The following is a 115,343-nucleotide window of genomic DNA, read 5'->3' as shown; positions in this document are numbered from 1 at the left end:
CATGTCGTCGAGGCTCATGTCGGCCTCGAAACGTACGTTCATGCCAACATGGACGAACACGGTGACGATACCGGTGTCCTGACAGATCGGACGGTGGCCGGTAGCACACATGCGAGAGTTGATCAGGATCTGGGCAATGGCATCCTTGGCAGCAGGGTTCTGCTCCCGCTCATAGGCTGCCGCCATGGCATCGATGAAGTCTTTGGGATGATAGTAGGAAATGTACTGCAGGGCATCAGCGACGCTCGTGATGAGGTCGTCCTGGCGAATCACGGTCATGGATGACTCCTTGGGTGGGTCGTTATACCCGCTTCTCTTCTACGGCCTGCAGCTGACAACACGCCATGGCTTCAGCGGCGCAGTGGACGATACGGCACCGCCAGCCCAGCACTTCGTGTACATGTATCCGAAACAGCCTTGCAGAACATGTTCAAGTTCATGGCGCCGTGGACAGCATGCCGTGGGCGGGTTTGAAACATGCCATTGTTGATAGCGACACATTTCACAAGCGGCCCATAGTGTACCTCAAGGAACAGGTCGCGGCAGCTCCGACGCCATCCTGAACGTTCTCAGAATCGCACCGAGATGTTCTGGAACAATAAGATAACGGTATAAATTATTCGGTAGACACACCGTCCCATCGGCAAACTATTGTTGCTCAACGACGCCAGACACCTCACATAGGCTCAAGACCCAGGTTATATCGCGCCAAGCGCCAACTGACGTTCCTGGAGTTCGTGCAGACGATCCCTCAGGCGTGCCGCTTCTTCGAACTCGAGGTTCTGGGCTGCCTGCAGCATGGCATCCTCCAGGCGACTCATCTCCTTGCGCAGCTCCTCTGGCGACAGGGATGCCGGATCATAGATGGCCTCGGGCTCGGCAACCTTGCGCTCCCCCTTGCGTCCACGGCTCTTGCGACTGCCAGGAGCGGCAGCAGCCTCGAGGATATCTGCCACAGAGCGCGTCACGGTACGTGGCGTAATGCCGTGTTCTTCGTTGTGTGCCATCTGCTTGGCTCGGCGGCGCTCGGTCTCGTCCATGGCCTTGCGCATGGAATCCGTGATGCGATCGCCATACAGAATCGCTTTGCCATTGGCATTACGTGCCGCCCGGCCGATTGTCTGGATCAGTGAACGCTCAGCACGCAAGAAGCCTTCCTTGTCCGCATCGAGAATGGCCACCAGGGAAACTTCGGGAATATCCAGGCCCTCTCTGAGCAGGTTGATTCCCACCAGTACGTCGAACTTGCCCAGGCGCAGGTCACGGATGATTTCCACCCGCTCCACCGTATCGATATCCGAGTGCAGGTAGCGTACCTTGACATCGTGCTCGTCGAGGTACTCGGTAAGGTCTTCCGCCATGCGCTTGGTCAAGGTCGTCACCAACACCCGTTCTCCTACTGCGGTGCGCAGATGGATTTCCGAGAGCAGATCATCGACTTGAGTCGAGGCCGGACGCACCTCGATTTCTGGATCCAGCAATCCCGTAGGACGCACGACCTGTTCGACTACCTGACCAGCATGCTCAGCCTCATAGGGCCCCGGTGTAGCAGAAACGAAAATGGTCTGTGGGCAGATCCCTTCCCATTCCTCGAATGTCATCGGGCGGTTATCCAGCGCCGAAGGCAGGCGGAAGCCGTATTCCACCAGCGTTTCCTTGCGCGAACGGTCACCGCGGTACATGCCACCGACCTGCGGTACGCTGACATGGGACTCATCGATGAACAACAAAGCATCCGGCGGCAAGTAGTCAAAGAAGGTAGGTGGTGGTTCGCCGGGAGCGCGCCCGGACAAGTAGCGTGAGTAATTCTCGACGCCGTTGCAGTAACCCAGCTCATTCATCATCTCGATGTCGTAGAGCGTACGCTGCTCAAGGCGCTGGGCTTCCACCAGTCGGTCTTCCTTGCGCAGGAACGCGAGCCGTTCCACCAGTTCTGCCTTGATCTGATCCACTGCGGCAAGGATAGTCTCCCGCGGTGTCACATAGTGACTCTTCGGGTAGATGGTCATGCGAGGCACCCTGCCCTGCACTTCACCGGTCAACGGGTCGAACAGACTGATCGTATCGATTTCATCGTCGAACAATTCCACCCTTACCGCTTGATCCTCGGAGTCTGCCGGGAAAATGTCGATGACATCCCCTCTCACCCGATAGGTACCGCGCTTGAAATCCATATCGTTGCGGGTGTATTGCAGCTCGGCCAGACGCCTCAGGAAGCCTCGTTGGTCGATCAATTCGCCACGAGTGAAGTGCAGACGCATCTTCAGGTACTGATCCGGGTCACCCAGGCCATAGATGGCCGACACCGAGACAACGATCAGTGCATCACGGCGCTCCAGCAACGCCTTGGTCGCAGACAGGCGCATCTGCTCGATATGGTCATTGATGGAGGCATCCTTCTCGATGAAGGTGTCCGACGACGCCACATAAGCTTCGGGCTGGTAATAGTCGTAATAGGAAACGAAATATTCCACCGCATTGTCGGGGAAGAATGCCTTGAATTCGCCATAAAGCTGAGCAGCCAACGTCTTGTTATGTGCCATGACAATGGTTGGGCGCTGTAGGCGCTCCACTACATTGGCCATGGTGAAGGTCTTGCCTGAGCCAGTAACACCGAGCAGGGTCTGGTGGGCCAGACCTGCCTCCAGCCCATTGACCAGCCCTTCGATAGCTGCCGGTTGGTCACCGGCAGGACGGAACTTGGAGGCGAGGCGAAACGGCTTGCTCATCATGGCTCCATGGAAATTGATCTTGGCAATACGAGTGTCAGGCGTCGACCACTGTGCGAGTAGTGATCTCCACACGGGAAGTCGTCATCAAGCGATGAATCGGGCATTTGTCGCTGATCTCTTCAAGTCTCGCCAACCTCTCTGGATCATCGACCCCATGAAATGTCATGGCCACATCCAGTCGGTAGATCCCTTTGCGTTCATCGCGTTCATCACGCGTTACCACCACACTGACAGCATCCAGCGCCCAGCCCTTGCGCTGGGCATACATACGGGCAGTGATTGCCTTGCAGGCTCCCAGAGACACGTCGAAATAATCGTGTGGGTCCGGTGCGCTGCCATCACCGCCAAAGGCCTCGGGCACATCCACCAACAGTTCATCGAAACTGTGGATTTTAGCACTATGGCGCAACTTGCCATCACGCAGACTGCGAATACTGATCGTCATCCTGATGCCCTCTCGGTCTTGGCAACATGCACACAACGGTACCCGTCATGTTTAGCTCACCTTGATCTTGAGCTTGAGCTGCTCAACAGCCTTGATCAACACCTCACGACGCGCCTTCCCTTCCACTTCAGCGCCGTATCGACCTACTTCGACACTATCGACGCCATCCAGCATCATCAGAGCCGTGGTGATCCGGTTGATCTGATCGGTGCTTTCAACACCTTCAAATGTCAGTGATTGGTGAGACATCGATATACTCCTTGCATCCAGAACTTCTCCAGCAAACAAACAGCTGGGAATCGCACAGCTTAGCATGACCCGACAACCATAGAGCAGCATCCCACCACGCCGAGACTTGTCCCATACTTGAAAAAGCCCTCTTGCGACTACACATTCCCACAGCAACCGCCCAGCGAAACACCTTTCAGCCCTGTGGGATACTATGCAGAATAGAATCATCTTCCAGGGCGATACACGCCAGACTGGCGGGCAACCTGACATAGGAAAGGTCAATGACGGATTGGATCAGCGCCAATGGCGGACGGCTCCGCGCTCCCCATGATGTAGAGTTCGATACTGCGGACCCGGCACGTCAAGTACTCGAGAACACTGTCGCCATCCCTCTGGTGCATCTGGGCGCCGTGGATGTCATCGGTGCCGATGCCGAACGCTTCCTGCAAGGCCAGACCAGTGCTCAACTGAGCCTTGTCGATGGCCATTTCGCTCCCCTGACCGCCTTTTGCAGTCCCAAAGGCCGGGTGATGGCCAATGCTCAGTTGATGCGCGTCGCGCCGGAACACTATCGCTTGATTCTGCATAGCAGCCTGGTCGAACCGCTGACTCAGCAATTGAGCAAATTCGCAGCTTTCTACAAGGCCAGCCTGGAACCTCAGGATAATATTGCACTGATCGGCCTGATTGGCCGCGAAGCTACCGCCCTGACAGAAGTCGACTGCGACCTGACACCACCCAAGTTATGGCACCAGGCAACCTGCGGCGATACCAGTGTGCTGACTTACCCCGGTCCACAAACTCGCTACTTGATCACGCTCCCTGCACAGGTGGCTGAGGAGCTCTTCCCGCGCTTGCTCAACCAATGTGCGGCTGTAGGCAATGCGGTATGGAAACTGGCCGATATTCAGGCGGGTCTGCACTTCATCAATGCCGATCAGCAAGATACGTATCTGCCACAGATGCTCAACTGGGAAGCCCTGGCGGGAATCAGTTTCAAGAAGGGCTGCTATACCGGGCAGGAAGTGGTCGCCCGGGCACATTTCCGCGGACAGGTGAAGAAGCGCCTATTCCGTGTGCAGATAGAAGGTGATGAATGCCCCGACAATGGTAGCGAGGTAGTCAATGAGAGCGGCAAACGCGTCGGGGAGATCATTGCCAGCCAGGTGGACGCCTATGGCCAGCCTGAAGCCTTGGCGGTCCTGTCGACACAAGCCACGGAAGAGCCACTCAGCTTGAATGGCCACCGAGTGCAACTGCTGAAATTACCCTATGCACTGAAACGGCAGGACCCGGAGGACCTGGTCGATTCCACTGATGCAACGACACAAGCAGATTCAAAGACGAAACAGGTTTAAATACCAAACAAGTGGCGTGCCGTGGCCGAACTTGTGTTGGCCACGGCCGCCTGGTCCTGCCCACGCAGCTCAGCGACAACTCGGCACACCTCCGCCACCCGTGCAGGTTCGTTACGCTGCCCCTGGTAGCCACACAAGGGCATGTCCGGACTATCGCTTTCCAGCACAAAGCCGTCATCAGGCAGGCGAGCCACCGCGCGCCTCAATCGCGCTGCCCGCGGATAGGTGACAGCGCCACCCAAACCCACACGAAAACCCAGATCGATAAAGCGCTTTGCCTGTTCATATGAGCCGGCAAATGCATGAATCAAGCCCCCAGAAGGCATGGCCAGATCTTTCAGTTGCTTGGCAACGTCATCATTGGCCCGAACACAGTGGATCACTACAGGAAGGTCTCGCTCCCGAGCCAACTTCAGCTGGGCAACGAACAATTGCCATTGGCTTTTCAGGGTCTCTGGAAAACGCGCGTCAATACCGCATTCTCCCAAGGCAACGATGGAGGCATGGCAATCCAGGTAACGAGCCAGCGCCAGCAGATCATTGTCACCACCTTCAAGGCGATGCTCTTCCAGGAAAACCGGATGAAGACCAAGGCAGACACTCAGACCCTGCGCGTTGCCCAGCGCCAGCAGCCCGTCCCAGCGAGAGCGTGTTGTCCCGGCGATAACACAATGCCCCACCCCGACCTGCCGAGCCCTTTCCAGCACCTCAGTCCGGTCCTGGTCAAAGATCGGAAAATCCAGATGGCAGTGGGCATCTATCAATTCGAGCATTGAGACCCTCCATTCTGCACAGGCCAACCAGTGAGGCGACGGAGCGCATCCCGATAACAGGAGTGCCCCGCTCACAGCGCAACCCACCACCTGAGCAACGGGCCAAGCCTATGATGCCCAGCTTACGCCCAGCGTCTGGTTCAATGCTCGCGAGTTTCGCGGAAACGTACGTCTGGCCAACGTTCCTGCGTCATCTGCAGGTTGACCCGGGTTGGGGCAATGTACGTCAGGTAGCCACCGCCATCGATAGCCAGATTGGTACTGGCCTTGCGCTTGAACTCATCCAGCATCTTGGCATCGTCACAGTAGATCCAGCGTGCAGTGTTGACATTGACACCTTCATAGATGCAATCGACCTTGTACTCTTCCTTGAGTCGATGCGCGACCACATCGAACTGCAGCGTACCCACGGCCCCAAGAATCAAGTCATTGTTATCAAGAGGCATGAACACCTGGGTGGCGCCTTCTTCCGACAACTGTTGAAGGCCCTTCTGCAGCGCCTTCATCTTCAGCGGGTCCTTCAGGCGCACACGCTTGAACAGCTCCGGTGCAAAGTGCGGAATACCAGTGAAGCGCATGTCTTCACCTTGGGTGAAAGTATCACCGATCTGGATGGTGCCGTGGTTATGCAGGCCGATGATGTCACCTGGCCAGGCTTCTTCCACGTGAGAGCGATCCGCTGCCATGAACGTCAATGCATCAGCGATCTTGACGTCCTTTCCGATACGCACGTGGCGCATTTTCATGTTCTTTTCGTATTTTCCAGAACATACGCGCAGGAAGGCGATGCGGTCACGGTGATTCGGGTCCATATTGGCCTGAATCTTGAATACGAACCCGGTGAAGCGCCCATCCTCAGCTTCCACCTTGCGGATATCTGTCTCGCGGGGTTGCGGTGACGGGGCATATTCGACGAAACCGTCAAGCATCTCACGTACACCGAAGTTGCCCATCGCAGTACCGAAGTACACCGGTGTCAGTTCGCCTCGACGGAAAGCCTCGAGGTCAAACTCGTGGGATGCACCACGCACCAGCTCGACCTCCATGCGCAACTCTTCAGCCGCATCTTCCCCAAGTATTTCATCCACTTGAGGGTTATCCAGTCCTTCAATGCGCAGGTCATCCGGAATACGGTGGCCTTGCCCTTGGGTATAGAGATGAATGACATCATTGTAGAGATGGTAGACGCCCTTGAAGTGACGCCCCATGCCAATCGGCCATGTCATCGGTGCACACTGGATATTGAGCACCGTTTCGACTTCGTCCATCACCTCGATGGGATCGCGGATATCACGGTCCATCTTGTTGACGAATGTCAGAATCGGCGTGGTGCGCAGGCGACATACCTCCATCAGCTTGATGGTTCGATCCTCGACGCCCTTGGCACCATCGATCACCATCAACGCCGAATCCACTGCCGTCAGCGTGCGATAGGTATCCTCGGAGAAGTCCTCGTGCCCAGGCGTATCCAGCAGATTGACCATACGGCCCCCATAAGGGAACTGCATCACCGAGGTGGTCACGGAGATCCCCCGCTCCTGCTCCATCTTCATCCAGTCCGACGTGGCATGACGGTCATCACGCTTGCTCTTCACGGAACCGGCCAGCTTGATGGCATTTCCGAACAACAGCATCTTCTCGGTAATGGTGGTCTTACCGGCATCGGGGTGCGAAATGATGGCAAAGGTTCTGCGAAGCCCCGACTGTTGGGCTTGCTTGGCGTCTGTCATGGAAACCTGGCTCTACTTTGTACTTGCCCTGCAGGTAAACTTCGCAGGTGAAGCTCGAGATACCTGGGCAAGAGGGAATGAAAGTTGCGCAGATTGTACCGGCAAGGTTCGTACGGTGCCATGCCCCCGATCCATGCTAGCCATGAAATAGCGCTTCTCCACTTCCTGCGCTACACCGGGCCGCATCAAGAGCATATCATTCAGTCTGACCGGGCCCATGATCACCTCATTTCCACAGGCCTGCTTCTGACGTCGGATATTTCATGACCAACAACAAGGACGAACACCATCACGATCTGGATGCCCTCAAGAGGGAACTGTCTCAGATGGCCAAGGGAGCCAGTGAGCGCTCCGGGTTGCAACACGGTAACGATACAAGTCGGTCTCGAGCCTTCACTCAACAAGAGCTGGAGGAAATCGCCGAACACATGGCAGCTGAGCGACGTGCCAAATGGGCTGCCGTCTTTGCCAACTGGCTGGATATGGCCGACCGCACAGGCACTACGATAGGCGCATTGTCCACGGTTGCCCTGTTCTTTGCTGACAAGGACGGTGATGCACTTGTCGTCGCAACCAGCGCCAACCCTCTATGGGGAGTCGTGATTGGATTTTCGCTGGCATTTGGGGCATCCTACCTGAAGGCCCTACTGACATGGAGGGGCAAGTAAATGACGGTCTACATCGTTCTCGCAACACTGAGCATCATCACTATAGGCCTGGGCGTAGCGGCTGTGTGTCTGACCAGAGGCTATGAGCGTGATGTGCAGGAACTCGTGAAGTATGCGAAAGAAAAGGGTCTTGTCCAGGATTCCTGACAACGCTTCCTTTACGGCAGCTTCCTTCCAATGCCTTCCTCTTCAGTTTCGTCCCATATATTTACCCCCGCCATTGTGCGGGGGTTCGCTTATCCCCGAAGGCACATCTGACATTGTCTCGTCATCGAATGATGATCACACTGTCATCTTTGGCGGAAAAACTAGTGCGTCCTGGATTGTGACCTGCACAAGGAAACCTTCATGCGCACTACCCGCCGCGAGTTTCTCGGCCTGGGCCTCAAGGCCAGCGCCGGTATCGGCCTGATCACCGCTGCTCCAGGCATCATCATGGCTGAAAGCCGTCGCCCCATGATCACTTCCGGAGTGATGAGCGGAGATTTATGGACCGACCGGGCCATGATCTGGTCCCGGGCAGACCGCCCATCCCGAATGATGATCGAAGTTGCTGATAACCCGGAATTCCGCAATGCCCGCCTGCTACGAGGACCTGATGCTCTCCCCGGCAGCGACCTTACCGCCAAGCTCGATGTCACGGGCCTCAGCGGTGATGAGCTTCATTACCGCGTGCGCTTCGTTGCGCTCGGCGATCACAAGGCCATCAGCGAGCCAAGCGTAGGACGTCTGCGCCTTCCTGGCAGTAGCAAACGCAACGTGCGCTTTGTCTGGTCCGGTGACGTCGTTGGCCAAGGTTGGGGTATCGACACTACCCGGGGCGGGATGAAGATCTTCGAGACCATGCGCCAGCAGGTACCGGACTTCTTCATTCACTCTGGAGATTCGATCTACTCCGATGGGCCCCTCGAAGAGAGCGTCACCCTGCCCAACGGCGAAACCTGGCACAACATCATCACCGAAGCCAAGAGCAAGGTTGCTGAAACCCTTGATGAATACCGTGGCAATCATGCCTACAACCTGATGGACGAAAACCTGCGTCGCTTCAATGCTGAAGTGCCCATGTTCGCCCAGTGGGATGACCACGAAGTCACCAACAACTGGTATCCCGAAGAAATCCTTGCCGACGATCGCTACACCGAGAAGAACGTCTCTCTACTCGCCGCTCGTGGCCGCCAGGCTTTCCTTGAATACATGCCTATTCGCCAATGGCCCGAATCCCCAGGCCGTATTCACCGCAACTTCAGCTATGGCTCGGACCTTGATGTATTCATGCTCGACATGCGCACATATCGAGGCCATAACACAGCCAACATGCAGGATGCTGATGACCCCAACGCTGCACTGCTTGGCAAGCAACAGATCGACGAACTGATCAGCGCTCTGGAAAAATCCCAGGCCACCTGGAAGATCATTGCCTCGGACATGCCCCTTGGCCTGGTCGTGAGCGACGGCGACAACTTCGAGGCGGTGGCCAACGCCGATGACGGTGCTCCTGCTGGCCGCGAACATGAAATCGCCCGATTGCTCAAGGCAGTGCATGACAAGGGGATCAGCAACCTCGTCTGGTTGACAGCAGACGTACACTACACCGCTGCCCATCATTACTCCCCGGAACGGGCCAGTTTCAAGGACTTCACCCCCTTCTGGGAATTTGTCACAGGTCCTCTTCACGCAGGGACTTTCGGCCCCAATGAACTGGATGGCACCTTTGGCCCTGAAGTGGTGTTCTCGAAAGCCCCGGAGAATGGACAGGCCAACCTTGCCCCCAGCGAGGGCTACCAGTTCTTTGGCCAGGTGGACCTCGACAGTGAGAGCCGCGAGTTGACCGTGACGCTAAAGGATGTCGCAGGCAACGACCTGCACACCCAAGTGCTCAAGCCTGAGCTAGCCTGATTCGCGTTCGGCACATTTCTGGGCTCAAGCGCTACGCAAACACCCTCGACCTTCGGTAGTCAGACAACTGCCGAGGGTCGAGGGTGTTCTGATAGCAGCCTGACATGAGCGACAATATGCCTCTCCCATATGCCTCTTTTGACATAGCAATCCAGCGGCGATGTGAACGGCCATGCGTTATGATGCTTTCACTGCCAAGGAGAGACCATGCAACCCGCCCTGCCGCTTCCGCTTTCCACCCCCAACCGCAACCTGGTACGCCTGACCTTTGTCCGAGGCATCACCTGGACGGGGTTCCTGATCGCCATCATCGTCGGTATCGAGCTGCTTGATTTCAATCTCGACCTGCCGGCCGTCATTGCTGTCATCGTGGCAATGGGGATCATCAACATTGTCTCCTGGTGGCGACTGAGCCGCCCCCGGGACGTCAGCCATCATGAATATTTGCTCCATCTATTACTGGATGTGATTGGGCTGACTCTGCTGTTCTACTTTACCGGGGGGGCCACCAACCCCTTCATTACCTACTACCTCGTCCCTGTCACCATTGCCGCCGCCACCCTGCCTTGGCTGCATGCCTGGATACTTGCCCTGACCGCCATGGCGTCCTACAGCGCCTTGATGGTGATCTACCATCCAGTGCCTCAACTTGGTTCCCACTACGCTTCCAACATCAATCTCCATGTGCTTGGCATGTGGCTGAACTTCTTTCTTTCCGCCGGGCTGGTCACCTTCTTCATCTACAAGATGGCGCATGCCTTGCGCAGCAGGGACCAGGCACTGTCACGCACACGGGAAGCAGCCCTGCGCAATGAGCAAGTACTGGCAGTTGCCACACAGGCGGCAGGTACCGCGCATGAACTGGGCACACCGTTATCAACCATGGCAGTCGTGCTGGCAGAGATGAAGCAGGAACTCGAACCCGATGATCCCTTGCTCGAGGACATCCAGCTTCTGCGCCAGCAGGTCGACACCTGCAAGGAACGTTTGCGCCATCTCGTCGATAGCGCCGATCGACGGCGTATGGCGGAACCCGAAGTTCATGATGCCGAGGCGTGGCTCAAGGCAGTGATCAGCCGTTGGCTGGTCTTGCGTCCAGATGTCACCCACCGCTTCGAGGCCACCAAACGACGCGGCCAACCCAAGCTCATGGTCGATGCAACCCTCAACCAGGCATTGACCAACCTGCTCAACAATGCAGCGGACGCCAAGCCAGATCACATCGAAATTCGCCTGGACTGGACCACGGACCTGGTCATCATCGATATTCGCGACCATGGCCCAGGCATTCCCATGGCCATTGCTGACCAGCTTGGTGAAACCTTCGTTTCAACCAAGAGTAAAGGGCTTGGCATTGGTTTGTTTCTGACCCATGCCACCATCAACCGCTTTGGTGGCGGCGTCAGCCTGTACAACCACCCCGATGGGGGCACACTCACTGAAGTCACCTTGCCCCGCTGTGGCTGAGAGCCTCATCCTGGCTCCCTTGGAAAGACAGAGAGGACATCATGCAAGAATCAGCTCACCGGCTTTTGATCATCGATGATGATGATATGTTCTGCCATGTGCTGGAGCGTGCCATGCAGCGCCGTGGCCATGAAGTAGAAGTGGCTCACGATGGCACTCAGGCCCTTGAAGCCGCCCGACGCCACCAGCCCACCATCGCCACTCTGGATCTCAAGCTGGAAAACGAGTCAGGGCTGAAACTGCTGCCGGAATTGCTCGAAGTGGTGCCGGATTGCCGCATTGTCGTGCTGACAGGCTACTCGAGCATTGCCACCGCCGTGGAGGCCATCAAGCTAGGCGCCGTCAACTATCTGTGCAAACCGGTGGATGCCGACGAAGTCCTTGCCGCCCTCAGCAATACCGAAGCCAACCCGGAAACGGAGGTCGCCGACAACCCTCCCTCCATCAATCGGTTGACGTGGGAACACATCCAGAAAGTTCTGCAGGAACATGACGGCAACATTTCGGCCACCGCACGGGCCCTGGGCATGCATCGACGTACCCTGCAACGCAAACTGCAAAAACGTCCCGTTCGCCGCTGATCAAGAAAACACAGAGGCATGCTGGCAAACATCGGAGGAGGCTCAAGTTTGCCAGCATGTAGATCGTCACTATCGTTACTGAGCAGTCCAGCCCAGATCGATATTCCAGCTGGCCCCCGTCACGGCACCGGCGGCATCCGACGCCAGATAGCCAACCATCCCGGCAACTTCAGCGGGATCGATCAAGCGTTTCACTGCCGCATTCTTAAGCATGATCTGCTCAATGACCTGCTGTTCGGGCATGCCATGCAACTTGGCCTGGTCCGCTATCTGGTTGTCCACCAGCGGCGTCTTTACATAGGCCGGGCAAATGGCATTGGCCGTGATGCCCTGAGGACCTCCTTCCAGCGCTGCCGTCTTGGTCAGGCCGATCATGCCATGCTTGGCACTGACATAAGCCGCCTTGCCCGGAGACGCGACCTGAGCATGCACGGAAGCAATATTGATGATACGGCCCCAGCCGTTTTCACGCATGGAGGGCCATACCGCCTGAGTCAGCAAAAATGGTGCCGTCAGCATCAGGTCAATGATCTGACGCCACTTGTCCTCTGGGAATTCCTCGATCGGCGCAACATGCTGAATGCCGGCATTATTGACCAGGATATCGACACGACCGAAACGGCTCATGGCATCCTCGACAGCAGCACGGCAGGCATCGGCCTTGGTCAGATCTGCTTGGTGGAACACCGCTCCAACCGCCTCTGCCACCGCCTGGCCGTCCGGATTGAAATCCACGGCCAGCACTTGATGGCCCTGCTCACACAGATGAGCCACAACGGCGGCTCCGATACCGCTGCTGGTACCTGTGACAATGGCAACTCTGGGAGTGGCAGCTGACATGCTTATCTCCTTGGCAATGGGTGATCCTAGGCGATGAATGACTGCCGCGAATGACGGCATGAAGCTCCAGCATAGGCAATGCTGCGCCGCGGCACCAGAGGTCGAAAGGATGATCTTTTTATTGCGGCACAGCATCAAAACCCACAGGATGCTAGCATCCTTTTATCACCATCCCTTTTGCTGGAGTTTCCATGTCCCCTGAGCAATACCTCGACATTGCACTCGATATCGCCCAAAGCGCAGGCCGCATGATTCTGGAAGCGCGCGAATCGAATGCTCTCGAAAAAAGCCTGAAAAATGGCCAGGAACTGGTGACGACCACTGACGTAGCAGTGGATACCATGATCAGCCAGCGTCTTGAGGAGGCCTTCCCTGGCGAAAAGCGCCTCAGCGAGGAGCTGTCTCCTGAGCGTGACGTTCTTGAACAGGAAGGCGCACTGTGGGTTGTTGACCCCATCGATGGCACCGTTAACTTCGCCCATGGACTACGTCATGTCGCGGTCTCCATTGCCTACGCACGAGATGGTGTCATTCAACTGGGTGTGGTCCATGCCCCCTTTCTCGAAGAAACCTTTACCGCCATCCGTGGCAAGGGAGCCTATCTCAACGGCAACGCACTTTCCGCCAGTTCGGCAAGGGAGCTGGATGCCAGCCTGATTGCCACCGGCTTTCCCTATCGCCGGGACAGCCGCATTCCATTGATGCGCCGTCTGACAGCAGTACTCAGCCATTGCCGCGATGTCCGTCGCAACGGCTCGGCAGCTCTCGACTTGTGCGATGTCGCCTGCGGTCGCATGGATGCCTATTACGAAAGTGTCTCTCCCTGGGACTTTGCAGCAGGACGCCTGATCGCCCACGAAGCAGGCGCTCGCACAGGTCACCTGTATCATTGCCCTGAAGGCATCCCTGAAGAACTCTATGGCGAGAATCTGCTGGTCAGCAGCCCTCACATCTACGATGACCTGCGTGAACTGCTGCGCCGGGCCGATGCCGGTGAGCTCGATGATGATCGATAGTCAGCACTCATCAGGGCATGCCAAGACGAACTATTGGCCTTGACCCCAGGAATCGGTCAAAATGCCCTGATTCTAAATTCTTCCCTTTTCATGCATTCTTTTATCTATGCATCCTGGCATGCAAGGAGCCCTTAATGTTTGTTGTTATCTTCGGCCGTCCCGGTTGCCCTTTCTGTGTCCGCGCCAAGGACCTTGCCGAAAACCTGCAAGCGGCCGGCAGCATCGAAGGCTATCGTTACGTGGATATCCATGCTGAAGGTATTACCAAGGCCGATATGGAAAAGACCATCGGCAAACCGGTGACCACTGTGCCGCAGATTTTCGTCGGCCAGCAGCATATCGGTGGCTTCACCGAATTCGACCAGTATGTACGTGACAACGAGCTGATCACCGCTACCGCCTGATCGAACGTTCCGTACCGCATCATGCAAGCGGCCGCCCTTTGAGGCGGCCGTTTTCTTTCATGTTCATCAGGCCAGCGTCGGTATGCCGTTGAATGCACCTTGACCAAGGCGCCTATACTTCCTCCATCTATCCCCGAGTACTCACTTTCTGCCAGGAAGAACACCGGCAAGTCGTTCATCCAGGGGGAGCAGAGAGCCAGGACGAAGGCACATACAAAGCGAGAAGCGATGCCAGGATGCTACCTAAGGACAACGGGTAATGAGTGAAGAACATCAGGTCGCCCAGCAGTTATGGTTGGACTATGTCCACCTGCACCCCGACATTGGGGCCTTGCGCCTCTGGCCAACCAGCTCGCCGGTAGAATACTTCACGCTTGTCACCCTCAGCCAATCGCCCTGGAGCATGGCCAGCATGTTGCCTCTGTTCACAGAAAGGGGGTATCAGGACATACACCGCTATGCCATGGCCGACTGCGGCTTGCTGGTGGCATTGCTGGCGCCACACGGCGATGGTCCTTGGCTGATTCTGGTGGAACTGCAGGCAACCAGCCTTCCCCGCCAGGCGCGAGAGGCTCTGCTGAACCTGGTCCAGCAGGATGGTTCGGATACCATCACCTATCAACCTGGTGCCATGCGCCCCTGGCCCATGCCTGACTGGAACACCTATCAACTGCTGACCAGAGCCCATCCTCTTGCGGCCTGGCTATCCATCGTCGGACCACGAGTCCACCATGCGGGTTTCGATTGCCAGCGCTTGAGCCGCTCACTCAATGAGCTCGACATTATGTTGCAGGAACATGGCCTGACCGCCACCAGCCAAGTCGATCACATCTTTCCGGTCTCTGCCCTGATCGAGCAACGTTTCTATCCTACCTGTTCACAGCTCTTGCCTTTTGCTGCTGGGGATGAACACCGGGTTCCTCTGGGTGGGCTGGCGCTGATCCAGAAACAGCTCGGTGCAGGACAGGAACGCAGTGCCGAGCTTCTATTGCCGCCTCATGCACTGTGCGAAATCTTCTAGCTATCCTCGCTTCTTTCATTTTTCCTTTGTCGCCATTCATCCACAGTTTCTGTGGATAAGGCTGTGCATCATGCAATTGAAATAGACCGCGATGGGCATCGTCACTGGCTTCGTCTCAAGATGGTCATAAAATCGACAGGCCCAGGGTGTTTGACCACCCTTGATGCATTGCCCCCGCAGTCACCAGAACGGCCCGTAGATACGGGCCGTTCTGGTGACAGATGATAGCGTTGCCACACCCCGCGGAAAGAATGACTGCCGGGGTTGCGCAAAGGAATCCTCAGAAAGTCATTTCCGGGACATCATCGGGAACAACCAACTTTCCGGCCGTCTTTTCCTTGATTTCCTCGACACTGACACCCGGGGCCCGTTCCTTCAGGATGAAGGCGCCGTTGTCGATCTCAAGATATGCCAGGTCAGTCAGTACGCGCTTGATACAGCCAGCACCTGTCAGAGGCAGGGAACACTGCTCCAGAAGCTTAGACTCGCCATCCTTGGAAGCATGCGTCATGGTGACAATGATGTTATCGGCACCGGCTACCAGATCCATGGCACCGCCCATGCCCTTGATCAGCTTCCCGGGGATCATCCAGGAGGCGATATTACCCTCGACATCCACTTCAAAGGCACCCAACACGGTCAGATCGACATGACCACCGCGAATCATGGCAAAGGACTCAGCGGACGAAAAGATCGCCGCGCCAGCACGAGCAGTGACTGTCTGCTTGCCCGCATTGATCATGTCAGGGTCGACTTCATCCTCTGCAGGAAACTGCCCCATACCAAGCAGGCCATTCTCCGATTGCAGCATGACATCCATGCCTTCGGGTATGTAGTTGGCAACCAGGGTCGGGATACCGATCCCCAAGTTCACATAGAAGCCGTCTTCGAGCTCACGCGCCACACGCTGGGCCATTTGTTCACGAGTGAGAGCCATCTTGTTACCTCATTGATTATCCGTTGGAGACATTCGCTGATTCATGGGAGCGACGTTTCAGCTCTCGCGCACAGTGCGCTTCTCGATACGCTTCTCGAAGGTCCCCTGGATGATGCGGTCAACATAGATGCCGGGGGTATGAATCTGCGCCGGATCAAGCTCACCCGGCTCGACAATCTCTTCCACCTCCACCACGGTGATACGTCCAGCCGTCGCCGCCAGCGGGTTAAAGTTCTGTGCCGTCTTGCGATAGATCACATTGCCGAAGTGATCCGCCTTCCAGCCCTTCACGATGGCAAAGTCACCCTTTATCGCTTCTTCGAGGATGTAGTGCCGGCCATCGAACTCACGTACTTCCTTGCCTTCGCCGATAGGTGTGCCGTACCCGGTCGCCGTGTAGAACGCCGGAATGCCAGCCCCTCCTGCACGCATCTTTTCCGCCAACGTTCCCTGTGGGGTCAGTTGAACATCAATCTCGCCGTCGAGCATCTGGCGTTCGAACAGTGCGTTCTCACCCACATAGGAGGCAATGATGCGACTGATCTGACGATCCTCCAGCAAGATGCCCAGGCCGAACCCGTCAACACCACAATTATTGGAGACAACCGTCAGGTCATTGACCTGGCGACGCTTGATTTCAGCAATCAGGTTCTCTGGGATGCCACACAGGCCAAACCCCCCGGCAAGGACCGTCATGCCATTTTCAATGCCATCCATCGCTTCTTCGTAGGAATATACGCGTTTGTCGAATCCGGCCATGTGGCGCCTCTCATGTATAGGTAAGGTAACGTTCGTGTTCCAACGTTCTATCTAGTATGGGTCGTGTTCTATCTAGTATGAATCGTTCTCGTGCCCGCTTTATTTAACGAAGGCTGGCACTTTCGTTCCTGGCTCCTGCGCAATAGGCTCAGTGTTGCCCGCTCTGATATATTTGTGAAGTTTGTTTTTCTTATTGATTATTCGTATTTTCCTATAAATTTGACCTTGGTCGCATTTCATGACGGTAAAGCAACTCCGAGCCTTCCTGGCAGTCGCCCGTACGCTGAGCTTTACGCAGGCATGCAGTGAATTGCATCTTTCCCAACCAGCACTGAGCCTGGCAATCAAGGGCCTGGAAGAAAGCCTAGGCGGTCGCCTACTGATTCGCACGACTCGACGCGTCAAGTTGACCCCTGAAGGCGAATCTCTGGTTCCCCTGGCCAAACGCCTTCTAGCTGACTGGGATAATGCAGAGGAAATGCTCCGCCAGCGCTTCACCCTGCAGCTAGGACGCCTGTCCCTGGCTGCCATGCCATCCTTTGCCGGCAACCTGTTACCTTCTGCACTCATGGCCTTTCGTCGTCAATATCCACGAATCAACATCACTGTGCATGACGTCATCAACGAGCAGGTCATTGATATGGTGCGACAGCGGAGAGTCGAACTGGGCATTGCCTTCGAACCCGAAGCAACGGACAACCTCGACTTCACTCCCCTGTTCCATGACCGTTTTGTCGCCGTAGTGCCTCCTGATTCCCCCTTGGTTCAACACGACAGTCTCGATTGGGACACCTTGATGAGCTGGGACTTTATAGCCCTTCAGCGACCATCGATGGTACGCCGCCTGCTGGAGCAGCAACTTGGCCCTCGTCAGGGAACCCTCCGTGTTGCCTTTGAAACTCACCAGTTAGCCAGTGTCGGACGCATGGTCGCCAGCGGCCTGGGCGTCAGCGCCGTACCTTCTTTATGTATCAACCAGATGCAGGAAATAGGCGCTGTTTGCCGTCCACTTACAGCTCCGGTGATCGAACGCGCAGTCGGTGTCATTACCTGGAACCGCCAGGAACTGTCCATCGCGGCTCAGGCCATGGTCGCCGTGTTGACAGCCACTTTTGCCCCATCATCGGCCTCGCTGTGATTATCAGGATCTCCCGGCAGACTGGGCAGACAACGCAAGATCCATTAGCATTGCCCCCCCTGAGCATTGCCCATCTTGGTAACAAGAACGCTCAATTGGTGAAACCTTCCTGCTTATCATGTGCATTTCATTGAGGAACCCGGCATGTCTACCATCAAGGGGCTGATCAGCATCCTGCTTCTGATGCTCAATACCTTGTTCTGGGCCGTGCCATTGATCATTCTGACACTGGTCAAGCTCGTCGTTCCCGGACGCCCCTTGCAGCGCAAGGTTCTCGCTGGCCTGAATGCCATCGCCTTGAACTGGATTGGCTTCAATCTATGGTGGATGAAACACTGGGTAAAACCGGATGTACGCCTTCAGGTGCCTGAAGGTCTATCCCCTGACGACTGGTGGTTGGTGATCTCCAATCACAAGAGCTGGACCGATATCTTCATTCTGATGATGGCGATGCACCGCCGGATTCCCATGCCACGTTTCTTCATCAAGCAGCAACTGATCTGGATCCCCATCGTTGGCCTTGCCTGGTGGGCGTTGGAGTTTCCCTTTATGCGCCGCTATACGCGGGAACAGCTGGTCAAGGCTCCCAAGCTTGCGCAACGAGACCGCAAGGCAACCGAGCGCATGTGCGAACGTGCCCGGGATGTGCCCATTGCCATCATCAACTTTGTCGAAGGTACCCGCTTCACCGAAGCCAAGAAAGTCGCACGCCTGAGCCCTTTCCAGCACTTGCTGCGTCCCAAGGCAGGTGGTTGTGCTCAGGTATTGGGGCTGCTTGGTGACCGTCTCAGCGGTATCATTGACGTGACCATCGATTACCAGTCCCCCGAACCCAATTTCTGGGACTTTCTGTGCGGACGTGAAAAGGCCATTCGTCTTGATGCGCGCTTGCTGGAAGTCGAAGACTGGATGCTCGATGGCCGCTATCATGACGACTCGACCTACAAGGAACGATTCCACTCATGGCTCAACGCCCTGTGGCAGGAAAAGGATGCCTCTCTAGATTCGCACCACTGGTAATCGCACTCGTGCTGGCTGGCTGTGCCGGCCAGTCAACAGATGGCGGAAGCCCTTCCTCCGCTATCAGCAGTACCAGCAGCAGCATTGCCGGTCAATGGGTCACCGTACAGCGTGGCGATACCCTGGGTACCATCGCCTCCCGTGCCGGGGTCCCATTGGCTCGCCTGCAACGTTTCAACCCCGGTGTCGATTCGCAGCGCATGGCCGTGGGTCAGCGCTTGCTGGTTCCCAGCCAACAGGAGCGAGCACCTTCTGGCGGACCTTATCGCTACCAGATTCGCAGCGGTGATACCTTCAGCGCTATTGCCCGTCGCTTTGGCAGCACAGCACAACGCATTCAGGCCGCCAACCCCGGAGTTTCAGCTACCAACCTGCGCGTTGGCCAACTGGTGCAAGTGCCGCTGTCTGGCAAAGCCACCAGCACAGCAAGTCGCGCTTCGGCCGCTGCGTCCACATCATCAGCTTCCGCGCGCCTGCCGGATCCCGGCAAGGTGCCTTCCAGTGCCCGCAACTGGTCCTGGCCATTGGATGAATATCGTATTGTCCGCCGCTATGGCCCCGACAGTCACGGCACCTTGCAGCCCATGCTGCTGGCAACCGATGCCGGAGCCCAGGCCAAGGCCGCAGCCGCTGGCCAGGTACGCTTTGCCGACAGCATGCGCCAGTTGGGTAACGTGGTCATCGTCCACCATTCAGATAACCTGCAGAGTGTCTACGCCCTGTGCGACCGGCTCCTGGTCAAGAATGGCCAAAGCGTCCAGCCCGGCACTCCGTTATGTGTCGTTGGAAAGCACAGCAGCAGCGGACGTTACGACCTGTTGTTCGACATCCGTCACGGCGGCAAGCCGATCAATCCTACATCTGTACTGAAATAATCGAAAATTGGCTTTCATCGTCATAAATTGACTTTTCTCGTCCTGAAAAGGCCGTAACGCGTCATCGCGTCACAGCCTTTTCATCATCATGTCTCTGAACTGTCATTCGATGACTTCAATCTTGTGCCGATAACAGCTCGAATAGCTTAATTGGCACGAGGAACTCCATGCGCATTTGTCTGGTCAGCGAAACCTGGTCTCCTGATATCAACGGTGTCGCCCACACATTGGGCAATATCAGTCGAGAGCTGAGAGCTCGTGGCGTCACGCTGCAACTGGTTCGTCCACGACCAGCCGATCCCCAGGCTCCCAAGGCCGAAGGCATGGAAAGCGAGCTGCAGGTACGTGGGATGTCAGTGCCGGGCTACAAGGAAGTGCGTATTGGCTGGCCTGCAACGAGCAAGATTCGCCAGCTATGGAAACAACAGAGACCAGATGCCGTCTATGTCGCGACAGAAGGCCCGCTAGGCTGGTCAGCCCTGCGTGCGGCAGAGCGCATGTCGATACCCGTTGTCAGCGGCTGGCACACCAACTTCGATCATTATTGTCAGGATTATGGCATTCCCTGGATGGCCCCTGTGGTTCGCAGCCGTCTGCGCCATTTCCATAACCGCTGTGCAGCCACTCTGGTGCCCACGCATCAACAGGCCCAGGAACTGGGTGCATTCGGGTTCGAGCGAGTCAACGTGATGGCGCGCGGTATCGATGGCCAGAACTTCGATCCCGTCAAGCGCAATCAAGCGCTGCGAGACCACTGGGGAGCCGGCCCTCATCAACCCGTCGCCCTCTATGTGGGACGCCTGGCACCAGAGAAGAACCTGAACCTGTTGCGCGATACGTTCCTCGACATGCAGGAAGCCCGCCCCGACATGCGCTTGGTCATCGTTGGCGATGGCCCGGGACGTGCAGGCCTGGAAAAGGCCCTGCCAGATGCCATCTTCACGGGCTTTATCAGTGCCAAGGAACTGCCCTCGCACTACGCCAGCGCCGATATCTTCATCTTCCCTTCATTGTCCGAAACCTGGGGCAACGTCGTGCTGGAAGCCATGGCCAGCGGCCTGGCTGTCGTTGCCTTCCGCCACGCGGCAGGTGCTGAGCTTATCAGTCATGACGAGGATGGACTCCAATTGGCAGCAAACGACCCAGCCGGTTTCCGCCTCGCTGCTGCCGAGCTCTGTCAACAGCAGGCACGCTATGCACGTCTGGGGCGTGCCGCAAGAGAACGTGCCTTGTCTTACCGCTGGCCGGCCATTGCCGAGACCTTCCTCAATACTCACCTTAGCGCACGGGAGTCCCATAATGAGATCTCGAACCCCGCAGGTGTTTGACCGACTCGACATGATCGAATGGCATCTCTGTCAGCGCATGGCTGGATTGAGTATTCACCAACCCTGGCTGATGACGTTGAAGATGGCCAGCAAGGCAGGAGACTGGCCTCTCTGGGTCGCCTTGATTCTTGCGCAGCCCGCCATTCATGGCCGCGACATCGGCTTGCGGCTGATGCTCGAATATACTCTGACCGCTCTAGCGGCTATTGCCGTCTACAAACTGGTCAAGACGCGCTTGTGCCGCGAACGCCCCTTCATCACCTTTGGCGGCAGCATTACCTGCAGCGAACCTGCTCGCGACCGTTACAGCTTTCCCAGCGGCCATACCATGCACGCCGTCATGTTCTGCGCACTGGTAGCCACCCATGCTCCAGCCCTGCTGCCATGGCTCGTTCCCATCGCCATGCTGATCGCCATTTCAAGAGTCGGCCTGGGATTGCACTACATCAGTGATGTTCTTGCAGGCGCTCTGCTGGGTTACGGCTTTGCCCAGCTCAACCTGGCGTTGTCGCCCGTACAGGAAATCATCAACATCACGGCTCCTTGATAGATTCACTGCATCGCCTTCCGACGCCGTGAAAGATGGCGATGAAATAAAAGAAGGTCATGAAATAAGCTCGAGCACGCTCGCAATGTCTGTTTGTACGCAGGCTAGTCAGGACATTGCCGCGCAAGTATGCTCGGAGGATGCATAGCTCGGTCCTGACATCCCCTCCTCTGACATATATCAGCAGCTTTCTTCCCTCCGAAGAAGCTGATGACTTGCTTACGATGCTAAGCCACCAGCTCGATTGGCAGCGCCCCAGTCTCAGGCTGTACGGCAAGGAGCATCCCATTCCACGCCAGCAGGTATGGATGGGTGATTGCCACTACCGCTATTCTGGCCAGATATTCACGCCAGAGCCCTGGCACCCTCACGTGGAGCAGATTCGTCAGCGTCTGGAACAACAGCTGGCGCCCTATCGCTTCAACAGTGTTCTGCTCAATCGCTACCGCGACGGCAATGAACGCATGGGCTGGCATAGTGACAACGAACCAGAGCTGGGAAATGCCCCATGTATTGCTTCCATCAGCCTGGGGAGCTGCCGCCCACTTCGCTGGCGCTGGAAAGACCGTTCCGAACCTTCTTTCAATATCTGGCTGGAACATGGCAGCCTGCTGGTGATGGGGCCTGGGGTTCAGGAACGCCTGGAACATGCTCTACTGCCTCGCAAGATCGCCGGTCAAAGAATCAACCTGACGTTTCGCTGGATCGAGCGGTAAGCGGTAAGCGGTAAGCGGTAAGCGGTAAGCCAGCAGTATCCTGTCGTGGCCTGGCTCCATGCAACACATGACATCTCACGAGAAAGCCCCTGCAGCTTGAACTGCAGGGGCTTTCACTTATCGCTTCAAACTTATGGCTTACGGCTCGTGGCTTAAAGCTTATGGCTCGTAACCCGCCGCTTCACCCCCGATAATAGCCCGGTGTGATCACTGGCATCTTCGTGACTAGCATCGGCAGGCGTTTGCCACGCACTTCAGCGTATACGGTAGTACCGATTTCCGCATGGGAGAGATTGACATAGCCCATCGCAACCGGCTTACCCACCGCAGGACCAAAGCCACCGGATGTGACCTGTCCCAGACGCTCGCCATCGTCACTATAGAGCTCAGCACCTTCACGTACCGGGGCGCGACCTTCGCCAAGCAGGCCGACACGCTTGCGTTGCTGGCTCTTGTTGGCAATCTGATCCAGTACCACATCGGCACCGGGGAAACCGCCTTCCCGTTCACCACCATTCCTGCGGGATTTGCCGACAGCCCAGATCAAGCCAGCCTCTGCAGGTGTCGTCGTGGTATCGATGTCATGACCATACAGACATAGCCCTGCTTCCAGTCGCAGCGAATCTCGAGCTCCCAGACCAATGGCCTCTACCTCTTCCTGAGCCAGCAACAAGCGAGCCAGCGCTTCCGTCTGCTCTGCTGCGACAGAAATCTCGAAGCCATCTTCACCGGTGTAGCCACTGCGGCTCACCCATACCGGGATGCCATCAATATCAAAGCGTCCATGTTGCATGAACACCAGCTTGCATGCCTCGGGACAAAGACGCGCCATCACTTCGGCAGTCTTCGGCCCCTGAATGGCCAACAGTCCGCGCTCCACGACGTCAATATCGTGATGAGGCAGGCCTACTCGCAAATGCGCCTCATCCTGCTCACGGCAAGCCGCATTGACCACCATATAGACATGATCACCGGCATTGACGACCATCAGGTCATCGAGAATACCCCCCTGATCGTTGGTAAACAGGCCATAGCGCTGCATTCCCTGCGGCAGGTCCACCAGGTCGGCACATACCAGACGTTCCAGTGCGGCCAGCGGCTCCTCTCCACGAATCAGAACTTGCGCCATGTGCGAGACGTCGAACAGACCACAGGCAGCCCGGGTGTGTTCGTGTTCCTTCTTGACCCCTAGCGGATACTGCACAGGCATGTCATATCCTGCAAAAGGTACCATCCTGGCACCCAATTCCTGGTGCAGGGCGTGAAGCGGAGTCGTCTTGAGGTCACTCATGGCGTTTTCACTCATGGATTATGGAATACTGCCCCGCTGAGCAATCCAGATTGCCCAGCGGAGTTTGCTCAGGATTTGTCGTGGTTGAGATCTTCACCCGGCAGAACGTCCTTGCCGTCGAAGTAGTCCTTGGTCAGCTTGAAGACCACCGGCGACAACAGTGCCAGGGCGATCAGGTTGGGAATGGCCATCATGGCGTTGAAGGTATCGGCCATCAGCCAGATGAATCCCAGCTTGGCAACGGCACCCAGCGGCACGGCCAGCACGAACAGGACGCGATAGATCATGATCGAGCGTGTACCGAACAGGTACTGGAAACACTTCTCACCGTAGAAGGACCAGCCCAGAATCGTGGTGAAGGCAAAGACAGCCAGCGCAATGGCGACGATATACTGACCAGCACCAGACAACGCACTGTCGAACGACAGCGCCGTCAGAGACGCACCTTCCTCACCCGTCAGCCACACTGGAGCGGTCAGGATGACCAGAGCGGTAATGGAGCAGACCATGATGGTATCGATGAAGGTACCCAGCATGGCAATCAGGCCCTGACGCACTGGATTCTTGGTCTGAGCTGCCGCGTGGGCGATGGGCGCACTACCCAGGCCTGCCTCGTTGGAAAAGATACCACGGGCAACACCGAAGCGAATGGCGGCCATGACGGCTGCACCAGCAAAGCCTCCAGCAGCTGCGTGCGGGTTGAAGGCATAGGTGAAGATGCTGGCAAAAGCATCACCAATGTGCTCAGCGTTGATGGCCAGAACCACCAGGCCTGCCGCGATGTAGGCAATCCCCATGACCGGAACCAGCTTACCGGCCACCTTGGCGATACGCTTGATCCCGCCGAGGATCACCGCACCAGAAAGCACCATCAGGATCACACCCGTTAGCCAATGGGGAATGCTGAAGCTCGATGCCAAGGCGTCCGCCACGGAGTTGGCCTGCACGGTGTTGCCGATGCCAAAGGCCGCGATGGCCCCAAAGAAGGCGAACAGGCCGCCCAACCAGGCCCATTTCTGACCCAGACCATTCTTGATGTAGAACATCGGGCCACCGATGTGGTAGCCGTTCTCATCGGTCTCGCGATAGCGCACAGCCAGAACAGCTTCAGCGAACTTGGTCGCCATACCTACCAAGGCCGTGATCCACATCCAGAACACCGCACCCGGCCCCCCCAGGGCAATAGCCGTGGCGACACCTGCGATATTACCGGTACCGATAGTGGCGGATAGAGCGGTCATCAGGGCATTGAACGGAGACACTTCCCCATCTTCTTCCTTCGCCCCGGCCTTCCCATCCCGGCCTGCCCACATCAGCTTGAACCCCATGCCGAGCTTACGAATCGGCAACAGCTTCAAGCCCAACTGCAGATAGATACCAACCCCGAGCAACAGGATCAGCATCAACGGCCCCCAGACCACGCCATTGATGGCGGTGAAGATATTAGTGAGTGTTTCCACGGAAGTCTCCCTTGTATCAGGACTTGTTGTTATGCACTGCCGAAGGAGCCTTGACCTTGACGGACGAAAGTACGGCGGAAGAGGCTCCTGATGGCAAAATCGACAGTGCGGACCCGCATACCATAGCGGATACTGCCGGGACCGCACAGATTCTCCGGTCCACGCTGTAAATCCGCACGCGCTTCCGTCTCAATTCCAAAACTTTCGCCCGTGTTTTCCTATTGGAAACTTCGTGCACCATAGAGCCATCGCACCCACTTGGCAATGCTTCTTTGCTCTTCCCTGAACAGCAATATCGTCCAGCGATACGGCCATCAGGCATAGGCATTCCCGGCCTGTATATGTCGGTATACCTCTATCTGTCTGGATTCTTGCGTTCGACACTGGACGAAGGCCACGAGTCGTTCCACTCTTGTCCATTGAAGAGAAGCGGCGACAGCCACTTTCTGCGCTCTTTCTTCATATCCAGACTCGCCAAACGCCGAATTTGGCGTTAGCATGCGCGAAACCGGTAAACCTTTTTCGTATAGGAAATCGTGATGAGCTCAATTCCCGCTAATCTGCGCTACGTCGATAGCCATGAGTGGATTCAGGACAACGGTGACGGCACCGTGACCATTGGTATTACTGATCACGCTCAGGAATCTCTCGGCGACGTGGTGTTCGTCGATCTCCCCGAAGTCGGTAGCAGCCTGAGCAAAGGCGACGAGTTCGGCGTCATTGAATCCGTCAAGGCTGCATCTGATCTCTATGCTCCACTGGACGGAGAGGTTGTCGAAGTCAATGAAGACCTGGAAGACGCACCGGAAACTGTCAACGATTCTCCCTATGGAGACGGCTGGATTCTCAAGCTTCGTATCGAAGATTCCAGTGCTCTCGACGAACTGCTCGATGCGGATGCCTATCAAGCGGTTGTCGATGCCGAAGGCTGATTGCCGCCGGCCTTGAAAAACCTTCGCGGGAAAGGGCCGGCCATCGTGCTTCTCCGGCCCTTCTCTTGTCGCTCCCCCAACCTCACGCTACCAGGGTGTTCCATGGCTTTTGATAAACGCCGCTTGGCCGAACTGGCCGATCATGATGCCTTCATTCGACGTCACAATGGACCGCACGCGGCCGATAAAGCCGCCATGCTGTCGGCCTTGGATCTCGGTAACGTGGAAGCGTTGATCGACAAGACTGTTCCTGCAAACATTCGTCTCGGTCGCGAGTTGGATCTTGACCCGCCCAAGGCCGAAGCAGAAGCGCTCGACTACCTTTACCGGCTGGCACGCCAGAACCGTGTAGCCAAGAGCTATATCGGCCAAGGTTACTATGACACTCACCTACCGGCCGTCATCCAGCGCAATGTGCTGGAAAACCCTGGTTGGTACACGGCCTATACGCCTTATCAGCCGGAAATCTCCCAGGGTCGCCTGGAAGGCTTGCTCAACTTCCAGCAGATGGTCATGGACCTGACGGGCATGGAACTGGCCAACGCTTCCCTGCTCGACGAGGCTACCGCCGCAGCTGAGGCTATGGCGCTTTGCCAGCGCGCCAACAAGAAGAGCAAGAGCAACGCCTTCTTTGTCGCCGATGATGTCTTCCCGCAGACACTTGACGTCATACGCACTCGTGCCGATGGTTTCGGTTTCGACGTCATCACTGGTCCGGCCGATACCTTGGCCGATCACGATGTCTTCGGCGCCCTGATTCAGTATCCAGGCAATGATGGCAAGGTCCACGACATTGCCAGATTGCTGGAAACGGCCAAGGCCAAGGGCATCATGACCGCAGTGGCAACCGATCTGATGGCACTGGTTCTGCTCAAGGAGCCTGGTGCACTGGGAGCCGATATCGTGCTCGGTTCTTCCCAGCGCTTTGGCGTGCCTATGGGTTTCGGTGGTCCGCATGCAGCATTCTTCGCCACCACGGACAAGCTCAAGCGTTCCATTCCAGGGCGTATCATCGGGGTTTCAAGGGATGCACGCGGCAATACAGCCCTGCGCATGGCCATGCAGACCCGCGAGCAACATATCCGCCGTGAGAAAGCCACTTCCAATATCTGTACCGCCCAGGCGCTGCTGGCCAACATCGCCGGCTTCTATGCGGTCTACCATGGCGCGGAAGGACTGCGCACCATCGCCGGTCGCATCCATCGCCTGACCACCATCCTTGCCGAAGGGCTCAAGCAGAAAGGCGTACAGCTGGCCAACGACAGCTGGTTCGATACTCTGCGTCTCACTGGTGTCGACGCTGGCAAGATTCACGGCCGGGCCATGACCCTCGAGCTCAATCTGCGTTACTTCGATAACGGTGATGTGGGCGTCAGCCTCGACGAAACCACCACCGCTCATGACCTCGACGCCTTGTTCGACGTACTGCTGGGTGATGAACATGGCCTAGGAGTACGTGAGCTGGATGACGCGGTACTCGCTGCCAAGGCCACGGGTATTCCCGCAGGCAACGAGCGCGAAAGCGACTTCCTCGACCACCCGACTTTCAAGCGCTACCGCAGCGAAACGGAAATGCTGCGCTACCTCAAGCGCTTGGAAAACAAGGACCTGTCGCTGACCAATGCCATGATCCCGCTGGGTTCATGCACCATGAAGCTCAACGCGACGACCGAAATGATGCCGATCACCTGGCCGGAATTCGCGCGCATTCATCCCTTTGCGCCTTCCGACCAGGTTGCCGGCTATCGCCAGATGATCGACGAACTGGCCGCCTTCCTGGTGGAAATCACCGGTTACGATCACATCTCGATGCAGCCCAACTCCGGTGCCCAGGGAGAATACGCCGGCCTGATGGCCATCCGTCGCTACCAGGCTGCCCAGGGGCAAGGTCACCGTAATGTGTGCCTGATCCCCAGTTCTGCCCATGGTACCAACCCGGCATCTGCTGCCATGTGCAGCATGAAGGTCGTTGTCGTCGAATGTGATGAAGCTGGCAACATTGATCTGGCAGACCTGCGCACCAAGGCTGAGCAGCATGCAAACGACCTTTCCGCCATCATGCTGACCTACCCTTCCACTCACGGAGTCTTCGAGGAAGGAGTGCGCGAGGCCTGCGAAATCGTTCACTCCCACGGCGGCCAGGTGTACGTCGATGGCGCCAATATGAACGCTCAGGTCGGTATCGCCCGTCCTGGCGACTTTGGCGGGGATGTTTCCCACCTCAACCTGCACAAGACGTTCTGTATCCCGCATGGTGGCGGCGGTCCAGGCATGGGACCTATTGGCGTCAAGTCCCACCTGGCACCCTATGTCTCCAACCACGTGGTGACACCTCTTGAGGGTGTCGAGCCGGATTCTGGCGCAGTCTCTGCCGCCGCCTTTGGCTCTGCCCTGATCCTGCCGATCTCCTGGGCCTACATCAAGATGATGGGAGCCCGCGGTCTGCGCGAAGCCACTGAACTGGCCATTCTGGGCGCCAACTACATTGCCAAGCGCCTGGAGCCTCATTATCCTGTGCTTTACAAGGGCACCAACGGCACCGTGGCCCATGAATGCATCATCGATATCCGCCCGCTCAAGGCCGAGTCTGGCATCAGTGAAGAAGATATCGCCAAGCGCCTGATGGATTACGGCTTCCACGCGCCGACCATGTCCTTCCCCGTGCCTGGAACACTGATGATTGAGCCGACCGAGTCTGAGTCGCTTTATGAGCTGGATCGTTTCTGTGATGCCATGATCGCCATCCGCAAGGAAGTGGCCAAAGTACAGAGCGGCGAGTGGCCTCTTGAAGACAATCCTCTGGTCAATGCCCCTCACACCATGGCCGACCTGATGGATAGCGACTGGAACCGCGCCTACTCCCGGGAAACAGGTGCGTTCCCGTCACAAGCGGTCAAGGCGGCCAAGTATTGGCCAGCGGTCAATCGCGTCGACAACGTCCTGGGCGACCGTCAGTTGATCTGCACTTGCCCCAGCATTGACGAATATCGCGACTGATTGAACCCGCCTGTAGCGATGCTGCTAGCACGTTGAAACACGACACCCCGCCATGGCGGGGTGTCGTCGTCTTGCAGGCATCAGCTTTAATGGCGACCTGGCCGTGATGATATCCTGGCCTTGGTATCTCCTGTCTTGGTATCAGCCTTCACTGACAGGATGGCCAAAGCGTTCGAGGTATCGCTGTTCACAGAATGTCTCGAACAAACGATGGTAACGGCTGGGTACGGTAACGCCACGGCGACTGATCAAATAGAACGTTTCCTCCACTGGCTGAGTCAGTGCGATTTCACGCACCTGACGTTGCCACGGCGACGTTTCCAGCACCATGCGCGATACCACGCTGAATCCTAACCCTCGTGCAACGGCATCCAGTACCAGACCCACTTCATTGCTGAACCCTTGCTGCGGAAACAAGTTCATGCTGCGAAACTCTGCCGGAAAATTGGCGCGCAACAAGGTGCTTGCCTTTTCCAGACCATCGGAATAGTTGATGAACCCCAGGCTGGCAAGGTCCTGCAGTGTCGTCCCTGCGAAGTCTGCCGGAACAACCAGGCTGAGCGGCTCTTCATGCCAGGACGCACACTCGAGATCTGTGTGACGCACGGCTTCGGAAACGATACCAATGTCATGACGCCCGGCAAGGACGTCACTGATGATCTCGTGGTGAAATGCGAAATGATAGGACACCGTCAATCCAGGATTGAGCTGCTGCTGACCAAGAATGAAGGGATACAGCATAAGGCCGACACTTCCCGGCGAGGCGATACGGCACTCGCCGCTATAAAGACTGTCATCATCCAGGGAGTGACGGAACTGCTCGTGTTCGGCAAATAACCTGAGCGCATAGTCATAAGCCCTGCGCCCAGCCTCGGTCAGGCCGATGCGCCGCCCATGACGTTCCAGCAGAGGCTTGCCCAGGTATTGCTCGAGTTTACGCACATGCTGGCTGACCCCCGGTTGGGTCATTTCGAGGCGTTGCGCCGTCCGGGTAAAGCTTCCGGTTTCGACGAGAGTAATAAAGGTTCTGAAGTACTGGGCATTGAACATAGACAGGTCCAGGGCATCGAGCGTTCTTATCTTACCACTTTCCAGACGACTCCCCACCACAGCGCTGCTCGCAAGGGTTCCACGTGATAGCATGGTGTCAGTAGAAAAAGCCTCTTCCATTGCTCACTCAGACAAGAGTCCACAACCATGCACGACCCCATCGCCGCCCGCGCCAACGCCATCCATGACGCTTTGATCGCCATGGAGAGAGAGGCCAGCGCCGAAGACCTGTTCCCGCTGGGTTATCTGATTCCCCAGGTCCCCTTGGTGGTGGACCAACTCGACTACAGCCCCGAAGAGGTCGAGGGTGAAGAGTTCGATAGTGTTTTCCATGAATGGCTAAATAACACCTTTGCCCAGGATGGCATGAGCGATGCCGACCAGGCAGCTGTACGCCAGCTCTTCAACCAGGCCTGCGAGCGGGCTAACCAAATCTGACAAGGAAGCTTCAGATGCCAGAGACCATTTCTGCCACGATTTCTCCCGAAGGCAGTCTCGAAATTCTTTCCCAACACGAGGTCAACCGGCTACGCGACACCTCGCAAGCCGGCCTCCACGAACTGCTCAGACGCTGTGCTCTGGCAGTGCTCAACAGTGGCAGCCCCATTGATGATGGTCTGGCACTACTCGAGACATATCCGGACTTCGATATCGAGGTCCTGCAGCAGGACCGTGGCGTTCGCCTCAAGCTGGTCAATGCTCCAACTGACGCCTTTGTCGATGGCCGCATGATTCGCGGCATTCGCGAGCACCTGTCCTCGGTGTTGCGGGATATCGTCTACGTCTACAACGAAATCCAGACTCAGGCACGCTTCGACCTGTCCACCGCAGAAGGCACCACTAACGCGGTTTTCCATATATTGCGCAAGGCAGGCACCCTGAAGCCGGGACTAGACCCCAGCCTTGTCGTGTGCTGGGGCGGCCACTCAATCTCGCGGGAAGAATACGAATACACCAAGGATGTGGGATACCATCTTGGTCTTCGTGACATGGACATCTGCACAGGATGCGGACCTGGCGCCATGAAAGGTCCCATGAAGGGTGCCAATGTCGCCCATGCCAAGCAGCGTCGCTACCCTGCCCGTTATCTGGGGGTTTCCGAGCCTGGCATCATTGCGGCGGAGGCTCCCAACCCCATCGTCAATGAACTTGTGGTGATGCCGGATATCGAAAAGCGCCTCGAAGCTTTCGTGCGCTTGGGCCATGGCATTATCGTCTTCCCTGGTGGCGTGGGAACGGCTGAAGAAATTCTCTATCTGCTTGGTATCCTGTTGCACCCAGACAACAGCGACATGGCGCTGCCCGTCATATTCTCCGGTCCTGCCAGCGCCAAGGAATATTTCCAGCGCATTGATGAATTCCTTGTCTATACCCTGGGTGAATCGGTGCGTGACCTGTACACCATCGTCGTCGATGATCCTGTCCGCGTTGCCCGACTGATGCATGAGAAGATCGCCGAAGTCACTGAATACCGCCGTGCGCGACAGGATGCCTTCCACTTCAACTGGCGTCTTACCATCGACCGCAACTTCCAGGAGCCTTTCGTCCCGACCCATGCCAACATGGCGAACCTGGCTCTCAATCGCGACCTTCCCAAGCACGAGCTGGCCGCCAATCTGCGCCGCGCGTTTTCGGGGATCGTTGCCGGTAATGTCAAGGAACAGGGTATTCGGGCCATCGAAGCCCACGGCCCCTTCTGCCTGAGCGCTGAGCCTGATCTGATGGCCAGGCTGGATGAGCTGCTCAGCTCCTTCGTGACCCAAGGACGCATGAAGCTGGCAGGCGAATACACACCTTGCTACACACTGGGCTAGGACACATCGAGTCCAAAGGCTGAAATGAAGAACCCCTGCCAGTCTGGCAGGGGTTCTTCATATTCGGCGCGCTCGGCAGAGTATTGCTCTGAGCATTACCGCCGTTTCCTGAGCAACAGTGCAACAGCATGCAACAACAGCCCCGCCGTAGCGCCTTGAGACAAGGTCATCACACTAAGAACCGCTCCTCCTGCCATCAACTTGTAGAGCATGGTTCCAGCGAGACCAACCACCATGCAACCTATCAGAATCAGCAGCAAGGGTTTGAGGCGGGACCGCCCTTCCCCGTCCAGCAACTTCCACTGCAACAGACTGACCAATGCCAGTGCGGCGATGACCACCCAGCCCAGGGTTTCCTGATTGGCATGACCTTCCTTGATATAGCGCGGCAAGGTCAATGCCATCACCATCATCAGCCCCAGCATGATGCTGAGACGCACAGGACTGCCAACAGGCCGAGCGCTTTTATCCATTGACATCACGCCACCTTCAGATTCTGACTGGCAATCCATGATTCGACCCAAGGCAGGGCCGCATCATCGGCCATGAAGGTTTCCATGGCATCGATTTCCAGGCGCTCGCCCAGGCGCATGGCTCCTTGCTCCTGAAGCAATTCATCCAGGCGCCGCCCGGCACCACAGAATGTGTCGCCATAGGAGCTATCGCCTAGAGCAATCAGGCCATAACGAAGGTTGGGCAAACCCGGGCTCTTGTCCTGAAGCTCACGCACGAAAGGCACGATATTGCCCGGAAAATCTCCGCTGCCCGTGGTGGAAGTACAGAACAATGCCAGATCTGTATCTTCGACAATATCGGCCAGTGTCGGTTGCTCAAGTACGGAGACTTCATAACCGGCATCTTCAAACAACGGCTTGGCCTGCTCGGCCACATCAAGTGCACCGCCATACATGGTGCCAACAAGAATCTTGAGTGTAGGCATGCAATGCCCTTAATGACTGAGGGAACCTCTCACAAACTGCCTACGCAGGCCAATCACTGCGTGATGCGATGCATACGCCAGCCCGACCTCCCTCACATAACCTTATGCTCGGTTGACTCATCATCCACGGCTCCTCATTCCTTTCGAGGCCATCCTTTCGGATGCTCTCTCCGCTTCATTTCGAGTCTGCGTTCAGGCGCTTGAGCTTGCCCCTTTCGGCGATTTATTGAAAGGTTCCTGAGATTGAACTTGAGTATTTCGTTCGGATTCTATCATGCAAGCGAGAGCTCGCGTATCCGTGAGGGGATGCAGGTAATCCGGATATACAGACGACATAGACAAACGACGAGGACAGAACACACATGAACGACGGTACTGCCCCTCATTGAAGGAAGAGACAGTACCGATCGATGACTGCATTCAATCACACAAGGTCAATCGCCCCCGGAGACCTCCCGAGAATCATTCTTCCTCGTCGTCAGGATGCCCCACTTGGCTCTTGAGCTTCTGCCCCGGTCGGAAAGTCACCACCCGCCGCGCGGAAATCGGAATTTCTTCGCCAGTCTTGGGGTTGCGTCCAGGACGCTCGCGCTTGTCTCGCAAGTCGAAGTTGCCGAAACCGGACAGCTTGACCTGTTCATTTTCGCGCAGGCAGGCACGGATTTCCTCGAAGAAAGCTTCCACCATGGACTTCGCTTCCCGCTTGGACAAACCGAGCTCCAGGTGCAGACGCTCGGCCAGTTCTGCCTTGGTCAACGCTCCCATGTTTTCATCCTCATGGTGATGGTCGCGCCAACCGTCCGCTTTCCTGGCGGCATTCCGGCCCGCAGTGCTCAAGCACGCAGCTCCGCATTCAGCCGTTGCTGAGCTGTCGTTACGATGGCATCGACCAACTGATTGATTTCCTCGTCATTTAGCGTGCGCGAAGGATGTTGCCAGGTCAAGCCCAAAGCGACACTCTTATGCCCTTCGGTTACACCTTTACCCTGATACACGTCGAAAAGGCCAACTTCAGTGAGCCATTCACCGGCTTCACCGCGTACGACATCACGTAGCGCTTCGACCGGCAGCGTTTCATCAATCACGAATGCCAGGTCCCGACGTACCTCGGGGAAGCGTGACAATGGCTTGAAGGCCGGGACATGTCCTTGGCTCAGCGCATCCAGACGCACCTCGAAGAGCACGGCATCCGCCTTGAGCCCCAGGGCTGCCTTGACCGCTGGGTGCAAGGTTCCGATCCACCCAGCTTCCTCTCCACGATGCAGGATACGGGCGCACTGGCCTGGGTGCAGCGCTGGGTGCGAGCCCGGTTCAAAGCGCCAGGAAGCCACATCTCCCGCCACTTCCAACAGGCTTTCCAGATCGCCCTTGAGATCAAAGAAGTCGACCTTGTCACGCCCCCCGCTCCAACCTTCGGGATAGCGAGCACCGCATACCAGAGCACCGAACATCGGCAGTTGCTCGAGACTATCCAACTCTCCCCGGAACACCAAGCCACTTTCAAACAGGCGAACGCGTGTCTGCTGACGATTGAGGTTGTGCTCGAGTGCACGCACCAAGCCCGGGAACAGGCTGGCCCGCATCACCGACAGATCAGCCGAAATCGGGTTGGCCAATACAGGGGAGACAACATCGGGCAACAATGTGCGCTGCAGCTCAGGAGCAACGAAGCTGTAGGTGATCGCTTCCTGATACCCGCGGGCCACCATATGGCGACGCAAGCGGGACAATGGGCTTTTACTCTCACCGTCAGCCTTGAGTGCCATGCGCATGGCAGGACGACGCACCGGTAGCTTGTTGTAGCCGTGAATACGCGCCACTTCCTCGATCAGATCTTCTTCAATGGAAATGTCGAAACGCCAGCTCGGCACCTTGACTGTCCAGCCGTTCTCGATCGATTCCACTGCCATCCCCAAGCGCTCAAGGATTTCGGCGACTTCAGCGGCATCCAGCTGCTTGCTCAAGGCACTTGCCAGGCGCCCTGCACGCAAGGTTACCTCACGTGGTGCGGGCAAATGGACATCACTGACCGCCTCATTGAGCGGCCCAGGCTGACCACCACAAATCGACAGCAGGAGTTCCGTGGCACGCTCAATGGCGGCATGCGTCAGCTCAGGGTCAACCCCTCTTTCAAAGCGATGAGAGGCATCCGTGTGCAGACCATAGTTACGTGCCTGGCCAGCCACTGCCAACGGAGTGAAATAGGCCCCTTCCAGGAAGATGTCGCGAGTCTCGGTAGAAACACCGGAATGCTCGCCTCCCATGATGCCAGCCAAGGCCAAGGGGCCATTCTCGTCGGCGATCACCAAGGTTGCCGGATCCAGCTTGACGGTCTGGCCATCCAGCAGTACTAGCTCCTCTCCCTGACGCGCCAGACGCACGATGACGGCACCATGCAGGTTGCTGCGGTCAAAGGCATGCAGTGGCTGCCCCTGCTCGAGCATCACATAGTTGGTGACATCGACGACAGGATCGATACTACGCACTCCGCTGCGGCGCAGGCGCTCCACCATCCAGGTCGGCGTTTCGGCCGCAACATTGACGTTCTTGATCAGGCGCCCGATATAGCGCGGACAGCGCTCGAAGTCCTCGACGCGCACCTCGAAGCGCTCATCATGAGCAGCAGGTACTTCAACCGCCTTAGGAGGTGTCAAGGGCAAGCGATTGAGCACCCCGACTTCACGCGCCATCCCCTTGACGCTGAGGCAATCCCCACGGTTCGGTGTCAGGTCCACTTCAATGGTGTGGTCATTCAGGTCCAGATATTCGCGAATATCCATACCCACCGGAGCATCAGCCGGCAACACCAGAATGCCTTCTGACTTACCTTCTTCCAGCCCGATTTCCGAGGCAGAGCAGATCATGCCGCGGGATTCAACACCTCGCAGCTTGGCTTTCTTGATCTTGAAATCACCCGGTAATACAGCACCTACCTGGGCAAAGGGAATTCGCTGGCCGACAGCCACGTTGGGCGCTCCGCAAACTACCTGAACGCGCTCACCACTGCCATCTTCGACCTGACATACATTGAGCTTGTCCGCATCCGGATGCTGAGACTTCTCGACCACCTCGGCAACCACGATCCCAGTGAATTCCTGGGCCACAGGCTCGACCGCATCGACTTCCAGGCCAGCCATGGTGATCTGGTCAGCGATACCCTGGGTAGACAGCTGCGGAGAAACCCATTCACGCAGCCACTGTTCGGAAACTTTCATCTCGACTCCTTAATCCTGTTCTCGTACTCAGCGTTCGGCGTATCAGTGGAACTGACGCAGGAATCGCAGATCGTTGTCGAAGAACAGGCGCAGGTCGTTCACACCGTATCGCAGCATGGCCAGACGCTCAGCCCCCATACCGAAGGCAAAGCCTGTATATTTCTCGGCATCGATACCGCCATGGCGGAATACTTCCGGATGGACCATGCCACACCCCATGACCTCGAGCCAGCCTGTGTGAGAACACACCCGGCAGCCATCACCTGAGCACATCACACATTCAATATCGACCTCGGCCGATGGCTCGGTGAACGGGAAGTAGGACGGACGGAAACGCACCGACAGATCATCACGCTCAAAGAAGGCATGCAGAAAATCCTCAATGGTCCCCTTGAGATCAGCGAAGCTGATGCCCTCGTCAATGAGCAACCCTTCCACCTGGTGGAACATGGGAGTATGGGTCAGATCCGAGTCACTGCGGTAGACCCGCCCCGGACAGACAATGCGGATCGGGGGCTCGCCATCTTTCATCGTACGCACCTGTACCGGAGAGGTATGTGTGCGCAACAGGCGAGTGGCATCGAAATAAAAGGTATCAGCCATCCCCCGTGCGGGGTGATGGGAAGGAATATTGAGTGCCTCGAAGTTATGGTAATCATCTTCGAGTTCCGGCCCTACGGCCACATCATAGCCAATGCGAGCGAAGAGCGATTCGATACGCTCCAGAGTACGAGTCACCGGGTGCAGGCCACCTGTGGGCTGGCCTCGACCAGGCAAGGTGACATCGACACGCTCTTCTGCCAGCCGGGCATCCAGTTCCGCCTTGGCCAATGCAGTGCGGCGACCTTCAAGCTCTGTGGCAAGCTCCTGCTTGGCTTGATTGATGCGTTCACCTGCAGCGGGGCGCTCAGCCGGAGGAAGTTTACCAAGCCCCTTGAGCAGAGCAGTCAGCTCACCTTTCTTGCCCAGATAGCGCACTCGGATCTCGTCGAGCGCGGGCATACCGTCGGCGGCCTGGATGGCCTCGCGAGCTTGTTGAACCAGTTCGGGAAGGTGGTCCATCCGTAGAGCTCCGATATCGTTGTCTTGCGATGGAAACAAAAAAACAGGGGAAGAGCGGCTGCTCTTCCCCTGGGCGATCATGGATAGATATCCCCGATGGTGGGAATATCATCCGCTAATCGGTCGCGCTTACTGGGCAGCCTTGGCCTTTTCCACGATAGCAGCAAAAGCCGCTTTCTCGTGAACAGCCAGGTCGGCCAGGACCTTACGGTCGATTTCGATACCCGCTTTCTTCAGGCCACCGACAAAACGGCTGTAGGACATACCGTTCAGACGGGCACCTGCATTGATCCGCTGGATCCACAGGGCTCGGAACTGGCGCTTACGCTGGCGGCGGTCGCGATAGGCATACTGACCGGCTTTGATGACGGCCTGCTTGGCTACGCGGAATACGCGTGAACGGGCACCGTAGTAACCCTTGGCCTGCTTCAAGATCTTCTTGTGACGACGACGGGCGACGACACCACGCTTGACACGAGTCATAGCACTCTCCTGACGTTAAATGAGTTTCACCAAGGATTAGATGTACGGCAACATGCGACGCACGAGAGCCTTGTCGGCATCGTGAATCTGCTGCATGCCACGCAGCTGACGCTTACGCTTGGTGGACTTCTTGGTCAGAATATGGCTACGGAAGGACTGCTTGTGCTTGAAGCCGTTGGCAGTCTTCTTGAAGCGCTTGGCAGCACCGCTATTACTTTTGATCTTCGGCATGAGGATGAACTCCGCTCGAGTTTTTTAGAAAATCCGGGGCCAATCGGCGATAGCGCGATAAGCAGCGCTATCGTCAATCCGTTTGACGGGCCGTCGGATCACTTCTTCTTGGGGGCAATGATCATGATCATCTGGCGCCCTTCCATCTTGGGGAAGGACTCCACGGTCCCGATGTCCTCGAGATCCGCGGCGATACGTTCCATCAGCTTGCGGCCGAGGTCCTGATGCGCCATTTCACGCCCACGGAAACGCAGGGTGACCTTGCCCTTGTCGCCACCTTCGAGGAAGCGAATCAGGTTTTTCAACTTGACCTGATAGTCTCCCTCGTCAGTGCCAGGACGGAATTTGACTTCCTTGACCTGGATTTGCTTCTGCTTCTTCTTTTGAGCAGCTTTCTGTTTCTTCTGCTCAAAGACGAACTTGCCGTAATCCATGATCTTGCAAACGATTGGATCGGCATTGGAAATCTGGACGAGATCCAACCCCTCGGCTTCGGCTCGCTCGAGGGCCTCGCTGGTATCAACGATGCCCAACTGTTCGCCGTCGGCCGCGATCAGGCGAACCTGATCCTCGGTGATGCGCTCGTTCATTGGCGGACGCTTGTCCTGAGGGCGTCCTCTGGGGTTGCTGCGCTTGATGGTTCCGTCTCCACTTTAGCCTTGGAAGATGTCGCACCGAGGAGCGATCGCATGATCACTCCTCGTCAGGAAATTACTGAACTCAATATACACTGAACTCAATGTACGATAGATGTACAGTAAATCCCCTAGTACCGCTCGGCCTTGACTCTCTCGATGAAGGCATCCACGCTCATGGTGCCCAGATTTTCGCCGCTGCGCGTACGCACAGCCACCGAGTCGGCCTCGACTTCCTTATCTCCCACAACCAGGAGATAGGGGACCTTCTGCAAAGTATGCTCGCGGATTTTAAAGCCGATCTTCTCGTTCCTCAAGTCCGACTTGACGCGCAGGCCAATTTTTTGCAGTCGCGCCGTCAAATCTTCCGCATATGACTTCTGCGCATCGGTAATGATCATGACGACAGCCTGCTCTGGCGACAGCCACAGCGGCATGGCCCCGGCATAGTGCTCGATAAGGATGCCGATGAAGCGTTCCATGGAGCCAACGATAGCCCGATGCAGCATAACCGGAGGCTTACGCTCACCTTCTTCCGTCACATATTGAGCGCCAAGTCTGCTTGGCATCATGAAATCAACCTGCATGGTGCCTACTTGCCATTCACGCCCCAGGCAGTCCTTCATGTGATATTCGATCTTGGGACCATAGAAAGCCCCCTCTCCCGGAAGCTCCTGCCATTCGACATCACAAGCCTGCAGGGCACTGCGCAGAGCATTTTCGGCACGATCCCAGACATCATCTTCACCAATTCGCTTGTCTGGCCGCAAGGCGATCTTGATGGCGATGTCTTCAAAGCCGAAATCGCTATAGACCTTAAGGGCCTGACGATGGAAGTTGGTGACTTCCGATTCGACTTGTTCCTCGGTACAGAAGACATGACCGTCGTCTTGAGTGAAGGCTCGTACACGCATGATGCCATGCAATGCGCCGGAAGGCTCATTGCGATGACAGCCACCGAACTCGCCAAAGCGCACCGGCAGCTCACGATAGCTGCGCAACCCTGAGTTGAAGACCTGCACGTGCCCCGGACAGTTCATCGGTTTAAGGGCATATTCGCGCTTTTCCGACTCGGTGAAGAACATGCCATCGGCATAGTTGTCCCAATGGCCGGACTTCTTCCACAAGGAGACATCCATGATTTGCGGGCAGCGAATTTCCTGATAACCGCCATCCTTATAAACGCCACGCATGTACTGCTCAACTACCTGCCATAACGTCCAGCCATTGGGGTGCCAAAACACCATACCCGGCGCCTCTTCCTGCATATGGAACAGGTCCAGACGACGCGCCAACTTGCGGTGATCACGCTTTTCGGCTTCTTCAATGCGCTTGATATAAGCCTTGAGCTGCTTCTTGTCGCCCCAGGCAGTACCGTAAATGCGGGTCAGCATGGCGTTGTCGGAATTACCACGCCAGTAGGCACCCGCCAGCTTGGTCAGCTTGAAAGCCTTGAGATGACGGGTGTTGGGCACATGAGGCCCGCGACACATGTCAGTATATTCCTGGTGGTGATAGAGACGAATCGTCTCTCCCGCAGGAATCTCGCGCACGATTTCCTGCTTGTAGGGTTCATCACGCTCGACAAACGTCTTCATGGCCTTGTCAGCATCTACGTACTCGCGGATGACGTCATATTCCTCATCGATCAGCTGCTTCATGCGGCCTTCGATCTTTTCGAGGTCATCCGGCGTGATTGACTCGCCAAAGTCGATGTCATAATAGAAGCCATCATCGATAACCGGACCGATGGCCATCTTGGCATTGGGATAGAGCTGCTTGACGGCATGACCGATCAAGTGGGCACAGGAATGTCGAATGATTTCCTGTCCTTCTTCGTCACGCGCCGTAATGATCGCCACCTCAGCGTCGTGCTCGATCATGTCCGCGGCGTCTACCAATACGCCGTCGATCTTGCCGGCTACACAAGCCTTGGCAAGTCCTGGACCGATGCTTTCGGCCAGAGCCATGACGCTGACGGGTTCATCGAAAGTTCTCTGACTGCCATCAGGCAGTGTCACGATGGGCATGAAAATATCCTTTCTCGCGCAGTGGTGATCCATACCAAGGATCACATGTCGCAGATTGAGTCGTGGGTGAAACAGCGCACTAGAATAGCAGAACAGCCCCGACCGGCGCCACGCTCAGCGATGGAGAGATGCTCCATGCAGAGCAGGCAAAAAAACGAGGCGCCCGAAGGCGCCTCGTTGTCGTCACTACCCCGCCCTAGGACAGGATAATCATGCTCAGCAGAGGATTAACGCTGCTCGCCCAGCATGACGCGACGGTTTTCAGCACGACCCTGCTCGGTGTCGTTGGAAGCGATCGGGTTCTCTTCGCCATAGCCGGCAGCACTCATGCGCTGCGGGTCAACACCCTGGCTGGCCAGGAAGTTGGCAACGGAGATGGCACGAGCTTCAGACAGCTTCTGGTTGTAAGAAGCAGCACCGGTAGAGTCGGTGTAACCTTCGATACGCACATTGACGTTCGGGTTGTTGCGCAGCACTTCAGCCACATGCATCAGGTTCTGCTCGGCGGCAGGCGTCAGCCTGGCAGAGTCGAACTCGAAGTTGACACCACGCAGGGCGACATCATCTTCACAACCCAGAGAGTTGACCTTGACGCCAGCCGGAGTACCCGGGCACTGGTCCTGGAAGTCCGGCACGCCGTCACCGTCGGAGTCCAGCGGGCAGCCTACCGCGTCAACGGCAACGCCAGCCGGAGTACCCGGGCACTCGTCGATGTCGTCAGTGACGCCATCGCCATCGGAGTCGAGCGGAGCAGCCGCCGGTTCTTCAGCGTTCGGCTCGGCACACAGCAGAGCGCCAGCCACAGTACCCAGAGTAGCACCGATAGCGGCACCCTTATCTTCGTCGCTGTCGCTGGCAGTACCGTAACCAATGCCACCGCCGATCAGACCACCGGCAACACCACACACCAGCGGATGGTTGTACCAGGCTTTCTGGTCGTAGGAAGACTGGGCACCAGAAGTGGCGCAGCCAGACAGGCCGACAACCAGAGCAGAGCCGAGCAACAAGCCAGTCGTTGATTTTTTCATGTAAGACTCCTTCTTTTTGACACTCTGTGCTGAATAACCGAAATCCGACTATTTCAGCGATCCAAAATTGTGCCGAATGGGAAACAGGATAGGTTCGCTGTTTCCTCGCTGGCAAGATAAAGTACGAAATGTCCCGTCCAGCCAGTCTGAATGACGCAAACATTTCACTACTTACCACCACCGAGCCCGCCATGACATATCCCTTGGGGGCCCAATCCCTTGCACTACGCAATGATGACGTATCACCTCTACACAATCAAACCCATATAAGCGAGAAAACGCATCTTGTCGGTAATGAATTGTGCAAACAGCTCTATACATCATAAGCGAGTCGAACAGTGTTCGCGATAAGTTAGTTTAGACTCTCGGGGTAATTTGCGCGAAAGTCGAGTACCGACTGTGCAGCTTTGAGAACCTTATCCCGGTTTGAGTCCTCAACAGCGATTCGTTGCTTGTCTTCCTCAAAACGCGCTTTCGGGGTTAAATCCTTGCGCGCCTGATGTGTATGGAGATGACGGGTCTGTTCATATACTTCTGCAAAGATGCGGAATTCCTGGCGATAAGGTAATGAAGGATCAAGCAGTTCCAGCAACACCTTGCAGCGCCAGGCCCCTTCGGTGATATCTACCTGGCCCTGAAGCAAGGCAGCAGCAACGAGTTCCAGGTTTTCCAGGCCATTTTCCCGTGCCATGCGTTCCTCTTCATGACGAAACGCCTCCCGCCGCTTCACTTCCTTCTGCAGCACCAAGGCATACCAGGCCAATGCCAGAATGATCACAACACCCAAAATCAGCAGGCTGAGGGCCAGAGTCGTCGACATGATGCTCCTCGCGATAGGCAAAAAGCGGCATTTTACACACCCACCCAGACCTTCGGTAGGAACGGTACGAAACTCATTTTCATATCGGTATGAAACAGCCTCGACATTCAGTTGATCGAACCTGACAAGGACAGGTAGTGATCCAACAGAAGCAGACCAAAGATAGCGAGAAGATAGCGAATGGAAAACCAGAAGGCCTGCAATGGTGCCTTGTCATCCTTGCCCCGCCATACCCGCAGGTTCCAGGTCATGAAGCGTATATTGAGGAGACAGGCACCAACGAGGTAGGGCCATCCCGCCATGCCAATGGAAAATGGCATCAAGGTTGCTGCCACTGTCAGCCAACCATACAGCCATACCTGTAACCGAGTGAATTGATCACCATGGGTCACAGGCAGCATGGGTACACCGGCAGCGGCATATTCATCACGCTTATGGATGGCCAGGGCCCAGAAGTGTGGCGGTGTCCAGGCGAAGATGATCAGCATCAACAACAGAGGCTCTGCCGCCAACTGGCCGGTAACACTGGTCCAGCCAAGCAAGGGAGGCGCTGCTCCGGCAACGCCTCCAATGACGATATTCTGAGGTGTAGCACGCTTCAGGAAAATGGTATAGACCAGCGCATACCCCACCAGCGATGCCAATGTCAGCCAGGCCGTCAATCCATTTACCAGAAGTGACAGCAGTAGAACCCCTGAAACGGAAAGCAGCAGCGCCCATGCCAATGCCAGCGACGGTGGAAGGCGACCTGCCGCCAGCGGCCTTCCAGAGGTCCGCAGCATGACCGCATCGAGACGCCGGTCGACGACATGATTGATTGCCGCTGCACCCGCAGCCGCCAGGCCTATACCTGACAAGCCGAATACAACGGCATGTAGAGGAGGCAATGGCGCTGCCAGCAGCATTCCGACGAGGGCACAGACCAGCATCACTGCTACCACACGCCATTTACACAACGCCATCAAGTCGCGCCACAGTACCTGTGAGGATGGGTCTCCTACCGACCATGTATCACGCATATAACCAATCCTCCGGCCGGGTCAGAGGCTTCCTTGGCGGGGCCACTTCAGTATAACGCCGCTTCCAGCACACCAAGACGAAGGAAAAGACCAGCAGTATCGCGCCTGCCGTATGCATCAGCGCCAGCCCTGGCGGTAGCCACAACACGACATTGGCCGCCCCCAGCCCTGCCTGCAGCACGAGAGCTGCGCCAAGACTTGCCAGCCAGGGCCGTATCTCTGATTCCCGCCAATGACGCACGATGAGTACCATCAGCAACACTGCCAATGCTGCAGCCCCCAGCCGATGAGCGAAATGAATGGTCGTACGCGCCTCGGCATGCAGTTGGCCATACAGATAGTTCGGGCCTACGTTCTGGGTAAGATGAAATCCCTCGCCCCAGTCCGTTTCCGGCCACCATTGCGCATTGCAGGTAGGCACGCCATAGCATGCAATTCCCGCGTAGTTACTCGAGGTCCACCCCCCCAACGCCAGTTGCAGCACTAGAACCGCTCCGGCCAGCTTCCACAACACACCGACAGGGCGACGCACCAAACGTCGCTGCCCACGACTTACTCCTCGAAGGCGCAAATATAGCCACAGGAAGGCCGTCATTACCGCCAGGCCGCCGAGTAAGTGCAAGGTCACCACCTGGGGCCACAGTTTCAGGGTAACGGTAAAGGCACCGAATGCTCCCTGCACCATCATCAGCAGCAACATCCCCACGATCAAACGCCATGGGAAGTCACGCAGGTGACGCAGGCGCCAGCTCAACAGAACCAGAGCCACGACCAGTATTCCGAGTGTCATGGCAAGATAACGGTGAATCATCTCCATCCATGCCTTGGAAGCTTCAAAGGCAACATCGGGACTATGTAGATTCGCCACATCTTGCCCTGGTACAACAAGCGCCCCATAGCACCCGGGCCAGTCCGGACATCCCAGTCCTGCATCCAGCAATCGTGTCCAGGCACCCGCCAGGATCACGATGGCAGCGAACAGTGCCCCACACAGGCTCATCATCCTGAGCAGAGTCAAGCGGGACAGACTGGCTTTGCTATAGCTGCTCACCAGTCGGATATGGTGCGAACGCCCCATATGATGACGAGAAACATGTGCAGATCCGCCATTAGCTTTCATGGCCTACCTCCTCTGCATCCCGAGTCATACTGCTCTGCTCTACAGCCATATCACTCTGTTCCACGGCTATATCACCAGATTCATCATTACCAACCACGACGACGGGTTCACGCTCATCCCTGACTTCGGCTCGTTCAGGCTCGGGATTCATCTTGAACAGCTTTTCAATGTCATCGAGCACAAGCGCCGTCTCAATGCCGGCATCATATTGAAGTACGACCCTTCCTGCGGGATCGCTGATCCATGCAGTGCCCGGTGATGCCCAGGATGGAACGGCTCCCTGCCAATGAGTGGCGCTCTCGCCAGGAAGCTCTGAGGTCTCTCCACCTATTCTCACCCGGCTGAGGCGGTCGGCATCCTTACCCAAGGCTCGGTGCAGACGCCACCACCGGTCAGCCTCCTGGTCACATGACTCAGAGCAGGTATACACCAGAACCCAATCCCGAACACCTTGCTTGGTGGCAGCATCGACAGGCCAGGTAGCCAATGCAGGCAAACCAGGGTCAAGGCGACCATGAGCGGTCCGTTCATCTGGGATACCGACTCTCCAGGTCACCATTGCCCAGGCCACCAGCATAGGCAGCGCAAAAATGGCGAATAGTGCGATGAGCTTCATCCTTGGGCCGATCCGAGTCATTCTCATGTCTCCGTCGTCTGCGATACTGCCCTGCACCCTTCTTTCCGGATGCGTACACGCTTATCCATAAGCAAGCGCCGTGCACCAACGACCAACGCCACCAGAGCCACCAAGGTCAATCCCCACCATTGAAACGCATAGGCAAGATGACGCTCGGGGGGCAGCACGCTTGCGACCCACCAGTAGGGTAGACTTCCCTTGCCCTTTTCCTGATGTACCCAACCCGCCCAGGAAAAAGGTTCTGCCCAAGCATCGGGCTCAATACGTTGCAGGCGTTTGCCTTCCATGACATTCCCGAATACGGGAGCCTGATCACCCGCGGCCTGCCAGCGACCTTCAATGACGGCTTCACTACCCGGTGTGGAGGCTGCCGGGTCCGTTCGAGAGACACCTGTCTCCAGAAAACCACGGTCGACAAGCCAGCGCTGGCCGATCTCGTCTATAAAGGGAGTCAGAACAGCAACACCGAGATGACCGTCGTGGGTCACATTGTCCAGGAACAAGGTCTGCTCGGCCTCGAATCGGCCTCGCAGCTGCAGCTTTGCACCATCGACCGGCTCCGCTTTGGGCGCCTCTATCCGGGGAGCCTCGGCCAATGCTTCCAGATATGCCTGCTTGTCGGCCGCCCGTCCCCACTGCCATATTCCTAGGTACACGCCCAGAACAGCGAGCGAGACACACAGCACGCACCACAACACCAGACGCCTGCCTGTGTCTGGAGAACTTTTCGAACCGGAACGGAACCCCATCATGCTGATCAAGCTCCTGATTGCCGTCGTATTCATTGCCATGCTGGCCAGTCTTGCCGCAGGCGTTGGTTTCCTGCTCAAGGACGGCAGCAAATCACACCGCCTGCTGACATCCCTGAAGATTCGCGTCACCCTGGCCAGCGTGCTGCTCATTCTTCTCTTTTATGGCTTCTATCTTGGCGAACTCGGTTGATATCTCGACGTCTTCTGAACCTGCAGGGCGATGCAATAGGGCGCAGTTACAAAGCCTAGTGACAAGGTCTAGCTGTAAGACATAGCGATAAAAGACATAGCCACAAGACATAGCTACAGGACATAGACGAAGAGGAAGAGCCCGATCCAGACGACATCGACAAAGTGCCAATACCAGGCAGCGGCCTCGAAACCAAAATGATGCTCAGCGCTGAAATGCCCGCGTAGCACTCGTACCAGCATGGTCGCCAGAATGATGGTGCCAATGATCACATGCAGACCATGGAAGCCTGTCAGCATGAAGAACGTGGAGCCATAGATGCCCGCCTGAAGGGTCAAGCCAAGATGATGATATGCCTCGTAGTACTCATATCCCTGTACACAGACGAAGGTAGCGCCCAATAGCACGGTAATCAGCAACCAGAGCTTGGCTCTGCTGCGCGCCCCCTTCTTGAGCCCATCATGAGCGATGGTCAGGGTAATGCTGGAACTCACCAGCAACACGGTATTGAGCAACGGCAGTTGCCAAGGGTCCAGGACATGTTCCGGTCCCTTGATGGAAGTATCCGGCGGGTTCAACAGCGGCCAACTGGCGGTGAAGTCGGGCCACAGCAATGCTGCGACCCCCTTGGCTCCATCCCCATCCAGCCACGGCAGCGCCAGGTTTCGCACATAGAACAGTGCGCCAAAGAAGGCGGCGAAGAACATTACCTCGGAAAAGATGAACCAGCCCATGCCCCAGCGATAGGAGCGATCCATCTGTGCATCATTGCGTCCCGCCATGGATTCGCGGATGACGTCCCGAAACCAGAACCCCATGACAGCCAGAATGGCCACCAGGCCAATCAGCATCACCGGAGTCCCCACCGGGCCATGCACCAGCCAGGTACCGGTACCGGCCATCATGATGCCCAATGCCAGAGAGCCAAAGATCGGCCACTTACTGCTCGTCGGCACGTAGTAGCTGCTACCACTCATGGTTTACCTCCCGACATGCTGATCAGACTGCTGTATTTCCCTGTTCTTTGATTTCCGACCCTTTCATTCCTGGTTCCTTGACGCTCAGTTTCATATCGCCGTTGCTATCGCAGGCGAGATATCGCTATCCGGATGAAGATACCTCCATTTCCTGAGGATAGAGCGTGTACACCAAGGTCACCGTGCGAATATCCTCGGGCAGTTGTTTATCCAGTTGAAACACTAGGGGAGCTTCCATTTTCTCTCCTGGTCTCAGGCGCTGATTCTGGAAGCAGAAACAGGCTAACTTGCGCAGATGCAGTGCGGCTTCCGACGGTGTCACGCTGGGCACTGCCCTGGCAACATCCACCTCCTTGCCAAGATTGGTGAAGGAGAAATGCACTTCTGTACTTTGTCCCGGATGCACCCTCACCTGACGCGTCTGTGTTTCCAGCCGCCAAGGCAGGCCAGCGCTGGAACGAGTAATGAACTGCATGGTCACGGTGCGCGAACTGTCAACGTCTCCGCTCACCAAGGACTGCGCCTTGGCCGAAGTCTTGCCATTCAAGCCGGTGACCTGACAGAAAACGTCGTACAGGGGAACCAGGGCAAAGGCGAAAGCGAACATGCCCGCCAGCACGACCAGGGTCTTGATGACCGTGCGATTGACGTTTCGCTGAGTGTCCGGGTTCGGAGTTGCCATCGCGCTTTCCTCATTCCTCTGGGTATCTTCCTCTTAATACGTTAGTGCCTGTCTCCTCGACTCTCTCAATGGTCGGCCTCAGCAGGACGATACTGAGGTGGCGTTTCAAAGGTATGCAACGGCGCCGGGCTCGGTACCGTCCACTCCAGGTCCACGGCACCATCCCAGGTCTTGGCGGGAGCCTTCTCCCCTCCGCGCGCGCACATGAACACGATCACCACAAACAACAGTTGTGACAGGCCGAACATGAAAGCGCCGATGCTGGACACCATGTTGAAGTCTGCAAACTGCAGGGAATAGTCGGGAATCCTGCGCGGCATGCCGGCCAGTCCAGAGAAATGCATGGGGAAGAACGTCAGGTTCACCCCGATGACCGACAGCCAGAAGTGCCATTGGGACAGACGCAGATGGGGATAATGCCCAGTCCACTTGGGAAGCCAGTAGTACACCGCCGCCATGATCGAGAAAATTGCCCCAGGCACCAACACATAATGGAAGTGGGCCACGACAAAGTAAGTATCATGATATTGGAAGTCCGCTGGAGATATCGCCAGCATCAAGCCGGAAAAGCCACCGATGGTGAACAGGATGACAAAGGCAATGGCAAACAGCATCGCCGGTTCATAACTGATTGAGCCGCGAAACAGCGTGGCCACCCAGTTGAACACTTTCACCCCGGTAGGCACGGCGATGAGCATCGTGCTGTACATGAAGAACAGCTCCGCCACCAGTGGAAGCCCTACCACGAACATGTGATGAGCCCAGACCATGAAAGACAGGATGGCAATCGAGGCAGTGGCATACACCATGGAGGCGTATCCGAACAGGGGCTTGCGGGCAAAGGTGGGAATGATCACTGACACGATACCGAAAGCCGGCAGGATCATGATGTATACCTCGGGATGACCAAAGAACCAGAACAGGTGCTGGAACATGACCGGATCACCACCGCCTCCCGCATTGAAGAAGCTGGTGCCGAAGTTGATATCCATCAGCATCATGGTCACCACGCCGGCCAGTACCGGCATCACCGCGATCAGCAGGAAGGCGGTGATCAACCAGGTCCAGACAAACAGCGTCATATCCATCATGCGCATGCCTGGTGCGCGCAGGTTGAGAATGGTCGCGATGATGTTGATCGCCCCAAGAATCGAGCTGATGCCAGCGATATGCAACGACAGGATGAAGAAGGTCGTGGAAGGCGGCGCATAGGTCGTTGACAGCGGCGCGTAGAAGGTCCACCCGAAGTTGGGTGCGCCACCAGGCATGAACAGCGTGCTGAGCAGTAAAGTGAACGCGACAGGCAGCAGCCAGAAGCTGAAGTTGTTGAGCCGAGGTAGCGCCATGTCCGGCGCTCCAATCTGCAATGGCACCATCCAGTTGGCCAGGCCGACAAATGCCGGCATCACCGCGCCAAACACCATGATCAGGCCATGCATGGTGGTCATCTGATTGAAGAATTCCGGCTGCACCAGCTGCAATCCGGGCTGAAACAACTCTGCCCGAATGACCAGGGCGAAGACGCCCCCAATGAGAAACATCAGCAGAGAAAACAGCAGGTACAGCGTACCGATCTCTTTATGATTGGTCGTCAGTACCCAACGCAGCAGCCCCTTGGGAGGGTGGTGGTGGGCATCTGCACCGCCTGCCGCATCGGCAGTACCTTGTTGCACAGGATGCTTGGGAGGTAGTGACGCCATGGCGAAGATCCCCCTGTTGGCTACCCAATCATTGATAAGATGATCTTTTTACTGAGCCCAGCCCTCTGACGTTTCCAGGCTCAAATCCCCATGTACTGTTTTCTGCCCCGGCTTTCTGCTCCGGCCCCTGGCACTACTCAGCCAGTTGTTCAGCAATTTCCGAAGGCTGTACAACATCCCCGGTGTCATTACCCCAGGCATTGCGTTCATAGGTAATCACTGCGGCAAGCTCGACAGGGCTCAACGTGGTCCGGAAGCCGGGCATTGGTGTGCCCGCCACACCATTCAGGACAGTATCGAGATGATGCTCACGATCATCGAGCAATGCCTGATTGCCCGCCAACGCAGGGAATGTCGGCGGCAAGCCTGCACCGTTGGGTTGGTGACAGGCAGCACAGATCGAGCCATAGACCTGTTCACCACGTTCCATCAGCTCATCCAGCTTCCATTCACGATCGGCCCCTGCTGCTTCCTCGCTGGCAGCGGACTTGCGTTCGGCCAGCCAGGCATCAAACTCTTCCTCTTCCATCGCCTGCACCACCACCGGCATGAAGCCATGGTCCTTGCCACATAATTCAGCGCACTGGCCACGATAGATACCCGGCTCATTGATCCTGACCCAATTCTCGTTGACGAACCCGGGAATGGCATCCTGCTTCACTGCCAACTCGGGAACCCACCAGGAATGGATGACATCGTCGGATGTCATGAGCAGGCGGACTTTCTTGCCTACTGGTAATACCAGGGGTTGGTCGACCTCCAGCAGGTAATTCTCCCCTCTTTCCTGATCTCCGGAAATCTGTTCCCGAGGAGTGGCAAGGCTGGAAATGAAATTCACGTCCTCTCCCAGGTAGGAATACTGCCAACGCCATTGCTGGCCGGTAATCATCACATCCAGATCGGCCTCGGAGGCGTCGTACATCTTCTTGAGGGTGGCAGTGGCCGGCACCGCCATGCCGATCAGAATCAGTAGAGGGATCGCGGTCCAGATGACCTCGACCGTAGTGTGTTCATGAAACTTGGCCGCCTGAGCACCCTTGGAGCGACGATAGCGGAACAATGAATAGAACATGGCGCCGAACACTACCACGCCGATCACGACACAGATCCAGAAGATCGTCATGTGCAAGGAGTGCACTTCCCGGCTGATATCCGTCACGCCCACCGGCATGTTCCAGCCCGCCGCCTGGAGCTTGCCGTTTAGGCTCAGCTCTCCACTCAATAACAGCGTTCCCGCAGTCATCCATACGTGCCACTTGCGCATCGATGCCTCCTGGAGCGTGCAGGGGCCCTACTTCGCCGCCTGCATAGCGATGAAGATCAAAACAACCACAAAGAGAATGCCCATAAGGATGCCCACCAGTATGAAACTGATGGGCTTACCAGAGGTGAAATCCTGCCGACGCCGGGACTCGCGTTGAACGCCAAAGAAAGCTGCGAGTACCGACTTGACAGTGTTCCACATGACCACCTCCGCTAGATCCCTTATGCCTGACCATAGTCCAGCTCGGCACAATGCGCTCGAAACATTAGACGAAGGTCAGAGAGATCCAGCGAATATTCATAAGCCGAACAGGGTGATGATCAAGGGTAGAATGAAAGCAGTTATCAAACCGGTAAGTCCCATGGCCAGGCCCGAGAATGCACCCGCCATGGCGCCCAGTTTGGCAAAGGAATGCGCGGTCCCGAAGCCATGAGCCGCAAGGCCCATGGTAAACCCCTGTACTACCGGATCACGCACGCCCAGCAGACGAAAGATGATCGGCCCCAAGGCACATCCGATCGAACCGGTGATCAGAACAAGGCCCGCGGCGAGAGACGGAATGCCACCGATCTGTTCCGCGATTCCCATGGCGATCGGTGATGTCACGGAACGTGGCGCAAGAGACATGACCGTCTCGTGCTCAGCCCCTAGCAGCAACGCCAACCCCAGCGTCGAAGCCACCGCGGTGGTAATGCCCGCCAGGCAAGCCACCAACAAGGGCCACAGCAGTTGACGCACTCGTTCACGGTGATCGTAGAGCGGAATGGCCAAGGCCACCGTGGCAGGCCCCAGCAGGAAATGAATGAACTGCGCACCTTCGAAGTAAGTGCCATAGTCAATGCCGGACACCAGCAGAAAGGTGATGATCAACGCAATACTCAGGGTCACCGTGTGCAACAGCGGTGTCCCGCCCAGCCACTTGTTGATACGTGCAGCCAGGGCAAAGGCCAACAGCGTGACCAGCAAGGACAGCAACGGATTTCCCGAAAGATAGACCCATAACTCATCAAGACCGGCGACGTGCATCACTGTCCCCCTTCGCGAGAGGCATCTTTACCTGTCGCCCGAGACGCCAGGCGAGTCATCACCCAAGCTGTGACAGCCAAGGTCAGCGCTGTCGACAACACCAGGGTCGCCACGATGGGAATCCAGTCATCGGCAATCAAGCGCCCGTGCACCATCAACCCCACCCCTGCAGGAACAAACAGCAACGTCAGATATCGCAACAACCCTTCCCCTGCAATACGTAGGCTCGATGGAACCTTGCCGCGGATCATCAACCCCACCAGCAGAATCACCATGCCAATGACGGGCCCCGGAATCGGCAGGCTCAGCCCCCGCGCCAGCAACTCTCCCAGAAACTGGCAGGCCAGCAACATACTCATGCCTAGAATCAGCGGCACTTATCCACCCTCCAGATGCTCGAATATCAACCGCCTATCATAACCCGTCAGCCCCTTCTATCCCCGTCCCATCGTGAGACATGCAAGCGCCCAATCAGCTGGTTAATTTCCAACCAATTGAAATAAAAGAGCAAAAGGGGCTTTCCATTTGTAAATGAACGCGCTAGTATACGCCTCGTTCTCAGGGGCCAAGACCCTGAAAGCAAGTCGGAGCGTGGCGCAGCTTGGTAGCGCGTTGCAATGGGGTTGCAAAGGTCGCAGGTTCGAATCCTGTCGCTCCGACCACTAGAATTGCAGACTAAACCGTCACTTACGGATCATTCCGAGTGGCGGTTTTTTCGTTGCTCCCCAAATATTTCCAAAACTCTGCTATTGATTTCGCACCCGACCCTCCGCCCTTCCCTCCAACATCTTCAGCTTGATCTTCTGCACACCAGAGATACTGCATACACGAGAGCCAAGAAAACTGAGAACGAATGCCCGAAGCTTGGATTGCCGATGATGTAAAGATGGCCAGGAGAAGTTAACTGGACTTGCCGCCCCAGGAATCCATAGAAGCCGTGTCGTGACCATTTGCCAGGCAATCTTTGACAAAGTTGATGAGCCCCCTAGGCGCCGCAAGAGTCTTGGACTGTATGACGAGAACTAGCCACACACATGATTGCTACACGATTGGCCCGCTCCATGAGCCCTGTGACTAACCGAAAGAAGATATGTGATACCTCGAGAGCCTAAAGGGAATAGTTAGGCTAAATATAAGTATTATACAATTCATTCAAATAAAAAAATATTACCATGTTTTTCTGCGATAGTAGTCACACGACGACTTGGCAAAACAACACCAACGCACAAAAAACGTAAATAAATAACATAAAGTTTCACCATTACTGCTAGATTTCATACTGCAATATGGATGCATAAATGCTTATGTTTATATGGCATTTATCTCAATGAATTATTGTAGTTTCATATTGAAAATCTCATCTAGGAAAATATCTGAGATGTGAAGATTTTCTTTATTCACAGATGGATTTGGAGAAGCGTCATGAAACTATGGTCAGGAAATGTCAGTGCCGCGGAAGAAAATGGAATTCCGAGCGGAATCAAGGTAAACAAGGGAGATGTCATCACTATTCTGGCCAACGGATGGGTCAAGTATTCAAGGGGTGAAAGTGCGTGGGCAGCCCCTCAGGGAGCCGCCGGCAGGGATGACCTACCTGAATCCATTGCCACCTTGGTCGCTGTAATCAACAACAAAAAATATTCTGTTGGAAACTACCTCTATCGGTGGGATGTTCCGGAAAGCGGTGAGATTTCATTTTTATTCAATGATAGACCTGGCACTTTTTCAGATAACTCTGGAGAATTTCACGTTGAGGTCTACGCTGAATCTTCACAATCTAATGTCGAAACTTGGGATGGGACTCTGCCAGGAAATAGCGAGAGTGGCGTTAAAACCAACCTGGTTGTGAAAAAAGGTGACATTATTACAGTCAAAGCCAGCGGAACGATTCATATATCCCAAGAAGGAAAAGGACTAGGACCCAATGGGTCAATGCGTGGATCGAGCAAGAACGCCATATTCCCTCCTGCACAGCTGGCCTCGGTAGTAATGAAAATAGCTGATACCTACTACCCTGCAGGAGAAGAATTGACAGACTTTGTTGCTCCAGAGGATGGAGAAGTATCATTTATCGTCAATGATCAGCCTGGTTCACATGTCGATAATAGAGGAGAGTTTTCCATACACATGGATGTAACACGAGCAGAATAAAGCGACACCCGCAACAAGCGCAATATTAAAGGCACATACAACACCTTACTCATTCGGTAAGGTGTTGTATCCTTCACTGCATGATATTCGGCCGTTCCTTTTTGCATGAGCCAGCCCAGGAATATGGGCTAGCTCAGACCAGCTCAAGAGTGGTCGAAACTTCCATTGGATTCCTCGATCGACACACGACATGTTCGGGGCTCAGCGTGTTCGTCGAGAGTCTCCGGATCCCGTTCGCCAGAATCTGAGATCTGCGCTCTCCTCTTCTGGTTCAATCTTCCTGCTCCCTTTCCTTGCCCTCACGAATGGTCGCACGGGCTTCACGATGTTCATCGCCATTTGCCTCGGGCGTCTCGTGTTCATCAGCTCGAGAAGGTCGATAGCAAAGCGTGGTGAGAATCGGGAAATGGTCCGACCCGAATCCCGGCAAGCGTCGCATGTCGCGTAGCGTGAAATGTTCACTCGAGAAGACATGGTCAAGCGGCCAGCGCAGTAGCGGATAATGAGCATGAAAGGTGCTGAACATGCCGCGGCCTCGACGCGGATCAAGCATGCCACTGACACGGCAGAAGAGCCGGGTCGTACGCGACCAGGCCACATCATTGAGGTCTCCAGCCACTAGGGCCGGGAAAGCGCCATCATGAATGCGCTTGCCGATCAGCAGCAGTTCAGCATCTCGCCACAGGGACTCCTTGCTCTCATTGGGTGCCGGTGGGCGCGGATGCACAGCGTATAATTGAATATCCTCCCCGCAGCGCAACGTCACCCCAGTCGAGATGGAAGGAATATCGTCCTGGATCAGCCGTTCGACCTGTGGCGATACCAGTGGCAATCGGGAATAGAGGTGCATGCCGTAGAGGTTGTCCTGAGGGATACGGACGACATGTGGCCACTGTTTGGCCAGTGCGGCATCAAGTTGCTTCCCCCACCAGTCATCGGACTCAAGCGTCAACACGATATCCGGCTCATGCTGGTTGATGAGCTCGATCAACCCTGCGGCATTGCGGTTGGGGGTCAGTACGTTGGCAACCAGCAATCTAATGCAGCGTTCGTCCTGGCCGGGTTCAGCACGTTGGACCTGAACGGGCCAGAGGCGTGTCCAGGGCAAGATGTAACATGCCTGGATGACCAGGGTGACAAGGCTGCTCGACACTGCCAGCCAGCGCCAGGGAGACTCGGAGAGAGAAGCAAGCAACAGTGTCAGCAGGGCCAGCATGGAAATCTGCATGCGCGGAAACTCGCAACAGCGTATCCACCACCAGTGAAACGGCAATCGAGCCAGGATAGTGATCCCCAGAAGCAGAATAGCAAGCGTCGTAACAGCAATGGACAGCACGGCACGTCCTCCATGTTGATGCCAATGAGCGTCCAAAGCTCCCGGAGGTTATGCGGGAAAGCCGAGGTCGCCATATTGAACCTTATCATCTTGGTCCGGGAGAACGCTGAACGACGGCAACTATCGGGCCACCGCCCGCTTTCAGCTGCGAATACAGCCGTTTGCTTGGAACGCCCCCAAAACGAGATATCATCATGCTGCGCAGCCAGGACAACAGCGTTGCATGTCGATGATCAGCGCTGAGTTGTGGAAAATGTACCAATGAGCACCTTCTGACAGACATGGCAAGAGCCACCATTTATAAGCAGATCAGCCACACTGTCTCCGCAACGAGGCTGCCAACCTCTCCACGACAGGATGAAACGCTTCTTTTTGATTATCTTCGTATTCAAGCCTAAAGAACGCTATTGCGTTGTTACACGCGGGAATGGCCCGTTGGTAGAAGGTTCTTCCATCTTTTGTTCCAGACCAACTCACCCAATCTGATTGCTGCTTTTGGTAAGTAATATTCCAGCCGCTCTCTACGTCTTTATCGATCCCTCTTGTGGCTTCTGCCTGAAAATCATCAGCCAGAACGAGATGACGGCCCCATACGCGAAGTTCCGCGCTGCCGTCACTTGATTGAGATATCCCGCCATCTCCATTGTCCGCTTCCGTAATGGCCGAGAATCTCGGTGGGATATCAATCCAGTACCCAAATCGTGCATTGCCGTATTGTCCCCATTCAGCGCCATTGGCAAGTCCAGATACCATGGCAATGGAAACAAAAGCGAGGATGGCGAGCTTGTTCAACGCGGGGCTCCTTTTGAGAACCGGACCCTGTGCGTGGGTAGTACAGGACTGATGGACGGGAATACCCTGAGGTCATCGCATCATGGAGAATGATGCGATGCTGAAATTGACCGTGATAATGCGCAAGGCTAGCTTACTCTTGATAGGAAAACCAAAAGCACAATGGCGGATGCCACCATGTTCAAGCGTAAATGACTCTTGACAGCGACTACACTTCCAGAGCCCGCACGCTTCCGGAGTTTTCATGTTCAAGTCTTGGTGGAGAGCGTTGATTTCTCCTGAGTTGGATCTGCGGCTCTCGACTCATAGACATTACGAAACTCGGATCGTGGCTCATCCCGGTAACGTTCTGGACGACCCTTCCCTTGAGGAACTTGTGGGAATGCTGCGCCTCGTGGCCAGCCGCACCTTGAAGGGAGGCGAACTGACATACGGTATCTTCTCGGGAGATAGAGAACGCCTGTCGCGCTCGGTCGTCACGCTGATCACGGAAAAGGCAACCGGCAAGCCTGTTGCCTTCAACACATTGGCGGTGATGGATGCCACGTTTGCGGGAGAGAAACACCAAATTCTGCATCTTGGCCTCGTCATTGTTGATCCCGACTCACGCGAAACCGGCCTTTCCAGTGCGCTCTACGGCCTGACTGTGCTGATCCTGTTCCTGCGCGGAGGCCTCCGGTCGCGCTGGATTTCCAACGTCACCCAAGTGCCCGCCATCATCGGAATGGTCAGTGAGACATTCTCCGATGTCTTTCCATCACCTCGTAACGACACCCGACAGCATTTCGTTCATCTGTCTCTCGCACGTCAGATCATGCGCCTGCATCGTCATGTCTTCGGCGTCGGTGACGACGCCGGGTTCGATGAAGCGCGCTTCGTTATCACCAATGCCTATACCGGTGGATCGGACGACCTCAAGAAGACCTTTGAGAACGCACCCAAGCATCGAGACGAGCGCTACAACACCTTCTGTCGGGAGATGCTGGACTACGCGCGTGGTGACGACGTGCTCCAGCTTGGGCAGATCGACATGGCGGCTGCGCGTCGTTACCTGTTGCGTGAGATGCCGAAAGGATCGCTACCGGCCATCGCAGGAGCGGCATTTTTCTTGCTCCTGCAAAGCATGATCTTGCCGGTTCTCCATTGGCTCGACACCTCTAGACCTTACGGGTTGCTGCTACCACGTCGTCATCAAAAGCAGAGTAAGCAAAAGCGTCGCGAGCTGACGAGCCTCAAGCAAAAAGGCCGACCATGAACACCATTCCCGAATTCGATTACGCAACATTCACCACGCGCAATATCGGCTTTGTCAGTTCAGGGGAACAACAGACGCTTCAAAAGACGCGCATTTTCGTCTGCGGCGTCGGCGGCATGGGTGGTGCTGCCTTCATGGCCCTGGTTCGTGCGGGCATTGGCCGCTTCGTCATTGCTGACATTGATACCTTCGAGATATCGAATCTCAATCGCCAAGTCTTCGCCACTGCCACCACCATCGGTCGTTCCAAGGCAGACAGCGCAGCCGAAGCAGCGCTCGAGATCAATCCACAAATAGAGATCGAGGTACTGGGTTCGGAGTGGAGCGAGCAGCTGCCGGACATTGCTGCGCGCTGCCCTATCATCGTCAACGGCATGGATGACATTCCTGCCGGCGTCCACCTCTATCGTATCGCAACGCAGCAAGGCGCAACGGTGATCGATGCCTACATGTCACCGCTGCCCTCGGTGACGCTCGTGCGTCCTTCCGATCCCAGGCCGGAGGAAAGGCTGGGCTATCCTACCGTCGGCAAGGATTGGCGGAGTATCGAGGAAAGCGACACACAGGCAGCCATGATGGCCGAGATTGAATACGTCATGCTGCACTCCTCTTCACGCCATCATGTCGATCTCGACATTGCAGCCGAAGTCGCCTCGGGACATCGCAGCCGCATGTCCTTCTCCACCATGGTGATAACGACCGGCATGCTGATGGCTTATGAAGCCATCGCGCTAGCGCTCGGCAAACCGACCGGAACCGACTGCCGAGGCTGGTTCTTCAATCCCTATCGCCCGAGAATCGAGCGGCCACTGCCTGCGCCCGTTGCTGCATGTCTACGGCCCTTTGTACGCCGCGCACTGAAAAAGATGATCGGCTGATGAACACAACTGTCGCCGCGGATTTCATCGTCAATCTTTGCGGGACATTCGGCCTTGTCCTTGCCCTGTTGATCTTCCGTGCCCGGGACCCGAAGGGCGGGCTGACTCGCCGCTTCGTCTTTGCATTGGGGCTCGTCACGCTGGTGTTTCTTCTTCGCGGGTTTTATTGGCTCGGTGGGGCCGGCTGGTTGGGACGCCTTTCTGTCGGTTTGGCCGCCTTTATCCCGCTTGCCGCATTGCTGGTGGTGGAAGGCATGCTGCGCCAGCATGCACCGCGCATTGCCAAGCTGGGCATTGCCACCGGCAGCATCATTATCGCTGTTCTCGCGCTATTGGTGCCGAAGGCGGCTGGTCCCGGCCTCTATCTAGCACTGGCGCTGTTCCAGGTGATCGCTTTCTTTTTTTGCGGGCTATTACTTTTCCTCCATCCTCGCGGCTCACTCTCGACGGCCGAAAGGCAAGGCATTTCTCGGCTATGCATGGCCGCGTTCTTTTTGTTGCCCTTCATGATCACTGATTTCCGCTCGCTTATCCCCTACCTGCCAGTGCGGCTTGGAGGGCTTGGCGCCTTGCTTCTGGTCATCTTCGCGTTGCTGATCGATCGGGCTGGCGAGCGGCGCGGTGGCCACGCAGGCGTCATTGGCCTTCAAATCGGCGGGAGCCTCCTGCTGGCACTGGGGCTTGTGTGGAGCCTGCCGGAGCTTTCACCCGGTGACCGTGTGCGCCTGGCCGCCGTCACGCTTAGCGGAGTACTCGTCATCGGCCTCGCCAGCGATGTCGCACGAGCATGGCTCACAGCCGGACAGCCGGGCCTCCTCGATTCCGTGGCCGTGTCAAAGGCGCGTACTCGTGATGATCTGTTCGAAGAACTCCTGCGCCAGCCATTGTTCCACCATGCCATACGCCTAGGGGAAACCGACATCGCTGACTACGATCCAGCGCTGCTGCAATCCGACCTGCAACGCCACGTCGTGCTGCGACAGGCGGACAGTCCCTGGCAAGGGATGGTGGAGGATGCCGTTGCCGAGCGGCTGGCAGCACTGATGGCCGCGCATGGCGTCAGCCACTTGATCGTGGCAGATACGCATCCCCTCGACCTCATCGGGGTACGTATTCCACTCGTCGCCGCCGACAGGGCCACCGAGACGGCACTATTGATGGCAGGACGCCTTCTTGCCGCAGCTCCACGAATACATGAGGGTGCAGCATGATACGACTGACACGTGGTGATGTCGCAGCCGCCCTGCGTGTGCCTGCCAATGCCTATCCCTCCGATTCACTTTATGTGCCCGCCATGAAAAACGACTTCATGCGCATGCTCGATCCGATGCTCAACCCCTTCGTCACCGAAGGTCATGGGCATTTCGAACTGTTCGTCGCTTGGCGCGGCGATCAACCCTTGGGACGCATTGTCGCCAGCATCCACGACGCATCCAACAACAGGCACGGTACGCGACGCGCCCAATTCGGCTTCTTTGAATGCGCCAACGATGCAGGAGTTGCCTCAGCCCTGCTGGGAGCGGTCGAGGATTGGAGCCGAAAGGCAGGAATGGAGGAAATAACGGGCAACTTCAACCTCACCGCCATGCAGCAAGTCGGCGTCATGACAGGTGGCTTCGAAGAGCCCCCTTACACGGATATGGTCTATACCCCTCCTCACATTGCTGCTCTGCTTGAAGCGAATGGCTTCCATGCCACCTTTCCGATGACGACCTTCGAGACGGACCTGACATCACTCGACCCGCGACGTCTTCTCGGCCCAGCACAACAAGCCATTCTGGCTGACACAGATTATGAGACTGTCCCCATTGATCGCCGCCATTTCCGAGAACGTCTTGCTGATGCCCGGCTCGTGCTCAATGATGGTTTCCACGACAATCCCATGTTCGTACCTGTCAGCGAGGCCGAATACGAGTTCCAGGCCAGTGACCTGTCGTGGGTCATCGACAAGCGGATCTCCTGTGTCCTTCACCACCATGGCCAAGCGGTTGGTGTCATCCTCGTCATCCCGGATCTCAACCCGCTGGTGACGGCTTGCAACGGGAAAGTCGGTATCACCTTCCCATGGCATTTCTTGCGCCACCGCTTCATGAATCGGCGTGCCGTGCTGATCTACCAATCCGTTGTTCGGCACATGCATGGCCTGGGCCTCAACGGAGCGATGCTGTATCAGGTCGTCACCGCGCTGAAAAAAGCCGGCTACCAACGCCTGGGCACGACCTGGATCGCCGACTCGAACGCGCCTAGCTTGCGCCAGATGGAAAAGCTCGACGCCCGCCCGCTGCATCGGCTCGCTCTGTTTAGCCGGACCATCGGAGAATCAGCATGATCGCCGTCGACCACGACCTCGCTACCCGGCTCATCGACCGAGCACGTTTCGCTCCAAGCGCGCACAACACCCAGCCAACCCGCGTCGCCCTGCACCAGGGAAAGATCTTGATTCGAGCCGATCCAGCACGTCAGCTTCCCGTTTCCGATCCGCACGGTCACGATATACGGCTGTCACATGGGGCTTTCATCGAGGGGCTTTCGATCGCACTTTCCGAAGAGCACCTGCACATCGACGGGATCGAGATACTACCGAACGACAACCCGACGCAGTCTATCGCCAGCGTCAGCGTGGGAAGCGGTGGCGAAGCCGATCCGCTGGCCGCTTTCGTCACCTCGCGCACCACATGGCGAGGGCCCTTTCGAAAGCTGCACCAAGCGGAGCAGCTGGCACAACTTGCACCGCTGGAAGGTCATCCCGATATTTCCTTGATCACCGAACACTCGACACTCACTCGCATCGCCCAGCTTACTGACGAAGCAAGCCTGCACTTCATGCGCGATGCTGCGCAGCGGCGTGAACTTCTCCACTGGATGCGCCTGACACAGCGCCATGACGCTTATGAGCGCGATGGCCTCAACGCCGACGCCATGGGATTGGGACGAGTCGAAGCAATGGGCGCCAGACTTGTACTGGGGCCATTCTTTGCACTACTCGATACCGTAGGGTTGGCAGCAAAGCTCACCGCCGAGGCGGCAATCACGGGAAACGCAGCAGCGATTGCCCTATACCACCGGCCAACGGGAGAGGACCCTCTCATTACAGGGCGCGCGCTCTATCGTGCATGGCTGGCGATGGAACAGGCAGGCCTTGCCGGCCGGCCCTTGTCAGTGCTGACCGACTGGACGCAAACAGCCGAGGCGATGGCACGCCTTGCACCGCTTCCTTCTGGCAGGCAATTAGTCAAAGCCTTTCGCATCGGTGTACCCGACGGCGACCGGCGAACCAAGCATGAGCGTCTCCCCGTTAATGAACTGTTGCTGGCCTCATAACAGCCCGATTTCATAGCAGCTCGTTCATAACAACTTGAGATATTCCAGCAAGGCGTCACGCTCATTCGTCGTCAGCCCCTCTACCTCAGCGTCGTGTCCACGGTTGGAAAATCCCGGCTGACGTGTATCCACCTCGGCGGGAGTGGAAAAAGGCTCATAGCCTGCGGGGTAGCGCCACACACCACCTTTTCCCGGTGCCGGTGCCAGCGCCAGGCCGACCTTTTCCATGTCGAGCCGATGGCCGCCGACCATGAAGCGCTCCGGTCGCGTCTCCGGTTCCAGCACATGGCGCAATGTCGGCACCGAGCCGTTGACGAAATAGGGAGCACTAGCCCACACCCCAGACAAGGGCAGCGCAACCAGCTTGCCTGTTGCTGCCGGTTCAATATACGCAGCGTAGTGGGTCTCGCTGACGGCGGCTGCCAGTTCGGCATCAAACACTTCCGCGCGCGTCGCTTCCGTTCCGATATCGCCGGCCCAGTTGGGGAAATGCTGCAGACGCGGCGACTCAAGGCTGTCGTCATAACGGCCATGGCAGCGTGCGCAGTCACGCGCATAGACCTCGCGCCCGAGCGGTAGCTTTTCTCGCTCAATCTCCCCAGGAAAGGCGGGCGCCCGATAGGTCGCCAAAAAGCGCACAATATCGACGACTGCGGGAATCTCTTCCTCTGCACGCTTGGGCGACATGCCCATGCTGGGCACGGTGAAGAATGAGGCAATACGCCCCAGCAGTACCGGGTCAGCCTCGGCAGCCTCCTTGCGGGTGCGTGGAGAGAAGCGCTCTGTACCGGGCACGGCATAAGCACCATCGGCCAGAAAGCTCGACCTGAAAGTTCTGTCAGCCAGATCTGGAATGGAGACGAAGCCGGCAACAGTATCATGGGAAGTATCCAGGCCTAGCCGCTGCTTGAGCGCTGCCACTCCGTTGGTCAGCCCTGGGCGTCCGTTCGGGAATGGCAACGGTTGATCGCCATTCGCCTCGAGCTCTTCCATCCGAGCGCGTGCCTGTGGAAATACCACAAGACGCAGGCTCAGGCGCTCACGCCAGCTCATGTCCGGATGAAGCCGTTCCATGGCTTGCCATAGCGCCGTTTCATCGGAGAAGGCCCCCTTGAGACTGCGATAGACAAGCTGCGCATAGGCTTCAAGATCGAGTGACGTATTGGGCGTACCGGCCACTGGCAGAGCGGGGTCAGGGTATCCCCTTGAATCGTAGCTGACGCCTGCATGGCAGGCCGCGCAGCCAATATTGACCGTGGCAATGCTGATGGGCGGCATGACACGCTGAACACGCCCAAGATTCACGCCAAAAGGCAGCATGGAAATACCGCGACCCTGGGCCGGATAGAGGAACCCGACACTGCGAAACTGATCTTCAACCATGGCAGGCGTCACACGCTGCGGATCACCTTTCGCAGCATCAAGCGCCAAGGCGGCCGTCAGCAGCGCCCACGGCAGAGCATTCGTTTCCAACGTATCGAGGTCGATGACACCGAGATCACCATATGCGAAAAACAGGCGTCCGCGTTCGATTGAATTGTGCGGAAGCATCGCTGGAAGACTCAGTGATCGTGCCGAATACGAGCTGTTCAACCCCAGCCACGACCATCCAACAATGACCAGCACAACAAGCATCACGACAACAAACACCAGCCGCACGGCCTTCTGCTTGAACTCCAGGCCCAAAGGTCGTCGTTGTCTTGATATCATGTGGTGCCTCGCTCAAGGTGGTGAGCGCATCAGCTGCATGGGTGTCCGATTTCATTGAAGCATATACTGGCCTCTTCACCGGCTCATCGATTACGGTCGATTGGGTGTGACCGATCATTATCAGGGCCGGGCAGCGAATACCCGAGACATTGCTGAAAAACTGGGCAGCAAATGAGTTAAACCGTTTCTTGAATGCTACGAAATCAATGAAGCTCGAGTCCGAAACTTTTACACCATGATGAAAACAGGGTGCTACTTAAAAATGCAGATACCAGAACAGTGCTACCTCTCGACTGTCAGGATGGATTCCCCGGTATAGATAACGATCATGGCCACCGAGCACGAACCCGTACCGTTCGTAAAAGCGACAGGCAGTAATATTGTTTGATTGTGTCTCAAGCCGTACACCCGCCAACGCCGCACCACGTGCCCATTCTACCGCTGCGTCCATCATGAAACGGGCAACGCCGATCCCCCGATGAGGGGCATCCACTGCTATGTCCTCTATGAGCGCATAGTTATTCCAGACTTGGGACACTGCCATGTAGCCAATAGGGTTACCATTCACCAGGGCCACGAAAAGCGCCCCATCAGGCCTATCAAGGTATTCAGCCAACTCGTCTGCATCAAAGCCATAGTCCTTACGGTATGGTGGCGCAACTGGGGCAATCTGGACACCCGTAAATGGCTCGGTAAGTTCTGCTGCGACCTCGAAAGAAAAGTCACTCTTCGAGAGCCGTGGAAGGTCGGCAAGGTCCCCGCGGCGAACAATAACTTTATGTGCCGGTATTGACGAAGGCGTCATCGCGATGACCCATTCTTGTCACAGTTCATGGCACACTAGTCTCCTGCTATTTGACGGTCAAGGTTCGATACACACTCGCGATAGGTGCCACTTAGCATCGTCAGAATCGTGCCAATAGTGCTGATATCTACAAGTACTAGCAGATATTGCACTCAGCTCAGAACACGCTGCGTAGAATCAGAAATGCGGCGGAAGCCAGCATGGCTGCAACCGGCAAGGTAATTATCCAGGCTAAGGCAATCGGTTTCATCAAGTCCCAGTTGGTTTGCCTGTTCACCAGCCCAATGCCAAGTACCGAGCCAATCAGGATGTGCGTACTGGAAACTGGCAGGCCAAGAATTGACGCCAACATGACCACCGTGGCCGCCGCCAGCTCAGCTGAGAAGCCAGAGGCGGGATGCATCTTGGTAAGATTGTGACCAACCGTCCTGATGACTTCCTTGCCAATGAACCACAGGCCCACAATCAGCGCGACACCAAAGGTCAGCATCGCGATAGGTGGAATCGATGCCTCCGACCCGATGGCTCCGGTACGCAGCACTTCCAGGATAGCGACAAATGGCCCGATCGCATTGGCGATATCATTGGAGCCGTGACTGAAGGCAAAGCCTGATGCGGTGAACACCTGCATCCAGCTGAACATCAAAAACGTCGAGCGTTCCAGCGACTCGCCTTTCAATGTCTTGGCGAAGATATATGTTGCCATCCAGACACCAGCCCCAATCATCCCCATGATCAGATAGTTGTCCAGCGTGCTCAGCCCCAAATGCACATGCTTGAGCCCCTTGAAGAGCAGCATGGCAGAAATAATCATGGCACCAATGGCAGCAATCATCGGTACCCAGGCTTCCAGAGCACGATGGGAATTAACGGCATTACGCTTTTGTTCAATGACATGCAAATCTCGATAAAACTCGGACTCCAGTTCATCCGCCTGAAAGTCGCCATCATTGATGGTTTGCATATCGCGTGTCATGGAATGCGTATAAGAGATTTTTTGAATCTCCGAGAGTCTTTCAAAAGCCTCTTTATGGCGCCTCTTATGTTCACGCTTTTCCTGACGAATCACCTTCAGCTGAGATTGTGCTTGCTCGTTATATGAGAGGATATGGCGTTTAATCTGAGAATACAGCAGGTAGGCGACAACACCTCCTAATAGAGGAGAAAGTACCCAGGAGATAGCGATTTGCCCAATCTTACCCCACTGGACAAGCGCCATGGCTGAGCCAGTGCCACTCATCAAGATGCCCAGGGTAATCGAGCTCCCCACAATGGCACCGACAATCGAGTGTGTCGTCGATACCGGATATCCCTTCTTGCTGGCAAAGAGCAACCAAAGTGCAGCCGCGACTAAAGCAGACATCATGATGAAGACGAAGTCCATCGGTGCTACATCCATGCCCCTAGATCCACTATGCCGCCACGAATGGTCGAGGTCACTTCCCCACCAGCAATGACAGCTCCACTGACCTCGAAGATAGCCGCCACAAATAATGCCTGTTTTATTGTAAGCGTTCCCGCACCGACACTAGTGCCAAATGAGTTGGCGACATCATTTCCTCCAATATTGAAGGCCATGAAAACACCAAACAATGTCGCCAATAAAAAGATTAGAGTATGGTTTCCATTAACATATCCCATTCCCCATGCCATAAAATATATAGTGGTAGAAACAAGCAGGATGGCAAAAAAGATACTAACTCTCACCCCCTCTTGTTTTGCATATATTCCAGCAGGCTGAGTCGTATTTTCCATGATTCTCTCTCACTCGTTTCAATGTTGCATTTCGGATCATGCACATAACGAACGAAAGTAAATTTACGAGAAAATCATGACATAGACATTGCAATGCATCACATGGCTCCGACATGGAGCTAAGAAATAGTCAGACAGAGGGGTCTACTATCCCTCTGCTATCACCTCAATCCCAATAGAAACCTTGGGCGGACCTGTATTCAGGTCAACTTGCAGCCCACAGCAAGCCAATCTCAAGATGTCGGAAAGTTTCAATAACTTTCACCAAGACGCCTTGAGCCATCGACGACAACAATATGAAAAGTAAACAACACCATTCATCCCGCCTATCTCTTTGCACCAAGGGGAACGATGAGTATCAAGGAAGGCGTCAGCTGGTTGGCGGGCCTTGGTTTCAAGGCCAAGGCCCGCCTTCCAACATCCGGCCAGCAGGCTCAGTCTTCGGCTTCGGCGTCCGACAGCTCCATGATCATACGCGTCGTCAGATAAAGTCGTGGTACCACACTATCGAGTTGCACGTATTCCTCATCACTGTGGTAGCCCCCACCTACCAGGCCAAGGGATTCCAGCACCGCAGGCGTGGGTGAATCGGCATGGTAGGCGTAGGCGGCATCAGTACCGCCACCGATCTCGGCAGCCAACAGTTCTCGGTCAAGCTCCTGATAGATCTTCTGGGCCTGCTCGGCAAGGGCTTGAGTCTGAGGATTGGCAGGCAGTGGTGGCCGGCCCTTGTCGAGACGGAACTTCACCTCGGTATCATCGATCAGTTGATTTGAGGTGATATCACGGGCCTCGTTCAGAACCCGCTCATATTCACTGCTATCGACGTAGCGCATATCACCTTCCGCCTGAGCATGCTCGGGAATGACATTGCGTTTGCTGCCACCTTCGACAATCGTCCAGTTAAGGGTTGTCTCCTTGTCTGGATCACCGAGATCTCCCAGCTGGAGCAGTTGATGGGAAAGCTCCATGATGGCATTGCGCCCCTGCTCTGGCGCACCTCCGGCATGAGAGGCCCGGCCCTTTACCTCGAGGAAGGCATAGTTGATGCCTTTGGTGACGACAGTCACTGCATCCGTTGCGCCCTCACTGAACGTCGGCTCGAACACCAGCACCGCATCTTGATCCGCGGACAGTTGCTGAATCAGGTCACGAGAACCCAGCGACCCTTTCTCTTCATCAGGATTAAGGACCACGGTCAGTTGACCATAGTCGTCAAAGCCAAGGGTTTTCAGCACCTCCAGGCTATGCAGAATCACTGCGACACCACCTTTGGCGTCTCCGACGCCCGGACCATAGGCACGCCCATCCTCAACGCGGAAGGGGCGATCCTTGGCGGTGCCTTCGCCAAAGACAGTGTCGTAGTGGATCATCAACATGATGTTGCGATCGCCATTGCCTTGAAGCCGGCCAACCAGGGTATTGCCACCGTAGACCTCGGCAGGATGAGCTTCCACTTCAGCACCGAGGGCCTCGAGACGCTCAGTAAGCAGCGCCTCGACCTCACTCAAGCCAGCAACGTATCCCGTGCCAGAGTCTATATTGACCAGGGTTTCCAATGTATCCAGCAGCGGCTGTCGCTGCTGCTCGACGGCATCGTACACATCCTGTTGTGGCGCGGCGTGTACGGTGGCAACAGTAAACATGCCGCATGCCAATCCCATGGCTAGCATCGAGCGCTTCATTAGTGACTCCTGTTTTGTGGTTATCAGCTTACCGAAGATAAGCAGAGGCCAGGGGAAACGCAATCAGGTTGAACATATGCATGTTAACGGGGCACCTCACACGGCGGGTTCTGCTGAGGCATGGAACAAGGAAGGACTCATGTAGATCCGTAGACAAGTACTGTCATACATCTTCCCTACAAAAACGGGAACATACCGGAATACTCCAGGTGTCTCGTCAGCTATCATCGAGATAGAAGAGATGTGAGCAGGGTCATCTTCCAGGCCCTTGTCGAGCATCCACCCGCCCCTTGCAATGGAGTGCCCTGTGGCCATTGATCTGCTCTACAACAGCCTGATATTTCTTGCCGCCGCTGTTCTCATCGTTCCCTTGGCCAAGCGCCTTGGTCTCGGCGAGGTTCTGGGTTACTTGCTCGCCGGAGTGGCCATTGGCCCCTCTGTACTAGGTCTGATCCCCGATGCAGAAGCCGTACTGCAGTTCGCTGAAGTCGGCATCGTCTTCCTGTTGTTTGTCATTGGCCTGGAGCTCAAGCCATCCCGCCTCAAGCTGATGCGTCGACCAGTATTCGGCTTCGGTGGTCTGCAGATGGCCATCACCAGTGCTGTCCTGGCGGCGTTGGCGATGCTGCTTGGGCTCTCCCTGCCCGCCGCCCTGGTCGTGGGCTTCAGCCTGGGTCTTTGTTCCACCCCGTTGGTTCTCCAGTTGCTCAGCGAGCAAGGAGAACTGACCACCCGTCATGGCCGCCTCAGCTTCGCCCTGCTGCTGTTCCAGGACATGGCAGCGATCCCTGTTCTCGCCATCATTCCCATGCTGGCTGGTGGTCCAGGAGCCACGGGGGGCTGGGAAAACATGCTCAAAGATACCTTGATTGGTGTAGGTGCCTTTGCAGCCTTGATTATCGGTGGACGCTACTTGTTGCGTCCGATGTTTCGCTTCGCAGCTTCTACCCGTAGCCGCCAGGTCTTTGCCGGCACGTCCCTTCTGGTAGTGATCGGCGCAGCCTTGCTGATGGAGCTGGCAGGTCTCTCCATGGCACTCGGAGCCTTCATTGCCGGCGTCCTGCTGGCCGATTCCGAATATCGGCACAGTATTGAAGCCGATATCGAGCCCTTCCGCGGCTTGCTGTTAGGGCTTTTCTTCATGGCCGTAGGTATGACGGCCCAGATCGGACTACTTGCCGAACAACCGGCCCTGGTACTCGGCCTCACGGCCGCATTGCTGGCGCTCAAATGGCTAAGCGTAGCGAGTGCCAGCCGAGTCTATGGCACCAGTTGGCGTGATGCATTGAACCTCGGCGTCCTGCTATCTCAAGGAGGAGAGTTCGCCTTCGTCCTCCTCACCGCAGCCGGTGCTGCTACCTTGCTGGCTCCCGATCTGGTCAGTCTCCTGGTACTGGTGGTTTCACTTTCCATGGCTGCGACACCAATACTCTTCCAGTTGCACACCCGGTTGATACGTCCTCTACTCATGCCAAACACAGAAAAGAACCCTGACTACGACCGTCCCTCCGATACCTCACCCAAGGTCATCATCGCCGGCTTCGGACGCTTTGGTCAGATCGTCGGTAGAACCCTGCAGGGCATGAAGATTCCCTACACCATCCTCGACATCAACGCCAAGCATGTTGAATTTGTGCGCCGCTACGGCAATGAAATCTACTTCGGCGATGCTTCCCGTCTCGATTTGCTGGAGGCCGCTGGAGCTGACAAGGCCAAGATTCTGGTCATCGCAATCACCGACCCAGACACCTCGCTGCAGATCGTCGAGCGTGTACAGCGCCGCTTCCCCAAGCTGCGTCTGTTTGCCCGTGCACGCAATCGCCAGCATGCCCAGCGCCTGATGCGTGCAGGAGTGAATGACATCATTCGCGACCTGCTGCCGGCCAGCCTGGAGCTGACGCGGGAAGTGCTCGTTTCCCTCGACATACCCCGTGATCGAGCTCAGCATACAGTAGATATTTTCCGCCACCATGATGAGATGACATTGAAGCGGCAGATGGAGGTTTCCAGCGACGAGACCAAGCAAATCCGCACCATACAACAGACGGCCAAGGAGCTGGAGGAATTGTTCGAAGCTGACGAACAAGTGGTAACCGAGACATCGTTGATGCAAGAACGTTGATACAAGAACGCTGACATAAGAAAGCTGCCAGAGCCTTCCTCTGGCAGCTATGTCGCAAGCATGTCTCACATTCCATTTCGATTAACCGCAGAGGCATGCCCTTTGGATAGTCGACACTTCAAAAGAATCCTATGGCTTGCAAATGCGAATAGCCAGAAAGGGGAAAGATCGCCTCCTGGTGAGGTACAAATACGCCATTCCAGGAGGCCAGGTTCAGAACGTTATCAATAACTGGCAAACGGGTTCTTGATAATGGGAATGAACAGGAAGCGCAGGTTGAAGTCTGCATCAAATTCATCACCTTTGATCGCGCTATATTGAAGCTCCACGCCCCAGCGAACGGGCATTGACCCAAACTTGGTGACGTCCGAGTAGCCCAGACCAATCGGCAGGTTTACCTTCTCGCCACTATCCGCCTCCCAGTTGATCTTGATGTTCGGAGCCATGCCAATCAGCTCCTTACCACTCAGGCGATAATTCAGGAAGTATTGAATATTGGTCTGATTGGTATCCTCGCGATCATCATCACCGGCATAGGACCACCAATGCTGACCCAATGCACCTATGTTCCAGCCACCAGGGTTGGGCGCCAATGATGCCACCAGGAAGGCAGGGCCCGCCTGATACTTGCCCTGGCCAAGCACATCATCCTCTGCCGTCGGAAATATCTGCGATGCACCTACCCCCCAGATAAATCCATCATCACGTGCGGGACCAACAAGTGTCAGCAAGGCAGTATCGCCAAAGCCACTGGTACGGCCGCTGAACGGGTAGTTGCTATTGGCCAGGTCGGATGCAGGAATATCCTCCGGATGGCCATTCAGCGCGTGACCGAAGCTCTCTTCATACGGTGAAGATTGATATTGAATGACCGGACGCATGATGAAGTTCCATTCATCATCACCGACATGGAACGGAAAAGACATCACCGGCTGGAAGGTCGTTGTGTTGGCCCATTCACCACTGCTGCTCAATGCATCATTATCGCCATCAAAATGGGTATAATCATTTTGCAACCACAACATCCATGCAGCACCCAGCGGGTTGGCCGACATTTTAGCCAGCTTCTCCAACTCGGCCGCGCTTGGGCCTGAAGAGGCGGTTTTATCTGGCGTGCCTGCTGGCTCTACCTTGTCGGTTGTTTGCGCCAGCAGTGGCTCTGAAGACAAACAGGCAACCGTCAAGGCAAGAAATGCCGGCAGATTGATTTCTCTCATCTTTCCATTCATAGAAAGCTTCACATTCACGCCCCGAAAGCTGCGTTCGACAATATGCGAACCCTTGATACCCGCTCACAACTTCTTGAACTGAAAAATCGTCATACCTGACAATTTTTTGTTCAATCTAACTCAATCTAGGCGTCAGTTTCCTGGCACGTAAACACCCTCTTAAGAGAGGGTTTACAAATGAAGAGAAATATTGAATGTGGCCCATCAGCACTGCTCTATCTTATCCCCCATTTCCAACTGTTCCGGTTCACGCGGGCCTTAAAACCGATGCTCATGCTTTCCACTCCCTCTTATGAGACAGAGGAAATACTCACAATTGGACAACAAAGAAACGCACGCTTATTTATATCGGCAAGATATATAAAAGACTGCATCCAGCAGCCACCCTGCTCTAGATCAATGCTCGCGATGAAGACATCACCTCGAACCCGAGCCATCTTCAGTCGAGTCACCCTGACTGGACACATGACTGGAATCGATGCAGACATGTTTGTTGAGAACGGGGCAATGCGATTCGACCAGCGGGTGTAGTGCACCCACCATGCCCTTATGCATGACAACACCGTTGCGTTCAGGCTGTCATGATCTGCAGGCAGCAAAAAGTGCCAGGGAAACTACACTGACATAAGCTCGGACAAGCGCCATGCTGCCCGTTGGGCGGCATGCTTTCATTTCCTACCACCGTTGTTGGGAGGAGTCGAAATGATCAGGAAATTGCTCGCCACTCTGGTACTTATGCTGTTTGCCTCTACTGCATGGGCCCATATGTGCCCATCGTTGATGAGCGAAATTGATGACGCCCTGCAGGATGAGACCACGGTTTCCCAGCTTGATGAGAGCACTCTTGAAGAAGTGAAGGAGCTTCGCGCACAAGGTGAAGAAGCCCACACAGCAGGCAACCATGATGCCTCCGTGGCCGCGCTGGAACAGGCCAAGGAACTGCTCGGCATCTGAAACTCGGTGACACACACAGCTCGCCATTCCAACGACGAGCCACATACCATACCGCCGCTCGCCCCCATGACGAGCGGCGGTTTCTTCTTTACCTCTTCCCTTGGGCTAAAGGAAGCCTTCACGGTGGCACACCAAGGAAATGGTCCGCTGCCAGCTGAAGAAATAAGCCGTCATCGCGTCCAGCAACTGTCTAGCGCAGATTACGGGTCTAGATCAGTATCGACTTAGTCAATGATGGACTTGTCGTTGCGGTTTAATCGTTGCGATTTAATCAAATGATTAATACGCTTCTTTCAGCACAGAATACTTCTTGCCGACTCCCACGAGGATATCTCTCATGTCTGTCGTTGACCGCTCTTCGGTCCGGATACTGATGACTGGTTTCTTGCTGCTGTTGGGTGGGTGCTCGCCAGACACTTCACCGCAACAGGAAACGCCAACGATAGTGGCCAGCTATCAGATCCAGGCGGGTAATGGTGACACCACGACTCATCTCTCGGGCCGCATCAAGGCAGCCGAGAACACGACGCTAGGCTTCGAGATTCCAGGCGAAATCGCACAACTGAGCGTAAAAGCCGGCGACAAGTTTGCAGCCGGCGATGTCCTCGCCACCCTCGACGATGAACGTTATCAATTGGTAGCCCAGCAACGCCAGGCAGAGCTCCGGGAAGCTGCCGCTGTGCTGACCGAGAAGCGCCAGGATTACCAACGCCAATCGCAACTGGCACAGAAGGGTTATGTCAGCGCGACAGGTCTCGATGCCGCCAGAGCCGCTCTGGATAGCGCCGAGTCACGTCATGCGGCCAGCATTGCGGCCAGTCACCTGGCACAACGTGATCTGAAACAGACCTCGCTGATTGCGCCTTTCGATGGCTCTATCACTCAACGCCAGGCCGAACCATCGGAACAGGTCAGTGCTGGCCAGCCTATCCTCCAGACCATTTCTGATCGCGAAGGATTCGAGGTAGAGGCCAGCGTACCGGAAGCATTGGTCAAGACGCTGGTGATCGGTTCTCACCATCAGGTCAGCATTCCCGCTCTGGGTGGAGCTGCAAGCTCCGCCACACTGACACACTTGGGCACTCAGCCCCTCTCCTCCAACGATTATCCGCTGCTGCTCAAGCTGGAATCACCTATCGAGGGCCTCCGTTCGGGAATGACCGCTCGAATCGAAATCCTGCTCAATATGCCAGCCGGAGACGATACCCAGGGCTTTCCTATCCCACTCACTGCCCTGGCTTACGCCAGTGATCGCAGCGCCTATGTTCTGCGAATTGATGAACAGGGGCAGCTGCAGCGAGTGGCCGTGGAGGTCGTCGACATCAACGATGCGCGTGCCAAGGTGCGCGGCGAGTTGACCCCAGGCCAGCGCATCGTCGCCCGAGGCACTGAGTTCGTCCGTCCCGGCCAGGCAGTGAGCCTGCTGGGAGAGGGCCCGGAACGCTACAACTGAGGCCATCATGAACCTGAGCCAACTCGCCTATCAACGTCGCCCCGTTGTCTATCTGGCCACTATCGTCGCCATGCTCTATGGCGTGATCAGTTACTTCAGCATGCCGACCAGCGAAGACCCTGCCATCACCATCCGTGAGGCACTGGTGACAACCGAATTTCCTGGCCTGCCGGCGGAACAGGTGGAAGAGAACATCACCAAGCCTCTGGAAGAAAGCATTCGTACGATCGGTGAGGTCGAGCGCATCAAATCCACTTCCATGCGTGGCCGTTCGATTCTGCATGTAGAGATCCAGGATCGTTACTTCGATCTCGATCAGATCTGGGACGAACTACGCAAGAAGGTCGAGGAAGCTCAGGCCAAGCTGCCTGAAGGCACTCATTCTCCTGTCATCAACGATGACTTTGGCGATGTCGCGGTGGTCACCGCAGCACTTAGCGCCAACGACTTTCCACAAAGCGAACAAAAGCAGATTGCCGAACACATTCGTAGTGCGCTATACGGCATTCCCGGCACCAAGAAGGTCGAGCTGCTAGGCATCCAGGAACAACGCATATTCATCGATATCGCCGAAGCGCAAATGGCCAGACTGGGGTTATCTCCCGCCGATCTTGCGACCCAACTCCAGAAACGCAACATCTACCCTCCCGGTGGCGTGCTGGATGCAGGAGAGCAACGCCTGGCGCTGGAAGTCAGTGGCGAATTCAAGGACCTCGATGAACTGGCCAACGCCGAGATACGTCTATCCAGCGGCGAAACCCTGCGCTTGCGCGACCTGGGAGAGATCCGTCGCGGCTATCAGGACCCGGCCAGTCGCACTGCCTATTTCAATGGCAAGCCATCGATTGTCATCGCCATTTCCATGCTCGAAGGGGAAAGCGCACTCGATTATGGAAGCGCGGTCTCAGATCGCCTGGACCAACTCCGCGCCAGCCTGCCAGCGGGCTACCAGCTCGACATCATGACGTTCCAGCCCGAACAGGTGGCCAATGCCATCTATGGTGTCACCTCAAGCGTCATTCAAACACTGATCGTTGTATTAGCCGTCGTCGTCCTGTTCCTGGGAGTGCGCACTGGTCTGATCGTTGGTTCGATCATCCCTGCCGTCATGCTGGTCACCTTGGCCATCATGGGCTTGAGCGAGATGACCCTGCAGCGTGCCAGCCTGGCCACACTGGTCATCGCCCTGGGCCTGCTGGTGGACAATGCCATCGTCATTGCCGAGGACTTCAAGACCCGTCTGGAAGCCGGCGTGCACCGAGATCAGGCGCTCAAGGAATCCGGCGGCGAGCTGGCCGTACCGCTGCTGTCCTCGACCTTGACCACCATTCTGGTGTTCCTGCCATTGATGCTGGCGGAACACGTGGCCGGTGAATATACCCGCTCAATCTCGATCGTCATCGCCATTACCCTACTGAGCTCCTGGTTCCTGTCACTGACCGTGACACCCTCGCTATGCCATCGTTTTCTCAAGGCTCCATCAGCATCAGATGAGCAGGTAGTGCAGGAAAGCACCCTCAACAACCTTTCTGATCGCCTGTTCCGCTGGATGTCACTGCGCTACGCCAGTCTGCTCGGTCATCTGTTGCATCACCGATCGTGGTTCCTCATCATCACTGCCCTCGCCCTGGTGGCAGGCATCGCCATGATGCAACTCGTGCCACAGAAGTTCTTCCCCGATTCGGACCGCAGCCAGGTCTTGGTGACGATCGATTTCCCATCGGATAGCGCCGAAAATGCCACCGACCGGCGCATGAGCACATTGAGCAAGGCGCTGCTCGAAGCCCCCGCCCTGAAGGACGACATCACCAGCATTGCCGCCTACTCAGGTTTTGGGGGGCCACGTTTCGTACTGTCGCTGTCCCCCATCGACCCAGCTCCCAACAAGGGCTTCATGGTCCTTAATGTGGCCAACCCTCAACAGGTCGATGCAGTGATTCAAGCCACCCGCCACTATTTCGCCGTTCGACAACCTGATATTTCTGCGCAGGTCACCCGCATGTTCCTGGGCCCTTCGGACAGCACCTTGCTGCAGGTCCAGGTCAAGGGGCCGGATCGCGAGGTGCTGTTCGAATCCGCTCAGAAGGTCGAGACCATTCTTGCTGGTGTGGAAGGCAGCCGGGACATTCGCAACAGTTGGGAAGCTCGTATCCCGGCCCTGAATATCGAGGTCAATCAGGCCTGGGCACGCAACGCGGGCATCACCTCGGAAGATATCGCTCAATCCTTGCAGGGAGCGATCGATGGCTACCACCTCAGCCACTACCGTGAAAGCGATGACATCATCCCGGTAATGATGCGTTATGCCGAAGAGCAGCGCACCAGCCTCACGCAGCTCAAGTCACTGACCATCTATCCGCTGGATCCTCCCGGCGATGGTGTGCCCCTGAGCCAGGTCGCCGAAGTGCACCTCGACAATGGCTATTACCGGATCGATCGAGAAGATCTGGTACGTAGCATCACCATCGAGGGACGTAACCAGCACCTGACAGCCGAAGACATGGTGCCACGGGTTACTCCCGCATTGCACAAGCTGGAGGCCAGCCTTCCTCCAGGGCACTGGATCGAGTTCGATGGCGTGGTCAAGGAGTCGGCAGAAGGTCAGGCTGCACTGCAGGCCAACCTTCCATTGTGCCTCGGGGTGATCTTCATTCTACTGGTGGCACAGTTCAATTCGTTCAAGCGGCCCCTGCTGATCGTGGCCACCATTCCGCTCGTGATCGTCGGTGTCGCCCTGGGTCTGCTGGCCACGCGTGCCAACTTTGGCTTCATGGTCCTGCTGGGGTTGTATAGCCTGGCCGGTATCATTATCAACAATGCTATTGTGCTGATCGATCGCATCGATATCGAGCGGCGCCTGGCAGCACCGGGCACCCCGGAATACCAAGCAGTGATCAAGGCTTCGGCACGACGCCTGCGCCCTATCCTGATGTCAGCCATCACCACCATATTGGGCTTTCTTCCATTGATCATCGGCCACGACCCACTGTTCTATGGCATGGCCGCCGCCATGGCCTTCGGCCTGGGCACTGGCACCATCATGAGCCTTGGTGTAGTGCCCGTGCTGTATACCTGGTTCTTCTCCATCGATACCCGGCGGTCTGCCTACACCACGGAGACTGAGTGAGTCATGAGCACCGAGGACAATTCTCGTACGCGCCTGATCCAGGCTGGCATTCGCCTGTTCGGTGAGCATGGCTACAAGGCGACGACCACGCGCATGCTCGCCGATGAAGCCCAGGCCAATATCGGCTCCATCGCCTATCACTTCGAGAACAAGAATGGCCTCTACCTGGCCGCCGCCCATTATATTGCTGGCGCCATACGCGAACGTCTGGGTCTCTCCCAGCTTCCTGCACTACCCACTGATCGCAAGGAAGCGCGCAAGCTCCTCGAAACCATCGTGCGGCGCATGGCCTATACCTTTGCCTCGGACGTGGAGTGCCGCCAATGGCTGTTGATGGTCATGCGCGAACAGGTCCACCCCAGCGAAGCTTTCGATATTCTGCAGCAGCAGGGGTTTGGTGTTGTTCAGGTAATCCTGTCTTCACTGATTGCCACTCTCACAGAACGCAAGGCCGATGACCCGCTCGTCACCATCGAGGTTCACACATTGATTGGCCAGATGGTGTTCTTCCTGATTGGCCGAGAGCCCTTGCTCAGGCGCCTTGGGCTTGAGACTCTTGATACCGATATCCTGAAGATGATTGAAGATGCTGTTGCCTCGCACCTGCGGCTGTATGATTCGCCGGCCTGACCACCGGACTGCCAGCACCACGCTTACCCAGTCACCGCGCTTACCCAGTCACCGCCCGCAGGCGGTGTCCGGGTAGCAGAGAAATTCAAGACTGCGAGCGCTTGAACTCCTCAAAGAACTCATCCGCCATGTTGCGCAGCGCACGACCGATGGCGGCATATTCGTATTCATTGAGATTGGCAAGCGAGGCTCGCCCGGAAAGGGTTTCTGTGCCAAACCCCTTGCCCGGCAGCAATACAACACCAGTTTCATCGGCAATTCTGAACAGCATGTCACCGGCTGATGCCCGTTCCTCGATCCAGGCAGCGAAAGCATCTCCGTACAAACGCCGCGATATGACGCCAAGATCCAGCAGCGTGTAATAATCGACGGCATTGCCATCATGCAGGGGCTCCAGGCCCAATTCACGATAGAGCGCCGCTTCGCGTTGTCGAATAAGCTGCTTGAGCGTCTGCTTGTAGCTGTCCTTCTCGTCCATCAGGGCGAAGAGTGAAAACAGTACCATCTGCACTTGCTGCGGTGTCGACAGACCCGCCGTATGGTTCAGTGCGACAGCTCGACTATCCGCCACCAGACGATCGATGAATTTCAACTCGCGCACGTCTGGAAGCAATGAGCCATAACGCTCATCGAGTGACTGCTTGGTGGTCTCTGGGAGGCTCTCCAGCGCAGCATCGATGGCATTGTCATGATGCGTGGCAATCACGCCAAGTCGCCAGCCAGTGGCACCAAAATACTTGGAGAATGAATAGACCAGGATGGTGTTTCGTGGACACACCGAGAACAACGAACGGAAATCATCGGCGAAGGTTCCGTAGACGTCGTCGGTAAGCACCATCAAGTCTGGACGATCATTGGCAATGATCGATGCGACCCGCTCGAGGCTACGGTCGTCCATCTTGACTGACGGCGGGTTGCTGGGATTGACGCAGAAGAAGATCTTGATCTCCGGATCCTTGAGCTTGTCGAGTTCGGCATCTGGATATTGCCAACCCTGGGCAGGATCGGCATGAATGACGACCTCTTCAAGCCCGTACTCTTCCAACTGCGGGATCTCGATGTAAGGCGTGAACACGGGCATGCCGATCGCTACCTTGTCCCCACGCCGAACCAGGCCGTTCTGCTTCAACGTATTGAAGATATAGGCCATGGCGGCCGTGCCGCCTTCGACGGCAAAGAGGTCTGTTGTCTCGGTGGAAACACCGCCTCCCACCATTTCCTTGATGATGTAGTGGCGCACGATCGCTTCGCTGGCTTTCAACATGCGGGGGGGCACGGGGTAATTGCTTCCCAGGATACCTTCGACCATCTCGTGCAGGAATTCAGCAGCGGATAACCCCATCTGATCACGCACATAGCTCAGTGCTCGCCCGAGAAACGCCACGCCCTCCTGACCGTGGTGCTCCGCCACAAAACGCTCGAAGCGACCTTCTATACCCTCGATCTTGGCAAGCCCACCCACGCCCGCGCTCATGTAGGAATAAGAAAGCTCTGCCTCGGCCGTAGCGAACAACCCCAGGCAGAAAAAAGCACGACGAGGCAGGGTCGCCAGAAAATTGGGATTGCCGCGACCAGCATTGAGCATCGTGCGGTTAGCCTTGCCAGAGGCAAGCTTGATCAATTCATCCTTGAGTTCAAAAGGACTCAGCTTCGCGAAACGACGATAATCAGTTGCCATGTCGACCTCCTTTTTCATGGCTATCAAGCTCAACAACTCTCAAGTTCAATAACTATCAAGTTCAATAACCATCAAGATCACTGACCATCAAGCTTGATGATCCGGTGAAAACTCGACGATCAGGTGAATGCCACCACGAGTGGGCCTAACAATGTGAGGAACACATTTGCCAGTGCATAGGTAATCGCAAAGGGAGTGGTAGGTACGGAATTACCTGCTTTATCCAGCACTTCACCAAAGGCAGGGTTGGCACTGCGCGAACCGGATAACGCGCCGGCAAATATGGCGGTGTTGTCATAGCGCAGCACATACCAGCCAAACAGCATGGTGATCATGAGGGGCAATACCGTCACGACAACACCAAAGAAGAACAACGAGATGCCTTGATCCATGATGGTCGTGACAGCCTGCTGGCCAGTCTGCAGGCCAATCACCACGACGAATCCGGCAAGACCAAGATCGCGCAATAGCGTAGAGGCGCCCGTTGGCATGTTGCCCAGGGTATGTTTACGACTGCGATACCAGCCGAACAACAGACCCGCCAGCAGGGCACCACCACCACTACCCAGTGTCAGGGGTATGGAGCCGGCACGAACAACCAACAAGCCAATCAGCAACCCCACGGCAAGACCCAGGCCATGGAACACGAAGTCTGTCTTGTCACTGGGCGCCAGGATGGGACCTGCTATCGTGGCTACTCGCTGTACGTCCTTGGGCGTGCCATAGAGCGTGACCACATCACCCGGTTGAATAACCGTGTCGGCGTCCAGGGCCAGAGGTGTTCCAGTACGCCGCAAACCCACGATATAGACGCCATGACGCAGTGTTGTCGCCGTTTTGGCCAGGATCTCTCCAGCCGGACGCTTCAGAAACTCGGGGTTGGTAATCGCAATGTCCTGGCTGACCATGACGACATCCATATCCTCGGCATTCTGCAATTCCTTGCCCAGGCCTTCCCCGATTTCCACTACACCCGCTCGCCGCCCAACCAGCAATACAACATCGCCCTCCACAAGCTCGACGCTGGGCTCGACACCAACGATAGCGCCATCGCGTCGAATGCGCTCTACCGTCACTGCCCCGCCGAATGCACTCGATTCGATCGCCTCGACACTGCGCCCACCTTGGCTGACCTGGTAGATGCGCCCTATCAGCTCCGGAGCGGCAGGTTGCTCACCAACGCCATAAACATGCAATCCCGCCAACTGCTCGGCCTCAGCTTGTTGTGCATCTTCACGAATACCACGTCGCGTGAGCCAAGGCAGGACATTGACACAGAGGATGATCGCCCCGAAGGAGCCAAAGATGTAGGTCACGGCATAACCGATCGCGACATTGCCCTGTAGGCGCTGTACTTCATCTGCTGCCAGACCAAGTTTTTCTATCGCAGAACCCGCGGTTCCGATGATCGCAGACTGGGTTAGCCCGCCAGCAGCAAGTCCAGCCGCCAGTCCCTTGTCGAGATCGAATACACGGGCAATGACAACGACGGTCAGTAATGCGCTGACGGCCATGACCGCGGCCATGAGAATCTCCCGAATGGACTGGCGCCCAAGCGAGCGAAAGAACTGCGGACCACTCTCGAAACCTACGGCATAGATGAACAGCGCAAACAAGACAGCCTTGATGCCAGAATCAATCTGCACGCCCAACTGGCTGATCAACACCGCGACTAGCAACGAGCCCGCGACACCACCCAACTGAAAGGAGCCAAAACGAAACTTGCCTATCCAGTAACCCACTGCCAGAGAAAGAAATAGCGCAATTTCGGGTGATTGGTTCAATATTCCCTGAATGAAATCCATGACATCCTCGTCCGTTTATCGATCTTGCGAAGACAACCCGACGGATAAACATTAGTTCATCTGAATTTTTATGCATAATCACGCATAGAATAATTTCGGCGAGGCAGCAACCGCCCTGAAAGGCCGTTCTGTCTTGTCAGAACAATGGACATTTCTTGACCGGAAAAACACTTTCTACTGAAAGAACAGTAAATTGAAGATGACAAATAGAAAACCGCCACCTGACGAGCTGTCCAAGTGACGGTTTTCATATCAACAAGAACTGTTGTAGAACACTTTCCAGAACTTATCCAGATCATGGGCAACCCATGAGAGGCTACTCTGGAACGTTCCCCTGTTAACTGGTCATCTGCTGAAGTCGTTTCAGCTAGCTTATCGACTCTGCTTCGTCGAATATGGCAATAGCCTCATCCAGGCTGGTCGCTATGGCATTCCATGGTAGCGATGATCCCACGATGTGGCAGTGGTAAAGCACCGCGCCATCATCGGTTTCGATTCGATGAATATCGTTACCTTGATCGTCCTGCCACCAATCTGCATGGACATGCTGCCAATGGTGTACCGACCGATCTTTGATAGTGGTCATGGCGGCAAGCCCTCCTCGCGTGGCTTTTGGAATATTGCTCCTGACGCCTTGCTCTTGTCCCCTCTTCTACCAACAGGTACCCCTTATCTTTAGAGTAGTACATGAACATCGTTTGCAAACACCGTTCATTAATTTTTCATCAACGCCAGATGTACGCATCACCTAAAGCTGTCAGCACACCCATACCAGGCATGTAGTGACCAAGACAGACCGGTCATGACACTTCACCATCAGCAAGATGGCACGACGTCAGAATTCGTCATGACAGTCAGGTCAAGAACAAAAAACAGCCATTCGAAGGTTCCTCCGAACAGCCGTCAACGTAAATCGGGATGTATTTACAAGAAATCATGCTGGACGCATTCTCAGCTGACCAATGCGATAAATATCATGCAGGTAGCCGTCGAGAAGGGAAACCGCGTACGTCATCACGATAAGCATATAAATCAATGTCATGATCAAGACATTGTTGTTCAGCCATGCAAGGGAAGGAATAGAAACTTCATAACCGATGGTATAAACGCTCCAACCTCCCAGGAACAATACGAGGATGGTGAACGCGACCACCAGTGCGAGCATCAAGCCACGAGTATCCTTGACGGGAGGTTTCGTCACCCATGCGAACACATGACGGATCTTCACTTCACCATTTGTGACGATGTGGCGTTTTCTTCGAATCAGGGTTTCCACACTGACTGTCTGAGGATCACGAGACAATGCTGCAAGCACAATACGATAATCAAGGTTACTGCCGAAGATGCTTTTCGCTGCTGACAGGAAACCAGATTCAGCACCTGTATCTGCATACTGTCTTGCTTTCAAGGATAGTTCCTTGAACTCTTGCTTTTCATAGTCGGTTCGCTTCTCTTCATCCGACATATTCTGGCGACAGTAAACATCATAGAACTGATAAAGCGATATACATACGCCTGCGTAAATCAGTAGCATTGTCAGAATATCTTGCATGCCAACATCCCCCTTGAATGTTGTCCCACCTGGCGGTGACAGTTTTCATGGGGACTATAGTCCTGCGTATATTGATCTGGATCAACATCCAATGAGGACAGTGCGACCATTGACCGCACAGGGAGAAGCTCGTCACCCATGCAGAGCTCAGTCTGCAGAAGTAGACTTGATAGCCAAAGGCTTTATGTACTTAAAAATGATAGGAATATGACAGCACTGGCCCATCGTATGTCACTTCATCCAGCAGGTCGCTGTCATCATCCAGACGCCATTGCATGTAGCGATAGCCGCCGCTGAACATATGTGGACCCGTTTCATAGCTGACGGCAGCAAATGCTTGCCAGCTCACTTCAGACCCACCTGTGCCCACATCAGCCAGGAAAGGAAAACTCCAGTTAGGGTCCAGTCGATACTTGCCACGTATACCAATCGTGATATCTGTAAGATTCTCGGTGTCCTTGGTCTTGTAAGCCGCACCAGTCGCTTCTATTTCGCCCTTCAGCTCGGAGTCAAAACGGGTATAGCGAATACCGCCCGTTGTATAGAGCTCCAACGCAGCATCATCGAACCAACGATAGCCAATGGAGCCATGCACAATCGTTGTATTGGTGGAAAAGTCGATATCAGCGTCCACCGCACTGACTCCACCTGACTGAGGATCCTGCACCGGTACGCTGGCACTGACATCTTTGCCGATATCTGCGTATACCAGGTCCAGGCCATACAACCAGTCATCGCGACGATGAAGCAGTTCTCCCATGATGGCAAAATCAAGATTCTCGAATACGGTGGAATTATCGACTTCGACTTCCCCTGCCTGCTGGAGTGACTCATCGATGTTGGTCCCCCATACATACACTGACGCAGTGGTCTCGGCATCCTGTGCAGATGCCACCGCAGCAACACCGAACACTCCCATACATGTCAATAATGCGCGGAATTGGCAGAATTGAGTCATCACACAGGAACCATTAGTAGACATCATCCCATCTCCAAGCTATCGCTATCATCGCATCATGGTTGTTGCCACCTAACTACCGGCGAGTCGATCCTGGCCCATGCTGTTAACAGCATGGGCCAGGATCAGGCAACGTGCCATGAACTACAGGATTCGATCGATAGCCACAACCGTGGATGAAGAAATCCATGTGCCTACTACTGCTAAAGCACAGTATCTCCCTCTACTCCTGCGCTTCTACTCCCTCACCCATCGCTGGACACTGCAGGAAACCAATTGAGCATATGGTGCACCACTGCCATCACCACCAGAGTGGAAAGTAGCGCAACACTCATGGAACTGAATCGATAAAGCGCATCCAGCACCAGGTCGTCATTGGGTTTGAGATACTGGCCAAACAGGATGCCCATCGTTGTCATGCCTCCGAAACCCACGCCTGACCCCGCACCTTCGATGACATGTTCCCTTGCAAACAGCAAAAGCCCCAGCGTGTACGCCACAACCACCAGTGCCAGGTGCTGGCTCTGGGTAGAAAGCAGCAACTGCATCAGCAAAGCAAAATTACATCCCAGCAGGGTGCCGATAGCACGCTTGCGCGCCGATATCCTGGCTCCGGTGTAGCCCAAGGCAAACAGGATAAGAATGGTCGCCATCTGGGCCGACAGTGAGTCGCGCAGATCAAGGGACTGGAAGACCACGAAAGAAACCGTCGCAGTGACCGAGCCGATCAAGGTCTGATGACGAATCAATGCCTTGGACTTGATTGTCGGTTGCGGCGGTGTACGCGGTGCGACGTCCGGAAACACTGCGTGCATGACAAAGGCAATCGCAACAGCGAGAAAACTGGCCAAGGTGTTGTTGGTCAGCAAATCAAACATGTCCAGATCGGGATAGCTGGCGAAATGGAACATGATGCTGAGCGTCAGTACCCCATTGGCACCAAACAGAAACAACGACCCCTTTGCCATCAGCGAAAAGCGAAAAGTGAAAATGGCAAATACCACAGCAGTCATCACAATGGGCATATGCTGCATCAGCCCGACCACCAGAGATACCTCTATTACATTGAGGCAGGCATTGCTCAGAAACTGGCGCACGACACTCCCGTTCAATATCGGAATCATGCCGAGCAGGAACATCGGGAAAACGGTATAAAAGACACCATAGTTCCAGCCCATCAACTGGCTGACCAGATATCCCAATACCCCCCCGAAAGTGATCCTCAAGCATTGGCGCAGGTCATTCGGCGCCAAGTGATGAGCAGGTGTCTTCACCGGCGCACCATTGCCACCGTTACCCTTGTTGGTAGACCCGCTCTCGACAGGCCTGTTCTTAATAAACCTGTTCTTAATAGACATGCACTTAGTAAACATGCTCTTAGTAAACATAGTGCAACCAGGACATTAACCGCGCCTGGAACCTGCCGAACGGATGCGCCAAGGGATGATCCCCCGGTAACAGCTGCACAGTTGCCCTGGCACCGCTGGGCGGCATGATGTCAGAAGCATCGTCCAGTTTCAGATGTATACGGATACGCTGTGCATCACGCACCCAACGATCCGTTGTTGGGATATCCGCCAAAGTACCATCGGCAGCCAACTGGCCATCGTAGACACCCGCATCTCTCGCGACCACATGGGCCTTGTATATCTGCCCTGGCAACCCATCAAAGATGACCTGAGCCTCGTCACCCGACTTGACCTTGCGCAGGCTCTTTTCACGAAAATCGGCCACTAGATCCAGATTGTCAGTCACCAGCGCCAATACTGGCTGACCTCGCGTGACGAAGGCGCCCACCTCCAGCTGGAGGTTGCCAAGGGTACCGGAGTGCTCTGCTCTCACTTCGGTATGGACCAGGTCCAGCTTGGCCCTGGCCACCGCATTGGCTGCTTGACGCAAGCGCAGATTGGCATCGCCTTCAGCACCAAGCTCTATCTCGATACGGCGAATATTGGCTCGGGCTGCCTTGAGATTGGCCTGAGCTTCCAGATCACTGGCCACCAGCGAGTCCAACTGCTGACGGGAAATACTGCCCTGGGAGATCAGGCGTTCAGCACGGTTGCGTTCCGCGCGTTGCTCCGTCGCACGTGCCTGGGACGATTCGAGCTCAGCCCGGGCGGAAGCCAGACTCGCAGCCAGTTGGTCATTCTCCTGGCGGGCATTTTCCAAGTCCAGCTGGGCCTGCTCCAATGCCAGACGAAAGGGTTCTGGGTCGATACGAAACAGTAAGTCCCCTGCTTCAATATGTTCATTATTGCTGACGGCCACTTCCTGTATCGGTCCGCTGACTTCCGGGGCCACTCTGATCACTGGGCGCATCACTCGTGCTTCAGGAGTCATCGGCATATAGGTATCGGCTACCACGAAGTAGGCGAACAACGCACAAAAAATGCCAATAGCTACGCGCACCAGTAGCGTGAAACGCTGGTCGGGAGTCATACACAAGGATCCTTGCCGAGAACCGGACATTCCTGTCTAGCGGTTCATTCATTACATGATGTATTGCATGAAAAGCGCGCTATCCTACCATTCATTTAGCATGCTAACAATAAATGATCTTGATTTAATGGAACCTCTATCCATCTTCGTAGTCGCACCACAGGACATTCAAAGCCCTAATCAAACCAAGGATGTTGGCAATGCACCGACGCGACTTTATGAAGGCCGCCCTTAGCGCTACTGCCGCCGTGAGCGGAACCATGCTGCCGCTTTCACCTCTTCTTGCTGCCACCGACACTCACGTCGCCACGACAGGAAAACCGGAAAAGTTCGATTATGCATGGCTCAAGGGACTCGCTCGTCACCTTTCCGGACAGCCACACCATAGTCGTGAAGGCCAGTTGCCCCCTCAGCTCAAGGACCTCAGTTGGGAAGAATACCTGGAAATCAGCTTTCGTCCGGACCACGCCCTATGGAGCGATAGCAACGCTCCGTTCCATGTACAGATGTTCCATCTGGGAGAGAAATTCACCACTCCGGTCAGGATCTACCAGGTCCATGACGGTGTCGCCCAGGAAATCGCCTACGACCCCGCCATGTTCGACCTGGGTGACTCTGGCGTAGATGCCGATGTATTGTCAGAACGCCTGGGGTTCACCGGCTTCCGTCTTCATCACAAGGACGACTGGCAGCGTGACTTTGCTTCCTTCATTGGCGCCAGCTATTTCCGGGCCGTCAGCCAGACCATGCAGTACGGTCTGTCTGCTCGGGGACTAGCCATCGATACCGCCGAACCTTCAGGTGAGGAGTTCCCTACCTTCACGCGTTTCTGGCTGGAGCAACCCGACGGCAAGGAAGAAGTCATCATCCATGCGCTGCTTGAATCACCAAGCACGACGGGAGCGTATCGCTTCATCCTCACCAAGGATATGGAAGGCGTATTGATGGACGTCGATGCCACCCTGTATCCACGCAAGGCCATCGAACGACTGGGCATCGCCCCTATCACCAGCATGTATCAGGTCGGGGAAAACGACCGCCGCCAGGACTTTGACTGGCGTCCGGAGATTCATGACTCCGACGGCCTCGCCCTGCATACCGGAGACGATGAGTGGATATGGCGCCCACTGACCAATCCGCCAATGCTGCGTTACAACAGCTATGAAGCCCAGAACCTCAAGGGCTTTGGCATGGTCCAGCGCGATCGCAACTTCGATCACTACCAGGACGATGGCATTTTCTATGAACGCCGCCCCAGCCTGTGGATCGAGCCGCGGGGGGAATGGGGGGCTGGTAGCGTGGATCTGGTCGAGATTCCTACCGAGACCGAAACGTTCGACAATATCGTCGCCTATTGGCGCCCCGCCGAGCCCGCGCAACCGGGCGAGGAACTTCGCTATGCCTACCGACTGAACTGGTACGACCTTCCTCCACAGCAATCTCCTCTATCACGCTGTGTGGCCACTCGCACAGGCCTGGGTGGCGTCGTTGGTCAACCACGCGAATATTTCAGTTGGCGCTTCAGCATTGATTTCCGTGGTGGCCCCTTCCCCTTTGAAGAAGGCTCTGAACGTCAGGTAGAACCCGTGATCGAAGCCAGCCGCGGCAAGGTCGAGATCACTTCCGCCAGGCCGCTGGAGGCGATTCAAGGCTATCGGGCCATGTTCGATGTCGTGCCACCGGACGACAGCACCGACCCTATCGATTTGCGTCTATATCTGCGCGATGAGAATGGCGAGGCACTTTCCGAAACCTGGATGTATCAGTGGACTCCTCCGCCCGCCGATCAACGAGAGCTGCATAACCCCTGATGCATTATGAGTCTCTCTGACGCGGCATCATCTTTGGCATGGATCCATCGGATCCATGCCAATGGAATGTGTCAGCCCGGCTTGATCAGGCCCCCGTGATCGCCAAACGGTTGTGGCCCCTCATCGCCCAATTGCCACTGAATCACATTTCCCCGTGTTATCGTTCCTTGCTTGCTCGACTTTTGCCTGGCCGCCAGCATGTTGCTTTGGCTTGCTCTGTCGACAATAGAGTTGCTCGAGCGCATATACCATGCTGTCGTTCATATGCTTTCATGCATCTATTTCGCTCACGCATTTTATGAACGTATCTTTTAACCTCAGAGGGGCGTTGGTGCCCCAGCATGCTTGTTAACAGGAAATACACCATGCCGACGATTCAGCGCACCGCTTTGATTCCCATGATGCTCTCTGCCTTGATCGTCATCACCGGCCTGGGCGGATGCACGACCTACACCTGGGAAGATGGGCACAAGGAAACCGTGTGGGGCCAGCCCACACGTGACGAAACCATGACGAAAGACGAGGTCGAGTCTGAAGCGCCCACGTATCGAGTGCCCGGTGAAATGCCCGAATAACCCTGGCGTCAGTGATGCCTAATCACAGATGTGAGCTGTCTCAGCTCATCACGTCCTCCGAAACACCACTGCCAGATTGTTGGCCGGTAACGGATCGACCAGCTCCAGCACCATCCCACGAGCCTCTGCCTCGGCAATTACCGCCTCAAGGTCACGCACTCCCCAGCGCGAGTCACGCGCCTTGAGATCGGCATCGAAGGCGGCATTGCTTGGCGCAGTATGCTGGCCTTGGCGGCGGTAAGGGCCATACAGGAACAGCACTCCCCCGGGAGTGAGATGTCTGGCTGCCTTTGCCATCAACGCCTCGGTGACTTCCCAGGGGGAAATGTGGATCAGATTGATCGCCACCAGAGCATCGAAATGTTCATCCGGCCAGCTCTCCAGTGTGTCGCGCCGCAGCGGCGGCAGCAGGTTCACGCTCCCGGTAAAGGCTCGCCAGGCTTCGATGGAGGCTAATGCTGCCGGTGAAATATCGCTTGGCTGCCAGCGCCATCCAGGATGTCGCTGGGTCATGTACACCCCGTGCTCTCCGCTGCCGCTGGCCAGCTCCAGGATGTACGCCTGATCGTCCAGTACCCGGACCAGGACTTGCTCGATAGGTTCTCGATTGCGTACGGCCGCAGGAGCGGACAGACGAAGATGGTCATTATTCTCGTGAGTCATGGTGCATGTCTTTGATATGAGCTGGGTTACACTAGGGAAGTGATTCATCGATTCGACGACAGGATGTTATATGGCTCGCACGCCGCCTCGCTATCTCGAGATTCAGCAATATATTCTCTCCAGGATCCAGCACGGCGACTGGCCAACCGGTCATCGCATCCCCGCCGAAGAACGTCTTGCCGAAGACTTCAATGTCAGCCGCATGACAGCCAACAAGGCGATCCGTGAACTCGTCCAGCGCGGCTATCTGACGCGTCAACCAGGCGCCGGCACTTTCGTGACTGAACGCAAGGCCGAGTCTTCCCTGGTGGAAGTCCACAATATCGCCGAAGAAGTTCGTGGACGCGGCCATCACTACACTAACCGAGTCCTGCAGGTGGAAGCTATCGACGCCAGCGAAGACGTGGCCCTGCAGTTGGGCATGCGGCACGGTAGCAAGGTGTTCCACTCTCTGATCGTGCACCTCGAGAACGGCACCCCCATTCAACTCGAAGAACGTTACGTCAATCCCCGCCATGTCCCAGGCTATCTGGATATCGACTTCGCCACCATCACGCCTCATCAGGTCTTGATCGAAGCCTGGCCGATCACCGATATCGAGCACATCGTCGAGGCTGTGCTGGTCGATGCAACCACCGCCCAGGAACTGTCGATTCCGACATCCGCTCCCTGTCTCAGGATGACGCGCCGGACCTGGTCCCACGATCAACTGATCAGCTATGCCCTGCTGACGCACCCTGGCGAACGCTACAAGTTACGCTCCGCATGGCGTGATACTCACTAGGCGCTAGCTGGATCAAGCGTTAGACGACGCATCCATCAGGCAAAAAGAGACTGTCTTGGTGGCTTGTTCATGCCGCCTTGCATATGAATTCCAGGATCGACACCGTGAGGCCACTCATCCGGGCACCTCTCCCCCAGCCTTTCTCATTTTGCTCTGCATCGTGCACTGACCCTCCAAATCATTCTCTTGCTAACTAAATATGAAATATATACGATACGTATATATTTCATATATCGAGACAACGATGGGTATCGTAAAAATCAGTAACGAGCTGCACGATGAAATTCGCAAGGCCAGCTCGGTCATGGTCCGCTCGATCAATGCACAGGCGGAATACTGGATCAGGGTCGGCATGCTCGCCGAGGCTCATCCGAGCCTGACATTCACGGAAATCATGCGTCAGCAAATGGCAGCTGAAGCGATCGACAAGACAGAGGAGCCGTCTTGTGAGTGAGATCGTACTGAAGACCCCGGAGGAGCTTGCGCTTTTACGCGAGTCGGGCCGCCTGCTCGCCTCTGTGTTTTCCTATCTCGATACGCAGATCAAGGAAGGCTGTTCCACGCTGCAGATTGACCAGCTTGCGGATCGATTCATCACAGAAACCTTGAAGGCACGCCCTGCCAGCAAGGGCCAGTATGGTTTCCCCTTCTCCCTCAATACATCGATCAACCAGGTCGTGTGCCACGGCATCCCGTCCGAGACCGTACATTTGAAGTCAGGCGACATCGTCAACGTCGACATCACCTTGGAGAAGAATGGATTCATCGCCGACTCCAGTAAAATGTACATGATCGGGGACGTCTCTCCCTTCGCCAGGCGCCTCGTCGACAAGACCTATGAAGCCATGTGGGCCGGCATACGCATGGTAAAGCCTGGCGCCACCTTGGGAGATATTGGACACGCCATTCAAAGGCACGCAGAAAAGAACGGCTACTCTGTCGTTCGTGATTACTGCGGACATGGTATTGGCAGAGAAATGCACGAAGAGCCACAGGTATTGCACTATGGTACCCCGCATAAAGGCGCCGTACTGAAGGAAGGCATGGTCTTCACCATCGAGCCAATGATCAACCAAGGCAAGGCCAAGGTGAAGATAAAGCGTGATGGCTGGACCGTCGTCACTGCCGACAAGAAACTGTCCGCACAATGGGAGCATACTGTCGCTGTGACGGCAGATGGGGTCGAAGTATTGACGCTACGAGACGAAGAAGACGCCAATACAGACTTGATCTGATAGCTCAGCTCCCTATTCCAGATAGCTCAGCTCCCTACTCCAAGTACCATGCCCTGAAAAACGCAGGTGCTTCATGCAAGTAAAGCCGGCTTCGGGAAAACTCCCGAAGCCGGCTTTTCATATGGCGCCAGCCCCTGGCTATTGCACCAGCATCGCCGCAGGAATGGCCAGCGCAAGACTGAACAAAACGCGCAGGAACCAGATGACGATCATGCGGGTGATGGAAATCGGAATACTGGTCGCCAGGATGCAAGGAATCGAGGCCGAGAAGAACAGGATAGAGGAAACCGATACGACGCCGGCTGCGAAACGTGCAACAAAGTCGATACTGCTGCCCTCTCCACCGAGCAACAGTGCAGGCAAAAACATTTCGGCCAATCCCGCAGCACTGGCCTGGGCCAGTTCATGAGCATGCTCGATACCATATAGCGCCGTCAGCGGATAGAACAGCCACCCTAGCCAATCGAACAGCGGGGTGTACTTGGCCAGCAGCAGCCCAATCAACCCTACCGACATGATCGATGGCAGAATGGCAATGGCCATCAGCAGGCCTTCACGCAGGTTGTTCCATACCCCACGTGCCAGGCTTGGCGCGCCAGCCGCCACGTTCAGGCCGGTATGCCAGGCCAGCTTCAAGCGCTGGCCCTGCTTGGCCTCGGGCTCGGCATCGTCAAGCGTACGGTCCATGGATGACAGCGGCCACAAACGGGCAGTGATGGCGGTAACGACGAAAGTAATGGCCAATGTCAGCCAGAAATACTGGTTCCACACGTCCATCAGCCCCAGCGTCTTGGCCACGATGATCATGAAAGGTGCCGAGACGGTAGAGAACCCTGTCGCAATGATGGCGGCTTCCTTTGCCGAATATTGCCCAGCCTGATAGGTACGGTTGGTGATCAACAGCCCGATCGAATAGCTGCCGACGAAAGACGCCACCGCATCAATAGCACTTCTCCCGGGGGTCTTCCAGATCGGCCGCATCACAGGCTGCACCAGAATCCCCACCAACTCCAGCAAGCCATATCCAATCAGCAACGCCAGAAAGATTGCTCCGATCGGCACAATCAGTCCCACCGGGATCACCAGCTTGTCGAACAGGAACGGCAGCATGTCCGGCTGCTGCAATACCTCAGGCCCTGCACCGGTGTACGCCATCACGCCCGCTACCACGCCTATTGCCTTGAGCAGACTGAACACCATGTCCGCTGTACTGCGTCGCCAACGGCCAGTGATCAAGGGATATAGTGCCCCCGCCACGATCAATATCAGGGCATAAAGGCCGCTATAAGGCCCAAGCAACTGCTTGGCAGCCGAAACAAGGTGATCCAGAGGGATCGTTGCTCGCCCTGCAATCGTGATGGGTATGAAGAAAATGAAGATGCCAATCAGGCTTGGAATCAGCAATTTCAGTGTCGTCACAGCAGGCGTCTTGCTGTCAGTCGCCTGTGCGTCGGACTTAGCCCCGGGAGAAGCGGCCATGGGTGTTACCTCAAAATAAAGGAATGCTCTATTTGTATATACCATTATGGCTTTCAGGTCTCTTTTCATGCTGCCGACACCCTCTAGACCTTAGTAGCACAAAAACCATAAAATCAATCCCATCTATTTATTATTACTGATATTTATTGATTTTTTCAGTGATGGCCGCATCACACTCTCAGGTGATTTATTGCTTGACGACGGTGATATTCGAGGACGAATATATGTATATACATTAACAAGGAGCTGATCATGTCCTCCTCTACCGCTCCCATACGTCGCCTATGGCGCGATGTGATCCTCTTCGACGGACTCAAGACACACCCAGCCCCCATGACGGTGGTCGTAGAAGGAGAGCGTGTCACCGCCCTGTTTCCCTCGGGAAACGACCATGACAGGAACCTCGACGCTCAGGCCGCCGAGGAAGCCATCGAAATGGGTCGCGGCGGTGTCATGACCCCTGGACTGATCGATTGCCATACCCACCTGGTGTATGGCGGCCAACGGGCCAACGAATTCGAAAGCCGTCTGGAAGGGATGTCCTATGCCGACATCTCCCGTCGCGGAGGTGGCATCCTGTCTACTGTTCACGCCACCCGGGAAGCGAGTGAAGATAGTCTGTTCGAGACGGCAGCAGCCCGCTTGCAGGCCATGATCGATGACGGCATCACCAGCGTGGAGATCAAGTCTGGCTATGGCCTCAGCGTGGAGCATGAACTGAAAATGCTGCGGGTTGCCAGACGCCTCGGTGAGCAGTTCAAGGTGCGAGTCTTCACGACACTGCTGGCGGCCCACGCCTTGCCACCAGAGTATGCTGACCGCGCGGATGACTACATTGATCTGGTATGCCACGAGATCCTGCCTGCGGCCTGCAAGGAGGGTCTGGTGGATGCCGTGGACGTGTTCTGCGAGCACATCGCCTTCAGCCTCGAACAGTGCGAACGCGTGTTCCTTGCCGCTCGCGAGCTTGGCCTGCCGGTCAAGTCTCATGCCGAGCAGCTATCGCTTTCTGGTGCATCCCAACTGACGGCACGCTACCGCGGACTGTCTGCCGACCACATCGAATATCTCGACCACAACGGCATCGAGGCCATGGCAGCCGCCGGTACCGTTGGGGTTCTGCTGCCCGGAGCCTTCCACACATTGCGTGAAACCCAGTTTCCGCCCATTGCGGAGATGCGTAGCGCAGGCGTGCCCATGGCAGTGGCATCCGATGCCAATCCAGGCACCTCTCCCATCGTCTTTCCGACCTTGATGCTCAACCTTGCCTGCACCTTGTTCCGCCTGACACCTCAGGAGGCTCTGGCGGGAATGACCTATAACGCAGCCCTGGCATTGGGCCGCACCGATATCGGTCGCCTGCATCCTGGCGCCTTCGCAGACTTGTGCATATGGGATGTCGATAGCCCTGCTGAACTGGCCTATGCGATACAGCCCGGACGCCTGCGCCAGCGCGTGCTGAAAGGAGAACTGACCCATGGCTGACAGCGGTATCGACATGACAACCATCAATATGACAGGCATCGACATGACAGTGTGGCACGGTCGTGTGGATCCGGAGCCTGACAGCGACCGCTGGCATCAGCGTATCCAGGCATATGGCACGGATAGCGAAAAAGGCGTGGTCATCACAGGATTTGCCTGCGATGCCGGTGTGGCACGCAACCAAGGGCGCACCGGAGCGGCCGAGGGTCCAACAGCCATTCGTCGAGCACTGGCACCCCTGGCCTGGCACCGTGATGCACCCGCCTACGACGGTGGTGACGTGCATTGCCAGGGCGATGACATGGAGCGAGCCCAGGCCACCATGGGCCAGCATCTTGCTCGCATTCTCGATGCAGGCCACCTGCCCATCGTCCTGGGAGGCGGCCATGAGATGGCCTTTGCCAGCTGGCTGGGACTTTCCCACCACCTGGCAGAACGCGATCGACGTCCGACCGTGGCCATCATCAATCTGGATGCCCATTTCGACCTGCGCGACCCAAGTCATGTCCGCTCATCCGGAACACCCTTTACCCAGATTGCCGAAGACTGCGCGCAGCGCCGCTGGCCTTTCCGCTATGCCTGCCTTGGCGTCAGCCAGGCCGCCAATACCCGAGCCCTGTTCCAGCGTGCCGAACGCCTCAAGGTGCTGGTACGCCAGGACCATGAATTCCGTGACGAACATATCCATGCCATCAAGCGCGATGTACAGCGCCTGGTGGCCAGCTGTGACCACGTCTACCTGAGCATCGACATGGATGTCTTTCCTGCCAGCGATGCTCCTGGAGTCAGTGCTCCCGCTGCACGCGGTGTTGTCCTGTCTCACCTCGAGCCAATCCTCGAATGCCTGCGCACCAGCGGCAAGCTTCGTCTCATCGATATCGCCGAGGTCAATCCCTCGCACGATATCGATCAACGCACTGCACGCCTGGCCGCACGCCTGATACATCAACTCACTCGATCCAGCCTTTGAATGGAGCCACAACAATGAATCAGATCACCGAACCTACCACCGATACTTCAAGCACCAGCTCAAGCACCGCCTCGGTCATCACCGAGCGTTGCGATACCACACGTCATATCGAAGCCCCGATCGGAACCGAGCTGTCCTGCAAGAGCTGGTTGACTGAAGCCCCGCTGCGCATGCTGATGAACAACCTGCATCCAGATGTGGCGGAACGCCCTGAGGAACTGGTGGTTTACGGTGGCATCGGTCGTGCTGCACGTGACTGGAAGTGCTTCGACAAGATCGTGGAAGTCCTGAAGCGTCTCGAAGATGACCAGACGCTACTGGTTCAGTCTGGCAAGCCTGTCGGCGTTATCCCCACGCACAAGGATGCTCCCCGGGTGCTGATCGCCAACTCCAACCTGGTACCGGCCTGGGCCAACTGGGAACACTTCAACGAACTGGATCGCAAGGGCCTGATGATGTACGGCCAGATGACCGCAGGTTCCTGGATCTACATCGGTTCCCAGGGCATTGTCCAAGGCACCTACGAAACCTTCGTCGAAGCCGGTCGCCAGCACTATGACGGCAACCTGACCGGTCGCTGGATCCTGACCGCCGGCCTCGGTGGCATGGGCGGTGCCCAGCCCCTGGCCGCCAGCCTGGCAGGCGCCTGCTCACTGAACATCGAATGCCAGCAGTCGCGCCTGGACTTCCGTCTGCGCACCCGTTACCTCGATGAGCAGGCCGACGATCTGGACGACGCCCTGGCACGCATCGAACGCTACACTCAGGAAGGCAAGGCGATTTCCATCGGGCTTTGCGCCAATGCCGCCGATGTATTGCCGGAACTGGTCAAACGCGGCGTACGCCCGGACATGGTCACTGACCAGACCAGCGCCCACGATCCGCTGCATGGCTACTTGCCGGCCGGCTGGAACTGGGATGAATATGTTGCCCGTGGCAAGAGCGAACCTGAAGCGGTGGTCAAGGCTGCCAAGCAGTCCATGGCCGTACATGTGAAAGCCATGCTCGACTTCCAGCAGATGGGCGTTCCTACCTTCGACTACGGCAACAATATCCGTCAGATGGCCATGGAAGAAGGCGTTGCCAATGCCTTCGACTTCCCCGGCTTCGTGCCCGCCTATATCCGTCCGCTGTTCTGCCAGGGCATTGGTCCGTTCCGCTGGGCGGCTCTGTCCGGTGACCCGGAAGACATCTACAAGACCGATGCCAAGGTCAAGGAACTGATTCCCGATGACAAGCACTTGCACAACTGGCTCGACATGGCTCGCGAGCGCATCAGTTTCCAGGGGCTGCCGGCACGCATCTGCTGGGTCGGCCTGAAGGATCGCGCACGTCTCGGCCAAGCCTTCAACGAGATGGTCAAGAATGGCGAACTCAAGGCCCCCGTCGTCATCGGCCGCGACCACCTGGACTCCGGTTCCGTCGCCAGCCCCAACCGTGAAACCGAGGCCATGATGGATGGCAGCGATGCCGTCTCCGACTGGCCGCTGCTCAACGCCCTGGCCAATACAGCCGGCGGTGCCACCTGGGTTTCCCTGCACCATGGTGGTGGCGTGGGCATGGGCTTCTCCCAGCATGCCGGTGTCGTCATTGTCGCCGATGGCAGCGACGACGCTCACGCACGGCTCGGCCGCGTGCTGCGCAATGACCCGGCCAGTGGCGTCATGCGCCATGCCGATGCCGGTTACGACATCGCCAAGCGTTGTGCACGCGAAAACGGTCTCGACCTGCCGATGCTCGACAGCGAGTAACGACGGATATATCGACAGTGATAACAATACTTATAAGAACAGTATCCCGAACAGGATTCCCCTGATGACTCACATCGAAATTCAACCTGGCAAGATGACCCTGGCGCAAGCGCGCCAGGTCTACCAAAGCACTGCACAGGTGAGCTTGCCAGACAGCGCCAATGCCGCGATTCAGCGTGCCGTGGACTGCGTCAACCGGGTGGTGGCAGAGAACCGCACGGTTTACGGCATCAATACTGGCTTCGGCCTGCTGGCCCAGACCCGCATCGCCAACGAGGAACTGGAAGACCTGCAGCGTTCGCTGGTGCTGTCTCACTCCACGGGTGTCGGTGAGCCCATGGACGATGCTCTGGTGCGCCTGATCATGGTGCTCAAGGTCAATAGCCTGGCCCGGGGCTTTTCCGGCATTCGCCGCGAGGTGCTCGATGCGCTGATGGCACTGATCAATGCCGAAGTCTATCCACATATCCCGCTCAAGGGATCGGTGGGCGCCTCCGGTGACCTGGCCCCCCTGGCCCATATGAGCGTGGTACTGCTGGGCGAAGGCAAGGCCAGGTTCCGCGGCGAGTGGCTACCCGCCAGTGAAGCCCTGAAAGTGGCGGGGCTCGAGCCCATGCGCCTGGCACCCAAGGAAGGTCTGGCGCTGCTCAATGGCACTCAGGTTTCTACGGCTTATGCCCTCAAGGGATTATTCGACGCTGAAGACCTGTTTGCCGGGGCCAGCGTTTGCGGAGCATTGACCGTCGAGGCCACGCTGGGTTCTCGTTCACCCTTCGATGCTCGTATCCATGAGGCACGTGGCCAGCGCGGCCAGATCGACGCTGCAACGACCTATCGCCACCTGCTTGGAGCGAGCAGCGAGATCAGTGACTCTCATGCCAATTGCGACAAGGTACAGGACCCCTATTCCCTGCGTTGCCAGCCCCAGGTCATGGGGGCAGTACTGACTCAGTTGCGCCAGGCTGCCGAGGTACTGGCCATTGAGCTCAACGCCGTCTCCGACAATCCGCTGGTGTTCGCCGAGGACGATGACATCATTTCCGGCGGCAACTTTCATGCAGAGCCTGTCGCCATGGCGGCGGACAACCTTGCTCTGGCCATCGCCGAGATCGGTTCGCTTTCCGAGCGGCGCATTTCGCTGATGATGGACAAGCACATGTCGCAGTTACCGCCGTTCCTGGTCGAAAAAGGCGGTGTCAATTCTGGCTTCATGATTGCCCAGGTCACGGCAGCCGCCCTGGCCAGTGAGAACAAGGCGCTCGCACACCCGCATAGCGTCGACAGCCTGCCAACTTCGGCCAACCAGGAAGACCATGTCTCCATGGCACCCGCTGCCGGACGACGTTTGTGGGAGATGGCAACCAATGTACGTGGCATCCTGGCGATCGAGTGGCTCGCCGCCTGCCAGGGGCTGGATATGCGCAATGGCCTGAAGACCAGCGATACACTGGAGCAGGCTCGCGGCCTCCTGCGAGAGAAAGTGTCGCACTACGAAGAGGATCGCTTCTTCGCGCCGGATATCGATGCGGCAAGCGCGCTGCTTTCCTCGCGCATTCTGAATCCGTTCATTCCTGATGGCACTTTGCCGAGCCAATGACCTGCATTCCAAGGTCATGACTCAAAGGCTATACGCTGATCAAGGGTTATCCCCTCATCAAAGGCGATAGCCCGTTGCACTCACAGCCCCGTCACTGTCATCGGCGGGGCTGTCCTGTATTCAGACACAATAAAGCCAACAAGCAAGAAGGACTCCTCTCAGATGAATGCCATCGTTCTCGCCATCCTGGTGATGGTTGGGCTGAGCCTTGCTCGCGTTTCCGTGGTCTTCGCCCTGATTGCCGCTTCCATCGTGGGTGGCCTCTACGCCGGTCTTCCCGCCGATGAAATCGTCAATGCCTTCAATGACGGACTCGGCGGCGGAGCGCCCGTGGCCCTGGCCTATGCAACATTGGGCGCCTTTGCCGTGATGCTGTCCCGATCCGGCATCACGCAACGCCTTTCCATGAAGGTCATCGCCAGCTTCGAAGGAGGCCAGCATACGCAATCCCATGCCAGAATGGTGACCTTGGGACTGTTCGGCACCCTGATCCTGGCCGGCTTTGCCGCCGAAACCATCATTCCAGTGCATATCGCCTTTATCCCGATCCTGGTGCCGCCATTGCTGCTGGTCATGAATCATTTGCAACTGGACCGCCGTGCCGTGGCCTGCGCCATCACGTTCAGCATCACCGTGATGTACATGTCCATGCCCATCGGTTTTGGCACCATCTTCCTCAACGATATCCTGATGGGAAACATCAACGCCTCTGGCGCTGATGTGGGCCTGGAGGTCACTCGCGGGATGCTGCCCAAGGCCATGATCCTGCCGGCTGTCGGCATGCTGCTGGGGCTGCTGCTGGCTGTTTTCGTCAGCTACCGGCGCAAACGCCAGTACCAGGATCTGCCCATTGATGGCTTCCAGAAGAGCGAGCACAACGCTGCGGGGCTCAAGGGCTGGCAACTGGGCATGATCGTCCTGGCATTGGTGCTGGCACTGGTGGTTCAGCTGTGGAGCGGCTCGATGATCTTCGGCGGGCTGGCCGGGTTTGCCCTGCTCTCTTTCAGCGGCATCATCAACTGGAATGAACAGGACAGCGTCTTCACCCAGGGCATGCGTTTGATGGCCATGGTCGGGTTCATCATGATCGCTGCGGCCGGTTTCGCGGGGGTGATGAAGGCGACCGGCGAGATCCCCACCCTGGTCGAAGGCTCCGTCGCGCTGATCGGTGACAACAAGTCACTCGCAGCACTGGTCATGCTGCTGGTCGGACTGTTCATTACCATGGGCATTGGCTCGTCGTTCTCGACCATTCCCATCATTGCCGCCATTTATGTACCGATGTGCCACACCTTCGGCTTCTCGCCGATGGCCACCGTGGCACTGATCGGCACTGCCGCCGCCTTGGGTGATGCCGGGTCACCGGCTTCCGATTCGACCCTGGGCCCCACTGCCGGCCTGAACGCCGACAGCCAACATGACCATATCTGGGATACCGTGGTTCCCACTTTCCTGCATTTCAACTTGCCGTTGATTGCTGCCGGATGGCTGGCTGCCACCATCCTGTAGTCATCACAACGTCGAGGCCTGCCTGAAATTCCCTTTCAGGCAGGCCTCGAACAACCTCAACGCCCACAGCAGGACTTGAACTTCTTCCCACTGCCACATGGGCAGGCATCATTACGCCCCGGCTTGAGCCTGGTCACATTCGGCTCACCCTCCACATAGACCCAGCGCCCCTCGAAACGCACAAAGCGCGAGCGCTCTTCAAGCACGCCCCAGCGCCGCCGCCCGGGCGGGCCTTCCTGGAAAGTGGCACGGAAATGCACCCAGCCTTCATTCCCACTCTTCCCTTCGTCGGAGCTTTCTCCGTGGTCCAGGATGTCGAGGCACACCCAACGCGTGGTGTCCTGCTCCAGATCAAGTGACGCAGGGCAGGTATCAGGATGCCAGGAATGGACCAGGTAATCATGCAGCCCCAGGGCAAAGGCACTGAAGCGAGAGCGCATCAGCGCCTGCGGACTTGCAGCCGGTTGCCCCTGATGAATGGCACCACAGCACTCGGCCAGTGACTCACCGCTGCCGCAGGGGCATGGCATTACAGGTGTCATGGCAATCACTCCTTAGGCCACATTCAAGCAAAGACCGACCAGCCAGTCGCCTTGGAAAGGCTCTCGAGCGCCTTGGTACCTTGCTTGGAGTTACCAAACTGGTCGAGGCCCGGTGACCACACGGCAACAGAGGCGACATTGGGTACCACTGCCATGATGCCCCCGCCGACACCACTCTTGCCGGGAAAACCGACACGATAGGCGAACTCACCGGAGCCATCGTAGTGACCACAGGTCATCATCAGGGCATTGATGGAACGCACTCTCTCGATGCCGATCATGCGATGCCCACGGAAACCACCGCACAGGAAGCGTGCCGCGCGGGCCAGTTGAACGGTGGTCATCTCGATGGCGCAATGGTGAAAGTACGTCCCCAGTGCACGATCGCAATCATTGTTGAGATTGCCGCAGGAACGCAGGAAGTGGGCCAGGGCATAGTTGCGATCGCCAGTGCGTTGTTCAGAGCGCGCCACATATTCATTGATGTGGATGTCACTATCATCTGCTGCTTCACGCAGGAAACTGAGAATTTCTCCCAGCGTCTCGCGCGGTGCACGCTGGCCCAGCACAGCGTCGGTGGTCACGATGGCTCCGGCGTTGATAAAGGGGTTGCGGGGAATGCCTTGCTCTCTTTCCAGCTGAACGATGGAGTTGAAGGCCCGCCCCGAAGGCTCTCGCCCGACACGCTCCCACAATCGACCGCCCAACCGCCCAAGGGCCAGCGCCAACGTGAATACCTTGGAGACACTCTGGATCGAGAACGGCACCTGCACATCGCCCGCGTGGTATTCCTGACCATCCACTGTACACACGCTGATGGCAAACTGAGCAGGGTCGATGCTGGCCAGTTCAGGAATATAACTGGCGACCTGTCCCCAGTCGTTACGTTGCCGTGCATCGCGATCAAGGGTTTCCAGCAGGGCTTGCAGCATGGCCTGAGTCCGTGGCGAAGGTAATGGAAAAGAAGTGAAAAAAGGATCGCGATGGTCGCCCCCAGGCTGTCAACTGTCAACCACCCAGGCCATTTAGCTCCCACGGTTCAGAGCGCGTTTGGTATGTCGTGTTGCCGGTGCACTAAAAGGATCCTCCGGCCAGGGATGCTTGGGATAGCGACCACGCATTTCCTTGCGCACTTGCGGATAGACATTGCGCCAGAAGCTCTCGAGATCCATGGTCACGGCCAGCGGGCGCTGGGCGGGTGACAATAGCTCCAGCCTCACGGGTACCCGGCCCTCGACAATTCTTGGTGTCTGGCAACAACCAAACAGGGTTTGCAGCTTGGCCGCCAGCACTGGCACCACCCTGCCGCCTTGCCCATCCGCAAGCTCACCATCCCTGACATAACGCAGTGCAGCGCTGTCACCACTGGGAAGCGGAAGACGCGTCGGTGCCAGCTCATCCAGACGCCCGGCCAGTGGCCAAGACAACTGCTCTCGAAGCAAGGTTTCCCATGGCAGAGCCTCCACCTGAGACAAGCGGGACAATCCGTCCAGCCGAGGCCCCAGCCATACATCAAGATCCTCCATCAATGCGGCATCGGAAAGGTCCGGCCAGTCAGAGTCATGTTCACTGCGCAGCAAAGCAACCCTTGCCCGCAATGCCTCAGCGCTCTCATTCAGTGGAAGCTGTCCACGCTGACGCACGACATTCAATAGCGCTTGGCGACAAGCCTCTGCACTCGGCGGCCCCGCCAGCGGACGGCGTTCAAGTACCACCGAGCCCACACCACGCACGCGCTCGCCAACGAGGCGCTCCTCATCATCCGACCATTCGAGCCGCTCCTGCCATTGCTGGGTTTCAGGGAAGTGTGCTTCGAGGTCTTCGCGCGGCAAACGTACCCCACGATACAGCCTGGCAGCCTTTGGATCCCCATCGGTGTCCAGCGCGATAATCAATGCCTCGTGCGCCAACGCCTGGTCCACAGGCATCGTGGCCTGACCACCGCCGACCAACCGGAAACGTCCTGGTTCGACGCATTGCGCCACACGATCAGGATACGCCAGCAGCAGTAGCGCTCCCAATGCTGTCACCCTGGCTTGATCCAGCGAGACGCCGCCCATGTTGGCCAAGCGTCGGGCTTCCCTTGACCACTGGGGCGAGGACGTCGGCTGGGCCAGCAGCTGAGCAAATCCTGCCTCCAGATCCCGGCTGCCACTGTTGTCGCGATGCTCCAGCCACGCGGCCAGGGCACACGCCGTCGCCAGTTTCTGGGGAGACTGCAGACTGGCGACCTCCAGCATGGCCGCCAGACGCGGATGAGTGGGCCAGCGGGCCGCCTGACGACCCAACGCCGTCAGCCCCGCTTCACCATCCAGCAAGCCAAGATGCTGCAAGAGTGCACGCCCGGCGTGAAGGGCCGATCTTGCCGGGACTGTTACCCAGCTCAGCGCCAAGGGATCCTTGACACCCCAGCGTGCCAGCTCGAAGGCCAGATCGGCCAGGTCTGCCTGCAGAATTTCAGGTTCCCCATGAGGCACCAAAGGCTGTTCCTCGGCCCAGAGCCGATAGCAGACACCTGCTCCCTGGCGCCCTGCTCGACCACGTCGCTGGTCGGCACTGGCACGATTGACTCTGCGTGTCTCCAGGCGACTGAATCCGGTTCGCGCCTGATAGACCGGCACCCGCTCCAGGCCCGCATCAATCACGCAGCGCACCCCATCGACGGTCACACTGGACTCGCAGATGGCCGTGGAAATCACCACTCGACGACGCCCGTCGGCCAATGGCTGAAGCGCCTTGCGCTGGGCATCAAGAGGCATTCGCCCATGCAGTGGCAACACAGCCAACTTCGGCTGACGTTCAGCCAGTTCACAACGCAGTCTCTCGATCTCCGCCACTCCGGGAAGGATCACCAGCACGTCGCCCGGCACTTGATCAAGTGCCTCTACAACTACCTGGGCCTGATGTCGCCAAGATTCGGTCCGCGCGGGTAATGGCCGGTAATGGGTCTCAACCGGATATTGCCGACCGGGGCATTCCACCACGGCAATATCATTCCCCATCACTCTTTGCAGTGCCGTCACGTCAAGTGTTGCCGACATCACCAGCAAACGCAGATCTTCACGCAACCCCTGCTGCACATCCAGCGTCAGCGCCAGCCCTAGATCGGCCTCCAGGCTGCGCTCATGGAATTCATCGAAGATGACACCTTGGACCCCTTCGAGCATGGGATCATCCTGCAGCATGCGCGCCAGCACCCCTTGGGTGACGACCTCGATACGGGTCTTCGCCCCAACCCGGCTGTCTCCGCGCATGCGGTAGCCGACCGTCTCGCCCACCGCCTCGCCAAGCTGTGCCGCCATATAACCCGCCGCCAAGCGTGCGGCGACGCGCCTGGGCTCCAGCAGCAATAGACGGCCGTTGCCCTCATTGCCTTGGCACCAGATCGTATCGAGCAGCGCCAATGGCACCCGCGTGGTCTTGCCGGCCCCCGGCTCGGCGACCAGCAAGGCACGATGACGAACCTGCAGTGCCTCGATCAATTCTGGAAGCTTGTCATCAATGGGAAGAGCAGGACTTTCGTATACAACACTCACAACTTTTGTTGCCTTCATGATGGATTTTTGTCTACGCTTGAGCATAGTTGACCGATAGGTCAGTTTTTCTACAACGATGGCCTCGACATGCCAATGGCGATGACCCTGACCGGCTGACGCATGCCAACAACCGCATCTTTGAAATAAATTTCCAATAAATACAAGAGAATACTGCCATGACACAAAGCTCCACATCGTATGCGGAAGAGACTTCCGCAGCGGACGCCTCGCGCACGTCCCACCACTGGCTGGACCGTTACTTCAATGTCAGCCGCCGTGGATCTTCTCTAAGAACCGAACTGCTGGCCGGCATCGCCACCTTCCTGGCCGGGATGTATATCATCGTGGTCAACCCCGCCATTCTATCCGATGCAGGGATTCCTTTTTCCGCCGCTCTCTCCGCCACGGTGGTCATCAGCTTCTTCAGCAGCCTGGCCATGGGGCTATATGCCCGCAACCCGATACTGGTCGCACCGGGCATGGGCATGAATGCCCTGTTTACCTATACCCTGGTACTCGGTGCCGGACTGTCCTGGGAAGTGGCTCTGGGCTGTGTATTCTGGTCGGGCGTGCTGTTCGCGGTACTGGCATTGTTCAACGTGCGAGAGGCCATCATCGATGCCATTCCAGCCTCGCTGCGTTATGCCATCACTTGCGGCATCGGCCTGTTCATTACCTTCATCGGCTTGAAGAACGCCGGTTTCATCGTTGCCAGCCCCGCCACTCTGGTCACACTGGGCAACATCGATATCAGCCTTGGTACTTTCTTCATTGGTTTGATCGTCACTGCGGTGCTGGTAATTCGAGGTTTCAATGGTGCGCTGATCCTGGGCATTGCGGTGACGACATTGTTGGCCGCTCCCATGGGGCGACTGTGGGGAGAGGAAGTTGTGGTCGCCTGGCAGGGCCTGGCCTCCTGGCCGGATTTCTCTGCCGTAATGAAGGTCGACATCATCGGCGCGCTGAAGGTGGCTTATCTGCCGTTCATCTTTGTCATGCTGTTCACCAACTTCTTCGATTCGCTGTCCTGTTTCATGGCCCTGGCAGAATCGGCTGACCTCAAGGACGCCAATGGCAATCCACGCAATCTCAAGCGTTCCATGACCGTGGATGCCTTTGCTTCCATGATCGCAGCCCCCTTGGGAACCAGCGCTGCCCAGACCTTTATCGAGTCGGGTGCCGGCGTGGCCCAGGGCGGCAGAACCGGCCTGACTGCCGTGACGATTGCCTTCTTGTTCCTGCCCTTCCTGTTCCTGTCGCCCTTGCTGTCCCTGGTACCCAGTATCGCCACGGCGCCAGCCCTGGTGCTGGTCGGTCTGTTCATGATGGCGCCGATTGCCAAGATCGACTGGAACCGATTCGAAGATGCCTTTCCCGCTTTCCTGGCCATCATTCTGATGCCACTGACCTACTCCATCACGCTCGGCATCGCCTTCGGCTTCATGAGCTTCGTGTTGATCAAGGTGGCCACTGGCAAGCTCGCGGACATCAAGCCCGCCATGTGGGTCTCGGCAGTATTGGCCCTGGTGATGCTGGTCACTGCACAATAAGGCAGAGACGAAGCAGCTGGACTACAAACGCAGTCCAGCCGTCTCGACACCGCAGCCCTTGAGCACGATCTGGGTGAGAAAGGCCGTGATGCGCTCAATGTCATCATCTTCGAGTGCATCACGGCCGGTGATACCCAGCACCTGGGCTTCGAAATCCGCGTAATGCTGAGTTGCCGACCAGATGAGAAAAATCAGTGACACCGGGTCGACCGGGTCCATCAAGCCCCGCTCGGCCCAGCCCCGAAAGACCTTGGCACGGCTTTCGACCCATTCGCGCAGCTCACCCCGCAGGAAATCCTGCAGGAAAGGCGCGCCCTGGAGAATCTCGGAAGCAAAAAGCCGCGATGCCTGGGGATAGAGTCGTGACATTTCCATCTTGGAACGGATGAAGGCACTGAGTACCTCCGCAGGATCATCATCTTCACTGATGTCATCCAGCATGATGTTCCAGCGTTCCATCACACCTTCGAGCAAGCGCACATAGAGCGCCTTCTTGCTGCCCATGTAATAAAGCACGTTGGACTTGGGCAATCCGGCTTCTTCCGCGATCGCCTGCAGGCTGGCACCGCGATAGCCGTGCCGGGCGAACACCCGCTCGGCAGCTTCGAGTATCTCGCGCTCATTACGCTGACGAATGGCACCGCCCGCTTCCTGTCCATTATCCCTATCTAGCGTGGTGGAACCGACCTGTGACGCTTTCGCCATGGCACTCACTCGTTATCCGTTTATCTAAGAAGAAAGAGAAGGAAGAAAGAGAAGAGTGCCTGATACACCCGCCTGCTGACAATTCGCCACAGGTTGCAGAAGCGGAGGTCCGATGAAATCAGTAGAAAAAATTTCCAACTTGCACTTGAAGAATCTGACCGAATGGTCAACTATTGAGTCAGAGATACCATAATGACAACTATCAGTCAGGACCCTGCCATGATTGAGTTCTACCTCAATGGGCAACCGCAACGCCTTGCAGCGGATGCCCACCTCAGCGTCTTGGAGCTGCTTCGAGAGCAGCTCGGCATGATCGGCACCAAAGAAGGTTGTGCCTCCGGCGACTGCGGCGCCTGTACCGTTGCGATCGGTGAGCCGGACAGCACTGGCGGACTGCGCTATCGCAGTGCCAATGCCTGCATCATGCCGGCCCACCAACTGCATGGCCGCCATCTGGTCACTGTGGAAGGACTGGCCGAAGGCGAGCATCTGCACCCGGCGCAGGTCGCCATGGTCGATTGCCATGGCAGCCAGTGTGGTTTCTGCACGCCAGGCATCGTGATGTCGCTGTTTACCTTGCATGAGGAACAGCGTACCCGCCCTTCCCCTCTGACGCCTGAACGCCTGGAAGCTGCCCTGGGTGGCAACCTGTGTCGCTGTACGGGTTACCGCCCGATTCGCGATGCTGCACTGAGCATGAACGACAGCGAAGGCCACCTGCCGGCATGGCTGGCAGATGCCTCCCTGGCGGAACGATTGGCCGTGAACGTCGGCGATGATGCTCACACCGATCAAGTGAACGACCGTTTCCTCCAGCCCACTCGCCTGGCTGAGCTGGTGGAACTGCGCAGTGCTTATCCAGATGCTCGCCTGGTCGCTGGCGGTACCGACCTGTGGCTGGAAGCGACCCAGCGACTGCTCGACTTCTCGTCCATCATCGATGTCACACGCGTCAAGGAGCTGTGTGCCATCGAGAGCGGAGAAGACTCGACCGGACGCCCTGGTTGGTGGGTCGGCGCTGCCGTGACCTACGCCGACCTCGAACCACTGCTGGAACGCGAATACCCGACCTTCGCCCACCTGCTGCACCGTCTTGGCTCTGCCCAAGTACGCAACCGCGGCACCCTGGGCGGCAATGTGGCCAACGCTTCGCCTATCGGGGATACCCCACCCGTACTGCTGGCACTGGATGCTCAGTTGCGCCTGACGGGTGCCAACGGCACTCGTGAGATACCAGCAGAAGCCTTCTTCCTCGATTACAAGAAGACGCAACTGGCGGCAGACGAAGTGCTGGCGGCGATTTTCCTTCCCGCCCCAACGCAGGGTCGCGAACTCAAGGTATGGAAGCTCTCCAAACGCCGCGAAGACGATATTTCCGCCGTACTCGGCGCCTTCTCATGGAAGATCCAGGATGGCTGCCTGAGTGATGTGCGTCTGGCGTTTGGTGGCATGGCCGGTATCCCGGCTCGCGCCAAGGGTGCCGAAGCCGCTTTACTGGGCCAGCCCCCGTCAGCGGCAGTCTTTCAAGCAGCACGACAGGCTCTGGCCACGGATTTCTCTCCAATGAGCGATGTACGTGGCAGTGCCGACTATCGCACCCATTCTGCGCAGGCCCTGCTCGAGCGCCTGCGCCTGGTGATGGCCAACTCTACCGACTCATCTTCCACTTCTGCCGTTCAGGAGGTGATGCTCCATGCGTACGCTCATTGACCTTCCCCCGGAAACCTCACAGCCGCGCGAGCAACACGCGAAACAGCAGCCAACACAGCAGAAGCCAAGCAACAACAGCGGCTTTTCCGGCAAGCCGGAACGCCATGAAAGTGCCATCAAGCATGTCACCGGGCGTGCGGCTTACATCGATGACCTGGCCACGCCAGCCAATGCCCTGCATCTTGCCCTGGGCTTGTCGCCGGTTGCCCATGGTCGCATCACCCGGCTAGACCTCGATGCCGTACGCAGCGCACCCGGGGTCGTCGATGTCATCACCGTCGCCGATGTGCCAGGGCACACGGATATCGGCCCTGTCTTCCCTGGCGATCCGATCATGGCGGATGGAGAAGTTCTGTACGCCGGCCAAGTCATGTTTGCCGTCGCGGCCCATAGCTATCGCGCCGCGCGCCAGGCTGCCCTCAAAGCCGTTATCGAGATCGATGAACAGCCTGCCAACCTCGACCCGGTAGCTGCGGCCGAGATGGGAGACGTTGTGCGCCCGACTCATCAGCAGGTCAGCGGCGATTGGGAAAAGGCCCTGGCTGATGCGCCCATCACCATCGCTGGAGAGCAGTTCGTCGGCGGCCAGGAACACTTTTATCTCGAAGGCCAGGCCTGTGTGGTACACCCCAGTGAAGATGAAGGGGTGATGATTCACACCTCCAACCAGCACCCCAGTGAAACCCAGAAACTGGTGGCCGAAGTGCTTGGTGTACCGCTACATGCAGTCACCGTGGAAACCCGGCGCATGGGGGGCGGCTTTGGCGGCAAGGAAACCCAGGCATCGCCCTGGGCGTGCATTGCCGCGATCATTGCACGACGCACAGGACGCAGCTGCCGCCTTAGGCTGCCACGTAGTGAAGACATGCGCGTGACGGGCAAACGCCATCCCTTCCATAATCGCTATTGCCTGGCTATCGATAACAGCGGCGTGATTCAGGGCGGCGATATCACCGTGATCGGCGATTGCGGCTATTCACCGGACCTGTCCGATGCCATCGTCGACCGCGCCATGTTCCATTCGGACAATGCCTACTCTCTGGGTGATGCGCGTGTCACGGGGCATCGTGCGCGCACCAATACCGCTTCCAATACGGCTTATCGCGGTTTCGGCGGCCCTCAGGGCATGATGGTGATAGAAGCCGCCATGGAAGATATTGCCCGCCGTGTCGGTGAAGATCCGCTTACCGTGCGCAAGCGTAACCTGTATCGCCAGGGTCGCAATGTGACGCACTATGGACAGAGCGTCGATCAGGTTGCTCTGCTGCATGAGCTGATCGACAGGCTCGAGTCCTCCAGCGAATACTGGCAGCGCCGCCAAGTCATCCGCGAATTCAATGCCTCAAGCCCGGTGATTCGCAAAGGACTGGCCCTGACACCAGTGAAGTTCGGGATTTCCTTTACCGCCCAGCACCTCAACCAGGCCGGTGCCCTGCTTCACGTCTATACCGACGGCAGTGTCATGATCAACCATGGCGGTACCGAAATGGGCCAGGGCCTGCATACCAAGATCTGCCAAGTCGTAGCACGTGAGCTGGGGCTGGACCTTGCCGCAGTGCGTATTACCGCGACACGTACTGACAAGGTGCCCAACACGTCACCCACGGCCGCCTCCAGCGGTGCCGACCTTAACGGACAGGCCGCTCGTGATGCCGCACTCAAGCTCAAGACCCGGCTGTTTGACTTCGCCGCAGAGCATTACCATCTCGACCGCGAAGCCATGCGCCTGGAAGATGGCTACCTGATCGCCGGCATCGGAGAAAGCGAACGTCATATCAGTTGGGGCGAACTGGTCCAGACTGCCTATCTGTCGCGCATTTCCCTGTCAGAGAAAGGCTTCTACGCGACACCCTTGATCCATTACGACCGCAACACCGGCAGCGGCCGTCCGTTCTACTATTTTGCTTTCGGAGCAGCAGTATCCGAGGTATCCGTAGACACCCTGACCGGCGAGTATCAGGTGGATCGCGTCGATATCCTTCACGATGTAGGGGATTCACTCAATCCTGCTATCGATATTGGTCAGGTAGAGGGAGGTTTCATTCAGGGCATGGGCTGGTTGACCAGCGAAGAGCTCAAGTGGAACGAACGCGGGCAACTGATTTCCCATGGCCCTGCCACCTACAAGATTCCTACCTATGGCGATCTTCCCCAGACCTTCAACGTCCAGTTGCTGGAAGGCCACCCCAACTCCATGGCCAGCATCTATCGTTCCAAGGCAGTGGGTGAACCGCCCTTCATGCTGGGCATCTCCGTGTGGGCCGCCCTGCGCGATGCGCTGTCCAGCCTGACCGGTTACAGCCAGGCGGTACGCCTGGATACTCCCGCCACTCCCGAACGTGTCATGGCAGCGGCGGACAGTGCCCGTCGCATGATGCTGGAAGCGGCCAATGGAGGAAGGGGCAATGGCCACTGAACGCTGGTATGAGGCTCTGGCCCGGCTACAACGCCAGGGCCAACCCCACGTGCTTGCCACCCAGGTCACCAGCCTGGGTTCCACGCCCCGTGAGCCGGGAGCGCGCATGGTCATCACCGAAGATGCCGTCTACGACACCCTCGGTGGCGGTACCTTTGAATGGCAGGTCATCGCTGCGGCTCGCAAGAATCTCAGTGAAGGCGACACTGGCATGCAGTTGGAAGCTTTCTCCCTGGGCGGTCGCAGTGGCCAGTGCTGCGGCGGTTTCGTCAACGTCATCCTCGAGACCTATCCCGGCGTCGAGGTGCGTGTCGCGATATTCGGCGCGGGGCATGTGGGTCGTGCGCTGGCCGAACTGACAGCGCCACTGGAGTGGCGCCTGGACTGGTTCGACAGCCGCGACAACGCCTTCGATGACCTGGAAACGCCCCCTTCACGTCAATATCGTCACCCTCTCGATGCCCCCGAACAGGCCGTCAACAGCCTGGCTGTTGGCAGTCATGTGCTGGTGCTGACCCATGATCATGCCGAAGACTTCGCCCTGATCGATGCTCTGCTGAAACGCAGCGACATCGGCTCGATCGGTCTGATCGGCTCGAAAAGCAAGTGGGCAAGCTTCCGTCGTCGTTTGCTCGCAGCAGGCCACAGGGATGCAGATATTGCCCGAGTGCGTTGTCCGATAGGCGACTCCGGCGGCGACAAGCGCCCCTATGCTGTCGCCCTGTCCGCCCTGGCGGAACTGCTTCCCATCAGCGCTGCTGGCACGAGCCGCTCGGGCAGAAACACTCCGGACTCCGATGACAAGCGTGGCGGTGATGGAAATAGCAGAAACGCCCGCGGAGAGGCTCGCAAAGAGCTACAACAGCGCGGTATTCCCAGCGACAAGGTCCGCAGTCTGTTTGGTTGAGACTGCCGATGATTTCGACAAGGCAATTTAGACAAGGCAATAGTGAATAAGTCAGCACTGTTTCCACAGGATTCAAGAGCCCTATCATGAGCAACCCAGATCCAAGCCTGAACCAGGCGCACTCCCCCACCCAGGACGAATTCCTGGATACTGGCCGCGACTGGCTGATGCGAGCCCGCATCCTCAGTTTCGACAGCGACCCTGGCGACGCCGATTCGCCACGGGAAGGCAGCGTGGTCTATCACCAGGATGGCGCCCTGTGGTGGGCCAACGGGCGCATTCAGGCCGTGGGAGACTATACGGAACTGGCACCGCGTCTGCCCGCAGACATCAGCATCATCGACCAACGCGACAAACTGGTGATGCCGGGTTTCATCGACAGCCATGTGCACTACGTCCAGCTCGAGATCATGGCCTCATATGGCCGCCAGTTGCTGGACTGGCTCAACGAATACACTTTCCCGGAAGAGTGCCGTTTCGCACAGTTCGCTCATGCCGAGAAGATGGCCGATGTCTTTCTCGATGAACTGATGCGCGTGGGTACCACCACCGCCCAGGTATTCTGCTCCAGCCACCCGAACTCCGTGGATGCCTTCTTTACCGCGGCGCAACGGCGCGGACTATGCATGCTGGCCGGCAAGGTGCTGATGGATCGCCATGCCCCGGACACCCTGACCGATGACACCCTTGGCGGTATTCGCGATAGCGAGCGCCTGATCAGCGATTGGCACGGCACCGACCGTCTTGGATACAGCGTGACACCACGCTTTGCCCCCACATCGACCCGAACTCAGCTCGATGCCGCCGGCGGCCTTCTGCGCAACGACTCGAGCCTGTGGCTGCAGACGCACCTGTCGGAAAACCTCGGCGAGTTAGACTGGGTAGCCGAGCTGTTCCCGGACAGTCGTGATTATCTCGAGGTCTATGAACAATCCGGCCTGGTCGGGGCGCGCAGTACTTTTGCCCATGGCATTCACCTGGACGACGGCATGCGTCAACGCCTGGCTGAACGTGGTGCCAACATCGCCTTCTGCCCCAGCTCCAACCTGTTTCTCGGCAGCGGGCTGTTCGACCGACGTGCAGCTCGAGACACTGGCTTGAACCTGACCCTGGCAAGCGATATCGGCGCTGGTACCGACCTGTCTGGACTAGCCACGCTCAAGGCCGGTTATCAGGTCGGTCAATTACGCGGCCAACCGCTCACCGCCTGGGCCGGTTTCCATGCCTTGACGCTGGGCAATGCGCAATCATTGTCACTGGATGATCGTATCGGTCGTCTTGCCCCCGGCATGGAAGCGGATTTCGTCGTCATCGATCTGTTCGCGTCCCCCTTGCTGGCTCGTCGCATGTCCCGCTGTCAGACCCTGGCCGAGGAACTGTTCACCCTGATGATGCTCGGCGATGACCGTGCCATCTACGAAACCTGGGCTGGCGGACGACTTCAGCATCGCCGCAGCGCTTAGGCGACAAAGAGAAAAGAGGCACGAAAGTCTTTAAGGAGATAAATTTAAAGAAAGTTAAAAGAGAGCTTAAAGAGGATTTAAAGAGGATGTAAAGAGAGATGATAGAAAGTTTTAGGGGAGATACTTCGCGGCCTTTATGGCCGCATTTTTTTATTCAGGGCAGATTCGCCAACGACGACTCACCTCTTCAGTCTTTGTCAGCAGAGAGCTGCCTGCTGACAAAGTAACCAGCCTTACTGCAGCACGTAGCACCGACCGAGATTCTGTGTCGGACGTGCGTCGTTGCTATAGAGTTTGGCGAATGCTTCGATGTTCTTATCGGAGACCTCCATTGGGGTCTTGATGATGACCCAATCGACGATTTCCGAGCATGGCGGTGTCGTCAGGGAGCCACGGTAGGTATAGAAAGAAAGATCATCTGGCAGCAGATCACGTGGATCTTCATTACCTAGCATCACATCCTCTCCCACGGTATCAGTGACATTGCTCAGGCTGTCACTGAAAACCGTGTTTTCACCCCCTCCCTCAAGGAGAACCGCTATGACCGCGAGTGAACCATCGCTGGCCTGATGCACGAAATGAGCCTCAGCCGGGAAATGTTTGCCGTCGATCGTGTGCTCGGAGGGATGGTGAAAATGAAATTGCTTGAGCGTGTATGGCTTCCCATTGATCGTGGCAGTGCCAAAATCAGCACCATTGTCCTGAACTCCGTGCCCCGTGTTAGCGACATGAAGATCGACGCTTTCGTTCCAGTTGATCTCAAGCGGAAGCAGTTCTGCATCTACGACGGAAGACGGCTGGATATCAATCGGTGACTGCTGGTCACCGGCACAGGACGCGAAATTTTCATGCAGACTCGCCCAATGTTCCGGCCCTGTCTCCCCTTCATAACTCCACTTGACTTCACTTGCCACCGCAGCAGTACCAAATGCCACAGAAAGCGCGGCAGCGATTGCCAACTTCTTGAAATGCGACATCAGCCACTTCTCCTTAATCACTAATCACTCATGATCAGATAACCGAGCGTGGACAGCACAATTGTCATGAAAGTATCAGCAAGCGCTAATCCATAGAGCTGCATTATACGAAGCGATGGATCAGCCTTATTGACTCAACTCAGCTACCCAGCATTCATCATCTGACAGCCATGAAGCGTGATGACTGCCATGACCTATCACAGCAATAGATCGACAGGCACCGCAATTCTCTTGCTTGACCCTGCATAGAAATGAGTCAGTCTCAGTGCTTGTCAGTGATAGCCATTGCCGCTAAAGATGAGCCAGCTTCGTGACTGATATAACCACGTCAGGCCCCATCAACATCTTGGTGGGTTTACGCCAGCAGAAGTGTGGGAAGGCAGAGCTAAATCCACCCATGCACCGCAATGAATATCGATCTGGAACAACAGGATCAACGGCTGGTGGTTTCCGCCATAACCAGCGCCAAAGATATTCAAGAAGTGAAGGAAAAGACAGGTCGTCACTGTCCACGGCTGATATGCATGCAGGATGTGAGACAGAAAGAAAATTGCATAATTTGATCAAGGTTCAACCATACACATAGACAAACCTCCTTCGCCGGCAATGCAGCGAAGGAGGTTTCAGCAAAGCTTCAAGAGAAAATGACGCGGTTTTTATTAAAAATTCGTTAGCCTGCTCATCTGGACACCCGTGGACGGGACATCAATCTTTAGCTGTGAAAATAGAAAACCTCCCACACTATTCATTCAGCGAAGGAGGTTTCAGCAAAGCTTCGGGAGAAAATGAGGCGGTTTTTATCAAAAAATCGTTAGCCTGCTAGCGTGGACACTGTGGACGGGACAACAACAGACACCATCACAAACCAAGAGGCCCTAAAGTTTTATTAGTAAAATATCTGGTTTCAAAATCAGCAGCCGGTTCCATACCACCATAAAACTCTTCAAAAGTAATATTTTTAGAAAGACCTATAATATACTGCTGTATATTCCGCATCACATTCGCTATGTCTATTTCATTGGAGTCAGAGAAGCTTAATTCTACATCAAAATAGTCTTCATATTTTAAAACTCTAACAAACACCTCCTGAAGCTCGATTAATTCTAAAATATTAAATCCGTATATTTTTTCACTAACACATATACTTCCATCATACGCAACAATCATGCCAACAAGGCTTTTGTCTATACATGTTTTCCCTTTTGATAAATCAACATCCTCTGAAACACTGACACCAGATACCATCTTGGCGTCACTCTCCAGGATCTTTAAAAGAGTAAACAAGTCATCTTCTAAGACTCCTTGAATAACCACTTCATATATATCGCTCATAAGCTATCAGTCAATAAATCCTTTGAAAGTACCATCTAGATTTAGCCGCGCGCCTCTTCCATCTGGGAGACGCTTCTCTAAGAAAGAAACTCCTCTATCATTCGTTATCCTCTCGAACTCTCCAGGAGCATTAACGATATCGTCTAAATGTTTTATCGCTTGATCATTCCATGTACTCATGGCTCCTGTCGTGCTACCCCAGATTGCAGGATTCCTGCCAGCGTGCTTAGACAATGCATGCCCTATTACGGTGCTTCCTTTATAAGGAGCTTGAGCAGATGTCAGCACCGTATCGATTGGCACATTATTTTTACCCTCACTATACACCGCTCCACCAATCAGGTCCGTCCCGGTGGGCTGATAACCTCCCGCGCTGGTCTGGTCGGTCTGTCCCTCTACAGCAGGTGTCTCGTAACGCCCCGGACGATCGATGTCGTAGTCCGCGGGATATTCGGTGTTCGCGGTCTGGGTGTCGGTATCGGCGGGATAGCCGGGGATGCCGGGCAGTTGATTCGGGTTGGCCGGGGTTTCGGTACGGTTGTTTTCCTTGTTCCATGCGTCGATCAGCAGGGTCGCGGCAACGAGCCCACCGATCGGGGTCTTGGCGCCTTCCCCAACCGCCAGCGCTGCGCAAGCTGGGGTGCGGGAGCAGATCTGTGCAGCGAAACGCACAAAGCCTTGGTAGTTATTCTCGGCTTCGTTATACGCCGCTCCCGCCCCTTGGGCTCCCCCGATGACACCACCGGCTCCCGCTGCCGCCAGTGCGGCAATCGCCGTTTGCACATCCTGCGGTAAGCCGCTGTTGTGTAACGCATCCATCACCGCGGGCGCGACCTGTGTGGAGGCCACCGCCCCGGCGGCCCCTTCCACGCCA

103 protein-coding genes, 1 tRNA gene and 1 pseudogene (1 of these 105 running past the window's edge) are annotated in these 115,343 nt (G+C 56.5%); 47 read left to right on the top strand and 58 right to left on the bottom strand.

The features are described 5' to 3' along the window. The 4 genes from Q1K07_RS06860 to Q1K07_RS06845 all read right to left on the bottom strand — a co-directional run. Positions 1–279: the 5' end (the start) of a fumarate hydratase gene (locus Q1K07_RS06860; RefSeq protein WP_300309363.1), read on the bottom strand. Its footprint begins 1,227 nt before the window's first position; 279 of the gene's 1,506 nt are visible here — the first part of the coding sequence; its start codon is at positions 277–279; the stop codon falls past the left edge of the window. Between the two features lie 419 nt (positions 280–698). After that, entirely contained in the window at positions 699–2,729 is a 2,031-nt protein-coding gene (gene uvrB / locus Q1K07_RS06855; protein ID WP_300309362.1) for an excinuclease ABC subunit UvrB, read from the bottom strand. Positions 2,730–2,766: 37 nt separating this feature from the next. Further along, positions 2,767–3,177, bottom strand: coding sequence for an OsmC family protein (locus tag Q1K07_RS06850; RefSeq protein ID WP_300309361.1), 411 nt, complete (start codon positions 3,175–3,177; stop codon positions 2,767–2,769). A gap of 51 nt (positions 3,178–3,228) precedes the next feature. After that, complete coding sequence (locus Q1K07_RS06845) at positions 3,229–3,426, bottom strand: hypothetical protein (RefSeq protein ID WP_300309360.1); 198 nt, start codon at positions 3,424–3,426, stop codon at positions 3,229–3,231. Between the two features lie 263 nt (positions 3,427–3,689). Here Q1K07_RS06845 and Q1K07_RS06840 point away from each other — a divergent pair, with 263 nt between their 5' ends. Beyond that, positions 3,690–4,766, top strand: a complete 1,077-nt coding sequence (locus Q1K07_RS06840) for a folate-binding protein (RefSeq protein ID WP_300309359.1) — start codon at positions 3,690–3,692, stop codon at positions 4,764–4,766. Here the strand turns inward: Q1K07_RS06840 and Q1K07_RS06835 are convergent. Both Q1K07_RS06835 and Q1K07_RS06830 read right to left on the bottom strand, forming a co-directional pair. Next, positions 4,763–5,539 carry a TatD family hydrolase gene (locus Q1K07_RS06835; protein WP_300309358.1) on the bottom strand — a complete coding sequence of 259 codons (777 nt, stop codon included), beginning with the start codon at positions 5,537–5,539 and terminating at the stop codon, positions 4,763–4,765. The genes Q1K07_RS06840 and Q1K07_RS06835 overlap by 4 nt on opposite strands. Before the next feature lie 140 nt (positions 5,540–5,679). Beyond that, on the bottom strand, positions 5,680–7,269 hold the full coding sequence (locus Q1K07_RS06830; protein WP_300309357.1) for a peptide chain release factor 3: 1,590 nt from the start codon (positions 7,267–7,269) through the stop codon (positions 5,680–5,682). Between the two features lie 263 nt (positions 7,270–7,532). Here Q1K07_RS06830 and Q1K07_RS06825 point away from each other — a divergent pair, with 263 nt between their 5' ends. The 4 genes from Q1K07_RS06825 (at position 7,533) to Q1K07_RS06810 (ending at position 11,881) form a co-directional block, all read left to right on the top strand. After that, positions 7,533–7,937 (top strand): hypothetical protein, encoded by a 405-nt coding sequence (locus tag Q1K07_RS06825; RefSeq protein WP_300309356.1) that lies wholly within the window; start codon positions 7,533–7,535, stop codon positions 7,935–7,937. A 348-nt stretch (positions 7,938–8,285) separates the two neighbouring features. Next, on the top strand, positions 8,286–9,833 hold the full coding sequence (locus tag Q1K07_RS06820; protein WP_300309355.1) for an alkaline phosphatase D family protein: 1,548 nt from the start codon (positions 8,286–8,288) through the stop codon (positions 9,831–9,833). Positions 9,834–10,040: 207 nt separating this feature from the next. After that, positions 10,041–11,300 carry an ATP-binding protein gene (locus Q1K07_RS06815; RefSeq protein WP_300309354.1) on the top strand — a complete coding sequence of 420 codons (1,260 nt, stop codon included), beginning with the start codon at positions 10,041–10,043 and terminating at the stop codon, positions 11,298–11,300. A gap of 41 nt (positions 11,301–11,341) precedes the next feature. Next, positions 11,342–11,881 (top strand): response regulator transcription factor, encoded by a 540-nt coding sequence (locus Q1K07_RS06810; protein ID WP_300309353.1) that lies wholly within the window; start codon positions 11,342–11,344, stop codon positions 11,879–11,881. A gap of 75 nt (positions 11,882–11,956) precedes the next feature. Here Q1K07_RS06810 and Q1K07_RS06805 read toward each other — a convergent pair whose 3' ends face one another. Next, positions 11,957–12,721 (bottom strand): 3-hydroxybutyrate dehydrogenase, encoded by a 765-nt coding sequence (locus Q1K07_RS06805; RefSeq protein WP_300309352.1) that lies wholly within the window; start codon positions 12,719–12,721, stop codon positions 11,957–11,959. A gap of 191 nt (positions 12,722–12,912) precedes the next feature. On the opposite strand from Q1K07_RS06805, the gene Q1K07_RS06800 reads away from it, so the two are divergent. The 3 genes from Q1K07_RS06800 (at position 12,913) to Q1K07_RS06790 (ending at position 15,162) form a co-directional block, all read left to right on the top strand. After that, a complete protein-coding gene (locus Q1K07_RS06800; RefSeq protein WP_300309351.1) occupies positions 12,913–13,737 on the top strand; it encodes an inositol monophosphatase family protein in 825 nt (274 codons plus the stop codon). A gap of 134 nt (positions 13,738–13,871) precedes the next feature. Then, positions 13,872–14,141, top strand: a complete 270-nt coding sequence (locus Q1K07_RS06795) for a GrxA family glutaredoxin (RefSeq protein WP_300309350.1) — start codon at positions 13,872–13,874, stop codon at positions 14,139–14,141. A 259-nt stretch (positions 14,142–14,400) separates the two neighbouring features. Then, positions 14,401–15,162, top strand: a complete 762-nt coding sequence (locus tag Q1K07_RS06790; RefSeq protein ID WP_300309349.1) for a DUF1338 family protein — start codon at positions 14,401–14,403, stop codon at positions 15,160–15,162. 280 nt (positions 15,163–15,442) lie between these two features. Here the strand turns inward: Q1K07_RS06790 and Q1K07_RS06785 are convergent, their stop codons facing one another. After that, positions 15,443–16,099 carry a CoA transferase subunit B gene (locus Q1K07_RS06785; RefSeq protein WP_300309348.1) on the bottom strand — a complete coding sequence of 219 codons (657 nt, stop codon included), beginning with the start codon at positions 16,097–16,099 and terminating at the stop codon, positions 15,443–15,445. A 57-nt stretch (positions 16,100–16,156) separates the two neighbouring features. Continuing rightward, positions 16,157–16,858 (bottom strand): CoA transferase subunit A, encoded by a 702-nt coding sequence (locus Q1K07_RS06780; RefSeq protein ID WP_300309347.1) that lies wholly within the window; start codon positions 16,856–16,858, stop codon positions 16,157–16,159. Between the two features lie 238 nt (positions 16,859–17,096). On the opposite strand from Q1K07_RS06780, the gene Q1K07_RS06775 reads away from it, so the two are divergent. The 6 genes from Q1K07_RS06775 (at position 17,097) to Q1K07_RS06750 (ending at position 22,482) form a co-directional block, all read left to right on the top strand. Further along, positions 17,097–17,996, top strand: coding sequence for a LysR family transcriptional regulator (locus tag Q1K07_RS06775; RefSeq protein ID WP_300309346.1), 900 nt, complete (start codon positions 17,097–17,099; stop codon positions 17,994–17,996). Positions 17,997–18,140: 144 nt separating this feature from the next. Continuing rightward, positions 18,141–19,016, top strand: a complete 876-nt coding sequence (locus Q1K07_RS06770; RefSeq protein ID WP_300309345.1) for an acyltransferase — start codon at positions 18,141–18,143, stop codon at positions 19,014–19,016. Next, a complete protein-coding gene (locus Q1K07_RS06765) occupies positions 18,959–19,891 on the top strand; it encodes a LysM peptidoglycan-binding domain-containing protein (protein ID WP_300309344.1) in 933 nt (310 codons plus the stop codon). The genes Q1K07_RS06770 and Q1K07_RS06765 overlap by 58 nt, the downstream gene beginning before the upstream one ends. Positions 19,892–20,058: 167 nt before the next feature. Next, the gene (locus tag Q1K07_RS06760; protein WP_300309343.1) at positions 20,059–21,219 is read left to right on the top strand and encodes a glycosyltransferase family 1 protein; all 1,161 of its coding nucleotides are present in this window, start codon (positions 20,059–20,061) and stop codon (positions 21,217–21,219) included. Then, positions 21,191–21,766 (top strand): phosphatase PAP2 family protein, encoded by a 576-nt coding sequence (locus tag Q1K07_RS06755; protein ID WP_300309342.1) that lies wholly within the window; start codon positions 21,191–21,193, stop codon positions 21,764–21,766. Before Q1K07_RS06760 ends, Q1K07_RS06755 begins: the two co-directional genes overlap by 29 nt. Before the next feature lie 140 nt (positions 21,767–21,906). After that, positions 21,907–22,482: an alpha-ketoglutarate-dependent dioxygenase AlkB gene (locus Q1K07_RS06750; RefSeq protein WP_300309341.1), complete on the top strand. Its 576-nt coding sequence runs from the start codon at positions 21,907–21,909 to the stop codon at positions 22,480–22,482. Between the two features lie 181 nt (positions 22,483–22,663). Here the strand turns inward: Q1K07_RS06750 and gcvT are convergent, their stop codons facing one another. Together gcvT and Q1K07_RS06740 are read right to left on the bottom strand one after the other, a co-directional pair. Continuing rightward, positions 22,664–23,773: a glycine cleavage system aminomethyltransferase GcvT gene (gene gcvT, locus Q1K07_RS06745; protein ID WP_300309340.1), complete on the bottom strand. Its 1,110-nt coding sequence runs from the start codon at positions 23,771–23,773 to the stop codon at positions 22,664–22,666. 68 nt (positions 23,774–23,841) lie between these two features. After that, the gene (locus Q1K07_RS06740; protein ID WP_300309339.1) at positions 23,842–25,233 is read right to left on the bottom strand and encodes a sodium:alanine symporter family protein; all 1,392 of its coding nucleotides are present in this window, start codon (positions 25,231–25,233) and stop codon (positions 23,842–23,844) included. A gap of 539 nt (positions 25,234–25,772) precedes the next feature. Between Q1K07_RS06740 and gcvH the strand changes: the two genes are divergently transcribed. Both gcvH and gcvP read left to right on the top strand, forming a co-directional pair. Beyond that, a complete protein-coding gene (gene gcvH, locus Q1K07_RS06735; RefSeq protein WP_300309338.1) occupies positions 25,773–26,165 on the top strand; it encodes a glycine cleavage system protein GcvH in 393 nt (130 codons plus the stop codon). 102 nt (positions 26,166–26,267) lie between these two features. Next, positions 26,268–29,162: an aminomethyl-transferring glycine dehydrogenase gene (gcvP, locus tag Q1K07_RS06730; RefSeq protein ID WP_300309337.1), complete on the top strand. Its 2,895-nt coding sequence runs from the start codon at positions 26,268–26,270 to the stop codon at positions 29,160–29,162. A gap of 141 nt (positions 29,163–29,303) precedes the next feature. Here gcvP and Q1K07_RS06725 read toward each other — a convergent pair whose 3' ends face one another. Continuing rightward, on the bottom strand, positions 29,304–30,212 hold the full coding sequence (locus tag Q1K07_RS06725; protein WP_300309537.1) for a LysR family transcriptional regulator: 909 nt from the start codon (positions 30,210–30,212) through the stop codon (positions 29,304–29,306). Positions 30,213–30,359: 147 nt separating this feature from the next. Between Q1K07_RS06725 and Q1K07_RS06720 the strand changes: the two genes are divergently transcribed. After that, on the top strand, positions 30,360–30,650 hold the full coding sequence (locus tag Q1K07_RS06720) for a hypothetical protein (protein WP_300309336.1): 291 nt from the start codon (positions 30,360–30,362) through the stop codon (positions 30,648–30,650). A gap of 14 nt (positions 30,651–30,664) precedes the next feature. Then, positions 30,665–32,026: a nucleotide 5'-monophosphate nucleosidase PpnN gene (gene ppnN / locus Q1K07_RS06715; protein WP_300309335.1), complete on the top strand. Its 1,362-nt coding sequence runs from the start codon at positions 30,665–30,667 to the stop codon at positions 32,024–32,026. 95 nt (positions 32,027–32,121) lie between these two features. Here ppnN and Q1K07_RS06710 read toward each other — a convergent pair whose 3' ends face one another. The 15 genes from Q1K07_RS06710 to Q1K07_RS06640 form a co-directional block, all read right to left on the bottom strand. Continuing rightward, positions 32,122–32,505 carry a hypothetical protein gene (locus Q1K07_RS06710; RefSeq protein WP_300309334.1) on the bottom strand — a complete coding sequence of 128 codons (384 nt, stop codon included), beginning with the start codon at positions 32,503–32,505 and terminating at the stop codon, positions 32,122–32,124. After that, positions 32,505–32,966 carry a flavodoxin gene (locus tag Q1K07_RS06705; RefSeq protein WP_300309333.1) on the bottom strand — a complete coding sequence of 154 codons (462 nt, stop codon included), beginning with the start codon at positions 32,964–32,966 and terminating at the stop codon, positions 32,505–32,507. The genes Q1K07_RS06710 and Q1K07_RS06705 overlap by 1 nt, the downstream gene beginning before the upstream one ends. Before the next feature lie 462 nt (positions 32,967–33,428). Next, on the bottom strand, positions 33,429–33,731 hold the full coding sequence (gene ihfA, locus Q1K07_RS06700) for an integration host factor subunit alpha (RefSeq protein WP_149287141.1): 303 nt from the start codon (positions 33,729–33,731) through the stop codon (positions 33,429–33,431). Between the two features lie 68 nt (positions 33,732–33,799). Then, a complete protein-coding gene (gene pheT / locus Q1K07_RS06695; protein ID WP_300309332.1) occupies positions 33,800–36,181 on the bottom strand; it encodes a phenylalanine--tRNA ligase subunit beta in 2,382 nt (793 codons plus the stop codon). A gap of 42 nt (positions 36,182–36,223) precedes the next feature. Continuing rightward, positions 36,224–37,243: a phenylalanine--tRNA ligase subunit alpha gene (gene pheS, locus Q1K07_RS06690; RefSeq protein ID WP_300309331.1), complete on the bottom strand. Its 1,020-nt coding sequence runs from the start codon at positions 37,241–37,243 to the stop codon at positions 36,224–36,226. 129 nt (positions 37,244–37,372) lie between these two features. Further along, positions 37,373–37,726, bottom strand: a complete 354-nt coding sequence (gene rplT / locus Q1K07_RS06685) for a 50S ribosomal protein L20 (RefSeq protein ID WP_149284917.1) — start codon at positions 37,724–37,726, stop codon at positions 37,373–37,375. A gap of 36 nt (positions 37,727–37,762) precedes the next feature. Next, a complete protein-coding gene (gene rpmI, locus Q1K07_RS06680) occupies positions 37,763–37,957 on the bottom strand; it encodes a 50S ribosomal protein L35 (RefSeq protein ID WP_021817420.1) in 195 nt (64 codons plus the stop codon). 98 nt (positions 37,958–38,055) lie between these two features. Continuing rightward, a complete protein-coding gene (infC, locus tag Q1K07_RS06675) occupies positions 38,056–38,595 on the bottom strand; it encodes a translation initiation factor IF-3 (protein WP_300309536.1) in 540 nt (179 codons plus the stop codon). Positions 38,596–38,723: 128 nt separating this feature from the next. Then, positions 38,724–40,622: a threonine--tRNA ligase gene (gene thrS / locus Q1K07_RS06670; protein ID WP_300309330.1), complete on the bottom strand. Its 1,899-nt coding sequence runs from the start codon at positions 40,620–40,622 to the stop codon at positions 38,724–38,726. A gap of 227 nt (positions 40,623–40,849) precedes the next feature. Further along, positions 40,850–41,650 (bottom strand): OmpA family protein, encoded by an 801-nt coding sequence (locus Q1K07_RS06665; RefSeq protein WP_300309329.1) that lies wholly within the window; start codon positions 41,648–41,650, stop codon positions 40,850–40,852. 352 nt (positions 41,651–42,002) lie between these two features. Continuing rightward, on the bottom strand, positions 42,003–42,470 hold the full coding sequence (locus tag Q1K07_RS06660; RefSeq protein WP_300309328.1) for a DUF2489 domain-containing protein: 468 nt from the start codon (positions 42,468–42,470) through the stop codon (positions 42,003–42,005). A 107-nt stretch (positions 42,471–42,577) separates the two neighbouring features. Beyond that, the gene (gene cyoE / locus Q1K07_RS06655; RefSeq protein ID WP_300309327.1) at positions 42,578–43,489 is read right to left on the bottom strand and encodes a heme o synthase; all 912 of its coding nucleotides are present in this window, start codon (positions 43,487–43,489) and stop codon (positions 42,578–42,580) included. Beyond that, positions 43,482–44,609: a COX15/CtaA family protein gene (locus Q1K07_RS06650; RefSeq protein WP_366945038.1), complete on the bottom strand. Its 1,128-nt coding sequence runs from the start codon at positions 44,607–44,609 to the stop codon at positions 43,482–43,484. Before Q1K07_RS06650 ends, cyoE begins: the two co-directional genes overlap by 8 nt. Next, entirely contained in the window at positions 44,599–45,246 is a 648-nt protein-coding gene (locus Q1K07_RS06645; protein WP_300309326.1) for a hypothetical protein, read from the bottom strand. Before Q1K07_RS06645 ends, Q1K07_RS06650 begins: the two co-directional genes overlap by 11 nt. Positions 45,247–45,248: 2 nt before the next feature. Then, entirely contained in the window at positions 45,249–45,998 is a 750-nt protein-coding gene (locus Q1K07_RS06640) for an SURF1 family protein (protein ID WP_300309325.1), read from the bottom strand. On the opposite strand from Q1K07_RS06640, the gene Q1K07_RS06635 reads away from it, so the two are divergent. After that, on the top strand, positions 45,997–46,188 hold the full coding sequence (locus Q1K07_RS06635) for a DUF2909 domain-containing protein (RefSeq protein WP_300309324.1): 192 nt from the start codon (positions 45,997–45,999) through the stop codon (positions 46,186–46,188). The genes Q1K07_RS06640 and Q1K07_RS06635 overlap by 2 nt on opposite strands. A 113-nt stretch (positions 46,189–46,301) precedes the next feature. Here the strand turns inward: Q1K07_RS06635 and Q1K07_RS06630 are convergent, their stop codons facing one another. The 7 genes from Q1K07_RS06630 to Q1K07_RS06600 all read right to left on the bottom strand — a co-directional run bounded on the left by Q1K07_RS06630 (position 46,302) and on the right by Q1K07_RS06600 (position 52,214). Continuing rightward, positions 46,302–47,165, bottom strand: a complete 864-nt coding sequence (locus tag Q1K07_RS06630) for a cytochrome c oxidase subunit 3 (protein ID WP_300309323.1) — start codon at positions 47,163–47,165, stop codon at positions 46,302–46,304. A gap of 124 nt (positions 47,166–47,289) precedes the next feature. Then, complete coding sequence (locus Q1K07_RS06625) at positions 47,290–47,847, bottom strand: cytochrome c oxidase assembly protein (RefSeq protein ID WP_300309322.1); 558 nt, start codon at positions 47,845–47,847, stop codon at positions 47,290–47,292. 65 nt (positions 47,848–47,912) lie between these two features. Further along, positions 47,913–49,547: a cytochrome c oxidase subunit I gene (ctaD, locus tag Q1K07_RS06620; RefSeq protein ID WP_300309321.1), complete on the bottom strand. Its 1,635-nt coding sequence runs from the start codon at positions 49,545–49,547 to the stop codon at positions 47,913–47,915. 133 nt (positions 49,548–49,680) lie between these two features. Next, entirely contained in the window at positions 49,681–50,811 is a 1,131-nt protein-coding gene (gene coxB / locus Q1K07_RS06615) for a cytochrome c oxidase subunit II (protein ID WP_300309320.1), read from the bottom strand. 27 nt (positions 50,812–50,838) lie between these two features. After that, entirely contained in the window at positions 50,839–51,012 is a 174-nt protein-coding gene (locus tag Q1K07_RS06610) for a DUF2970 domain-containing protein (protein ID WP_300309319.1), read from the bottom strand. A gap of 96 nt (positions 51,013–51,108) precedes the next feature. Continuing rightward, positions 51,109–51,837 (bottom strand): LrgB family protein, encoded by a 729-nt coding sequence (locus Q1K07_RS06605; RefSeq protein ID WP_300309318.1) that lies wholly within the window; start codon positions 51,835–51,837, stop codon positions 51,109–51,111. Further along, positions 51,837–52,214, bottom strand: a complete 378-nt coding sequence (locus Q1K07_RS06600; RefSeq protein WP_300309317.1) for a CidA/LrgA family protein — start codon at positions 52,212–52,214, stop codon at positions 51,837–51,839. Before Q1K07_RS06600 ends, Q1K07_RS06605 begins: the two co-directional genes overlap by 1 nt. A 208-nt stretch (positions 52,215–52,422) precedes the next feature. On the opposite strand from Q1K07_RS06600, the gene Q1K07_RS06595 reads away from it, so the two are divergent. Both Q1K07_RS06595 and Q1K07_RS06590 read left to right on the top strand, forming a co-directional pair. After that, positions 52,423–52,499: transfer RNA gene (locus Q1K07_RS06595), tRNA-Pro, on the top strand. 760 nt (positions 52,500–53,259) lie between these two features. Beyond that, positions 53,260–53,988 (top strand): LecA/PA-IL family lectin, encoded by a 729-nt coding sequence (locus tag Q1K07_RS06590; protein ID WP_300309316.1) that lies wholly within the window; start codon positions 53,260–53,262, stop codon positions 53,986–53,988. Positions 53,989–54,259: 271 nt separating this feature from the next. On the opposite strand, the gene Q1K07_RS06585 is transcribed toward Q1K07_RS06590, so the two are convergent. Then, entirely contained in the window at positions 54,260–55,324 is a 1,065-nt protein-coding gene (locus tag Q1K07_RS06585; RefSeq protein ID WP_300309315.1) for an endonuclease/exonuclease/phosphatase family protein, read from the bottom strand. Positions 55,325–55,633: 309 nt separating this feature from the next. Further along, the gene (locus Q1K07_RS06580) at positions 55,634–56,116 is read right to left on the bottom strand and encodes a hypothetical protein (RefSeq protein ID WP_300309314.1); all 483 of its coding nucleotides are present in this window, start codon (positions 56,114–56,116) and stop codon (positions 55,634–55,636) included. 244 nt (positions 56,117–56,360) lie between these two features. On the opposite strand from Q1K07_RS06580, the gene Q1K07_RS06575 reads away from it, so the two are divergent. The 5 genes from Q1K07_RS06575 to Q1K07_RS06555 are packed head-to-tail and all read left to right on the top strand — an operon-like array spanning position 56,361 to position 61,570. After that, the gene (locus Q1K07_RS06575; protein WP_300309313.1) at positions 56,361–57,371 is read left to right on the top strand and encodes a hypothetical protein; all 1,011 of its coding nucleotides are present in this window, start codon (positions 56,361–56,363) and stop codon (positions 57,369–57,371) included. Beyond that, positions 57,368–58,249 carry a ThiF family adenylyltransferase gene (locus tag Q1K07_RS06570; RefSeq protein WP_300309312.1) on the top strand — a complete coding sequence of 294 codons (882 nt, stop codon included), beginning with the start codon at positions 57,368–57,370 and terminating at the stop codon, positions 58,247–58,249. Before Q1K07_RS06575 ends, Q1K07_RS06570 begins: the two co-directional genes overlap by 4 nt. Further along, positions 58,249–59,460, top strand: coding sequence for a hypothetical protein (locus tag Q1K07_RS06565; RefSeq protein ID WP_300309311.1), 1,212 nt, complete (start codon positions 58,249–58,251; stop codon positions 59,458–59,460). The genes Q1K07_RS06570 and Q1K07_RS06565 overlap by 1 nt, the downstream gene beginning before the upstream one ends. Continuing rightward, on the top strand, positions 59,457–60,578 hold the full coding sequence (locus Q1K07_RS06560; protein ID WP_300309310.1) for a hypothetical protein: 1,122 nt from the start codon (positions 59,457–59,459) through the stop codon (positions 60,576–60,578). The genes Q1K07_RS06565 and Q1K07_RS06560 overlap by 4 nt, the downstream gene beginning before the upstream one ends. Next, positions 60,575–61,570: a hypothetical protein gene (locus Q1K07_RS06555; protein WP_300309309.1), complete on the top strand. Its 996-nt coding sequence runs from the start codon at positions 60,575–60,577 to the stop codon at positions 61,568–61,570. The genes Q1K07_RS06560 and Q1K07_RS06555 overlap by 4 nt, the downstream gene beginning before the upstream one ends. A gap of 24 nt (positions 61,571–61,594) precedes the next feature. Here the strand turns inward: Q1K07_RS06555 and Q1K07_RS06550 are convergent, their stop codons facing one another. Then, positions 61,595–63,280 (bottom strand): hypothetical protein, encoded by a 1,686-nt coding sequence (locus Q1K07_RS06550; RefSeq protein WP_300309308.1) that lies wholly within the window; start codon positions 63,278–63,280, stop codon positions 61,595–61,597. Positions 63,281–63,348: 68 nt separating this feature from the next. On the opposite strand from Q1K07_RS06550, the pseudogene Q1K07_RS06545 reads away from it, so the two are divergent. Then, a pseudogene (locus Q1K07_RS06545) lies at positions 63,349–63,452 on the top strand (APH(3') family aminoglycoside O-phosphotransferase); the annotation flags it as partial. Positions 63,453–63,536: 84 nt separating this feature from the next. Here Q1K07_RS06545 and Q1K07_RS06540 read toward each other — a convergent pair. The 4 genes from Q1K07_RS06540 to Q1K07_RS06525 all read right to left on the bottom strand — a co-directional run bounded on the left by Q1K07_RS06540 (position 63,537) and on the right by Q1K07_RS06525 (position 67,525). Next, a complete protein-coding gene (locus Q1K07_RS06540; RefSeq protein WP_300309307.1) occupies positions 63,537–64,085 on the bottom strand; it encodes a GNAT family N-acetyltransferase in 549 nt (182 codons plus the stop codon). A gap of 157 nt (positions 64,086–64,242) precedes the next feature. After that, complete coding sequence (locus Q1K07_RS06535; protein ID WP_300309306.1) at positions 64,243–65,484, bottom strand: inorganic phosphate transporter; 1,242 nt, start codon at positions 65,482–65,484, stop codon at positions 64,243–64,245. Then, a complete protein-coding gene (locus Q1K07_RS06530; protein WP_300309305.1) occupies positions 65,475–65,840 on the bottom strand; it encodes an inorganic phosphate transporter in 366 nt (121 codons plus the stop codon). Before Q1K07_RS06530 ends, Q1K07_RS06535 begins: the two co-directional genes overlap by 10 nt. A 434-nt stretch (positions 65,841–66,274) precedes the next feature. Beyond that, positions 66,275–67,525, bottom strand: coding sequence for a M20/M25/M40 family metallo-hydrolase (locus tag Q1K07_RS06525; protein WP_300309304.1), 1,251 nt, complete (start codon positions 67,523–67,525; stop codon positions 66,275–66,277). Positions 67,526–67,832: 307 nt separating this feature from the next. Between Q1K07_RS06525 and Q1K07_RS06520 the strand changes: the two genes are divergently transcribed. Then, on the top strand, positions 67,833–69,647 hold the full coding sequence (locus Q1K07_RS06520; protein WP_300309303.1) for a monovalent cation:proton antiporter-2 (CPA2) family protein: 1,815 nt from the start codon (positions 67,833–67,835) through the stop codon (positions 69,645–69,647). Positions 69,648–69,871: 224 nt separating this feature from the next. On the opposite strand, the gene Q1K07_RS06515 is transcribed toward Q1K07_RS06520, so the two are convergent. After that, the gene (locus Q1K07_RS06515; RefSeq protein ID WP_300309302.1) at positions 69,872–70,864 is read right to left on the bottom strand and encodes a hypothetical protein; all 993 of its coding nucleotides are present in this window, start codon (positions 70,862–70,864) and stop codon (positions 69,872–69,874) included. 714 nt (positions 70,865–71,578) lie between these two features. Between Q1K07_RS06515 and Q1K07_RS06510 the strand changes: the two genes are divergently transcribed. The 4 genes from Q1K07_RS06510 to Q1K07_RS06495 all read left to right on the top strand — a co-directional run bounded on the left by Q1K07_RS06510 (position 71,579) and on the right by Q1K07_RS06495 (position 77,040). Then, positions 71,579–71,830, top strand: a complete 252-nt coding sequence (locus tag Q1K07_RS06510; protein WP_300309301.1) for a hypothetical protein — start codon at positions 71,579–71,581, stop codon at positions 71,828–71,830. 337 nt (positions 71,831–72,167) lie between these two features. Beyond that, entirely contained in the window at positions 72,168–73,283 is a 1,116-nt protein-coding gene (locus Q1K07_RS06505) for an efflux RND transporter periplasmic adaptor subunit (RefSeq protein ID WP_300309300.1), read from the top strand. A gap of 7 nt (positions 73,284–73,290) precedes the next feature. Continuing rightward, positions 73,291–76,410, top strand: coding sequence for an efflux RND transporter permease subunit (locus tag Q1K07_RS06500; RefSeq protein WP_300309299.1), 3,120 nt, complete (start codon positions 73,291–73,293; stop codon positions 76,408–76,410). 3 nt (positions 76,411–76,413) lie between these two features. Continuing rightward, a complete protein-coding gene (locus tag Q1K07_RS06495; RefSeq protein ID WP_300309298.1) occupies positions 76,414–77,040 on the top strand; it encodes a CerR family C-terminal domain-containing protein in 627 nt (208 codons plus the stop codon). 85 nt (positions 77,041–77,125) lie between these two features. Here the strand turns inward: Q1K07_RS06495 and Q1K07_RS06490 are convergent, their stop codons facing one another. The 7 genes from Q1K07_RS06490 to Q1K07_RS06460 form a co-directional block, all read right to left on the bottom strand. Then, complete coding sequence (locus tag Q1K07_RS06490; RefSeq protein WP_300309297.1) at positions 77,126–78,718, bottom strand: bifunctional aspartate transaminase/aspartate 4-decarboxylase; 1,593 nt, start codon at positions 78,716–78,718, stop codon at positions 77,126–77,128. A gap of 119 nt (positions 78,719–78,837) precedes the next feature. Further along, positions 78,838–80,523, bottom strand: coding sequence for an aspartate-alanine antiporter (gene aspT, locus Q1K07_RS06485; protein WP_300309296.1), 1,686 nt, complete (start codon positions 80,521–80,523; stop codon positions 78,838–78,840). Positions 80,524–80,890: 367 nt separating this feature from the next. Continuing rightward, a complete protein-coding gene (locus tag Q1K07_RS06480; protein ID WP_300309295.1) occupies positions 80,891–81,109 on the bottom strand; it encodes a hypothetical protein in 219 nt (72 codons plus the stop codon). A gap of 348 nt (positions 81,110–81,457) precedes the next feature. Then, positions 81,458–82,075 (bottom strand): hypothetical protein, encoded by a 618-nt coding sequence (locus Q1K07_RS06475; RefSeq protein ID WP_300309294.1) that lies wholly within the window; start codon positions 82,073–82,075, stop codon positions 81,458–81,460. A 190-nt stretch (positions 82,076–82,265) separates the two neighbouring features. Beyond that, a complete protein-coding gene (locus Q1K07_RS06470) occupies positions 82,266–83,060 on the bottom strand; it encodes a hypothetical protein (RefSeq protein WP_300309293.1) in 795 nt (264 codons plus the stop codon). A 218-nt stretch (positions 83,061–83,278) separates the two neighbouring features. Then, a complete protein-coding gene (locus tag Q1K07_RS06465; RefSeq protein WP_300309292.1) occupies positions 83,279–84,307 on the bottom strand; it encodes a DUF2955 domain-containing protein in 1,029 nt (342 codons plus the stop codon). A gap of 103 nt (positions 84,308–84,410) precedes the next feature. Then, the gene (locus tag Q1K07_RS06460; RefSeq protein WP_300309291.1) at positions 84,411–85,472 is read right to left on the bottom strand and encodes an HlyD family secretion protein; all 1,062 of its coding nucleotides are present in this window, start codon (positions 85,470–85,472) and stop codon (positions 84,411–84,413) included. Positions 85,473–85,672: 200 nt separating this feature from the next. On the opposite strand from Q1K07_RS06460, the gene Q1K07_RS06455 reads away from it, so the two are divergent. Beyond that, the gene (locus Q1K07_RS06455; RefSeq protein WP_300309290.1) at positions 85,673–87,283 is read left to right on the top strand and encodes a glucan biosynthesis protein; all 1,611 of its coding nucleotides are present in this window, start codon (positions 85,673–85,675) and stop codon (positions 87,281–87,283) included. A gap of 365 nt (positions 87,284–87,648) precedes the next feature. Then, positions 87,649–87,858 (top strand): hypothetical protein, encoded by a 210-nt coding sequence (locus Q1K07_RS06450; protein ID WP_300309289.1) that lies wholly within the window; start codon positions 87,649–87,651, stop codon positions 87,856–87,858. A gap of 48 nt (positions 87,859–87,906) precedes the next feature. Here the strand turns inward: Q1K07_RS06450 and Q1K07_RS06445 are convergent, their stop codons facing one another. Next, positions 87,907–88,521 (bottom strand): DUF938 domain-containing protein, encoded by a 615-nt coding sequence (locus tag Q1K07_RS06445; RefSeq protein WP_300309288.1) that lies wholly within the window; start codon positions 88,519–88,521, stop codon positions 87,907–87,909. 70 nt (positions 88,522–88,591) lie between these two features. On the opposite strand from Q1K07_RS06445, the gene hutC reads away from it, so the two are divergent. From hutC to map, 3 genes are all read left to right on the top strand, one after another. Beyond that, positions 88,592–89,305, top strand: coding sequence for a histidine utilization repressor (gene hutC / locus Q1K07_RS06440; protein ID WP_300309287.1), 714 nt, complete (start codon positions 88,592–88,594; stop codon positions 89,303–89,305). Between the two features lie 244 nt (positions 89,306–89,549). Then, a complete protein-coding gene (locus Q1K07_RS06435; RefSeq protein WP_300309286.1) occupies positions 89,550–89,759 on the top strand; it encodes a ParD-like family protein in 210 nt (69 codons plus the stop codon). Beyond that, positions 89,752–90,540, top strand: coding sequence for a type I methionyl aminopeptidase (gene map, locus Q1K07_RS06430; RefSeq protein WP_300309285.1), 789 nt, complete (start codon positions 89,752–89,754; stop codon positions 90,538–90,540). The genes Q1K07_RS06435 and map overlap by 8 nt, the downstream gene beginning before the upstream one ends. 138 nt (positions 90,541–90,678) lie before the next feature. Here map and Q1K07_RS06425 read toward each other — a convergent pair whose 3' ends face one another. Beyond that, positions 90,679–92,019, bottom strand: coding sequence for a YjiH family protein (locus tag Q1K07_RS06425; RefSeq protein ID WP_300309284.1), 1,341 nt, complete (start codon positions 92,017–92,019; stop codon positions 90,679–90,681). 252 nt (positions 92,020–92,271) lie between these two features. Here Q1K07_RS06425 and hutI point away from each other — a divergent pair, with 252 nt between their 5' ends. The 5 genes from hutI to Q1K07_RS06400 all read left to right on the top strand — a co-directional run bounded on the left by hutI (position 92,272) and on the right by Q1K07_RS06400 (position 99,331). After that, a complete protein-coding gene (hutI, locus tag Q1K07_RS06420; protein ID WP_300309283.1) occupies positions 92,272–93,504 on the top strand; it encodes an imidazolonepropionase in 1,233 nt (410 codons plus the stop codon). Further along, complete coding sequence (hutG, locus tag Q1K07_RS06415) at positions 93,497–94,474, top strand: formimidoylglutamase (RefSeq protein WP_300309282.1); 978 nt, start codon at positions 93,497–93,499, stop codon at positions 94,472–94,474. The genes hutI and hutG overlap by 8 nt, the downstream gene beginning before the upstream one ends. A gap of 14 nt (positions 94,475–94,488) precedes the next feature. Then, the gene (gene hutU, locus Q1K07_RS06410) at positions 94,489–96,225 is read left to right on the top strand and encodes a urocanate hydratase (protein WP_300309281.1); all 1,737 of its coding nucleotides are present in this window, start codon (positions 94,489–94,491) and stop codon (positions 96,223–96,225) included. A 64-nt stretch (positions 96,226–96,289) separates the two neighbouring features. Next, positions 96,290–97,822 (top strand): histidine ammonia-lyase, encoded by a 1,533-nt coding sequence (gene hutH, locus Q1K07_RS06405; RefSeq protein WP_300309280.1) that lies wholly within the window; start codon positions 96,290–96,292, stop codon positions 97,820–97,822. A 162-nt stretch (positions 97,823–97,984) separates the two neighbouring features. Beyond that, on the top strand, positions 97,985–99,331 hold the full coding sequence (locus Q1K07_RS06400) for a Na+/H+ antiporter NhaC family protein (protein WP_300309279.1): 1,347 nt from the start codon (positions 97,985–97,987) through the stop codon (positions 99,329–99,331). A 56-nt stretch (positions 99,332–99,387) separates the two neighbouring features. On the opposite strand, the gene Q1K07_RS06395 is transcribed toward Q1K07_RS06400, so the two are convergent. The 3 genes from Q1K07_RS06395 to hrpB form a co-directional block, all read right to left on the bottom strand. Continuing rightward, the gene (locus tag Q1K07_RS06395) at positions 99,388–99,873 is read right to left on the bottom strand and encodes a YchJ family protein (RefSeq protein ID WP_300309278.1); all 486 of its coding nucleotides are present in this window, start codon (positions 99,871–99,873) and stop codon (positions 99,388–99,390) included. 23 nt (positions 99,874–99,896) lie between these two features. Beyond that, positions 99,897–100,805, bottom strand: coding sequence for a glutaminase (locus Q1K07_RS06390; RefSeq protein ID WP_300309277.1), 909 nt, complete (start codon positions 100,803–100,805; stop codon positions 99,897–99,899). A gap of 93 nt (positions 100,806–100,898) precedes the next feature. Further along, positions 100,899–103,409: an ATP-dependent helicase HrpB gene (hrpB, locus tag Q1K07_RS06385; RefSeq protein ID WP_300309276.1), complete on the bottom strand. Its 2,511-nt coding sequence runs from the start codon at positions 103,407–103,409 to the stop codon at positions 100,899–100,901. A 176-nt stretch (positions 103,410–103,585) separates the two neighbouring features. On the opposite strand from hrpB, the gene Q1K07_RS06380 reads away from it, so the two are divergent. After that, positions 103,586–104,959 carry an NCS2 family permease gene (locus Q1K07_RS06380; RefSeq protein WP_300309275.1) on the top strand — a complete coding sequence of 458 codons (1,374 nt, stop codon included), beginning with the start codon at positions 103,586–103,588 and terminating at the stop codon, positions 104,957–104,959. Between the two features lie 21 nt (positions 104,960–104,980). Here the strand turns inward: Q1K07_RS06380 and Q1K07_RS06375 are convergent, their stop codons facing one another. Beyond that, positions 104,981–105,664 (bottom strand): TetR/AcrR family transcriptional regulator, encoded by a 684-nt coding sequence (locus Q1K07_RS06375; protein ID WP_300309274.1) that lies wholly within the window; start codon positions 105,662–105,664, stop codon positions 104,981–104,983. Between the two features lie 219 nt (positions 105,665–105,883). Between Q1K07_RS06375 and xdhA the strand changes: the two genes are divergently transcribed. From xdhA to guaD, 4 genes are all read left to right on the top strand, one after another. Continuing rightward, complete coding sequence (gene xdhA / locus Q1K07_RS06370; RefSeq protein ID WP_300309534.1) at positions 105,884–107,374, top strand: xanthine dehydrogenase small subunit; 1,491 nt, start codon at positions 105,884–105,886, stop codon at positions 107,372–107,374. Further along, on the top strand, positions 107,358–109,790 hold the full coding sequence (xdhB, locus tag Q1K07_RS06365) for a xanthine dehydrogenase molybdopterin binding subunit (RefSeq protein WP_300309273.1): 2,433 nt from the start codon (positions 107,358–107,360) through the stop codon (positions 109,788–109,790). The genes xdhA and xdhB overlap by 17 nt, the downstream gene beginning before the upstream one ends. Then, positions 109,780–110,697, top strand: a complete 918-nt coding sequence (gene xdhC, locus Q1K07_RS06360; protein ID WP_300309272.1) for a xanthine dehydrogenase accessory protein XdhC — start codon at positions 109,780–109,782, stop codon at positions 110,695–110,697. The genes xdhB and xdhC overlap by 11 nt, the downstream gene beginning before the upstream one ends. Positions 110,698–110,864: 167 nt before the next feature. After that, positions 110,865–112,160, top strand: coding sequence for a guanine deaminase (gene guaD / locus Q1K07_RS06355; protein WP_300309533.1), 1,296 nt, complete (start codon positions 110,865–110,867; stop codon positions 112,158–112,160). Between the two features lie 233 nt (positions 112,161–112,393). On the opposite strand, the gene Q1K07_RS06350 is transcribed toward guaD, so the two are convergent. From Q1K07_RS06350 to Q1K07_RS06340, 3 genes are all read right to left on the bottom strand, one after another. Further along, complete coding sequence (locus Q1K07_RS06350; RefSeq protein ID WP_300309271.1) at positions 112,394–113,137, bottom strand: carbonic anhydrase; 744 nt, start codon at positions 113,135–113,137, stop codon at positions 112,394–112,396. Between the two features lie 858 nt (positions 113,138–113,995). Continuing rightward, entirely contained in the window at positions 113,996–114,469 is a 474-nt protein-coding gene (locus tag Q1K07_RS06345; protein ID WP_300309270.1) for a hypothetical protein, read from the bottom strand. Between the two features lie 6 nt (positions 114,470–114,475). Continuing rightward, the coding region (locus Q1K07_RS06340; RefSeq protein ID WP_300309269.1) for a hypothetical protein at positions 114,476–115,343 on the bottom strand (868 nt) is incomplete at its 5' end.

This window comes from Halomonas sp., assembly GCF_029263665.1.
In the GTDB taxonomy this organism is placed as follows: Bacteria; Pseudomonadota; Gammaproteobacteria; order Pseudomonadales; family Halomonadaceae; genus Halomonas.
The sequence above is the reverse complement of the archived record's forward strand: the minus strand, read 5'-3'. Positions and strand labels throughout refer to the sequence as shown.

What these genes read in the sequence shown, in the direction of transcription:
- Q1K07_RS06835 (WP_300309358.1), bottom strand. Translation starts at nt 5,539, where the DNA reads ATGCTCGAATTGATAGATGCCCACTGCCATCTGGATTTTCCGATCTTT.
- Q1K07_RS06395 (WP_300309278.1), bottom strand. Translation starts at nt 99,873, where the DNA reads ATGACACCTGTAATGCCATGCCCCTGCGGCAGCGGTGAGTCACTGGCC.
- Q1K07_RS06380 (WP_300309275.1), top strand. Translation starts at nt 103,586, where the DNA reads ATGACACAAAGCTCCACATCGTATGCGGAAGAGACTTCCGCAGCGGAC.
- Q1K07_RS06845 (WP_300309360.1), bottom strand. Translation starts at nt 3,426, where the DNA reads ATGTCTCACCAATCACTGACATTTGAAGGTGTTGAAAGCACCGATCAG.
- hutC (WP_300309287.1), top strand. Translation starts at nt 88,592, where the DNA reads ATGGCTCGCACGCCGCCTCGCTATCTCGAGATTCAGCAATATATTCTC.
- Q1K07_RS06590 (WP_300309316.1), top strand. Translation starts at nt 53,260, where the DNA reads ATGAAACTATGGTCAGGAAATGTCAGTGCCGCGGAAGAAAATGGAATT.
- hutG (WP_300309282.1), top strand. Translation starts at nt 93,497, where the DNA reads ATGGCTGACAGCGGTATCGACATGACAACCATCAATATGACAGGCATC.
- Q1K07_RS06605 (WP_300309318.1), bottom strand. Translation starts at nt 51,837, where the DNA reads ATGCACGTCGCCGGTCTTGATGAGTTATGGGTCTATCTTTCGGGAAAT.
- Q1K07_RS06810 (WP_300309353.1), top strand. Translation starts at nt 11,342, where the DNA reads ATGCAAGAATCAGCTCACCGGCTTTTGATCATCGATGATGATGATATG.
- Q1K07_RS06645 (WP_300309326.1), bottom strand. Translation starts at nt 45,246, where the DNA reads ATGACTCGGATCGGCCCAAGGATGAAGCTCATCGCACTATTCGCCATT.
- cyoE (WP_300309327.1), bottom strand. Translation starts at nt 43,489, where the DNA reads ATGCGTGATACATGGTCGGTAGGAGACCCATCCTCACAGGTACTGTGG.
- hutU (WP_300309281.1), top strand. Translation starts at nt 94,489, where the DNA reads ATGAATCAGATCACCGAACCTACCACCGATACTTCAAGCACCAGCTCA.
- Q1K07_RS06460 (WP_300309291.1), bottom strand. Translation starts at nt 85,472, where the DNA reads ATGACTCCCGACCAGCGTTTCACGCTACTGGTGCGCGTAGCTATTGGC.
- hutI (WP_300309283.1), top strand. Translation starts at nt 92,272, where the DNA reads ATGTCCTCCTCTACCGCTCCCATACGTCGCCTATGGCGCGATGTGATC.
- Q1K07_RS06500 (WP_300309299.1), top strand. Translation starts at nt 73,291, where the DNA reads ATGAACCTGAGCCAACTCGCCTATCAACGTCGCCCCGTTGTCTATCTG.
- Q1K07_RS06450 (WP_300309289.1), top strand. Translation starts at nt 87,649, where the DNA reads ATGCCGACGATTCAGCGCACCGCTTTGATTCCCATGATGCTCTCTGCC.
- Q1K07_RS06660 (WP_300309328.1), bottom strand. Translation starts at nt 42,470, where the DNA reads ATGTCGACGACTCTGGCCCTCAGCCTGCTGATTTTGGGTGTTGTGATC.
- pheT (WP_300309332.1), bottom strand. Translation starts at nt 36,181, where the DNA reads ATGAAAGTTTCCGAACAGTGGCTGCGTGAATGGGTTTCTCCGCAGCTG.
- Q1K07_RS06610 (WP_300309319.1), bottom strand. Translation starts at nt 51,012, where the DNA reads ATGTGGAACACTGTCAAGTCGGTACTCGCAGCTTTCTTTGGCGTTCAA.
- Q1K07_RS06820 (WP_300309355.1), top strand. Translation starts at nt 8,286, where the DNA reads ATGCGCACTACCCGCCGCGAGTTTCTCGGCCTGGGCCTCAAGGCCAGC.
- Q1K07_RS06765 (WP_300309344.1), top strand. Translation starts at nt 18,959, where the DNA reads ATGGCTCAACGCCCTGTGGCAGGAAAAGGATGCCTCTCTAGATTCGCA.
- Q1K07_RS06625 (WP_300309322.1), bottom strand. Translation starts at nt 47,847, where the DNA reads ATGGCAACTCCGAACCCGGACACTCAGCGAAACGTCAATCGCACGGTC.
- Q1K07_RS06510 (WP_300309301.1), top strand. Translation starts at nt 71,579, where the DNA reads ATGATCAGGAAATTGCTCGCCACTCTGGTACTTATGCTGTTTGCCTCT.
- coxB (WP_300309320.1), bottom strand. Translation starts at nt 50,811, where the DNA reads ATGCGCAAGTGGCACGTATGGATGACTGCGGGAACGCTGTTATTGAGT.
- Q1K07_RS06635 (WP_300309324.1), top strand. Translation starts at nt 45,997, where the DNA reads ATGCTGATCAAGCTCCTGATTGCCGTCGTATTCATTGCCATGCTGGCC.
- Q1K07_RS06650 (WP_366945038.1), bottom strand. Translation starts at nt 44,609, where the DNA reads ATGAAAGCTAATGGCGGATCTGCACATGTTTCTCGTCATCATATGGGG.
- Q1K07_RS06530 (WP_300309305.1), bottom strand. Translation starts at nt 65,840, where the DNA reads ATGGAAAATACGACTCAGCCTGCTGGAATATATGCAAAACAAGAGGGG.
- Q1K07_RS06400 (WP_300309279.1), top strand. Translation starts at nt 97,985, where the DNA reads ATGAATGCCATCGTTCTCGCCATCCTGGTGATGGTTGGGCTGAGCCTT.
- Q1K07_RS06475 (WP_300309294.1), bottom strand. Translation starts at nt 82,075, where the DNA reads ATGCAAGATATTCTGACAATGCTACTGATTTACGCAGGCGTATGTATA.
- rpmI (WP_021817420.1), bottom strand. Translation starts at nt 37,957, where the DNA reads ATGCCGAAGATCAAAAGTAATAGCGGTGCTGCCAAGCGCTTCAAGAAG.
- Q1K07_RS06760 (WP_300309343.1), top strand. Translation starts at nt 20,059, where the DNA reads ATGCGCATTTGTCTGGTCAGCGAAACCTGGTCTCCTGATATCAACGGT.
- Q1K07_RS06505 (WP_300309300.1), top strand. Translation starts at nt 72,168, where the DNA reads ATGTCTGTCGTTGACCGCTCTTCGGTCCGGATACTGATGACTGGTTTC.
- Q1K07_RS06750 (WP_300309341.1), top strand. Translation starts at nt 21,907, where the DNA reads ATGCATAGCTCGGTCCTGACATCCCCTCCTCTGACATATATCAGCAGC.
- Q1K07_RS06445 (WP_300309288.1), bottom strand. Translation starts at nt 88,521, where the DNA reads ATGACTCACGAGAATAATGACCATCTTCGTCTGTCCGCTCCTGCGGCC.
- Q1K07_RS06825 (WP_300309356.1), top strand. Translation starts at nt 7,533, where the DNA reads ATGACCAACAACAAGGACGAACACCATCACGATCTGGATGCCCTCAAG.
- Q1K07_RS06790 (WP_300309349.1), top strand. Translation starts at nt 14,401, where the DNA reads ATGAGTGAAGAACATCAGGTCGCCCAGCAGTTATGGTTGGACTATGTC.
- xdhB (WP_300309273.1), top strand. Translation starts at nt 107,358, where the DNA reads ATGCGTACGCTCATTGACCTTCCCCCGGAAACCTCACAGCCGCGCGAG.
- aspT (WP_300309296.1), bottom strand. Translation starts at nt 80,523, where the DNA reads ATGGATTTCATTCAGGGAATATTGAACCAATCACCCGAAATTGCGCTA.
- pheS (WP_300309331.1), bottom strand. Translation starts at nt 37,243, where the DNA reads ATGGACCACCTTCCCGAACTGGTTCAACAAGCTCGCGAGGCCATCCAG.
- Q1K07_RS06425 (WP_300309284.1), bottom strand. Translation starts at nt 92,019, where the DNA reads ATGGCCGCTTCTCCCGGGGCTAAGTCCGACGCACAGGCGACTGACAGC.
- Q1K07_RS06550 (WP_300309308.1), bottom strand. Translation starts at nt 63,280, where the DNA reads ATGATATCAAGACAACGACGACCTTTGGGCCTGGAGTTCAAGCAGAAG.
- Q1K07_RS06665 (WP_300309329.1), bottom strand. Translation starts at nt 41,650, where the DNA reads ATGAAAAAATCAACGACTGGCTTGTTGCTCGGCTCTGCTCTGGTTGTC.
- gcvT (WP_300309340.1), bottom strand. Translation starts at nt 23,773, where the DNA reads ATGAGTGACCTCAAGACGACTCCGCTTCACGCCCTGCACCAGGAATTG.
- Q1K07_RS06755 (WP_300309342.1), top strand. Translation starts at nt 21,191, where the DNA reads ATGAGATCTCGAACCCCGCAGGTGTTTGACCGACTCGACATGATCGAA.
- xdhA (WP_300309534.1), top strand. Translation starts at nt 105,884, where the DNA reads ATGATTGAGTTCTACCTCAATGGGCAACCGCAACGCCTTGCAGCGGAT.
- Q1K07_RS06710 (WP_300309334.1), bottom strand. Translation starts at nt 32,505, where the DNA reads ATGTCAATGGATAAAAGCGCTCGGCCTGTTGGCAGTCCTGTGCGTCTC.
- Q1K07_RS06345 (WP_300309270.1), bottom strand. Translation starts at nt 114,469, where the DNA reads ATGAGCGATATATATGAAGTGGTTATTCAAGGAGTCTTAGAAGATGAC.
- Q1K07_RS06800 (WP_300309351.1), top strand. Translation starts at nt 12,913, where the DNA reads ATGTCCCCTGAGCAATACCTCGACATTGCACTCGATATCGCCCAAAGC.
- Q1K07_RS06795 (WP_300309350.1), top strand. Translation starts at nt 13,872, where the DNA reads ATGTTTGTTGTTATCTTCGGCCGTCCCGGTTGCCCTTTCTGTGTCCGC.
- Q1K07_RS06640 (WP_300309325.1), bottom strand. Translation starts at nt 45,998, where the DNA reads ATGATGGGGTTCCGTTCCGGTTCGAAAAGTTCTCCAGACACAGGCAGG.
- Q1K07_RS06770 (WP_300309345.1), top strand. Translation starts at nt 18,141, where the DNA reads ATGTCTACCATCAAGGGGCTGATCAGCATCCTGCTTCTGATGCTCAAT.
- thrS (WP_300309330.1), bottom strand. Translation starts at nt 40,622, where the DNA reads ATGCCCATCGTGACACTGCCTGATGGCAGTCAGAGAACTTTCGATGAA.
- Q1K07_RS06480 (WP_300309295.1), bottom strand. Translation starts at nt 81,109, where the DNA reads ATGACCACTATCAAAGATCGGTCGGTACACCATTGGCAGCATGTCCAT.
- guaD (WP_300309533.1), top strand. Translation starts at nt 110,865, where the DNA reads ATGCGAGCCCGCATCCTCAGTTTCGACAGCGACCCTGGCGACGCCGAT.
- Q1K07_RS06575 (WP_300309313.1), top strand. Translation starts at nt 56,361, where the DNA reads ATGTTCAAGTCTTGGTGGAGAGCGTTGATTTCTCCTGAGTTGGATCTG.
- Q1K07_RS06495 (WP_300309298.1), top strand. Translation starts at nt 76,414, where the DNA reads ATGAGCACCGAGGACAATTCTCGTACGCGCCTGATCCAGGCTGGCATT.
- ppnN (WP_300309335.1), top strand. Translation starts at nt 30,665, where the DNA reads ATGCCAGAGACCATTTCTGCCACGATTTCTCCCGAAGGCAGTCTCGAA.
- Q1K07_RS06840 (WP_300309359.1), top strand. Translation starts at nt 3,690, where the DNA reads ATGACGGATTGGATCAGCGCCAATGGCGGACGGCTCCGCGCTCCCCAT.
- xdhC (WP_300309272.1), top strand. Translation starts at nt 109,780, where the DNA reads ATGGCCACTGAACGCTGGTATGAGGCTCTGGCCCGGCTACAACGCCAG.
- Q1K07_RS06555 (WP_300309309.1), top strand. Translation starts at nt 60,575, where the DNA reads ATGATCGCCGTCGACCACGACCTCGCTACCCGGCTCATCGACCGAGCA.
- rplT (WP_149284917.1), bottom strand. Translation starts at nt 37,726, where the DNA reads ATGACTCGTGTCAAGCGTGGTGTCGTCGCCCGTCGTCGTCACAAGAAG.
- Q1K07_RS06725 (WP_300309537.1), bottom strand. Translation starts at nt 30,212, where the DNA reads ATGTTCAATGCCCAGTACTTCAGAACCTTTATTACTCTCGTCGAAACC.
- hutH (WP_300309280.1), top strand. Translation starts at nt 96,290, where the DNA reads ATGACTCACATCGAAATTCAACCTGGCAAGATGACCCTGGCGCAAGCG.
- Q1K07_RS06560 (WP_300309310.1), top strand. Translation starts at nt 59,457, where the DNA reads ATGATACGACTGACACGTGGTGATGTCGCAGCCGCCCTGCGTGTGCCT.
- Q1K07_RS06350 (WP_300309271.1), bottom strand. Translation starts at nt 113,137, where the DNA reads ATGTCGCATTTCAAGAAGTTGGCAATCGCTGCCGCGCTTTCTGTGGCA.
- Q1K07_RS06705 (WP_300309333.1), bottom strand. Translation starts at nt 32,966, where the DNA reads ATGCCTACACTCAAGATTCTTGTTGGCACCATGTATGGCGGTGCACTT.
- gcvH (WP_300309338.1), top strand. Translation starts at nt 25,773, where the DNA reads ATGAGCTCAATTCCCGCTAATCTGCGCTACGTCGATAGCCATGAGTGG.
- Q1K07_RS06535 (WP_300309306.1), bottom strand. Translation starts at nt 65,484, where the DNA reads ATGGATGTAGCACCGATGGACTTCGTCTTCATCATGATGTCTGCTTTA.
- Q1K07_RS06435 (WP_300309286.1), top strand. Translation starts at nt 89,550, where the DNA reads ATGGGTATCGTAAAAATCAGTAACGAGCTGCACGATGAAATTCGCAAG.
- Q1K07_RS06490 (WP_300309297.1), bottom strand. Translation starts at nt 78,718, where the DNA reads ATGGCAACTGATTATCGTCGTTTCGCGAAGCTGAGTCCTTTTGAACTC.
- Q1K07_RS06785 (WP_300309348.1), bottom strand. Translation starts at nt 16,099, where the DNA reads ATGGCTCTCACTCGTGAACAAATGGCCCAGCGTGTGGCGCGTGAGCTC.
- Q1K07_RS06525 (WP_300309304.1), bottom strand. Translation starts at nt 67,525, where the DNA reads ATGAAGCGCTCGATGCTAGCCATGGGATTGGCATGCGGCATGTTTACT.
- Q1K07_RS06570 (WP_300309312.1), top strand. Translation starts at nt 57,368, where the DNA reads ATGAACACCATTCCCGAATTCGATTACGCAACATTCACCACGCGCAAT.
- Q1K07_RS06805 (WP_300309352.1), bottom strand. Translation starts at nt 12,721, where the DNA reads ATGTCAGCTGCCACTCCCAGAGTTGCCATTGTCACAGGTACCAGCAGC.
- ctaD (WP_300309321.1), bottom strand. Translation starts at nt 49,547, where the DNA reads ATGGCGTCACTACCTCCCAAGCATCCTGTGCAACAAGGTACTGCCGAT.
- Q1K07_RS06455 (WP_300309290.1), top strand. Translation starts at nt 85,673, where the DNA reads ATGCACCGACGCGACTTTATGAAGGCCGCCCTTAGCGCTACTGCCGCC.
- Q1K07_RS06470 (WP_300309293.1), bottom strand. Translation starts at nt 83,060, where the DNA reads ATGATGTCTACTAATGGTTCCTGTGTGATGACTCAATTCTGCCAATTC.
- Q1K07_RS06540 (WP_300309307.1), bottom strand. Translation starts at nt 64,085, where the DNA reads ATGACGCCTTCGTCAATACCGGCACATAAAGTTATTGTTCGCCGCGGG.
- Q1K07_RS06815 (WP_300309354.1), top strand. Translation starts at nt 10,041, where the DNA reads ATGCAACCCGCCCTGCCGCTTCCGCTTTCCACCCCCAACCGCAACCTG.
- Q1K07_RS06630 (WP_300309323.1), bottom strand. Translation starts at nt 47,165, where the DNA reads ATGAGTGGTAGCAGCTACTACGTGCCGACGAGCAGTAAGTGGCCGATC.
- Q1K07_RS06390 (WP_300309277.1), bottom strand. Translation starts at nt 100,805, where the DNA reads ATGCTGCAAGCCCTGCTGGAAACCCTTGATCGCGATGCACGGCAACGT.
- Q1K07_RS06850 (WP_300309361.1), bottom strand. Translation starts at nt 3,177, where the DNA reads ATGACGATCAGTATTCGCAGTCTGCGTGATGGCAAGTTGCGCCATAGT.
- gcvP (WP_300309337.1), top strand. Translation starts at nt 26,268, where the DNA reads ATGGCTTTTGATAAACGCCGCTTGGCCGAACTGGCCGATCATGATGCC.
- Q1K07_RS06775 (WP_300309346.1), top strand. Translation starts at nt 17,097, where the DNA reads ATGACGGTAAAGCAACTCCGAGCCTTCCTGGCAGTCGCCCGTACGCTG.
- Q1K07_RS06830 (WP_300309357.1), bottom strand. Translation starts at nt 7,269, where the DNA reads ATGACAGACGCCAAGCAAGCCCAACAGTCGGGGCTTCGCAGAACCTTT.
- uvrB (WP_300309362.1), bottom strand. Translation starts at nt 2,729, where the DNA reads ATGAGCAAGCCGTTTCGCCTCGCCTCCAAGTTCCGTCCTGCCGGTGAC.
- Q1K07_RS06720 (WP_300309336.1), top strand. Translation starts at nt 30,360, where the DNA reads ATGCACGACCCCATCGCCGCCCGCGCCAACGCCATCCATGACGCTTTG.
- Q1K07_RS06565 (WP_300309311.1), top strand. Translation starts at nt 58,249, where the DNA reads ATGAACACAACTGTCGCCGCGGATTTCATCGTCAATCTTTGCGGGACA.
- Q1K07_RS06375 (WP_300309274.1), bottom strand. Translation starts at nt 105,664, where the DNA reads ATGGCGAAAGCGTCACAGGTCGGTTCCACCACGCTAGATAGGGATAAT.
- Q1K07_RS06515 (WP_300309302.1), bottom strand. Translation starts at nt 70,864, where the DNA reads ATGAGAGAAATCAATCTGCCGGCATTTCTTGCCTTGACGGTTGCCTGT.
- ihfA (WP_149287141.1), bottom strand. Translation starts at nt 33,731, where the DNA reads ATGGGAGCGTTGACCAAGGCAGAACTGGCCGAGCGTCTGCACCTGGAG.
- Q1K07_RS06780 (WP_300309347.1), bottom strand. Translation starts at nt 16,858, where the DNA reads ATGGCCGGATTCGACAAACGCGTATATTCCTACGAAGAAGCGATGGAT.